General features: G+C 73.1%; 96 protein-coding genes, 1 tRNA gene and 1 pseudogene (1 of these 98 only partly in view). 45 read left to right on the top strand and 53 right to left on the bottom strand.

All coding sequences use genetic code 11. The features are described from left to right. On the top strand, positions 1-153 hold the 3' portion of the coding sequence (locus tag ACZ58N_RS16515) for an MFS transporter (protein ID WP_471159694.1). The gene continues 1155 nt to the left of window position 1, outside the view; only the last 153 of its 1308 coding nucleotides appear in the window; its start codon lies off the left edge, out of view; its stop codon occupies positions 151-153. A 22-nt stretch (positions 154-175) separates the two neighbouring features. On the opposite strand, the gene ACZ58N_RS16510 is transcribed toward ACZ58N_RS16515, so the two are convergent. Then, on the bottom strand, positions 176-3580 hold the full coding sequence (locus tag ACZ58N_RS16510) for a CARDB domain-containing protein (protein ID WP_471159692.1): 3405 nt from the start codon (positions 3578-3580) through the stop codon (positions 176-178). A gap of 208 nt (positions 3581-3788) precedes the next feature. Between ACZ58N_RS16510 and ACZ58N_RS16505 the strand changes: the two genes are divergently transcribed. Then, positions 3789-4526, top strand: a complete 738-nt coding sequence (locus ACZ58N_RS16505) for a hypothetical protein (protein ID WP_471159690.1) — start codon at positions 3789-3791, stop codon at positions 4524-4526. 60 nt (positions 4527-4586) lie between these two features. Here ACZ58N_RS16505 and ACZ58N_RS16500 read toward each other — a convergent pair whose 3' ends face one another. Further along, positions 4587-4928, bottom strand: a complete 342-nt coding sequence (locus ACZ58N_RS16500; RefSeq protein ID WP_471159689.1) for a hypothetical protein — start codon at positions 4926-4928, stop codon at positions 4587-4589. Positions 4929-5069: 141 nt separating this feature from the next. On the opposite strand from ACZ58N_RS16500, the gene ligA reads away from it, so the two are divergent. Then, complete coding sequence (ligA, locus tag ACZ58N_RS16495; protein WP_471159687.1) at positions 5070-7157, top strand: NAD-dependent DNA ligase LigA; 2088 nt, start codon at positions 5070-5072, stop codon at positions 7155-7157. On the opposite strand, the gene ACZ58N_RS16490 is transcribed toward ligA, so the two are convergent. The 3 genes from ACZ58N_RS16490 to ACZ58N_RS16480 all read right to left on the bottom strand — a co-directional run bounded on the left by ACZ58N_RS16490 (position 7147) and on the right by ACZ58N_RS16480 (position 9425). Further along, positions 7147-7377, bottom strand: coding sequence for a hypothetical protein (locus tag ACZ58N_RS16490; RefSeq protein ID WP_471159685.1), 231 nt, complete (start codon positions 7375-7377; stop codon positions 7147-7149). The two genes, ligA and ACZ58N_RS16490, sit on opposite strands and share 11 nt — an antisense overlap. Positions 7378-7518: 141 nt before the next feature. Beyond that, positions 7519-8187 (bottom strand): response regulator, encoded by a 669-nt coding sequence (locus ACZ58N_RS16485; RefSeq protein ID WP_471159683.1) that lies wholly within the window; start codon positions 8185-8187, stop codon positions 7519-7521. Then, positions 8184-9425 carry a sensor histidine kinase gene (locus ACZ58N_RS16480; protein ID WP_471159681.1) on the bottom strand — a complete coding sequence of 414 codons (1242 nt, stop codon included), beginning with the start codon at positions 9423-9425 and terminating at the stop codon, positions 8184-8186. Before ACZ58N_RS16480 ends, ACZ58N_RS16485 begins: the two co-directional genes overlap by 4 nt. A 319-nt stretch (positions 9426-9744) precedes the next feature. Between ACZ58N_RS16480 and ACZ58N_RS16475 the strand changes: the two genes are divergently transcribed. Further along, entirely contained in the window at positions 9745-11898 is a 2154-nt protein-coding gene (locus ACZ58N_RS16475) for an MMPL family transporter (protein ID WP_471159679.1), read from the top strand. 74 nt (positions 11899-11972) lie between these two features. On the opposite strand, the gene ACZ58N_RS16470 is transcribed toward ACZ58N_RS16475, so the two are convergent. From ACZ58N_RS16470 to ACZ58N_RS16460, 3 genes are all read right to left on the bottom strand, one after another. After that, the gene (locus tag ACZ58N_RS16470; RefSeq protein ID WP_471159677.1) at positions 11973-13766 is read right to left on the bottom strand and encodes an ABC transporter permease/substrate binding protein; all 1794 of its coding nucleotides are present in this window, start codon (positions 13764-13766) and stop codon (positions 11973-11975) included. Further along, a complete protein-coding gene (locus ACZ58N_RS16465) occupies positions 13766-14827 on the bottom strand; it encodes a quaternary amine ABC transporter ATP-binding protein (RefSeq protein WP_471160127.1) in 1062 nt (353 codons plus the stop codon). Before ACZ58N_RS16465 ends, ACZ58N_RS16470 begins: the two co-directional genes overlap by 1 nt. A 521-nt stretch (positions 14828-15348) precedes the next feature. Further along, positions 15349-16302 carry a SigB/SigF/SigG family RNA polymerase sigma factor gene (locus ACZ58N_RS16460; RefSeq protein ID WP_471159675.1) on the bottom strand — a complete coding sequence of 318 codons (954 nt, stop codon included), beginning with the start codon at positions 16300-16302 and terminating at the stop codon, positions 15349-15351. Between the two features lie 250 nt (positions 16303-16552). On the opposite strand from ACZ58N_RS16460, the gene ACZ58N_RS16455 reads away from it, so the two are divergent. Then, positions 16553-16894: a hypothetical protein gene (locus ACZ58N_RS16455; protein ID WP_471159673.1), complete on the top strand. Its 342-nt coding sequence runs from the start codon at positions 16553-16555 to the stop codon at positions 16892-16894. 40 nt (positions 16895-16934) lie between these two features. Here ACZ58N_RS16455 and ACZ58N_RS16450 read toward each other — a convergent pair whose 3' ends face one another. Next, positions 16935-17726, bottom strand: coding sequence for a GntR family transcriptional regulator (locus ACZ58N_RS16450; protein ID WP_471159671.1), 792 nt, complete (start codon positions 17724-17726; stop codon positions 16935-16937). 135 nt (positions 17727-17861) lie between these two features. Then, positions 17862-19406 carry an IucA/IucC family protein gene (locus ACZ58N_RS16445; RefSeq protein WP_471159669.1) on the bottom strand — a complete coding sequence of 515 codons (1545 nt, stop codon included), beginning with the start codon at positions 19404-19406 and terminating at the stop codon, positions 17862-17864. A gap of 221 nt (positions 19407-19627) precedes the next feature. Between ACZ58N_RS16445 and ACZ58N_RS16440 the strand changes: the two genes are divergently transcribed. The 4 genes from ACZ58N_RS16440 to ACZ58N_RS16425 all read left to right on the top strand — a co-directional run bounded on the left by ACZ58N_RS16440 (position 19628) and on the right by ACZ58N_RS16425 (position 25087). Then, entirely contained in the window at positions 19628-21133 is a 1506-nt protein-coding gene (locus ACZ58N_RS16440) for an IucA/IucC family protein (protein WP_471159667.1), read from the top strand. Between the two features lie 31 nt (positions 21134-21164). Next, on the top strand, positions 21165-21842 hold the full coding sequence (locus tag ACZ58N_RS16435; RefSeq protein WP_471159665.1) for a class I SAM-dependent methyltransferase: 678 nt from the start codon (positions 21165-21167) through the stop codon (positions 21840-21842). A gap of 75 nt (positions 21843-21917) precedes the next feature. Next, on the top strand, positions 21918-23426 hold the full coding sequence (locus tag ACZ58N_RS16430; protein WP_471159663.1) for an FAD-binding oxidoreductase: 1509 nt from the start codon (positions 21918-21920) through the stop codon (positions 23424-23426). Positions 23427-23452: 26 nt separating this feature from the next. Beyond that, positions 23453-25087 (top strand): serine protease family protein, encoded by a 1635-nt coding sequence (locus ACZ58N_RS16425; RefSeq protein WP_471159660.1) that lies wholly within the window; start codon positions 23453-23455, stop codon positions 25085-25087. On the opposite strand, the gene ACZ58N_RS16420 is transcribed toward ACZ58N_RS16425, so the two are convergent. Further along, positions 25041-25436 (bottom strand): hypothetical protein, encoded by a 396-nt coding sequence (locus tag ACZ58N_RS16420; RefSeq protein ID WP_471159659.1) that lies wholly within the window; start codon positions 25434-25436, stop codon positions 25041-25043. The genes ACZ58N_RS16425 and ACZ58N_RS16420 overlap by 47 nt on opposite strands. Positions 25437-25836: 400 nt before the next feature. On the opposite strand from ACZ58N_RS16420, the gene ACZ58N_RS16415 reads away from it, so the two are divergent. The 4 genes from ACZ58N_RS16415 to ACZ58N_RS16400 all read left to right on the top strand — a co-directional run bounded on the left by ACZ58N_RS16415 (position 25837) and on the right by ACZ58N_RS16400 (position 30395). Beyond that, on the top strand, positions 25837-27225 hold the full coding sequence (locus tag ACZ58N_RS16415) for a sensor histidine kinase (protein ID WP_471159657.1): 1389 nt from the start codon (positions 25837-25839) through the stop codon (positions 27223-27225). Next, positions 27222-27902 (top strand): response regulator transcription factor, encoded by a 681-nt coding sequence (locus ACZ58N_RS16410; protein ID WP_356871978.1) that lies wholly within the window; start codon positions 27222-27224, stop codon positions 27900-27902. The genes ACZ58N_RS16415 and ACZ58N_RS16410 overlap by 4 nt, the downstream gene beginning before the upstream one ends. 232 nt (positions 27903-28134) lie before the next feature. Next, entirely contained in the window at positions 28135-29178 is a 1044-nt protein-coding gene (locus tag ACZ58N_RS16405) for an alpha/beta hydrolase (RefSeq protein WP_471159654.1), read from the top strand. After that, on the top strand, positions 29175-30395 hold the full coding sequence (locus tag ACZ58N_RS16400) for an acyltransferase family protein (protein WP_471159652.1): 1221 nt from the start codon (positions 29175-29177) through the stop codon (positions 30393-30395). The genes ACZ58N_RS16405 and ACZ58N_RS16400 overlap by 4 nt, the downstream gene beginning before the upstream one ends. A gap of 110 nt (positions 30396-30505) precedes the next feature. Here the strand turns inward: ACZ58N_RS16400 and ACZ58N_RS16395 are convergent, their stop codons facing one another. Then, positions 30506-30928, bottom strand: a complete 423-nt coding sequence (locus tag ACZ58N_RS16395) for a DUF350 domain-containing protein (RefSeq protein ID WP_471159650.1) — start codon at positions 30926-30928, stop codon at positions 30506-30508. Positions 30929-31035: 107 nt separating this feature from the next. Between ACZ58N_RS16395 and ACZ58N_RS16390 the strand changes: the two genes are divergently transcribed. Then, a complete protein-coding gene (locus ACZ58N_RS16390; protein WP_471159648.1) occupies positions 31036-32967 on the top strand; it encodes a GNAT family N-acetyltransferase in 1932 nt (643 codons plus the stop codon). On the opposite strand, the gene ACZ58N_RS16385 is transcribed toward ACZ58N_RS16390, so the two are convergent. Then, positions 32922-34967, bottom strand: coding sequence for an AMP-binding protein (locus ACZ58N_RS16385; RefSeq protein WP_471159647.1), 2046 nt, complete (start codon positions 34965-34967; stop codon positions 32922-32924). The genes ACZ58N_RS16390 and ACZ58N_RS16385 overlap by 46 nt on opposite strands. Before the next feature lie 150 nt (positions 34968-35117). Here ACZ58N_RS16385 and ACZ58N_RS16380 point away from each other — a divergent pair, with 150 nt between their 5' ends. Together ACZ58N_RS16380 and ACZ58N_RS16375 are read left to right on the top strand one after the other, a co-directional pair. Beyond that, complete coding sequence (locus ACZ58N_RS16380) at positions 35118-37019, top strand: ABC transporter ATP-binding protein (RefSeq protein ID WP_471159645.1); 1902 nt, start codon at positions 35118-35120, stop codon at positions 37017-37019. 47 nt (positions 37020-37066) lie between these two features. Then, positions 37067-37444, top strand: a complete 378-nt coding sequence (locus ACZ58N_RS16375) for a VOC family protein (RefSeq protein ID WP_471159643.1) — start codon at positions 37067-37069, stop codon at positions 37442-37444. A gap of 42 nt (positions 37445-37486) precedes the next feature. On the opposite strand, the gene ACZ58N_RS16370 is transcribed toward ACZ58N_RS16375, so the two are convergent. Genes ACZ58N_RS16370 through ACZ58N_RS16350 form a run of 5 tightly spaced genes read right to left on the bottom strand, consistent with a single transcriptional unit; the run spans position 37487 to position 42102 of the window. Further along, positions 37487-39052, bottom strand: a complete 1566-nt coding sequence (locus ACZ58N_RS16370) for an AAA family ATPase (protein WP_471159641.1) — start codon at positions 39050-39052, stop codon at positions 37487-37489. Positions 39053-39069: 17 nt separating this feature from the next. Next, positions 39070-39657, bottom strand: coding sequence for a hypothetical protein (locus ACZ58N_RS16365; protein ID WP_471159639.1), 588 nt, complete (start codon positions 39655-39657; stop codon positions 39070-39072). Next, on the bottom strand, positions 39654-39839 hold the full coding sequence (locus ACZ58N_RS16360) for a hypothetical protein (protein WP_471159637.1): 186 nt from the start codon (positions 39837-39839) through the stop codon (positions 39654-39656). Before ACZ58N_RS16360 ends, ACZ58N_RS16365 begins: the two co-directional genes overlap by 4 nt. Next, positions 39836-41608: a hypothetical protein gene (locus ACZ58N_RS16355; RefSeq protein WP_471159635.1), complete on the bottom strand. Its 1773-nt coding sequence runs from the start codon at positions 41606-41608 to the stop codon at positions 39836-39838. Before ACZ58N_RS16355 ends, ACZ58N_RS16360 begins: the two co-directional genes overlap by 4 nt. Beyond that, positions 41605-42102, bottom strand: coding sequence for a hypothetical protein (locus tag ACZ58N_RS16350; RefSeq protein WP_471159633.1), 498 nt, complete (start codon positions 42100-42102; stop codon positions 41605-41607). Before ACZ58N_RS16350 ends, ACZ58N_RS16355 begins: the two co-directional genes overlap by 4 nt. A 399-nt stretch (positions 42103-42501) precedes the next feature. Here ACZ58N_RS16350 and ACZ58N_RS16345 point away from each other — a divergent pair, with 399 nt between their 5' ends. Together ACZ58N_RS16345 and ACZ58N_RS16340 are read left to right on the top strand one after the other, a co-directional pair. Then, the gene (locus ACZ58N_RS16345) at positions 42502-43560 is read left to right on the top strand and encodes a DNA polymerase III subunit beta family protein (protein ID WP_471159631.1); all 1059 of its coding nucleotides are present in this window, start codon (positions 42502-42504) and stop codon (positions 43558-43560) included. 126 nt (positions 43561-43686) lie between these two features. Beyond that, positions 43687-44370, top strand: a complete 684-nt coding sequence (locus ACZ58N_RS16340; protein ID WP_471159629.1) for a hypothetical protein — start codon at positions 43687-43689, stop codon at positions 44368-44370. Here the strand turns inward: ACZ58N_RS16340 and ACZ58N_RS16335 are convergent. Further along, positions 44367-46436, bottom strand: coding sequence for an ATP-binding protein (locus tag ACZ58N_RS16335; protein ID WP_471159627.1), 2070 nt, complete (start codon positions 46434-46436; stop codon positions 44367-44369). The two genes, ACZ58N_RS16340 and ACZ58N_RS16335, sit on opposite strands and share 4 nt — an antisense overlap. 106 nt (positions 46437-46542) lie before the next feature. Further along, positions 46543-47253 carry a FadR/GntR family transcriptional regulator gene (locus ACZ58N_RS16330; RefSeq protein WP_471159625.1) on the bottom strand — a complete coding sequence of 237 codons (711 nt, stop codon included), beginning with the start codon at positions 47251-47253 and terminating at the stop codon, positions 46543-46545. A 105-nt stretch (positions 47254-47358) separates the two neighbouring features. Between ACZ58N_RS16330 and ACZ58N_RS16325 the strand changes: the two genes are divergently transcribed. Both ACZ58N_RS16325 and ACZ58N_RS16320 read left to right on the top strand, forming a co-directional pair. Then, a complete protein-coding gene (locus ACZ58N_RS16325) occupies positions 47359-47910 on the top strand; it encodes a gluconokinase (protein ID WP_471160124.1) in 552 nt (183 codons plus the stop codon). A 20-nt stretch (positions 47911-47930) separates the two neighbouring features. Next, positions 47931-49328, top strand: a complete 1398-nt coding sequence (locus tag ACZ58N_RS16320) for a GntP family permease (protein WP_471159623.1) — start codon at positions 47931-47933, stop codon at positions 49326-49328. A 59-nt stretch (positions 49329-49387) separates the two neighbouring features. Here the strand turns inward: ACZ58N_RS16320 and ACZ58N_RS16315 are convergent, their stop codons facing one another. From ACZ58N_RS16315 to ACZ58N_RS16295, 5 genes are all read right to left on the bottom strand, one after another. Then, a complete protein-coding gene (locus ACZ58N_RS16315) occupies positions 49388-49639 on the bottom strand; it encodes a hypothetical protein (protein WP_471159621.1) in 252 nt (83 codons plus the stop codon). Between the two features lie 103 nt (positions 49640-49742). Then, a complete protein-coding gene (locus tag ACZ58N_RS16310) occupies positions 49743-50876 on the bottom strand; it encodes a hypothetical protein (protein WP_471159619.1) in 1134 nt (377 codons plus the stop codon). A gap of 123 nt (positions 50877-50999) precedes the next feature. Beyond that, positions 51000-51515 (bottom strand): protein-tyrosine phosphatase family protein, encoded by a 516-nt coding sequence (locus ACZ58N_RS16305; protein ID WP_471159617.1) that lies wholly within the window; start codon positions 51513-51515, stop codon positions 51000-51002. 24 nt (positions 51516-51539) lie between these two features. After that, positions 51540-52289 (bottom strand): serine hydrolase domain-containing protein, encoded by a 750-nt coding sequence (locus ACZ58N_RS16300; RefSeq protein WP_471159615.1) that lies wholly within the window; start codon positions 52287-52289, stop codon positions 51540-51542. Positions 52290-52436: 147 nt separating this feature from the next. Beyond that, a complete protein-coding gene (locus tag ACZ58N_RS16295; protein ID WP_471159613.1) occupies positions 52437-55997 on the bottom strand; it encodes a S8 family serine peptidase in 3561 nt (1186 codons plus the stop codon). A 187-nt stretch (positions 55998-56184) separates the two neighbouring features. Between ACZ58N_RS16295 and ACZ58N_RS16290 the strand changes: the two genes are divergently transcribed. Together ACZ58N_RS16290 and ACZ58N_RS16285 are read left to right on the top strand one after the other, a co-directional pair. Further along, a complete protein-coding gene (locus ACZ58N_RS16290; protein WP_471159611.1) occupies positions 56185-57657 on the top strand; it encodes an MFS transporter in 1473 nt (490 codons plus the stop codon). A gap of 365 nt (positions 57658-58022) precedes the next feature. Then, a complete protein-coding gene (locus ACZ58N_RS16285) occupies positions 58023-58682 on the top strand; it encodes a DUF6629 family protein (RefSeq protein ID WP_471159609.1) in 660 nt (219 codons plus the stop codon). On the opposite strand, the gene ACZ58N_RS16280 is transcribed toward ACZ58N_RS16285, so the two are convergent. Genes ACZ58N_RS16280 through ACZ58N_RS16270 form a run of 3 tightly spaced genes read right to left on the bottom strand, consistent with a single transcriptional unit; the run spans position 58646 to position 61302 of the window. Beyond that, positions 58646-58918, bottom strand: a complete 273-nt coding sequence (locus tag ACZ58N_RS16280; RefSeq protein WP_471159607.1) for a DUF6126 family protein — start codon at positions 58916-58918, stop codon at positions 58646-58648. The two genes, ACZ58N_RS16285 and ACZ58N_RS16280, sit on opposite strands and share 37 nt — an antisense overlap. Positions 58919-58934: 16 nt before the next feature. After that, the gene (locus ACZ58N_RS16275) at positions 58935-59636 is read right to left on the bottom strand and encodes a helix-turn-helix domain-containing protein (protein WP_471159605.1); all 702 of its coding nucleotides are present in this window, start codon (positions 59634-59636) and stop codon (positions 58935-58937) included. Between the two features lie 58 nt (positions 59637-59694). Next, on the bottom strand, positions 59695-61302 hold the full coding sequence (locus ACZ58N_RS16270) for an ATP-dependent DNA ligase (RefSeq protein WP_471159603.1): 1608 nt from the start codon (positions 61300-61302) through the stop codon (positions 59695-59697). Positions 61303-61478: 176 nt separating this feature from the next. Between ACZ58N_RS16270 and ACZ58N_RS16265 the strand changes: the two genes are divergently transcribed. Both ACZ58N_RS16265 and ACZ58N_RS16260 read left to right on the top strand, forming a co-directional pair. Next, positions 61479-64199 (top strand): alpha/beta fold hydrolase, encoded by a 2721-nt coding sequence (locus ACZ58N_RS16265; RefSeq protein ID WP_471159601.1) that lies wholly within the window; start codon positions 61479-61481, stop codon positions 64197-64199. Beyond that, entirely contained in the window at positions 64196-65062 is an 867-nt protein-coding gene (locus tag ACZ58N_RS16260) for an ABC transporter permease (RefSeq protein ID WP_471159599.1), read from the top strand. Before ACZ58N_RS16265 ends, ACZ58N_RS16260 begins: the two co-directional genes overlap by 4 nt. Before the next feature lie 149 nt (positions 65063-65211). Here ACZ58N_RS16260 and ACZ58N_RS16255 read toward each other — a convergent pair whose 3' ends face one another. From ACZ58N_RS16255 to ACZ58N_RS16235, 5 genes are all read right to left on the bottom strand, one after another. Next, positions 65212-66207 carry a D-2-hydroxyacid dehydrogenase family protein gene (locus tag ACZ58N_RS16255; RefSeq protein ID WP_471159597.1) on the bottom strand — a complete coding sequence of 332 codons (996 nt, stop codon included), beginning with the start codon at positions 66205-66207 and terminating at the stop codon, positions 65212-65214. Beyond that, positions 66204-67151, bottom strand: coding sequence for an aldo/keto reductase (locus tag ACZ58N_RS16250; RefSeq protein ID WP_471159595.1), 948 nt, complete (start codon positions 67149-67151; stop codon positions 66204-66206). Before ACZ58N_RS16250 ends, ACZ58N_RS16255 begins: the two co-directional genes overlap by 4 nt. Positions 67152-67510: 359 nt before the next feature. After that, positions 67511-68668, bottom strand: a complete 1158-nt coding sequence (gene galK / locus ACZ58N_RS16245; protein WP_471159593.1) for a galactokinase — start codon at positions 68666-68668, stop codon at positions 67511-67513. Continuing rightward, on the bottom strand, positions 68665-69732 hold the full coding sequence (gene galT / locus ACZ58N_RS16240; RefSeq protein ID WP_471159591.1) for a galactose-1-phosphate uridylyltransferase: 1068 nt from the start codon (positions 69730-69732) through the stop codon (positions 68665-68667). Before galT ends, galK begins: the two co-directional genes overlap by 4 nt. A 14-nt stretch (positions 69733-69746) precedes the next feature. Continuing rightward, positions 69747-71579, bottom strand: coding sequence for a glycoside hydrolase family 35 protein (locus ACZ58N_RS16235; protein ID WP_471159589.1), 1833 nt, complete (start codon positions 71577-71579; stop codon positions 69747-69749). 980 nt (positions 71580-72559) lie between these two features. Between ACZ58N_RS16235 and ACZ58N_RS16230 the strand changes: the two genes are divergently transcribed. Then, on the top strand, positions 72560-72823 hold the full coding sequence (locus tag ACZ58N_RS16230) for a hypothetical protein (protein ID WP_471159587.1): 264 nt from the start codon (positions 72560-72562) through the stop codon (positions 72821-72823). A gap of 188 nt (positions 72824-73011) precedes the next feature. Here the strand turns inward: ACZ58N_RS16230 and ACZ58N_RS16225 are convergent, their stop codons facing one another. Beyond that, on the bottom strand, positions 73012-74085 hold the full coding sequence (locus ACZ58N_RS16225) for a LacI family DNA-binding transcriptional regulator (protein ID WP_471159585.1): 1074 nt from the start codon (positions 74083-74085) through the stop codon (positions 73012-73014). 210 nt (positions 74086-74295) lie between these two features. Here ACZ58N_RS16225 and ACZ58N_RS16220 point away from each other — a divergent pair, with 210 nt between their 5' ends. From ACZ58N_RS16220 to ACZ58N_RS16200, 5 genes are all read left to right on the top strand, one after another. Beyond that, positions 74296-75447, top strand: a complete 1152-nt coding sequence (locus ACZ58N_RS16220; RefSeq protein ID WP_471159582.1) for a Gfo/Idh/MocA family protein — start codon at positions 74296-74298, stop codon at positions 75445-75447. Continuing rightward, on the top strand, positions 75444-75923 hold the full coding sequence (locus tag ACZ58N_RS16215; protein ID WP_471159580.1) for a DUF993 family protein: 480 nt from the start codon (positions 75444-75446) through the stop codon (positions 75921-75923). Before ACZ58N_RS16220 ends, ACZ58N_RS16215 begins: the two co-directional genes overlap by 4 nt. Beyond that, the gene (locus ACZ58N_RS16210; RefSeq protein ID WP_471159578.1) at positions 75920-76759 is read left to right on the top strand and encodes a sugar phosphate isomerase/epimerase family protein; all 840 of its coding nucleotides are present in this window, start codon (positions 75920-75922) and stop codon (positions 76757-76759) included. The genes ACZ58N_RS16215 and ACZ58N_RS16210 overlap by 4 nt, the downstream gene beginning before the upstream one ends. Positions 76760-77627: 868 nt before the next feature. After that, on the top strand, positions 77628-78008 hold the full coding sequence (locus ACZ58N_RS16205) for a VOC family protein (RefSeq protein ID WP_471159576.1): 381 nt from the start codon (positions 77628-77630) through the stop codon (positions 78006-78008). A 185-nt stretch (positions 78009-78193) separates the two neighbouring features. Continuing rightward, positions 78194-78427, top strand: coding sequence for a hypothetical protein (locus tag ACZ58N_RS16200; protein WP_471159574.1), 234 nt, complete (start codon positions 78194-78196; stop codon positions 78425-78427). Positions 78428-78549: 122 nt separating this feature from the next. On the opposite strand, the gene ACZ58N_RS16195 is transcribed toward ACZ58N_RS16200, so the two are convergent. From ACZ58N_RS16195 to ACZ58N_RS16170, 6 genes are all read right to left on the bottom strand, one after another. Next, complete coding sequence (locus ACZ58N_RS16195) at positions 78550-79362, bottom strand: tRNA(His) guanylyltransferase Thg1 family protein (protein ID WP_471159572.1); 813 nt, start codon at positions 79360-79362, stop codon at positions 78550-78552. A gap of 242 nt (positions 79363-79604) precedes the next feature. After that, positions 79605-79832, bottom strand: a complete 228-nt coding sequence (locus ACZ58N_RS16190) for a hypothetical protein (RefSeq protein ID WP_471159570.1) — start codon at positions 79830-79832, stop codon at positions 79605-79607. An 86-nt stretch (positions 79833-79918) separates the two neighbouring features. Beyond that, positions 79919-80527, bottom strand: coding sequence for a hypothetical protein (locus ACZ58N_RS16185; protein ID WP_471159567.1), 609 nt, complete (start codon positions 80525-80527; stop codon positions 79919-79921). A gap of 138 nt (positions 80528-80665) precedes the next feature. After that, entirely contained in the window at positions 80666-81517 is an 852-nt protein-coding gene (locus ACZ58N_RS16180) for a helix-turn-helix domain-containing protein (RefSeq protein WP_471159565.1), read from the bottom strand. A gap of 22 nt (positions 81518-81539) precedes the next feature. Continuing rightward, a complete protein-coding gene (locus ACZ58N_RS16175; RefSeq protein ID WP_471159563.1) occupies positions 81540-82070 on the bottom strand; it encodes a DUF6879 family protein in 531 nt (176 codons plus the stop codon). After that, positions 82039-82302: a hypothetical protein gene (locus ACZ58N_RS16170; protein ID WP_471159561.1), complete on the bottom strand. Its 264-nt coding sequence runs from the start codon at positions 82300-82302 to the stop codon at positions 82039-82041. The genes ACZ58N_RS16175 and ACZ58N_RS16170 overlap by 32 nt, the downstream gene beginning before the upstream one ends. A gap of 195 nt (positions 82303-82497) precedes the next feature. On the opposite strand from ACZ58N_RS16170, the gene ACZ58N_RS16165 reads away from it, so the two are divergent. The 4 genes and pseudogenes from ACZ58N_RS16165 to ACZ58N_RS16150 all read left to right on the top strand — a co-directional run bounded on the left by ACZ58N_RS16165 (position 82498) and on the right by ACZ58N_RS16150 (position 83744). Further along, the gene (locus ACZ58N_RS16165; protein ID WP_471159559.1) at positions 82498-82728 is read left to right on the top strand and encodes a hypothetical protein; all 231 of its coding nucleotides are present in this window, start codon (positions 82498-82500) and stop codon (positions 82726-82728) included. Continuing rightward, positions 82725-82892, top strand: a complete 168-nt coding sequence (locus ACZ58N_RS16160) for a hypothetical protein (RefSeq protein WP_471159557.1) — start codon at positions 82725-82727, stop codon at positions 82890-82892. Before ACZ58N_RS16165 ends, ACZ58N_RS16160 begins: the two co-directional genes overlap by 4 nt. 87 nt (positions 82893-82979) lie before the next feature. After that, complete coding sequence (locus tag ACZ58N_RS16155; RefSeq protein ID WP_471159555.1) at positions 82980-83444, top strand: glycine-rich domain-containing protein; 465 nt, start codon at positions 82980-82982, stop codon at positions 83442-83444. Further along, positions 83441-83744, top strand: a pseudogene (locus ACZ58N_RS16150) (hypothetical protein). The gene ACZ58N_RS16155 and the pseudogene ACZ58N_RS16150 overlap by 4 nt, the downstream one beginning before the upstream one ends. 152 nt (positions 83745-83896) lie before the next feature. Here the strand turns inward: ACZ58N_RS16150 and ACZ58N_RS16145 are convergent. Together ACZ58N_RS16145 and ACZ58N_RS16140 are read right to left on the bottom strand one after the other, a co-directional pair. Further along, positions 83897-83970: transfer RNA gene (locus tag ACZ58N_RS16145), tRNA-Trp, on the bottom strand. Positions 83971-84025: 55 nt separating this feature from the next. After that, positions 84026-84763: an ankyrin repeat domain-containing protein gene (locus ACZ58N_RS16140; protein WP_471159553.1), complete on the bottom strand. Its 738-nt coding sequence runs from the start codon at positions 84761-84763 to the stop codon at positions 84026-84028. A 214-nt stretch (positions 84764-84977) separates the two neighbouring features. On the opposite strand from ACZ58N_RS16140, the gene ACZ58N_RS16135 reads away from it, so the two are divergent. Further along, positions 84978-86633 carry a GMC oxidoreductase gene (locus tag ACZ58N_RS16135; protein WP_471159551.1) on the top strand — a complete coding sequence of 552 codons (1656 nt, stop codon included), beginning with the start codon at positions 84978-84980 and terminating at the stop codon, positions 86631-86633. Between the two features lie 74 nt (positions 86634-86707). Here ACZ58N_RS16135 and ACZ58N_RS16130 read toward each other — a convergent pair whose 3' ends face one another. Together ACZ58N_RS16130 and ACZ58N_RS16125 are read right to left on the bottom strand one after the other, a co-directional pair. After that, positions 86708-87133 carry a carboxymuconolactone decarboxylase family protein gene (locus tag ACZ58N_RS16130; RefSeq protein WP_471160122.1) on the bottom strand — a complete coding sequence of 142 codons (426 nt, stop codon included), beginning with the start codon at positions 87131-87133 and terminating at the stop codon, positions 86708-86710. A gap of 50 nt (positions 87134-87183) precedes the next feature. Further along, positions 87184-88263, bottom strand: a complete 1080-nt coding sequence (locus ACZ58N_RS16125; protein WP_471159549.1) for an NAD(P)H-dependent amine dehydrogenase family protein — start codon at positions 88261-88263, stop codon at positions 87184-87186. A gap of 196 nt (positions 88264-88459) precedes the next feature. On the opposite strand from ACZ58N_RS16125, the gene ACZ58N_RS16120 reads away from it, so the two are divergent. Further along, a complete protein-coding gene (locus ACZ58N_RS16120) occupies positions 88460-89785 on the top strand; it encodes a glycoside hydrolase family 18 protein (protein ID WP_471159547.1) in 1326 nt (441 codons plus the stop codon). A 252-nt stretch (positions 89786-90037) separates the two neighbouring features. Here the strand turns inward: ACZ58N_RS16120 and ACZ58N_RS16115 are convergent, their stop codons facing one another. Together ACZ58N_RS16115 and ACZ58N_RS16110 are read right to left on the bottom strand one after the other, a co-directional pair. Beyond that, positions 90038-91030, bottom strand: a complete 993-nt coding sequence (locus ACZ58N_RS16115) for a PfkB family carbohydrate kinase (protein WP_471159545.1) — start codon at positions 91028-91030, stop codon at positions 90038-90040. A 2-nt stretch (positions 91031-91032) separates the two neighbouring features. Then, positions 91033-91668, bottom strand: coding sequence for a bifunctional 4-hydroxy-2-oxoglutarate aldolase/2-dehydro-3-deoxy-phosphogluconate aldolase (locus tag ACZ58N_RS16110; RefSeq protein WP_471159543.1), 636 nt, complete (start codon positions 91666-91668; stop codon positions 91033-91035). A gap of 88 nt (positions 91669-91756) precedes the next feature. On the opposite strand from ACZ58N_RS16110, the gene ACZ58N_RS16105 reads away from it, so the two are divergent. From ACZ58N_RS16105 to ACZ58N_RS16095, 3 genes are all read left to right on the top strand, one after another. Further along, the gene (locus ACZ58N_RS16105) at positions 91757-92596 is read left to right on the top strand and encodes an IclR family transcriptional regulator (RefSeq protein WP_471159541.1); all 840 of its coding nucleotides are present in this window, start codon (positions 91757-91759) and stop codon (positions 92594-92596) included. Between the two features lie 157 nt (positions 92597-92753). Further along, complete coding sequence (locus ACZ58N_RS16100) at positions 92754-94457, top strand: sigma-70 family RNA polymerase sigma factor (protein WP_471159539.1); 1704 nt, start codon at positions 92754-92756, stop codon at positions 94455-94457. 196 nt (positions 94458-94653) lie between these two features. Next, positions 94654-97092: a helicase associated domain-containing protein gene (locus ACZ58N_RS16095; protein ID WP_471159537.1), complete on the top strand. Its 2439-nt coding sequence runs from the start codon at positions 94654-94656 to the stop codon at positions 97090-97092. A gap of 29 nt (positions 97093-97121) precedes the next feature. On the opposite strand, the gene ACZ58N_RS16090 is transcribed toward ACZ58N_RS16095, so the two are convergent. Continuing rightward, the gene (locus ACZ58N_RS16090) at positions 97122-98513 is read right to left on the bottom strand and encodes a glutamate decarboxylase (RefSeq protein WP_471159535.1); all 1392 of its coding nucleotides are present in this window, start codon (positions 98511-98513) and stop codon (positions 97122-97124) included. A 276-nt stretch (positions 98514-98789) separates the two neighbouring features. Between ACZ58N_RS16090 and melC1 the strand changes: the two genes are divergently transcribed. Both melC1 and melC2 read left to right on the top strand, forming a co-directional pair. Next, entirely contained in the window at positions 98790-99182 is a 393-nt protein-coding gene (gene melC1 / locus ACZ58N_RS16085) for an apotyrosinase chaperone MelC1 (protein ID WP_471159533.1), read from the top strand. After that, complete coding sequence (gene melC2, locus ACZ58N_RS16080) at positions 99179-100027, top strand: tyrosinase MelC2 (protein ID WP_471159531.1); 849 nt, start codon at positions 99179-99181, stop codon at positions 100025-100027. The genes melC1 and melC2 overlap by 4 nt, the downstream gene beginning before the upstream one ends. Here the strand turns inward: melC2 and ACZ58N_RS16075 are convergent. Beyond that, positions 99982-100686, bottom strand: coding sequence for a response regulator (locus ACZ58N_RS16075; protein WP_471159529.1), 705 nt, complete (start codon positions 100684-100686; stop codon positions 99982-99984). The two genes, melC2 and ACZ58N_RS16075, sit on opposite strands and share 46 nt — an antisense overlap. Continuing rightward, the gene (locus tag ACZ58N_RS16070) at positions 100683-102479 is read right to left on the bottom strand and encodes a sensor histidine kinase (protein ID WP_471159527.1); all 1797 of its coding nucleotides are present in this window, start codon (positions 102477-102479) and stop codon (positions 100683-100685) included. Before ACZ58N_RS16070 ends, ACZ58N_RS16075 begins: the two co-directional genes overlap by 4 nt. A gap of 104 nt (positions 102480-102583) precedes the next feature. On the opposite strand from ACZ58N_RS16070, the gene ACZ58N_RS16065 reads away from it, so the two are divergent. Together ACZ58N_RS16065 and ACZ58N_RS16060 are read left to right on the top strand one after the other, a co-directional pair. Further along, entirely contained in the window at positions 102584-103984 is a 1401-nt protein-coding gene (locus ACZ58N_RS16065; protein ID WP_471159525.1) for a cation:dicarboxylate symporter family transporter, read from the top strand. Between the two features lie 255 nt (positions 103985-104239). After that, positions 104240-106042 (top strand): S8 family peptidase, encoded by a 1803-nt coding sequence (locus tag ACZ58N_RS16060; RefSeq protein WP_471159523.1) that lies wholly within the window; start codon positions 104240-104242, stop codon positions 106040-106042. 203 nt (positions 106043-106245) lie between these two features. Here the strand turns inward: ACZ58N_RS16060 and ACZ58N_RS16055 are convergent, their stop codons facing one another. Genes ACZ58N_RS16055 through ACZ58N_RS16045 form a run of 3 tightly spaced genes read right to left on the bottom strand, consistent with a single transcriptional unit; the run spans position 106246 to position 109405 of the window. Beyond that, positions 106246-106926, bottom strand: coding sequence for a (2Fe-2S)-binding protein (locus tag ACZ58N_RS16055; protein WP_471159521.1), 681 nt, complete (start codon positions 106924-106926; stop codon positions 106246-106248). Positions 106927-106956: 30 nt separating this feature from the next. Continuing rightward, positions 106957-108012, bottom strand: a complete 1056-nt coding sequence (locus tag ACZ58N_RS16050; RefSeq protein ID WP_471159519.1) for an SIS domain-containing protein — start codon at positions 108010-108012, stop codon at positions 106957-106959. Positions 108013-108061: 49 nt separating this feature from the next. Continuing rightward, positions 108062-109405 carry a PTS transporter subunit EIIC gene (locus ACZ58N_RS16045; protein WP_471159517.1) on the bottom strand — a complete coding sequence of 448 codons (1344 nt, stop codon included), beginning with the start codon at positions 109403-109405 and terminating at the stop codon, positions 108062-108064. 178 nt (positions 109406-109583) lie between these two features. Here ACZ58N_RS16045 and ACZ58N_RS16040 point away from each other — a divergent pair, with 178 nt between their 5' ends. Then, complete coding sequence (locus ACZ58N_RS16040; RefSeq protein WP_471159515.1) at positions 109584-110345, top strand: GntR family transcriptional regulator; 762 nt, start codon at positions 109584-109586, stop codon at positions 110343-110345. Positions 110346-110457: 112 nt separating this feature from the next. Here the strand turns inward: ACZ58N_RS16040 and ACZ58N_RS16035 are convergent, their stop codons facing one another. Then, positions 110458-111264, bottom strand: coding sequence for an alpha/beta fold hydrolase (locus ACZ58N_RS16035; RefSeq protein ID WP_471159513.1), 807 nt, complete (start codon positions 111262-111264; stop codon positions 110458-110460). A 140-nt stretch (positions 111265-111404) separates the two neighbouring features. Between ACZ58N_RS16035 and ACZ58N_RS16030 the strand changes: the two genes are divergently transcribed. After that, entirely contained in the window at positions 111405-112091 is a 687-nt protein-coding gene (locus ACZ58N_RS16030; protein WP_471159511.1) for a GNAT family N-acetyltransferase, read from the top strand. Positions 112092-112270: the final 179 nt, after the last annotated feature.

Genomic DNA, 112270 nt, shown 5'->3' with positions numbered 1-112270 from the left:
GGGCTCGCCTGCGTGGCGTCGGTGGCCGTGCTGGCGGCGCTGCTGCCCATGCTGATCTCGTACGACGCCGAGACCGACGAGGACGCGCTGCGCCGCCGGGCCGCCCGCGAAGGGGCGGCCCGGCGGGAGGACCCGAGCGGCGCGGTGGCCTGACCCGGGTCCCGTGCGGCGTCCGCTACCCGGCCGAGCCGCGGATCACGAACTGTGATCCCGGCTCGACCAGGACGTCGCCGTCCGCCGATCCGGTGATGGTCACCCCGGTCAGGGTGGCGCTGCCGCGGGCGCCGCCGTGGGCCCGGATGCCGGCCCCGTTGTTCGAGCGGTCGATGCGGACCTTGTCGATCACGGCGTCGGGCACGCTGCCGCCGCCCGACTTGAACTGGATCCCGTCGTAGGTGGAGTCGCTGATGTCCGTGTCGCGGATGGTCACCCCGGGGATGTCCTGGCCCGAGGCGAAGAGGGTGATCGCGCCGAACTCCTGGGCCTCGCCCCAGAACGCTCCGCCCGTGCGGTGGAGGCCGTTGTTCGCGATCAGGGTCTGCCCGGAGAACGGCAGCGGGTCGTGGTCGGTGGCGAGCATGATGCCCGGGTAGTTCATGGTGTCGGACACCAGGTTGTTCTCGATCGTGTTGCCGTGGCCGCCGTAGACGGCGATGCCGTTGGCCCGCCAGGGCAGCTGGACGATGTTGTTGCGGAAGTGGTTGTCGTGGCCGATGTCGACGGCCGTGTTCTTCACGTAGCGGCTGGACCACACCGCGAGGGCATCATCGCCGGTGTTGCGGAACGAGGAGTTGAAGACGGTGGAGTTCCTCGTTCCGTTGGCGAAGTTGACGCCGTCCGCGTAGGTGTCACGGATCCGGACGCCGTTGAACTCGACGCCGTCGCCCGGTCCCCACAGCTCGGGGATGTTGTCGTAGTCCCGGCCGACCCAGGCACCCACGTTGGCGTGCTCGATCCACACGTTCGTGATCCTGGTGTTCTTGCCGAAGCGGCCGTTGAGGGCCACGCCGCCCTCGGCGTTGCCGTCGCCGCCGCGGATGGTGCCGGAGCCGAAGATCGCGAGGTCGGAGATCCGGGTGTTGTCGTCGATGTCGAAGCCGAAGTTGCCCTCGTGCGGGTGGTTGATGCCGCCCGCCTGGTGGGGCGGGGTGAGCGTGTACAGCTGGGAGTGCCACATGCCGGCGCCGCGCACGGTGACGTCACGGATGCCGACCTGATTGAACTGACCCCGGTTCAGCGGGTCGTCGGTGAGGATCTTCTGTTCCTGGCGCCACTGACCGGCCGGGATCCACACGCATTCGATGCGGCCGTTCTGGTCGTCGGTGACGGCGCGCTGGAGGGCGTCGCTGTCGTCGATGCCGTCGTTGGGGACGGCTCCGTAGGCCGTGATCGAGGTGCACTCGGCGGGCTTGGCGGCGGGCGGCGCCACCTGTTCCAGGTCGATCAGGTCGACGATCTGGTAGGCGGCGGTGTCCCCGGCGTCCCGTTGGAGCCGGAACCTGGTCCCCGGCGGGTAGCTGCGCTCCAGCAGGGCGTGGGACTCGTCGAACAGTCGGCGGGCGTCGCCCTGGGGGGTGTTCGTGAGGCCTTCCGGGCTGTCGGTGGTGCCGTAGAGCCAGCTGTGCTCGGACGACAGGTCCAGCTTCCGGACGAAGGTCCCGTCGACGTAGAGGCTGAGGGTGGCGGTGGCTCCGCCGCCGCCCGGGGCGTCGGGCACCGAGTTGCGCACGACGATGGAGTTCGCCTGGTTGGTGGAGGTGAACTCCACGTACTGGCCGGTCGCCGAGAGCCGGACCGAGGCGCGCCCGGAGGATTCGGTGGCGAAGTTGGTGTGACCGAAGGTCCGCTCGGGGTCGCTCTGCAACAGTGTGCCGGTGTGCCGGGCGGCCTCCGCCTCGTACTCGGTGTACGGGACGGCGGCGCCGCGGCCGGCCACGATCGAGCGGGTGTACACGTTGTTGTTCTCATTGGTCTCGGCGACGACGCCCGTGGCGTCGGCGGTGGCGGTCAGGGTGGCGCCGCCGCCGGTCGCGGTCCAGCTGCCGTCGAGCGCGACGGTGACGGTCGCGCCGGCGGGTACGGCCGGGGTGTTCCCGTTCAGGGTGACGGCTCCGACGGTGAGCCGGGTGACGCCGGCGGGCGCCGGCGCGGTGCCGCGGTTGTGCACGGACGCGGTGAAGGTCACCTTGGCCCCGACGGCCGGGGTGGCCGGGTCGGGGGTGATCCCGGTGACCTCCAGGTCGGGGCCGGGGCTCTGGCCGACCACCAGTGGGTCGGCGGCGCTGCGGCTGTTGTTGGTGTCGTCCGACTCGGTGACGGTGTTCTCGGGGTCGACGGCGGCGGACACCGTCCAGCGGCCGACCGGGCGCTTGCCGACGGCGACCGGGACCGTCGCGGAGGCGCCCGCCGCCAGCGCGGCGACCGGGGCGCTGCCCGCGACGACACCCTCCAGGCTGATCCGGACGGTGGTCGCGGCGGCGGGGGCGTTGCCCGCGTTGCGGACGGTGGCGTTCACCGTGACGGCGTCCGACTCGGAGGGGGCCGACGGCGTCCAGGTCAGGTCGGTGAGGGTCAGGTCGGGGTTGGGGGCGCCCGTTCCGACGACCTGGAGTTCGGCGACCTGGGCGCCGGGCGCCCCGGTGTTGCCGTGGAACCTCACCTGGACGTCCGCGACGCGGCCGCCGACGGGCACGGTCACGGTGTTGCCGTTCGCCCCGGGGCCGAAGAGGTGGTCGGCGCGGGCACGCAGGGTGGTGAACGCGGAGGCGGCCTGCTCACGGCCGAGGACCTCGAAGTTCTGGGTCCGTGCCGTCCATGCCGCGCCGGGGTCCAGCCGGACGACGATCGCGGCGAGGTCGGCGTTGGCCCCGAGGTGGACGGTCAGCGAGGAGCTCTGGCCGGCGGCTTCCCAGTAAGTGCTCAGGTTGTCGTCGTTCGCGTTCGGGGCGACGTAGGACTGGGTGGTGGAGGTGGCCTCGATGGGCTTGCCCCGGGCCAGGTTGGTTCCGGTCGGGGGCGGGTCGCCGGGATCGCCCGGATCTGCGGGGTCGGTCGCCCCGTGGATCTCGAACTCGGATATCTGGGCGGCGTTCCAGCCGCTGTTGGCGGCGATGTTCACCCGCAGGTGGCGGACGGCGGCGGAGCCCAGCCCGAGGGTCACCCTGTTGGCCTGCGCGGGGTCGAAGACCTTGGGGGCGGAGGCGGCGAGCGTGGTGAAGGTGGTGCCGTCGGAGCTGCCCTGGAGGCTCAGCGTCTGGGTGCGCCGCTCCCATCCGGAGGGCAGTTTCAGCACCACCTCGTCCACGGCGGCGACGGCCCCGAGGTCGACCTGGAGCCACTGCGGGAAGGCGCCCGCGGGTCCCTCCCAGTACGTCTGTTGGCTGCCGTCGGTGACGGCGGTCGCGGGGTAGCCGCCGAGGGAGCCGCCGGCGGTGGCGGGTCGGCCCAGGGCGAGGTTGACGGTGCCCGCGGCCGGTGCCGAGGTTCCGGCCGCGGCTCCGGTGGGGGTCAGGCCGAGGGCGGTCAGGGCGGTGAGGAGCAGGCCGCCTACGAGCGCGCGGCCATGTCGTTTCCATCTCATGGGGGCCTCTGTTCCAGAAGGGTGGGGCGAGGACCTGCCGATTAATCTCGATCTCTGCGCAAGATTTTGAGGAATCCAGTTGATTCTTTGCGTGGATCAGGGTCACAGGTTTCTATCAGGTCACCGGTTTGTCAACGGTCCTCACACGGCGCGCCCGAACGGCGGCTTCCGCGATGCGGGCGCGCACGGGTCCCGGGAAGGTGACGGCATGGGTGACTGGTGGTACCGAAACATCCTCGAACCGGGCAAGCTGCCCCTGCTGCTGGCGTTGTCCGCCTTCGTCCTGACGTTCGCGATCACGCGCGTCATCACCCGGATGATCCGGGCCGGGAAGGGCCCGTTCCGCAACGTCACACCGGGCGGGCTGCACGTCCACCACGCCGTTCCCGGGGTCGTGCTGATGACGATCGGCGGGTTCACCGCGATCGGGGGTGGCCGCACGGGCTGGGGGTCGGCGCTGGCCGCCGTGCTCTTCGGGATGGGGACGGGTCTGGTCCTGGACGAGTTCGCGCTGATCCTGCACCTGAGCGACGTCTACTGGAGCAAGGAGGGCACGATCAGCATCGAGGTGGTCATCCTGACCACGGCCCTCGCCTCGCTGCTGCTCTGCGGGTTCCTGCCGCTCGGCGTGGACGGGCTCACTCCGGACGAGGAACAGAGCCGGATGACGCTGGTGACCACCGTGGTGTTCAACCTGCTGCTGGCCGGGGTGGCGCTGTTCAAGGGGAAGCCCCGCATGGCCGTGCTCGGGGCGGTGGTGCCGCTGATCGCCCTGGTCGCGGCGATGCGCCTGGCCCGCCCCGTCTCCCCGTGGGCCCGCCGCTTCTACCGGCGCCGCCCGAAGGCCCGGGCCCGTTCGATGAGGCGCTCGTACCGCCACGACCGGCGCTGGAGCGGTCTGCGACGCCGCGTCGACTACCTGATCGGCGGCGCCCCCAGCCAGTGACGTCCCTCATGACGGGACCCCCGCACGCCGCAGCGCGCGGGGGTCCTCGCGCGCGGTGCCTCAGGCCCGTGCGGGGGCCTCGTCGAGCTCCCAGGCGTGCCGCTTGAACTCACGGCGGAAGTCGGCGTGGTCCTCCCACTGCCGGGCGATGCCGCGCAGCACGTCCCAGTGGTGCTCCACCGACTGGTCGATGACGGTACGGACCCGCGGCTCGGCGGTCGCCCGCTGCTCGAGGAGGCCCTTCACCGCGGAGGCCTCCAGGACGCTGTTGCGCAGGGCGCGCAGGGCCCGGGAGGTGTCGTCCATCGCGAATCCGCGCTCACTTCCGGTCCCCGCGTCGAACAGCGGCATCAGCCGCGCCTCGATGAACGCGGTGATCCGCTCGAAGTGCTGCACGTCCATCAGGGGTTCTCCGTCTCCTGCCGCGCCGGTGAGCGGCTCGGGTACACGATACGAGGACCCGGTCCGCTCCACCGACCAGGGGGATCGCGGCGCACCGGACCCTCCGGGCCGATTGTCAGACCCCTGCGCCACCATCACGGCATGACGATCACCACCGCTCCCGCCCTGGCCGACCGTGACGAGTACGCCGACGCCATCGCCACGGCCGTCCGGGCCGCCGCCGCCTACTACGGCTCGGGCGAATCCCCGCTCGACGACGCCTCCTTCGACCTGCTCGTGTCCCTGATCCAGGCCTACGAGGCCGACTATCCGGAGCACACCGACCCGGCCTCCCCCACCGGGAAGGTGGCGGGCGGTGCGGTGCCCGCCGGGGACGTCGCCCACACGACGGCCATGCTCTCCCTGGCCAACGCCTTCGCCCCGCAGGACCTCCTCGACTGGGAGGCCTCGCTCGTCAGACGCCTCGGCGGTCCCGTCACCGGCGGCTACGCCGTGGAGCCCAAGCTCGACGGCGCCTCGCTGGCGGCGCGATACCGGGCCGGGCGTCTGGTCCAACTGGTCACCCGGGGGAACGGGACGGGCGGGGAGGACGTGTCGCACGCCATCGGCACCATCGTCGGACTCCCCCTGGAGCTGAGCACCCGGGACTCCTTCGAGGTGCGCGGCGAGGTGCTGCTGACGGCGGAGCAGTTCGAGCGGGCGAACGCGGTACGGGTGGCGCACGGCGCCGTCCCGTTCTCCAATCCCCGCAACGGCGCGGCCGGCACGCTGCGGGCCAAGGGGCGCGCGTACACGGTGGAGATGACGTTCTGGGCGTTCGGCGCGGTGGAGCTCGACGACGGTTCCGCGTTGCCGGGCGGCACGCACTCCGAGGTGATGGCGTACGTGGCGGCGACGGGAATCCGCACGGCCGCCGACACGGCCGCTGGGCTGACGGTGGTGGACACCGTCGCGGGGGCGCAGGAGCAGGTCGACCGCATCTCCCAGCTCCGTTCCGCGTTGCCCTTCGGGATCGACGGGATCGTCGTCAAGCTGGACTCGTTGGCGGAGCAGGCGGCGGCCGGGAACGGTTCGCGCCATCCGCACTGGGCGACCGCGTACAAGCTGCCGGCGGTGGAGCGCCGGACCCGGCTGCTTGAGGTGACCTGGTCGGTGGGCCGCACCGGGGTGCTCGCGCCGACGGCGGTGCTGGAGCCGGTGGAGATCGACGGGTCGGTGATCCGGCACGCCACCCTGCACAACCCGGCCGACATCGAGCGGCGCGGACTGCGCCTGGGTGACGTCGTGACGGTCCGCAAGGCCGGTGACGTCATTCCGCGCGTCGAGGCACCGGTGGTGGAGCTGCGGACCGGCGAGGAGCGGGCGATCGAGTTCCCGTCCGTGTGCCCTGGGTGCCAGGGCACGGTCGACCGGTCCCAGGAGCGTTGGCGCTGCGGCCGGCCCGTCGACTGCGGTCGGATCGCGGCGATCCTGTACGCGGCCGGACGCGACCAGCTCGACATCGACGGGCTGGGCGAGCGGTACGTCCGCGCCCTGGTCGAGGAGGAGGGGGTGCGCGACGTCGCGGACCTGTTCACCCTGGACGGGGCGGCGTTGGCGCGGGCGGCCGGGAGCGAGAAGCGCGGGGTGAAGCTCGCGGAGCAGATCGCGGGCGCGAAGGACCGTCCTCTGTCGCGGGTGTTCTGCGCGCTCGGGGTCGTCGGCACCGGGCGGGGCATGTCCCGGCGGATCGCCCGGCACTTCGGGACGATGGAGGCGATCCGGGCGGCCGACGTCGAGGCGATGACCGGGGTGGAACTGGTCGGCGCCGCGAAGGCGGCGGCGATCGTCGCTCAGGTCGCCGAGCTGGGAGCGGTCGTCGACAAGCTGGTGGCGGCCGGGGTCAACCTCGTCGAGCCGCAGGTTCCGGGCCGGGCGACGGTTCCCGCCGGCGGAGGGACGGACGACGGCGTCGGAGGTGACGTCGCCGCCGGACCGCTGGCCGGTGAGACGGTCGTGATCACCGGGAAGATGACGGGCGCCCTGTCCGCCCACGGCACCCGCACCGCGCTGTTGGAGCTCGTCGAGCGGGCCGGCGGGAAGTCGGCGAGCAGCGTCTCCGGCCGTACGACGCTCCTCGTGGCGGGCGAGAAGGCGGGCGGCAAGGTAGCCAAGGCCGAGGCGGCGGGCATCACGATCCTCGGTGAGGAGGAGTTCGCGCTGCGGATCGCCGCCGTGCTCAGTGCGTGAGCGGCGGGGGCGGGGTGACCACGAGGAGGGGCGGCGCCGGTGAGGTGTGGCGGTGTCCGCAGGGTTCGAAGACCAGGACGACGGGTTCGCCGGGCCGTTGGCGCCAGGAGATGCGTTCCGGCGCGACGACACAGACCGGGCAGTCGGGCAGCGGGCCCGGCCCGCTCCGGTCCTCGGGCGCGGCCGTGAGGACCGACGGCATGGGGTGCGGGTCACGCATGGCGGCTCCCTGGTGCGGCGGCTGTGCTCCTGGCACTGTGCCATGCGCGGCCCGTCCTCCGCACGGGCGAATCGTCCAGTGTTTTCGCTGGTCAGCGGTTCGGACGCCGAACGGATTCGGGTCCTGCGGGGCACATGGTGATCAAGTGGGCCTCCGGTCGGCCTCGACCAGCCCCGACTCGTAGGCGGCGATCACCGCCTGGGCGCGGTCGCGGACGCCCAGCTTGCCGAAGACGCCGGTGATGTGGTTCTTGACCGTGGAGACGCTGATGTCCAGTTCGTCGGCTATCTCGGCGTTGTCGAGGCCGCCGGCGAGCAGGCGCCAGATCTCCAGCTCGCGGGGGGTCAGGCCGGTGGGCGGTTCGGGCACCGGTCGGCGTTCGCGCGAGGGGGCGCGCACGTAGGTGGAGATGAGCCGGGTCAGCAGCCGGGGGGCGACGGCGGCCTCGCCCGCGTGGACGGTTCGGACCGCCGCGATCAGCTCTTCCGGGGACACGTCCTTGGGCAGGAAACCGTGGGCGCCCGCGCGCAGGGCGGCGACCACGTACTCGTCCATGTCGAAGGTGCTCAGGGCCAGCACCCGCGCGCCGGGCAGCGCGGTGGCCAGCCGTTCGGTGGCCCGTACGCCGTCGAGCACCGGCATCCGGATGTCCATGACGACCACGTCGGGCGCCAGCCGCAGGGCCAGTTCGACGGCCTCGGCGCCGTTGCCGGCCTCGCCGACGACCTCGACGTCCGGGTGGGGGGCCAGGATCAGGGCCAGGCCCCGCCGCACCAGCGGCTGGTCGTCGGCGATGAGCACGCGGATCATCGGTGGTGTTCCTCTCGGTCGGCGGTGCCCGCTCCCGGTGCCACCGGGAGCCGCGCCGCGACCCGGAAGCCGCCCTCCCTCATCGGGGCGGCCTCCAGGGTGCCGCCCTGCAGGGCGACGCGTTCACGCATTCCGATCAGACCGTACCCGCCGCGGGCCGGGGCCCGCGAAGCCGCGGTGCGCCTGCCGGATCCGGTGCCCGGGGCGTCGCCCGTGCCGTGGCCCGGGCCCGGCACCCGGCCCGCTCCCGTGCGGCGGCCCGCGCCGTCGTCGCGGACCTCGACGGTGACCTCGTCCGGGTGGTAGGTCAGTCGTACCCGGGCCGTGGATTCCCCGGCGTGCTTGCGGGCGTTGGTCAGGGCCTCCTGCACGACCCGGAACACGGTCAGGCCGACGGTCGGCGGCAGCGGGCGTACGGTTCCGTCGACGGTGAACTCGGTGTCCATGCCGGCGAGGCGGCTCTCGGTGACGATCCGGGCCAGGTCCTCGGGCCCCGGTTGCGGCGCCGGCGGGGTCGCCTCCGGTTCCTCACCGGCCCTCAGGACGTCGAGCAGTTGGCGCATTTCGCTCAGGGCCATCCGCCCGGACCCCTCCAGCGTGACCAGGGCCTCGCGGGCGGCCTCGGGATCGTGCGCCAGGTTGGCCCGTGCTCCCCCGGCCATCAACTGCATGGTGGTGATGTGGTGGGCGACGATGTCGTGCAGTTCCCGGGCGATGCGGCGGCGTTCCTCGGCGAGCGCCCGCTCGGCGTGGAGCGTGCGCTGGGCCTCGGACTCGCGTTGTCGGTGGTTCATCACCAGGGCGGCCCCGACCACGATCACGGCGGCGGCCGCGTTGGCGAGGAGCCCCCAACCTCCTGGAAGCAGCAGGCCGCCCTGGCCGACGGAGGGCAACGGGACCGCCGCCAGACCCGCGACGGCCACCACGACGGGCCGGCAGGTCCGGGCCACCGTGTACAGGGCGATGACCAGGCTGAGGCCGAAGTGCGGTGAGACCGGGCCGGCCGTGTTCACCACCACGCCGAGCGCGAGGACCACCGCGAGGACGAGGGCCGGCCGATGGTGACGGAGGATCAGCGTCAACCCCGCGAGCACCAGGGCGAACGCCGCCGGAATCCCCAGCGGGTTCTCGGCGAACTGACTGGTGACGGAGAAGCCCAGCAGGTCGGCCGCCGCGGCCCCGACCGCGACCAAGGCGTCGTTGCGCGTCCACGCCGGTTTGTCGGTGCTCCTGCTCATCTGGCCGGTCCTCCCCCACGGCCGCCGGGCCCGGCCGGTGCCGGGACCGCCCGCGGCCGGAATCCGTGGATCCATTCTGGCACCGGCCGGGGGCCCGGCCACCGGCCCGGAGTCGGGTCCGGGACCGGGACCCTGGTCCTGGTCGCAGCGGTCGGCGTGACCCTGGTCCCGGTGCGGAGATCCTCCTGCGCCCGGACGCACGCGGCCCGGTCCGCTGATGGTCTTGGGGGGAGCCGGGGCACTCCGGCGCCATCGCACGGACCGGAGGAGAAAAGTGATCCGCGCCCTGACGGGATGCTCGACGAGGAATCCGTGGAAGGTGATAGCCCTGTGGGCGGTGCTGGGCATCGCGCTGACCATCATGGGTCAGGTGTTCGTGTTCCGCGCGACCCAGACGGGCAACGGCGACTTCCTGCCCGCGCACTACGATTCGGCCGCCGCGCTGAAGATCGCCGAGGAGAGTTTCGGGGTGCGCCCGGACTCCGATCCGCTGACGGTGCTGGTCGCCCGGAGCGACGGGGCGGCGCTCTCCCCCGCCGACGAGCGGCGCGTCGACGAGGTGACGGACCGGCTGGCGCGCGAGCGGATCGTCATGCCCGTCACCGAGGACACCATGCCGCTGGCCCAGGACCATTCCCAGGTGCCGGTGTTCGGCGGGCGCCTGACGGCGCCGGACCGCGCCTTCCGGCTGCTGTCGGTGGAGCTGAAGGGCAATCCGGCGGACCCGGGGGTACAGGACACCTACCGGGCCTTCCGGGACCACACCCGTGAGGTGTTCCGGGAGGCGGGACTGCGGACCGGGTTCACCGGCGGGCCCGCCACCGGGGTGGACACCGCCGACGCGGAGAAGACGCGTACGACGGTCGTCGGGGCGGCGATGACCGGGCTGATCGTCCTGCTGCACGTGCTGGTGTTCCGCAGCCTGGCGGCCGCGCTGCTACCGCTGGTCGCGGTCGCCGTCATCGGTGGTGCGGCGACGGGAGTGGTCGTCGGCGCGTCCGTGCTGACGGGCATCGAGCTGGCCCCTTCCACTCCGGGGCTGATCGGCGTGGTGTTGGTGGGCATCGGGGTGGACTACTTCCTCTTCCTCCTGTTCCGCTTCCGCGAGCGGTTGCGGACCCACCCGACGGAGTCCGGCCGGGACGCGGCGCGGGAGGTCGCGGGCCGGGTGGGCACGGCCGTCACCTCGGCGGCGCTGACGATCGTGGCCGCCTTCGCCACCCTCGGGATCGCCTCGTTCGGCCAGTTCCGGGTCTTGGGCCCGGCCATCGCGATGTCCGTCCTGGTGATGCTGTTGGGCAGCCTGACGCTGATGCCCGCGCTGCTCGCCGTCACCGGGCGCGGAATGTTCTGGCCGTCCCGCTCCCTGAGGCACGCACCCTCCGGCGGCGCGGCCGGCCGGCTGGGCGCGCTGGTGGCTCGGCGTCCGACGGCGCTGGTGATCGCCTCGGTGGCACTGCTCGGGGCGCTCGCGGCCGGCCTGACCGGGATGCGCATGGACTACGGGCAGGGCGGCCCGGCCGGCGAGCGCACGGGCGCCGTGGAAACGGCGGAGGAGATCGCCCGGTCGCTGCCCGCCGGGGTGTCGGATCCGACGGGCGTGTTCGTCTCCGCCGAGGACGGCGCTCCGCTGAGCGCCGAGCGACTGGCCGGACTCGCCGGGGCGCTGGGCCAGGTGCCGGGCGTGGGTCGCGTCGTACCGACCGTGCTGAGCGAGGATCGGGGCGCCGCGCGCATCGACCTGCTGCTGACGCCCGGATCGGGTACTCAGGAGGCCCGTGACCTGGTCTCGGGCCCGGTCCGGGAGACCGTACGGGCGAACCTGCCGGCGGGCACCGAGGTACATGTCGGGGGTACGGCCGCGGTGTTCGCCGACATATCGGTGGCGGTGGACGAGGACCTGGAGGTGATCTTCCCGGTGGCGGCGATCCTGATCGGGATCATCCTGCTCGTGCTGTTGCGGAGCCTGCTGGCGCCGCTCGTGCTGATGATCGCCGTCGGACTGGGTTTCGCGGCCACGCTGGGCGCCTCCACGCTGGTGTTCCAACACGGACTGGGGCGTCCGGGCGTCGACTTCACCCTGCCGTTGGTGCTGTTCCTGTTCGTGGTGGCGCTCGGCACCGACTACAACATCCTGATCGGCGACCGGATCCGGGAGGAGATGGCACGGCCGGGCTCCGCCCGCGAGGCGGTGGCCCGCGCCGTGCGGCACACCGCTCCGGCCGTCGCCACGGCGGGCCTCGTACTGGCCGCCTCCTTCGGGAGCCTCGCCGTGAGCCCCCAGCCCGGTACGCAGCAGATCGGCTTCGCCACGGCCGTGGGGATCCTGCTGTCCGCGTTCGTCCTGTCGATCGTGCTGGTGCCTGCCGTGACGGCGCTCCTGGGCCGGTCCACCTGGTGGCCGGTGAAGCCGGGGGCCCCGGGCCGGCGGGCGGAGGCCGTCGCGCCCGTGGAACGGGCCCCGGTGGGCTGAGGACGCGGCCCGACGTGGAAGGGCGCCGGCGCGCGGGGACCGTACGGGTCCCCGCGCGCCGGCGCCCGGGTCGCTCACTTCAGTGCGGCGATCTCCGGGTGGTCCGTCAGCCAGGCACGGACGGCTTGCTGTTCCTTGCCCTTGCCGGTCTTCTGGATCTGCGCCTCCAGGCCGGTGAGCTGCTCCTCGGTGAGCTTGAAGGAGCGCAGCCAGTCGGCGACCTCGGGCTCGTCCGCGGCGAAGCCCTTGCGGGCGAGCGTGTGGATGCCGTCGCCCTTGCCCCAGACGCCCTTGGGGTCCTCCAGCTTGGTCAGCTCGTACGAGGAGTAGGCCCAGTGCGGGGACCAGAGCACGGCCACGACGGGTTCCTTCTTGTCGTAGGCCCGCTTGAGCTCGGCGAGCATGCCGGGGGTGGATCCGTCGACGACCTGGTACTCACCCTCCAGCCCGTACTCCTTCAGGACCTTGTCCTTGAGGATGCCCATGGCGCCGGCGCTCGGCTCGATGCCGATGATGCGGCCCTTGAACTGCGCGGACTTGCCCTTGAGGTCGGCGAGGGAGCGGACGTCCTTCATGTACGAGGGCACGGACAGCTCCAGCGAGGTGGGGCCGTACCAGGAGCCGAGGTCCTCCAGCTTGTCGCCGTACTTCTCCATGTAGGAGGCGTGGGTGACCGGCAGCCAGGAGTCGGTCTGGAAGTCGATCTGGCCGCCGGCGAGGCCGGTGTAGAGCGCGCCGGCCTCCAGTTGGCGGGCGTCGACCTTGAAGCCGCGCCGCTCCAGCAGTTCCTTCCACAGGAAGGTGGAGGCGATGCCCTCGTCCCAGGGGATGTAGCCGAGGGAGACCTTGCGGCCCTTGCCGATGTCGGCGGCGCCTTCGGGGCCGTCCTCGGTCGTGGAGCCGCCGAAGGTGCTCAGGCCGCCTGCGACGAGGGCGAGGACCACGGCGGCGGTGACCGCGTAGGCCGGCTGCGGGCGGTGGCTCCACAGCTTGGAGGCACCGCTCGCCGCGGCCCGGGTGCGGGCCAGGGCGCGGCGGCCGAGCGGGGACACCTGCCGGCCGAGCGCTCCGGTCATCCGGTCCAGGTACATGGCGAGGATGACGATGGAGAGGCCGGCCTCGAAGCCCAGGCCGATGTCGACGTTGCCGATGGCGCGGTAGACGGCGCCACCGAGGCCGCCGCCCCCGACCATGCCGGCGATGACGACCATGGACAGGCCCAGCATGATGACCTGGTTGACGCCCGCCATGATCGTGGGCAGGGCCAGCGGGAGCTGGACCCGGACGAGGGTGTCGCGCGGGGTGGTGCCGAAGGCGTCGGCCGCCTCGACGAGTTCCGCGTCGACCTGGCGGATGCCGAGCTCGGTCATCCGTACGCCGGGCGGCAGCGAGAAGATGATCGTCGCGATGATGCCGGGGACGACGCCCACGCCGAAGAAGATGATGCCCGGGATCAGGTACACCATCGCCGGCATGGTCTGCATGAAGTCCAGGACCGGCCGCAGCACGGCGCTGACCCGGTCGGAGCGGGACGCCCAAATGCCGAGCGGGACCGCGAAGGCCAGCGTGACCAGGGTCGCGACGAGGACCAGGGACAGGGTGGACATGGCGTCGTCCCAGAGGCCCAGCGAGTCCACGAGCGCGAAGCCGACGAAGGCGAGCAGTCCGGCGAGCAGCCCGCGCAGCCACCAGGCGGCGACGGCGAGGATGCCCGCGAAAAGCAGCGGGGCCGGTGCGGACAGGACGGCGTCGATGCCGTCGTAGAGGCCGGTGACGAGCGAGCTGATCGCGTCGAACAGCCAGGACAGGTGGCTCTGCAGCCAGTCGACCCCGCTGTCGACCCAGGATCCGAGGTTCAGGCGGGGCATCAGGCGGCCACCTCCGTGCAGGCCAGCGGGGGCCGATGCTCGTCGCCCATGAAGGCGACGAGGCGGTCCTGGGGCACGGTGCCGACGACGGAACCGTCCGCACCGGTCACGGCGACCGGGTGCGGGACACGCGCGCTGACGGCGCAGACGTCGGCGAGCGGGGTGCCGGCGGTGACGGTGGGACAGCCGCAGGCGTCCGCGTGGGCGGGGGCCTCGTCCATGACGGCGTCGGCCGTCAGGACGCGGGAGCGGTCGACGTCCTGGATGAAGGAGGCGACGTACTCGTCGGCGGGGCGGGTGAGGATGTCCTCGGCCGTGCCCTGCTGGACGATCCTGCCGTCGCGCATGACGGCGATGCCGTCGCCGAGCCGCATGGCCTCGTTCAGGTCGTGGGTGATGAAGACGATGGTCTTCTTCAGTCGCTTCTGGAGTTCGAGGAGCTGGTCCTGCATGTCACGGCGGATCAGCGGGTCGAGGGCGCTGAACGACTCGTCCATCAGGAGCAGATCGGCGTCGGTGGCCAGGGCACGGGCCAGGCCCACGCGCTGCTGCATGCCGCCGGACAGCTCGTCGGGCCAGGACGTCTCCCAGCCGCCGAGCCCGCACAGCGCCAGCGCCTCGGCGGCGCGCCGTTCGCGCTCGGCCCGGGGGACGCCCTGGACCTCCAGTCCGTAGGCGGCGTTGGCGAGGACGTCGCGGTGGGGGAACAGGGCGAAGTGCTGGAAGACCATGCTGATCTTGGTGGAGCGCACGTGGCGCAGCTCGCTCGGGGAAAGGGCGGTGAGGTCCTGTCCGTCGAAGAGGATGCGTCCCGCGGTCGGCTCCAGCAGTCCGTTGAGCATGCGCAGCAGCGTGGACTTGCCGGATCCCGACAGGCCCATGACGACGAATATCTGGCCGGGCTCGACGCTGAAGGTGGCGTCGATCACGGCTGCTGTCGTCCCTTCGGCGCGCAGCTCGTCGCGGTCGGCGCCGCGGTCGAGTGCGCGGACCGCTGCCGCGGTCTCGTCGGGGTGTCTCCCGAACACCTTGTAGACGTGTTCGGCCTGGAGCGTGGACACATGCACCTCTCGGGTCGTACCGGATCCACCCCTGCCGGTGGCTCCGGCGGTGCGGGGAGCGGTGCGGGGTCGACCCGCGTGCGCCACGCCTCCGACCCTCGGGCCGGAGCGCCTGGTTCCGCTCCAGCCGACCGTTTGCCCCGGCGAACTACGGGCAAACGGGAAGGTGATCCACCTCACGCGCTGAACGGCGGGTGGGTGACCCGGCTCACGCGACGGTCGGCGCACGGCGGGTGACCGGGGTGGCGCACCGGTGGACCGCGGATCGGTGACGGGACTCACGCGACGGTCGGCGCACGAACGGTGACGGGGCTCACGCCCGGGTGACGGCGGATCGTGAGGGGGCTCACGCGCGGTCGGCGGACGGGCGGCGGGGCTCGACCGGGACGCCCACGGTCGCGGGGGCATGGAGAGGGGCAGGTCCGGCAGTGGCCGGTCAGGGTCGGTCCCGGACATGCCGCCGGGGCGGGCGGCCGGTGATCCGGCTCACGCCCGCCCGGTTGGGGCTCGGTCGCGCGGTGTCAGGCCCGGCCGGCGAGGGCGGGGTGCGCGGCCGTGTCGGGGTCCTCCAGCATGGACGTCCGCAGGTGGGCCAGGAGGCGGGTCAGCAGCCGGGAGACCTGCATCTGGGAGATGCCGAGGGCGGCGCCGATCTGGGCCTGGGTGAGCTCCTCGCCGAAGCGCATCTGCAGCATCCGGCGTTCGCGGTCGGTGAGTCGTTCGAGCAGCGGGGCGAGGGTCTGGATGTCCTCGACGAGTTCCATCGCCGGCTCCTCCTCGCCCATGACGTCGGCGAGGGTGTGGCCCTCGGTGGGCCCGTCGCCGTGCTCGCTGTGCGGGGCGTCGAGGGAGCCGCTGGTGTGGCCGTTGGCCGCGACCAGTCCCTCAACGACCTCCTCGTCCGTGAGGTCGAGGTGGGCGGCCAGGTCGGAGACGGTCGGCGAACGGTCCAGGCGGACCGTGAGCTCCTCCTTCGCCTTGGCGATGTCTATGCGCAGCTCCTGGAGCCGGCGCGGGACGCGCACGGCCCAGCTGGTGTCGCGGAAGTGCCGCTTGATCTCGCCCGTGATGTACGGCATGGCGAGCGTGGAGAACTCGTTCTCGCGGGCCGGGTCGAACCGGTCGATGGCCTTGATGAGGCCGATGGTGCCGACCTGGACGATGTCCTCGATGTCCCCGCCGTCGCCACGGCCGCGGAAGCGGCGCACGGCGTACTGGACGAGTGAGGCGTTCATCTCGATGAGCGTGTTGCGGACGTACTGGTACTCCGGCGTGCCCTCGGAAAGTTCACGGAGGCGCTTGAAGAACGCCTTCGACAGCTCCCTCGCGTCCGACGGGGCCACTTCGCGCGGCTCGTCGATCCGGGGCAGGCCCGCACTGCGGGCGGCGACCTCGGCGCTCCGGCGGGGGCCGGGCACGGCGGCGGCGCGGGTAACGGTGTCGGCGGTATGGGTGGTGGGGGCGGGTACCGGCATGGGGTTCGCTCCTTGGGCTTGTCGGCTTGCGGCGCGGGACCTTGACTGCGGTAGATGTTTGCGCTTCCCAGCTCATACGTCAAGAAACACCGGAAAGCCGTTTCGCGTCTTGCGTCACGTGAATCAAATGGCGCATCATGACCCCATGGGGAGTATGACGCGCCGACAAAACTGGACATTCCTGACGAATCACGCCCGCGTTCTGGTGACCATCGCCCGGGACCCGGCCGTTCGGTTGAGGGATGTCGCCGTGACGTGCGTGCTGACGGAACGCACGGTGCAGACGATCGTGGCCGACCTGGAGACTGACGGCTACCTGCGCCGCGTGCGCGACGGTCGGCGCAACCGCTACGAGATCTCCCCCGGCGCCGTGTTCAAGCACCCGGCGGAGGCGGGCGTCCAGGTGGCGGGCCTCCTCGCACTGCTCACCGGCGCCCCCTCCGCGGCCGGCCTCCCCGACCCCCTGGAGGACGGGCCGGAAGCCGGGCCCGAGGACCTGGACCTGCTCGCCGCGGACCGCTCGGAGCCCGCCGCCGACCCGGAGAACGTCCCCGTCCCCCGGGTCACCACTCCGGACCGCGCCGCCGAATAGGACCCGCGCGGCGAGCGGCCGCGGTTCGACGGGTGTCGTGTCACGTGACGCGGAAGCCGATCGCCGCCGGGTCCCGGTGGAAGGTGAGGCGGTCCCAGGTGGGGAAGGCCAGGTCCGTGACGGCGACCAGCCGGCCGGTGGGGTCGTGCAGGGTCCGGCGTACGGACAGGCCGCAGGATCCGGCCGTGGCCGCCGGCGGGTTGGTACGGGTCATGGTGATCGTCTCCGCCGAGCGGCCGCTTGCCGCGGCCCGCTCCAGCCACCGGTGCAGCGGCCGCAGGTCCTCGTCCCGGGGCGCGCCCTCACGGTCGAGGTAGCCGGCCAGTTCCGGGGTACGGGCCACCGTGCGCGGACAGAGGTGGGTCACGGCGTGCTGGAGCGTCTCCCCGGCGGGGCCGTAGGTGCGGTGGTGGTGGACCAGGGTGCGCTGTCCGCCGCTCATGCCGAGCAGCGTCGCGAGCGAGGGCGGCACCGTGACCAGGGTGAGCCGGGTGCGGGTGGGCGGGCCCACCGGGAGGGCCCGACGGTCGGGGTCGTGCGCCGCTCGCGTCGCGGGAGCCGCGGGCTCCGGTCGGCGGGCCGACGGCACGGGGCCCGCCGACCGGGTTCCCCGGCGGCCGGTCACGATCAGCCCGTCGGCGCGCAGTTCCTGGAGGGCGGCGCGGACGGTCTGCCGGTTGACCCCGTAGCGGGCGGCCAGGCTGCGTTCGGAGGGCAGCCTGGCGCCGCCGGAGTCCCTGTCGGCGCGGTCCAGTTCGTCGCGCAGCGATGCGGCGATCCGCTGGTACTTGGGCGTGGCGGCCGGGCCGCCGCCCCGTGAGGGGGAGGGCATGGCTTCTCCTCTGACGGGTGGTCAAGAAGTTCGCGGTCTGCCCGACCAACGTAGCATTGGTCTATACCTTTCGGTACGGGTGGGCCGATGACCGGCGGGACCTTGGCCGAATCACACTCCGCGGGGCCGGGCCCGTCAGCCCCGCAGCGGATTGGGCAGCGGCAGGTAGCGCGCGTCGGCGCCGTCGGCCCGGGTCCATCGCAGCAGCAGGTTCGTCTTGGCCGGAAGCCCCGGGGCGGTCAACAGCTCGGCGATCTCGGGTAGCCCGTACGCGGCGTCGTAGCGCACGAACTCCTCGCGCACCGCCGGCCACACCTCGTCGGCGAGCCGCGGATGACGCGTGGCCAGGGCACCCGCGATCTCCGCCAGGTGGTTGACGACCAGGCAGTACACCAGCCGCTGCCAGGCCGCTTCGCGCGGCATGTCCTGCGGGAGTTTCACCCCCTCGGCGTCGCGGAAGAGGGCCTGCACCGGCATGCCCCGGCCGTCGACGGCGACGAGGCAGTTCTGGAGGTGGGCCTCCAACACGATCCCGTGCCGGGCGAACAGGTCCAGCACGGGAGGCACCACGTGGCGCAGATAGGACCGCCACCAGCCGTCCGGCTCGGCGGCGCCCGCCGGCGAGCCACCGGGAAAGCCCTCGGCGAGCGCGGCGGACAGCAGCGGCGTCGCGCCCGGGACCACCGCCCCGCGCAGGCCGTCGCGGACCAGGACGGCCAGTTCCTCGAAGGCGAATCCGGCGGTGCGGTACCCGAGGTCGCGGAGCCAGACGGCGTTCGATCCGGTACGCGGGCGCGAGGCGGCGAAAGCGGCCTCGACGGCGGAGTCGACGCGGCGGAGCCTGAGCAGGTCGTGCCGCCACAGCCGGCGCACGTCGTTGGTGATCCGCACGTCGAGGCTGAACTTCGCGAACAGGTCCGTCCCCGGGTCCGGCGCGTGGACGGTCCGGATCGAAGCGGTGGGCCACACCGGGAGCCCCGTCGGCCCGAGCCGAAGCAGCCGGCCGTCGGCGAAGGCCTCGCGCACCGCCGGGTACCCCTCGATCAGGTCGAGTTGCCAGGGGTGCGCGGGCAACACCCGGTAACCGGCCGGAGGGCGCGGGCCGTCGAGGATCCCGACGAGCTCCTCGATCGCGTCGGCCGAGGCCGCGCCGCCCTCCTCGACGGCCTGGTCCTCGCGCAACCCCAGCACGACCAGCGGGAAGCGGGAGTGGGCCTCGGGCGCGTACGGCAGCCATCCCGCGGCGGGCGCCCCGCCGCGGGCCTTGGGGGCGGGGTGGTGCGGATGCCCCATCACCAGGGCCTGCTCCGAACGGAGGTACGGGTCCCCGGGCGGGACGGACTCGGCCCGCGCGGCCAGGATCGCCGCGACGGCGTCCCTGCTGTCGGTGATCTCGCCCGGCAGCTCGTCGTTGGGGACGCCCGTGTACAACGACAGTTCCTCGGAGGTGAGCTTGACCAGTTCCGTGTGGGTGAGCGGATGCCAGCCGTTCTCGGTGGCCAGTTCCGGTTCGGTGGGGCGACGCCCGCCGCGCACGCGCAGCAGCCGGCCGCTCCCGCGCAGCCGGTGGACCTCCCCGCCCTCTGCGTCGGCCACTTCCCGCAACAGGCAGTTCAGGAGCGGAGTGGCGGCGTATGCGTCGGCGGCGGCGTTGAGGTCCACTGGTTCCATTCGGTCCATCCGGTGCGCCGGGGACCCGCACGGGGGCCACCGACCGTGATCGTCAGTATCGGCGATGATGACATGATCATCAGGCAAAGCGATCCGAAAGGAACGGAACCCTGGACCGCAGCAGGCACACCCCCGACCCACCCGGCTCACCGGACCCCTCGGGCTCGTTCACCCCGTCGGGCACCCCTGCCTCACCCGCCGAGGAGGCCGTCGCCGTCGCCCTGGCCGGGGTGCGCCCCGGACTGGGTTCCGCGTACGAGGCCGCGCTGGACGGGGCGCGGGCGGCCGTTCTCACCCGGCTGTGGCGGGCCCTGGCCTTCGAGCCGCTGCCGTGGGTGGTGGGCCGCGAGCACGGCCACGGTTCGCTGACCCTGCGCCTGACGGGTGGCCACCGGCTGGAGGGGCCGCCGGCGGACCCGTACGCCACCGCCGCCTACGTGAGCGAGCTACGGCTGGACGGCCGCGTCCACCGGCAGGCGGCGCGGCTGGTCGAGGCGCTGGACGTACCGCACGGCGCCGCGTTCGCCGCGGAACTCGACGACAGCACGGCCTCCCTCGCCCTGTCCCGGGCCAACCTGCCGGCGGGGCCCCAGGAGGAGCCGACGACCGGCTGGGAGTGGGAACAGCGGGTGGTCGACGGACATCCGTACCACCCCAACTGCCGTTCCAGGCCCGGGTTCTCGGTGGCCGAGCAGTTGGCCTACGCCCCGGAGCACCGACCGTTGGTCGAGCTCGGACTGGTCCCCGTACGGGCCGAGGAGTGCCTGGTCACCGGGGAGTGGCCGGCGGAACTGCGGGACGGCGGGCGGATCCTCGTGCCGGTGCACCCGTGGCAGGCACGGCACGTGCTGAAGGGCGAGGGCCGCACGGGCGCGGCGGGCACGGACACGGGCGCGTCGGCCGACATCGCGGCGCATCCGCTGATGGCGCTGCGCACGCTCGCCCCGGCCGACGGCGGCGCGCACGTGAAGACGGCGCTGAGCACCCGTCTGACCTCGTCCGTACGGGACATCTCGGGCTACTCCATCGAGACGGCGGCCGTGGTGTCCGCCTTCGCCCACGACCTCACCGCGCGTCTCGACGGCCGGCTGCACATCACCCGCACGCTGGGCGCGGCCACCGCGCACAGTCCGGACCTGGCGGCGGTGCTCCGGGAACCCCCGGAGGCGTACGCGGGTCCCGGCGAGCGGGTCGTTCCGGTCGCGGCGCTGGCCGGCACCACCCTGGCCCGGTCGGCGTCCTGGCGGGCCGCGTTCGCCCGGCTCGCGCTCTCGGTGTGCCTGCGGGTCCTGGACCTCGGGGTGGCCCTGGAGGGGCACGGCCAGAACCTCCTCGTGGTCCTGTCCCCCACCGGCGAACCGTTGCGCCTGGTCTACCGGGACCTCGCCGACATCCGGATCAGCCCGGAGCGGCTGGCCCGGCACGGTCTGGCGGTACCCCCCTTGTCGGGGCGGCTCGTCACGGACGACACGCTCGTGCTGCGGCGCAAGCTCTTCGGTTCCCTGGTCGCCGGGGCCCTCGCCTCGACGGCGGGATCGGCGGTCGCCTTCGGCGAGGACCTGGCCGTCGCGCTCGACGGGATCGCGCCCGGAGCGGACGGTGAGGCGCTGCGCTCCGGGCCGCTCCCGGTGAAGGCGTTGACCCTGATGCGGCTGAGTCCGGGCGTGCCCGGGGACCAGTGGGCGGAACTTCCGCACCCGCCGGCCGGCTTCGGGCCGGGGTCCGATCGGGGGTGAGTCGCGGGGCCGACCGGGCTACGTTCAGGGCATGACGCAGACCTCGTACCTCCATTCCGTACGGGCGTCCTACGACGCCGTCGCCGTCGACTACGCCCGGCTGCTCGGTCCGGCCCTGGCGGGCAAACCGTTGGACCGGGCCATGCTGGGCGCGTTCGCCGAATGCGTGCGCGGTGACGGTCGCGGCGGGGCGGTGGCCGACCTGGGGTGCGGTCCCGGACGGGTGACGGCCCACCTGGACGGGCTCGGCGTGCGGGCCTTCGGGGTGGACCTGTCGCCCGCGATGGTGGCGGTGGCCCGCCGCAGCTATCCGGGGTTGCGGTTCGAGGTGGGGCCGATGGCCGCGCTGGACGTCGCGGACGGGGTGCTGGGCGGGGTGCTGGCCTGGTACGCGACGGTGCACACACCGCCGGGGGAACTCCCGGGCGTCTTCGCGGAGTTCGCGCGCGTACTGGCCCCGGGCGGCTACGCGTTGACCGCCTTCGAGGCCGGTGACGAACTGCTCCGGTTGGAACACGCCTACGGCCGACCGGTCGACCTCGACGTCTACCGGACGCCGCCCGCCCTGATCGCCGGGCTGTTGACGGGGGCCGGGCTGACGGAGGTCGCCCGCCTCGTGCGGGAACCCGATGCCGACGAGGACTCCGCCCAGGCCTTCCTGTTGTTCCGCAAACCCACGACCGCCCCGGAGGGCTCCCCGGTCCGATAAGCCGTTCGGGCGACAATAGTGGCTCGGCGGGCCCGCCTTCGGGGCGAACCGACCGGGCGATGGCAGGAAGGAGGGATGAGCCTCCAACGCCGCCGGGTCCTCGCGGGAGCGGCTGCCGCAGTCCTGGCCACCGTCGGGGCCGCCGGTCGGGCCCCCGACTTCGGGGCTCTCGCCCGGGCGATGGACGGTCGGCTGGTCCTGCCGGGGGACGGTGACTACGCCGAGGCGCGACAGCTGTTCCAGCCCCGCCACGACACCGTCGCACCGGCGGCCGTGGCCTACCCCGCCCACGACGGTGACGTGGCCGCCTGCCTGGACTTCGCCCGCCGCTCCGCCGTCCCGGTGGTGCCGCGCGGTGGGGGTCACAGCTACCCCGGGTGGTCGACCGTTTCCGGCGGACTGGTGATCGACGTCGGGGCCACGGCCCGGATCACCATCTCGGGGGACGAGGTCCGGATCGGCGCCGGCGCCCGACTCGCCGAGGTGAACGCGACCCTCGCCGCGCGCGGCCTGGGCATTCCCGCCGGGCTGTGCCCGTCCGTAGGCATCGCCGGGCTCACCCTCGGCGGCGGCCTCGGCCTGTCCTCCCGCGCCCACGGCACCACGTCCGACCGGCTCCTCGGCGCCCGGGTGGTGACTCCCGACGGCGTCGTGCGGGAGACCGACGCCGGCACCGACCCGTCGCTGTACTGGGCGCTGCGCGGGGGCGGGGGCGGGAACTTCGGGGTCGTCACCGAGTTCCGGTTCCGCACCCACCCGGTCACCGACGCCGCGTTCGCCGAGCTGCACTGGCCGGCCGCCGGATCGGCGGCCGTGCTCGACGGGTGGCAGCGCTGGCTCGACGCGCTCCCCGATCCGTTCTGGAGCCAGGTGGAGTTCACCCTGGAGGCAGGGCCCGTGCCCGCTCCGGCCGTCCGCGTCGTCTGCCTCGACGGGCGGGCGGAGCTGGAGCGACAGCTCACCCGGCTCGCCGACCTGGTCGGCCGGGGCCCGCAGGACAGCTGGATCGTCGTACGGAGCCACGGGGACACCCTGCGGGCGATGGCGGGCTGCCTGGACCGCACCGCCGCCCAGTGCCGACTGCCCGGGACCCTGCCCGGCCGGGATCCCCGGGGCCGCCTGGGCCGGGACTCCTACGCCGCCCGCTCCGACTTCTGGCCTGCGCCCGGGCTGCCCGGGGGCGCGGTGACCGCGGTGCTGGACGCCGCCCGACGCTACGCGCGGACCGTGCCGCGCGGCGGACGCGCGGTGGTGCAGTTCGACGGGGTGTGCGGTGGCGCCGTGAACCGTACGCGGGCCGACGCGACGGCGTTCGTCCACCGCGACAGCGCGTTTCTCGCCCAATACCTGTCCTACTGGCCCGAGTCGGCGTCCGCCACCGAGGTGGCCGCGCACCGGGCCTGGCTCGACGGGCTCTGGCAGGACCTGCGCCCGTGGGCGGGCGGCCGGGCCTACCAGAACTACGCCGACCCGAAACTGACGGGCTGGCGGGAGGCGTACTACGGGCCGAACCTCGCCCGACTGGAAGAGGTCCGGCGTTCCTACGACCCCGGCCGGCTGTTCCGCTTCCCCCAGGCCGTCTGACCCGTCCCGAACAGGAGTGAGCAGGCATGCGACGTACGTTGACGGTGGTGGCGGCCACGGCCGCACTGCTGCTGCCCGGCGGGCCGCTGCCCGCCGCCGGGACGGCGAACGCGGAGGCGGCGGCCGGACTCTGGTCGGCGCGCGAGGCCGCAGCGTTCTGGACGCCGGAACGGATGGCCTCCGCCCTACCCGTTCCCGACCCGCCGGCCGACCCCCGGGCGGCCGCTCCGCCCGTACCCGAGCCGACGGGTTCGAGCGCGCCCGTTCCGGGCGTCGCCGGGCCGGGCCCGGTGAGCGCGGGCCCGGTGGTACCCGTCCCGGTGGTACCCGGCCCGGCCGGTCCGGACCGGCCGGCTTCGGGCGGCACCACTCCGGGCGGGGCTCCGGCGGGGCACGGCGCGGCGGACCACGGCCCCGGCGCAGCGCCCGGCGACGGTCCGACAACCTCCGGGTCGGGGTCGGGATCGGAGCAGGCCGGCGGGGCGCCGGCGGCCGACGGACCGACGGGGCCGGGTTCCCTCGCGGAGCCCCCGGCCGGTGGAGCCACGCCGACCGGGCCGGGCGACGCGGCCGACGGACCGGACCGACCGGGTGCACCGGGTGGGCCCACACCGGCGTTGGTCACCCCCGAGCCCGGATCCGCCTCCGCCTCCCCCGCAGTCACCGCCACCGCCGGTCCCACGACGACTCCGGCCCCGGCCGCCCCAGCCCTCCCGGGCGCCCCGGCCGGCCCGTCACCGTCCGTCGCCGCGGGCGATCCGGTCACCCCCGCCGCCCCGGTCACCCCGACCGGTTCGGCGACGCCGACGCCCGGTTCCGCCCCCGAGCCCGCGCCGGTCGGCACCCCCTCCCGGCCCGCTCCCGCCCCGCGGCCCGCGCAACCGGCTCCCAAGCCGACACCGAAGCCCGTCGCCGCGCCGATCCCGGCGTCGGCCCGGGCGGGCGTGGGCAAGGACTTCGACGGCAGCCCGGCCGTCGGACGGATGTTCGTCATGAAGGGCGGCGGCGCGTACTTCTGCACCGCGAGCGTGGTCTCCTCCCCCGGGCGCAACCTGGTGCTCAGCGCGGCACACTGCCTGCTCGGTCCGGACTCCCGGCAGGTGGCCTTCGTACCGCGCTGGACCAAGGCGAAGCCGCAGCCGTACGGCATGTTCCCCGTGCTGCGGGACGCGGGCGGACGGCCGAAGATGTGGATCGACCCGCGCTACCGGCGCGAGGGGGCCGACCGGGCCGCCACGCTCGACGTCGCCTTCGCCCGGGTCGGCCCGAACTCCCGCGGGACGGCCGTGGAGACCGTGGTCGGCGGGAACCGGCTGGTCACCGGGGCCACGTTCGCGCACGCACGGGTCACCCTCATCGGATACCCCTCGGCGGCGGCCCGTCCGCGCGTGTGCTTCAACCGGACGACGAAGTTCACCAGCCGGGAGGCGAAGATCCCCGGCTCGTTCCTGCGGATCGCCTGCTCCGGCTATCCGGGGGGCACCAGCGGCGGCCCGTTCCTGACGCGTTACGACCAGCGCACGGGAACCGGGGACGTGGTCGGGGTCATCGGCGGCTGGAAGACGGGCGGAACCACGCCCGACGTCTCCTACAGCTCGTACTTCGGCGCGCAGATCAGGAAGCTCTACCAGGCCGCGGTCTCCGGGGCGCGGGTGGGGTGAGGACCCGTACCCGGCGGGTCCGGCGCGGATTGCCCACCGTACGCGGGGTGGCCGGTACGCCCTCCACGGTCAGCGGGTCGGCCGGGGCGAGGGCGAGCCGACGGCGCAGGTCCGCGAGGGCCGCGTGCACCGGTGCGAGGATGACCTCGGCGCGCGGGTCGATGAGGGCCAGGGCGTGCGCGGTCGTCTCGATGGTCTCGGCGGCGTCCTCCGCGGCGGTCCGGCTCCACCCTCCGGGCTTGCCGTCGGCCCACGGCAGGACGGCGTCGTAGAGGTGACAAGCGGCATCGGCCGCGGCGTCGGCCCGTTCTCCGACGCCCGGCCCCGCGATGGTCGGCAGCAGCTCCATGTCCGGTCAACGAGCGGGACCCGCCGGGGGGAACGAGCTCGGGCGGGCACGTCCGGTGGACTTGGCGGCCGCGGCGTCCGGGCCGGCTTCACGGCGGTGGCCTCCGGGTCGGCTTCGCATCGGTGAGGTCCGGGGCAGCTTCACGGCGATGGTGTGCGGGCCGCCCTCACGACCGGGTGCGGGTGGGCGGCCTCGCGTCCGGTGGCCGGTCACCGGTGCCTTCGCGTCCGGTGACCGGCTGTGGTCATCTCGTCCGAGGGGGACGGGCCGCGTGGCGGCCCACGAGGCCGTTGAGCCCTGCCGCTCCCTTCGATCGGTTGGGCGCCTCACGTCCCCGGCTCCGCCCGCCGGCTCCTCATGCACGCGCGCGCCGGCCCCCGGCGCATACGCTGGTCGGATCATGAGCCCCAGCTTCCGATCCCGAGCCCGCAGCGCCGCCCCGGCGGCCGACCGCGCCGCCCCCGACGCCGACCGCACCCCCGCGGGTTCCCGAGGCGGCCGGCAGCCCGGCGCGCTTGCGCAGTTCGCCGTCCTGCTGCGGACCCCCGCCAGGGCGGCCGAGCCGCTGTTCGCGGGGGCGCCGTCGCGCTGGCAGCGGATGCTGCCGTACGCCGTCATGGGCGTCTTCGTCGTGACGCTGCTCCCGGTGACGATCTCCGTGCTCGTCAACGACTACGCGCTGGGCGGCGGCTGGGCGGGGGCGCTCGGCGTGGCGCAGACGGTGCCGTTGCTCCTCGCCGTGACCAGACCCCTGGCCGCGTGGGGGATCGTGCTCCTCGCCGACGTCGTGGGGGCGCTGCTGCTGCTCGGCGCCGACCGGTTGGCGGGGCATGCCTGGCCGTGGACCCCGATGGTCATCGTCGGGTACCTGGCGCTGATGGTCTGCCTGGGACTTCGCGAGTCCATCAGGACGCTGGTCACGGTGTGGCTGGCGACGGGCGCGGCCGGGGTGGCGCTCGGCTTCACCGGGACGGACGGGGTGACCAACACCGCCGCCCTGCTGTTCGTGCTGGCCGGCGCCCTGTTGGCGGTGACCGGGGCGCTGCGCGGGCTGGGTGACGCGCAGCAGCGGATCGTCGAGCAGGAGAGCATCAGCGAGGCGGAGCGGTCACGGCGGACGCTGCTGGAGGAACGGGCGAGGATCGCCAGGGAGTTGCACGACGTGGTGGCCCATCACATGTCGGTGATCACCGTGCAGGCCGATTCCGCGCCGTACCGGCTGCCCGGCATGGCGGATCCGGTCCGCGAGGAGTTCGAGGCGATCGCCGCCAGTGCCCGCGAGTCCTTGGGCGAGATGCGGCGGTTGCTGACGGTGCTGCGCGGTGACGGGGCGGCCGGTGACGGCGAGCGGGCCCCCCAACCGGGGATGGACCGGATCCAACAGTTGGTCGAGGCGATCGTACGGGCCGGTCAGCCGGTCGAGTTGTCGCTGGCGGCCGGTGTCGGCGACGGGGTTCCGCCCGCGGTGGACCTGTCGGCGTACCGGATCGTGCAGGAGGCCCTGGCGAACGTGGTGCGGCACGCGCCGGGCGCCCGGACCCGGGTGTCGGTGACCCGGGACGCCGGGGAGGTCCTGGTGTTGGTGGTCAACGGCCGCGCCCGGGAGGCGGTGGTGGAGCTGGAGGGGTCGGGCACGGGGCACGGTCTGGTCGGAATGCGCGAGCGCGTACGGTTGACGGGCGGGACCCTGGACACCGGGCCGCTGCCCGACGGGGGCTTCCGGGTCGCCGCCCGTCTCCCGCTGGACGGCGGGGACGCGTCCGCCGAGACGAACGAGGACAGCAGTTGACCATCCGCGTGATCATCGTCGACGACCAGGCCATGGTGCGGGCGGGTTTCGCCGCCCTGCTGTCGGCCCAGGCCGACATCGACGTGGTGGGCGAGGCAGCCGACGGGCGCCAAGGCGTACAGGTGTCGCGGACCGTGCACCCCGACGTGGTGTTGATGGACGTGCGGATGCCCGAGCTCGACGGCCTGTCGGCGGCCCGCGAGCTGCTCGATCCGCCGCCCGGCGTGGTGCACCGGCCGAAGGTGCTCATGCTGACGACCTTCGACATCGACGACTACGTGTACGAGGCGCTGCGCGCGGGCGCGTCCGGGTTCCTGCTGAAGGACGCCCCGCCGGCGGACCTGATCGCCGCGGTCCGGGTGGTCGCCTCGGGCGAGGCGCTGCTGGCGCCTTCGGTGACCAGGCGGCTCATCGCGGACTTCGTCCGACAGCGGCCGGCGCCGCGCAAGGATCCGGCGCTGCGCCTGAACGGGCTGACGCCGCGTGAGACCGAGGTACTGGAACTCATCGCGCGCGGGTTGTCGAACCAGGAGATCGCCGCCCATCTGGTGCTCGCGGAGCAGACGGTGAAGACCCACATCGGTCGGGTGCTCGGCAAGCTGGACCTGCGTGACCGGGCCCAAGCGGTCATCTTCGCCTACGAGGCGGGTCTGGTCCGGCCGGGCGACTCGGCCTGACGGGACGCCTCGGGTCGGAGGTCGCCTTCAGGACGTCCCGGCCGGGGCGCCTCGGCCAAGTCGTCACGGCCAAGTCGTCACGGCCGGGCGTCGGTGTCCGGAAGCCTCCGTCCGGGAGTCGTCTCCTCCACCCCCTACTGGGGTATGACCTCCGAGTTGGCTCCCCGGTGCGACGTGCCGTGCGGTACCTCCTTCCTACCTTCCTCCTCGTCACGAGGAGAGGAGAAGGGGCATGCGCCGCTTCGCAAGGACCATGGGGGCGGCCGCGCTGGCCGTGGCCGTCGTCGCGGGAACCGCCGGCTGGGCCGCGGGGGACGCGCAGGCCGTGGTCACCGGCCCGCCGCCGGGCACCGCCGACTGGCGGGCCGCAGGGACGACGGAGCGGCCGCTGCCCGATCCGTGGACGGCGACCCCCGCCGAGGTGGCACGGTTCTTCGCGGGCATCGACGAGGCCCGCGCGCTGGAGCTGCTGCGCGCCCACCCGTCGGTCGTCGGGAACCTGGAGGGGGCTCCCCTCCCCCTGCGGTACGAGGCCAATCGGCTGGCCATCATCGCCACGGGTCAGGCGCGGTACGCCTCCCTCGCCGCTCCGGACCGCCGGATCCTGGCCTTCGACCCGCGGGGTCGGGGGCAGGTCGTCGAGGTGTTCGGGGACCTGGAACACGCCTCGCGCGTCTCGGTGATCGTGCCGGGGTCGGACAACGACGCCGTCTCCCACGACGCCCCGCGGGCGCCCGCCACGGGCCCGGCGGGCGCGGCCCGCGCGCTGCGGGAGGCGACGGGCGGGCAGGGCGCCGTCATCGCGTGGACCGGCTACACGACGCCGGTCGGGGTCGGCGTGGACGCGGCGTCCGGGAGGCTCGCGGAGGCCGGTGCGGTCCGGCTGGCCCGGTTCACGGCGGGGCTCGACGCGGTCGGCGTCCCCGATCCGGTGCTCTTCTGCCACAGCTACGGCTCGGTGGTCTGCGGTCTGGCGGCCCGGCACACCGACGCCACCGACATCGTCGTGTTCGGCTCGCCGGGAATGCGGGCGGGGCACGTCACCGACCTGCGGACCGCAGCCCGCGTCTGGGCCGCCCGTGGCCCGGACGACTGGATCGCGGACGTGCCGAACGTCGAGTTCGGCGGGCTCGGGCACGGCGCCGACCCGGTCGCGCCCGGTTTCGGTGCCCGCCGGATCCCCGCCGGCGACGTCCGGGGCCACACCGGCTACTTCGCCCCCGGCACGGGTTCCCTGGCGGCGTTCGCCGCGATCGCGCGGGGAGGGTCCCGATGAGCGCGACGACCCTCGTACGGCGGACGGCCGACCGCATCGACCGGCGGACGCCGTCGCACCGCGATCGGGCCGTGGACGGTCTGCGGGCCGTCGCCCTGCTGGCGGTTCCGACCGGGCACTGGCTGCTCGGAGGCTTCACGGTGGACCCGGCCGGTGGCCTGCACAACGCCAGCCCGCTCTCCGCCTTCGGGGGCCTGGCCCCGGCGAGCTGGGTGCTCCAGATGCTCGGCATCTTCTTCCTGGTCGGCGGCTACGCCTCGGCGCTGTCGTTCCGGCGCCGCCCGGGCTCCACGGGCGCCTGGCTGAGGGCCCGGATCGTCCGGCTGGGCCGGCCGGTGCTCGGGGTGACGGCGGTGTGGGCGTTGGCCGTCCCGCTGCTGTACGCCGCCGGGGTGCCGGAGGTCACGCTGCGGACCGGGGCCACGCTGGTGGTCCAACCGCTCTGGTTCGTCGGGGTGTACGTGGTGGTGACGGCGCTGACCCCGTACTGCGTGCGGGCGGCCCGGTGGCTCGGTGGGTGGGCGGCGGCCCCGCTGCTCGCCTCCGTCGCGGTGGTGGACCTGCTGCGCTACGGGCCGTACGCGGAGGCCGTGCCGTCCTGGTCGGCCGTGCTGAACGTGCTGCCGGGCTGGCTGTTCGCGTACCAGTTGGGCGTCTCGTGGGGTGAGCGTCGGATCGGGCGGCGCGGGGCGTGGCTGCTGTTGGTGGGCGGGGCCGCACTGTTCGCGGTGCTGCTGGTGGTGTTCCACTACCCGGCGTCGATGGTCGGGGTGCCGGGTGAGGCGCGGACGAACTCGCACCCGCCTTCGCTGCTGGTGTTGGCGCTGGCATCGGTGCAGTCGGGGGCGGCGATCCTGGTGCGGGACCGGTTGGCGGGGCTGTTGGCGCGACCGCTGCTGTGGGCGCCGGTGGTCGCGGTGAACCTGTGCGCGATGACGATCCTGTGCTGGCACCAGAGCGCGATGTTGGCGGCGGCCGTTCCCGCGTCCCTCGTCGGTGAGGTGGCCGGGTTGACGACGGCGCCGGTCACCGCGGGGTGGATCGTGGCGCGGGTGGCGTGGATGCCGGTGTTCGGGCTGCTGCTGGTGGTCATCGCCCGTTACGCGCGCCGCTTCGAGGCGCCGCCCGGAGACGGCCGGCGGTCGTCGGTGGCGCGCGGGGCCGTGGCGGGGGTGCTGGCGGCGGGTTTCGCGGTGTTCGCCCTGGGTCTGGCGTAGGTCGCGTCGGCGACGGCCGTCCGCCGGGGCGGCGGAGCCCCGGGTACGGCGAGAGCGCCGCTCCCGGTGGGGAGCGGCGCTCTCGTGTCAGGTGCCGTGCGGGCGCCGGGTCAGGCGATGGAGGCCGCCACGATGGCGGCGACGGCGAGGTTGCAGCATGCGGTGACCCAGACGGCCGGGTGGGGCTCCGGGTCGACGACGATGGCACCGAGCTTGCCCGGGGTGACCAGGTCGAGCACCAGGAAGGCCACCGCCATGAGGATCAGGCCCAGCAGGCCGAAGGCGGCGGTGGACAGCAGGCCCTTGCCGAAGTCCTCGTACGTGGTCCAGATCGAGGTGAAGACGATGCCGCCGATGCCGAGGAGCGCGGAGCTGAGCAGGAGGGCGGCGTTGCGGTTGCGCTCCTCCCAGATCTGCTTCGGGAGCTTCCCGGGCGTCAGCACGTCCACCAGGACGATGCCGAGGATCAGCAGGACCAGGCCGACGGCGCCGAACGCGCTGGTGCGGCCAAGTCCGTTGATGATGTCGCTCATTGAGAAGCCTGTCTCCGGGTGGGTAGGAAAGGTGGCGGTGGCGTGTCCGCCGTGGGCTGGCCGAATCTATCGCACGGCCCGGCGGCGGACCATGGGGAGGTCAGGAAATGGCAAAGGTCAGGGCCGCGAGGGCCGCCGAGGCACCGGAGCTGACCGCGCTCGTGCTGCGTTCCAAGGCGTACTGGGGGTACGACGCGGAGTTCCTCGCGGCGTGCGCCCCGCAGTTGCGGATCGTGGGCGCGCAGGTGGCGGCCCGGCGGATCGTGGTGGCGCAGGACGAGGATGACGGGCGGCTCCTGGGGCTCGCCTCGCTGGAGGAGTGGGAGGGCACCGCCGTCCCGGCGGACGGCCCGGTGCCGGACGGCCCGGTGGCTCCGCGGGACCGCCCGTCGGACCCGGACGCGCACGGCCCGGTGCCGGGCGTCCCCCGGGGCGGGGTGGGGTCGGGCCCCGTCGCGCGGCTCGGGCTGCTGTTCGTGGAGCCGGACGCCATCGGGCGGGGCATCGGCCGGCTCCTGTACCGGGACGCGGTGCGCCGGGCCGTCGCTCTCGGGGTCCGCCGGCTGCTGGTCGACGCCGATCCGCACGCGGCGGGCTTCTACCGGGCGATGGGCGCGGTGCCGTCGGGAAGGTCCCCGGAGGGTCTGCTCCGGTTCGAGGTGGCTCCGGTGCCCCTGGCGGAGTGGGCGCGGGCCTGGACGGGTGGGATCCCGGCCGTGCACGTGGGCAACGTGGCGGAGTTCAACGCCCAGTTCCAGGACGCCTCCCTGGACGACCGGCAGGGCGCCGCGCACCACTACGCCTGCCTGGCCGCCTTCTACAGCCCCTCCCCCGCGGCCCTGGTGCTGCCCCGGGCGGTGCCGCCGGGCTGGATCCGGCTGGTCGGCCGGCAGTTGGGGTGGGGGCCGGAGGTGGAGGTGTACGACGGCGTGGCGGAGCGGGGTTCCGGGTTGTCGGACAGCGTACGGGCCCGGCCGGCGCTCGCGGAGCGGGTGACGGGGCGCGGGCTGCCCCTCGTGCCGTGGGGGCGGACGGCGGCGTTCGCGGGGCTGGTGGGCCTTCCGTGGCGACCCCGGGAGCTGCGCCACGAGTCCAAGTCGGCGGCGCACGCCCTGTTCGGCCGGATCGTGGCGGGCGGCGAACATCCGCGGATCGTCCGGCCCGGGCAGTGGCGGGCGGACAACCGCTGGACGGCGGTACGGCTGTTGGCGGCGCGGGCCCGGGCGGGCGAGAGCACCGTTCTCAAGTCGGAGCACGGCGTCGGGGGTTCGGGCACGACGGTGGTGACGCCTGCCGCCGTCCGGGAGGCGGGCGGGGCCCGGGCGGTGCTGCGGCGCCTGCCGCGCGGTCCCCTGCTGGTGGAGGAGTACGTCGCCGGCCCGACGGGCCCGGATGCCGGGCCCCGGGACCTCACCTACGACGGCTTCGTGGACGGCTCGGGTCGGGTGCGCGAGGTGGGCGCGGCGGTGATGGACGTGGTCGACGGCGCCTATCGGGGCGCGACGGTGGGTCCCGGGGTGGTGCCCGGCGCGTTGGAGGGGCCGCTGTTGGCGTTCGGGCGTGCGGTGGGCCGGGAGTTGGCCGGCTGCGGCTACCGGGGCTGGTTCGACGTGGACTTCGTCACGGACCCCGCGGGGCGGCTCGCGCCGACGGAGACCAATCTGCGGCTGACCGGGCCGTCGGTGGCGTTCATGGTCGCGGCGCGGCTCGACGTGCTGCGGGGAGCCGGGCACCTGGTCCGGATCGCCGACCGGGTGGAGCTCGGCGCCCGGCTGCCGGAGCCCCAGTGGGACGAGCTGTGCGCGGAACTCGTGCGGGACTGCGCGGACCTGGGCGCGGTGTTCGTCCCGGCCGTCCCCACCGCCGCCTTCGATCCGGCTCCGTGGTTCGGGATGCTGGTCGCCGCGCACGACGCCGGGGTGCTGGACGCGGCCGAGGAGTTGGTGCGGACGAGGGCCCTCGCCGTGGGTGCGGGCTTCGCGCCGGACGGGGTTCAGTCGTCGAAGTCGAAGGGGCTCACCGGTCTGCGGGTGACGTAGAAGGCCGCCACGGCGGCGGCGATCATCAAGGGCACGTTGAAGACGTACACGAGGGCGGCCTGGCGGGCCCAGTCCTGTTTCGCCGCCAGCCGGTAGAGGTTGTCCTGGGGCCACCAGGAGACCAGGAGGTACACGATCGCGAGGTGGGCGGCCGTGGTGATGCGCCGGCCCCGACGTTGGGCGAGCATCCGGCGGCGGCCGTTGAACAGGAACATCACGCCCAGGCCGAAGGCCAGGCATTCGAGCACGTGGAGGAGCCCGAAGAGGACCGCCCAGTGGAGGGGGATGCCGGTGAGGTCGGTCGATCCGGGCCACAGCAGGTTCGTGACGAGGCGTGCGACGGCCCCGATGGCGAGCGCGCCGCAGCCGACGGCGCACGACAGCGTGCCCCCACCGGTGCTCGCGCCGCCGTACTTGACGGCGCCGGTGTGCGCGCCGTACCCGGGCGGGGTGGGGGCGAGGAGTTGCGGCGGTCGTGGTACGGCGGCCCGGTCCTCCTGGCCGGCACGGGTCCGGGGCAGGGCCCGCAGTCGGATCACGGCGCGCGGGGCGAGGCCCGCGGGCACCTTGTCGGCCAGGTGGTCGCGGAGTTCCCCGGTGTCGGGGAGGGCGCCGGCCGGGGTCCCGGGAGGTGCGCCGTGCGGCGGGGCGACGTAGGCGACGAGCCGGTGCTCCCCCTTCCCGCCGGGGACGGCGGCCACGATGGCCGCGCCGATGCGGGGGTGGGTGCGGATCGCGGATTCCAGGGGATGGGGGTCGACGGGGCGGCCGTCGAGGTCGAAGCGGTCGCGGAGCCGGCCCCCGAACTCCAGCAGGCCGTCGGGACCGAGCCGGCCGAGGTCACCGGTGGGGACGGCGTCGCCGCCCCCGGGCGGGGTGAGGTGGATCTCCCCGTCGTGTACGTCGGCCCGGCAGCCGGGGTGGGGGATGCCCAGCAGGGAGAGCCGTTCGGGGTCGTCGAGGGGTCGGGGCAGCTGCGGGAGTTCGAACCAGGTTCCGTTGCCGGCGCACTCGGTGAGGCCGTAGACGTTGAGCACGCGCGCGCCGGGCCGCAACGCGGCCTGGACTGCCGACTGTTCGTCGAGGTGGAGCCGGTCCCCGGTGACGGCGACGAGCCTCAGCGCACCGGTTCGGGGGTCGCTCGCGTGACGGGACCGCGCGGGTGGGGGTACCCGGACGGGGTCGGGCAGCAGGGCGAGGGCGCCCGCCGGGTCGGTGTGCAGGACGCTGACGCGCTCGGTGACGACGGCCCTCAGGAGGTCCTCGGCGAGCGGCAGGGGGCCCGGGGGCAGGACGAGGGCGCCGCCGGAGCACAGGGCCCGGGTCCAGCCCGCGGCGAAGGCCGTGACGTCGGGTCCGCAGGTGAAGAGGTGCCGGTCCTCGGGGGTGAGTCGGGCGGTCTCGGCCCAGCCCTCGTGAGCGGCGAGCAGCAGCGCGTGGCCGGCGCGGACCGGGCGGGGTTCGGCGGAGCCGGTGAACAGGACGGCGGCGGGCGGACCGGTCTCGGCTCGGTGCGGTGGGCCGGTCCCCGGTCCCGGGCGGGCGGGTGGATCGGCGGGCCGTTCGGCGATCCGGGCCGCTTCCTCGTCGAGGAGCAGGGTGCGGCGACCGTCGCCGAGGTCGAGGCGGGCGTGGTGCGACGTGTGGGTGAGCAGCAGGTCCGGGCGGAGTGCGGCGAGCCGGGACCGGGCCGCGTGCGGGTCCCCGGCGTCGAGGAGGGTGTAGGTGCCGTCGGCCTTGAGGACGGCGAGTACGGCGACGATCAGGTCGGGGTGGAGGGTGGTGGCGACGGCCACCAGGGGGTGGGCGGTCGGGCCCGACTCCAGGAGGTGGTGGGCCAGCCGGTTCGCCCGCGCGTCGAGTTCCGCGTAGGTGAGGCCGTCCGGGCCGGCGAGGAGGGCGGGGGCCTCGGGGGTGTCCCGGGCCCACCGCTCGAAGCGTTCCAGGACCGTGTCGAGGGCGGGCCGGCCGGGGCGGGCGGACTTCGGTGCCTGCGTCATGTCCCGATGATGGCAGCACGGGCGGGGCGGCACGAGGAGCTGGGGCAACTCCGAAAGGCGTTCGTACGAGCGGGAGTTGACGACCCGTACGGGTGGGTTCGCCGACCACGCCTTGACCTGAAGTTATCTTGAGGTTTTAGCGTGTGGGTCATGGACATGGAAGTCACGGCGTGGACCTCGCTCCACAGTGCGATCAACGCCCAGCAGGACCGGCGCCCCTTCAACCGGGCGAGCCTTCGCCGCATCGGCGGCTTCGCCCGCCCGCACCGCCGCGGGCTCGTGCTCTTCCTGCTGCTCAGCGTCATGGGCGCGCTGCTCGCGGTGGCGACCCCGCTCCTCGCCAGCCGGGTCGTCGACGCCATCGTGAAGGGCGGGGACGGCTCGGTGGTCACCCGGCTGGCCCTGCTCATCGCCGTGATCGCGGTCGCCGAGGCGGGCCTCGGCCTGCTGACCCGCAAGCTCTCCGCCACCCTCGGCGAGGGCCTGATCCTCGACCTGCGGACCGCGGTGTTCGACCACGTCCAGCGGCTGCCGGTCGCCTTCTTCACCCGGACCCGTACGGGCGCGCTCGTCAGCCGCCTCAACAATGACGTCATCGGCGCCCAACGCGCCTTCAGCAACACCCTGTCGGGGGTGGTCTCCAACACGGTGACGCTGGCGCTGACCCTGGTGGTGATGGTGAGCATCTCCTGGCAGATCACCCTGCTGGCCCTGGTGCTGCTTCCGGTGTTCGTCCTGCCGGCCCGCCGGATGGGAGTGCGGATGGCGGGCATGCAGCGGGAGGCCTCGGAGCTGAACGCGGCCATGGGGACCCAGATGACGGAACGCTTCTCCGCCCCCGGCGCCACCCTCGTCAAGCTCTTCGGCCGTCCGGCGGACGAGTCCGCCGAGTTCGCGGCCCGCGCGGGGCGGGTCCGGGACATCGGGATCCGCACGGCGATGGCCCAGTCGGCCTTCATCACCGCCCTGACACTGGTCTCCGCCCTCGCCCTCGCCCTGGTGTACGGCCTGGGCGGTCACTACGCGCTGCGCGGGACCCTGGACGCCGGTTCCGTCGTCGCGCTCGCCCTGCTCCTGACCCGGCTGTACGCACCGCTGACGGCCCTGGCCGGGGCCCGCGTCGAGGTGATGAGCGCCATGGTCAGCTTCGAACGGGTCTTCGAGATCCTCGACCTGAAGCCCCTGATCGCCGAGAAGCCCGACGCCCGTCGGGTGCCCGAGGGGCCGGTGTCGGTGGAGTTCGACGCGGTCTCGTTCGGTTACCCGTCGGCCGACAAGGTGTCCCTCGCCTCCCTGGAGGAGGTCGCCACGCTCGACACCCGGGGCGGGACCGAGGTGCTGCACGAGGTGTCCTTCCGGGCCGAGCCCGGCCAGATGATCGCCCTCGTCGGCTCCTCCGGCGCCGGCAAGTCCACCATCGCCCAACTGCTGCCCCGCCTGTACGACGCCGACGCGGGCTCGGTGCGCCTCGGCGGGATCGACGTACGGGACCTCACCGCCGACTCGATCCGCGACACGCTCGGCATGGTCACCCAGGACGGCCACCTCTTCCACGAGTCGGTCCGGGCCAACCTGGCGCTCGCCCGACCGCGGGCCACGGAGGAGGAGATCTGGGAGGCACTGCGCCGTTCCCGCCTGGACGGGCTCGTCGCCTCGCTCCCGGACGGCCTGGACACCGTCGTCGGCGAACGCGGCTACCGACTCTCCGGCGGGGAACGGCAGCGGCTGACCATCGCCCGACTGCTGCTGGCCCGCCAGCGGGTGGTCATCCTCGACGAGGCGACCGCCCATCTGGACAACACCTCCGAGGCCGCCGTGCAGGAGGCCCTGGCGGAGGCCCTGAGCGGGCGGACGGCCCTGGTCATCGCGCACCGGCTGTCGACCGTGCGGGCCGCCGACCTGATCCTGGTGCTGGAGGAGGGCAGGATCGTGGAACGCGGCACGCACGAGGAGTTGCTGGCCGCGGGGGGCCGCTACCAGGAACTCCACCGGACCCGGTTCGCCACCCCGGGCCGTGGGTCGGGCGGCGCCGTGACCGCCGCCGGAGCATGATGGCCGCGGGGCCCCGACCCGGGCCGTCGTCGATCCTGGAGTGAGTGATGGACATCAAGCTGGAACTGGTCGCCGTCCCCGTCACCGATGTGGACCGGGCCAAGGCCTTCTACGAGCGGGTCGGCTTCCACGCCGACCACGACGTCACGGTCAGCGAGGAGATCCGCTTCGTCCAGCTCACCCCACCCGGATCGGCCTGCTCCATCGCCATCGGCAAGGGCCTCACCCGGATGATCCCGGGATCCCTGGACAACATGCAGGTCGTGGTCGCGGACATCGAGGAGGCCTACGCGGACCTGCGGGGCCGGGGCATCGAGGTGACCGAGATCCAGGACATGCCCTGGGGCTCGTTCGTCTACTTCTCCGACCCCGACGGCAACGGCTGGGCCGTCCAGCAGACGAAGCCGCGGACGGCCGCCGGCTGACCGCGCGGCCGTCCACGCCGGCCCCCGGGACCGCCCCGCCCGTCAGTCGTCGAGGAAGACGATGCGGCGGGCCGGAGCGGAGGGGCCCTGCGAGGCCATGGCCGTGAACCGGCCGGCGGGGACGGCCCGCTCCCGACCCCACGCCCGGATCTCCTCGATCTGCTCCGGATTGTTGCGGCTGAGCGGCACCGTGTTGGCGAAGGTGTCCAGGACGAACGACGGCCGCATGTGCTGCGGACCGCCGCCCAGGTAGACCTCGGCGCCGACGTCGTGCAGCGCCGCCTCGATGTCGGAACCGGCGAACCCGTCGGACAGTTCCACGAGCCGGGCCAGCTGCTCGGGGTCGGGCTCGGTCCTCAGGTAGCGGCGGTAGTAGATGCCGATGATCTCCTCGCGGTCCTGCGCGTCGGGCAGGTCCACGAAGAAGAGCTCGTCGAAGCGGCCCTTGCGGAGCAACTCGGGCGGCAGACTGCGGACGTCGTTGGCGGTGGCGACGACGAAGGTCCGCGACCGGGACTCCTGGAGCCAGAACAGGAACTGGCCGATGATCCGCTGCGGCACCCCGGTCCCGTCACCCGCGCCGGCCAGGCCCTTCTCGATCTCGTCGATCCACAGCACGCAGGGCGCGACCCGGTCCGCGGTCTCCAACGCCTCCCGGAATCGGCCCTCCGACTCGCCCAGGTACTTGCCGTGGATGGAACCCATGTCCAGCCGGTACAGCGGCAGTTGCCACTGCGCGGCGATGGCCTTGGCCGACAGTGACTTGCCGCAGCCGGGAACGCCCACCAACAGGACGCCGCGCGGCGGCCGCAGGTCGGTGGCCCGCAGGTCGGCCTGGAGCAGTCGGCCCCTGCGTCGCAGCCAGTCCCGCAGGTTGGACAGGCCGCCCACCGCGTAGTCGGCGGCCTTCAGGGGCACCTTCTGCAGACCCGTCAGGTCGTTGAAGATGCGGTCCTTGGACTGGGCGAGGACCACGACGTCCCCCGCGTCGACCGAGCCCTTCGCGGCGACCGTCGCCATCAGGTTGATCGCCTCGCCCTCGGTGACCCCCACGAGGAACTCGGCGGCCCGCCGGGTGTCGCGTTCGTCCCAGGCGATCGGGATGTGGCCCCGGTGGTCATCGAGGAAGGCGGAGATCGTCGCGTACATCTCGTCGGCATCCGGCGGGTCGAGCTGGAGGCCCATGCCGAGGCGTTGGAGACCGCTCCAGACCTGGCCGTCGGTGATCAGGATGACGCTGCCCATGTTGGTGTCGGCCAGCCGCGCGAGTTCGGCGACGTGCCGGGTCAACGGGGTGTCGGCGTCCAGGTCGTCCGGTTCCACGAGGACCAGGGTCGCGTTGGGACGGGAGGTGAACTGGGACGCGGCGAACTCCATGGCGCCGGTGAGGGAACGGTCGTCCATCAGGGGCGCGTTGGTCCGCAGATCGCGCAGCCCGGTGGCCCGGGTGTAGATCCAGAACGGCATGGCCGCGCGCCGGGCGTGGGTGGCGGCCGTGCGTACGAGGCGCAGCGCCCGCTGCTGCTCGATGGTGCGGATGCAGATGACCGGGACCCGGGCGGAGATGTAGCTGTCGAGATCGCGATGGCATTCGGCGTGGTTGGACATGGGCTGCTGGTCTCCGGTCAGTCGGTGATGATGCGGCGGCGGGCGGGGGCCGCGGGGTCGTACGACCAGCCCTCGCCCGGCGCCGGCGCCGGCCGGTCCGGCCCGGGCGCTCCCGGGCCGGCCGTGATCAGCGGGTTCTCGCGCAGGGTGCGGCGGCGGTCCTCCAGGAGCCGTGGGTCCGAGCCGCCGCGCGCCGCCCGGTCCAGGGACGCCTCCAGTTGCTCCTGGAAGCCGGTGATCTGGCCCTCGACCAGCTCGCCCAACCGTTTGCGCAGGTCCTCGGGCAGGGCGGGGTGCGCGGCGAGCGCGCGGACGGCGTCGAGGCCGGTGCGTGCCTGGACCAGGGCGCGGCCCGCGTCGAACTCGTCGCGGGCCGCTTCCAGGGCGGCGGTCAGGGCCTCGGCCCAGTCGCGCAGGCGCCGGTCGAAGGCGGCGGTGAGCTGCTGGGAGAAACGGGCCCAGGTGTCCTGGTGGTAGTCGTCGGGGCGCAGCCCCGGAAGTCGGGCGGCGGCTTCGGCGGTGGCCGCGGCTCCGCCCGTGCTCCAGTCCCGGAGGTACTGCGTCCATGTCTGGTAGGCGCCGCCGTGGCCCCACAGGTTGCTCATGGTCGGGGTTGTTCCCGTCGGGTGCCGGGGCGGCGGACCACTTGTTCCCCGGGTGGCAGTGGGGACCAGTCCGGCAGTCCTTCGACGACGCGGCGCAGTCGGGCGGTGGTGCGTTCCTCGGCGGGTTCGGCGCCGGCGGCCCACAGCCTGCGGCGGGGAGCCCCGGGATCGGGTGTGGTCATGCGGGGTGCCCTCCCGGGGAGACGGTGCGGCCTGTGAAGGGGGTGTTCCCCTCGGTGGCGGTGGCAAGTGCGGCGATCAGTTCGCGTACCCGCCCCTCGACCGCGTCGGCCTCCTGGTAGGCCTGCTGCCAGTTGGTCAGGTCGGCACCGGCCCCGACGAGCCTGTGGAGGTCGTCGCGTCGGGCCTCGGCGAGCAGGAGCCGGGCGGAGTCCTGCACCCGGCGGTTCTTGGCGGCCCCCTGGTGGATCAGGAGCCAGCCGATGCCGCCGACGAGCAGGGGGATCACGACGGCCGCGGCGGGGCTGATCGCGTTCCCGATGAACAGGCCGATCAGGGCGGTGGCGAGGACCGCCACCACCTTCGCGGGGTACTTGTAGCCGAGGGCGTCGACGAAGGGGGCGGTGTGCCGGTCCCAGTGCTCGCCGAGCCGCTTCTCCAGTTCGGGCAGCGGCGTGTGGTAGGAGCCGGTCCAGGCCGGGAGGGTGAAGTTCTGTCCGGCCACCGGGTGGGTGGCATCGAAGCGGGCCTCCACGTCCTGCGGCACCGCGGCCCGGTAGTCCCGTGAGAAGCCCTGGTGGGCGTGGTGGAACCAGTCCCGGCAGGCGGCGACGGCGAGCCGCCGGGTGGCCTCGGAGGTGCCGATGGCGCCGGGGTTGAGGGCCGCGGTGCTCTGGACGGTGAGGTAGTCGAGGGTCACGTCGTAGGAGGCCGAGTCGGCGTCCGCGTCGGCCCGCGCCCGGGTGGTGTCGCCGTCATGGGCGACGACGGCCTCCTGGTAGGCGAGGTCGCGCCGCAACGGCAGTTCCTCGTTGTCGTACTCGGAGACGAGCCGGTCCAGGATGTCGTCGACGGCGTCCTCGATGCGGTACGTCGCGGCGGGTTCCGAGTTCAGGAGGGCCGTGTACTTGTCGAGGACGACCTGTTGGGTACGGGCGGCGGAAAGCACCTGCCCGAGCTGCGGCCACTGCGGCGACACCTGGTGCAGGAAGCTGAACTCGGCGCCGGTCACGGTCGGGCACAGGGAGCCGATCTCGGCCCGCCAACGGTCGATCTGGGCGTCCTGCGCCGCCGTGTCGCTGCCGAGCAGCTCGTGCCATTCGTCCAGGGCCTCGCGGAGCATGGCCCGGCCGGCCGGCCCGAAGGCGCCCTGGGCCACGGATTCCAGGATGACGGCGAACTCACGGCCCAGGGCCGCCGGGTCCTGGGCCAGCAGGTAGTGCCGGAGCCAGCGCGCCGATTCGGCGTGCCGGCCCTGCCGGCGCAGGACCAGTGCGAAGAACAGCGAGGTGCGGTCCGGTGAGCGGCGGAACGATTCCTGGACGGCGCGCTCACACAGGGTGGGGTCGTCGGCCGACCAGGCGGCGAGGGCGACCAGCGCGGGCGCCAGCCAGTACCTGGGCGTCTGGAGCATCAGCTCGTCACCGACCGTGCGGACGGTGTCCTCCGCGACGAGGCCGATGTCGAAGGCCTGGAGCATCCCGACGGCGGTGCGCCGGACCACCTTGTGGTGGCCGAATTCGTGGTCGATCCGGTCCTGGATGACGCCGACGCGGGTCTCCGCCCGTTGGAGGGCGGCCACGAGCCGCGCCTGGGCCGCGAACGCCTGGAACTCGTCGCGCAGTTCCTGGAGTTCGGTGCGGGTCTGTTGTTGCTTCGCCTCGACGGAGTTGACCTGACCCGAGACGTGGCCGACCTGTTCGGCGACGCCGGCCACCAGTCGGTTGATCTCGGCGACCTTCCGGTGCAGCCCGTGGTCGATCTCCGTCACGTGCTCTCCCCCGATCGCGGCGCGCTGGGCCGGACCACCGAACCGTTCTCCAGTACGGGCAGGACCATCCCGTCGGAGTAGACCTCCACCCAGGCGTAGCTCGGGCTGCGCGCCAGCATCCGGGCCGCTCCGTAGGGCTCCGGCAGGACGTCACCCGGCGCGTAGTGGGTGAGGATGGCGCCGAAGAGGTTGAGGATGTGGTCCACGTACGGCGGACCGAGGTGGCAGCGGGCGAGGAAGCCGATGGGCGCGCTGTGGTGTTGCACCTCGTACTGTTCGCGGATCCAGTCGGCGAGTCGGCGTCCCTCGGCGGCGTCGATTCCGGCGTCGAGCCGGGCCACCGCTTCGAGCAGTTCTCCCGACCGGCCGCGCAGCCGGTCGGCGAGCGGACCGGGCACGTCGGCGGCACCGGTGGTGGCGGCAGCCGGGCCGGTGTCCGTCCGGAGGTCCTGTGCGGGTCCTACGACACGACGCGGACGCTCGATGTAGCCCATGGTCCCCCCGTTTCGCGCATGGACCACGCAGGTTAGTGACGTTGCGTCAATCCTGCGACCCCAAAAGGCATTTGCGCCACCAACTCTGCGCAAGTGACCCCGATGCGAACCGTTTTCAGCCGGCGACCGTCCCGAAGACCGGCCGGACCGGCCGCACGGCGACGGCGTACGACCTGCTCGTGGGCACCGACGAGACCGCACGACCCTTCGGATCCCGCCTGTCCGATCCGCGCGGGTGCCCGGCCGATCCGCCCGGAACGCGACCGGCCGCTCCCACCGCACGCCCCGTCCGACCCGACCCCACCGGCCGCGCGTCGGCCCGGCCCGGGCCCTGATCGGCCACCGCCCCACCGGGCGTCGTTTGACCTTCAAGTGGGATGAAAGTCGACAATCGACGTCATGGACGGCACCCCTGAACTGATGAGCATCAGCGCGTTCGCCCGGCGGGTCGGGCTCGCGCCGAGCGCCCTGCGCTTCTACGACGACTGCGGGGTCCTGCCCCCGGCACAGGTCGACGCGGTCACCGGATACCGCTCCTACTCCGTCGGGCAGCAGGACCGGGCCGTACTGCTGAGGTCGCTGCGCGCGGCCGGTCTGGCCCTGCCGGACGTGGTGACCGTGCTCGATGGGCCGGCCGACGGGGCCCGGGAGGTGCTGGAGCGGCACCGGACGGCGGTACGGGAGCACGGGCGGGCCGCCGACGCGGCGATCCGCGCCGTCCTGGACGGCCTTCCCGCCGGCTCCGCCCGCACCGGGTTCACCCTGGGCGGGGCCGAACTGGCCAGTGCCGCGCGGCAGGTGGCCCCGGCGGCCGGCCGCGATCCCGCGTTCCCGGTGCTCGGCTGCGTGCTCGTGGAGTTCGACGAGGACGAGGTCCGCTTCGTGGCCACCGACCGCTACCGGCTGTCGGTGCGCACCCTGCGGCCCACCGGTGTGAGCGGGCCGCCGGGACAGGTGCTGATCGGGGCGCGGACCCTGGTCGGGCTCGGGGCGTGGGCCGCCCGCGCCGGCGAGGTGGCCCTGTCGGCGGGGCCCGCCGGGAGCCCGCTGCTCGTGCGGCATCCGGGCGGCGCCCGCGAGGTGGCCGTCGAGACCGGGGCCTATCCCGCCTACCGGGAGGTGCTCGCGGCACTGGAGGCACCCGCCCATCGGGTGGTCGTGGACCGGGCGGCGCTGCTCGCCGCCCTGGAGAGCCGGCCCGACGGGGTGGCGGTCCCCGTCGAGCTGGGGCGGGACCGTCTGTTGGTGGGGCGGGCCGCGCTGCCCGCCGTGCGTGAGGAGTCCGAGCCGGTACGCCTCGCCTTCGACCCGGCGGTACTGGGGGCCGCACTGGAGGCCGGGGTCGGGCCGGACGTACTGCTGGAGGTGTCGGGTCCGGCCCTGCCCGTGCTGGTGCGCTCCGCCGACCAGGGCAGTTTCACCACCCTGGTGATGCCCGTCGCCCTCCCGGAGGGCTGACCCCGCCCGAGGACCGCCCCGAGCCGCCCCGACCCGGACCGGCCCCCGCCCCTGCCCCGCCCCCGCGCCGCGCCGCCCGACGGCGGCACCCGTCCGGGCCCGCGGCCACACCCCCGAGGAGATCCCGTGGACCCCGACAACATCGTCGTACGCCTGTGCACCGAGGGCATGGCCGCCGAGGCCGCCGGCCGGGGCGAGGCCGCGCACGCCCTCTTCCGCCGGGCCTGGGACGCGGCCCGCGACGACTACGAGGCCTGCGTCGCCGCCCACTACCTGGCCCGGCACCAGCCGACCCCCGAGGACACCGCGCGTTGGAACCGCACCTGCCTTGAGCTCGCCGACCTGGTGAGCGACGAGCGCGTCCGCCCCTTCTACCCGTCGCTGCACGGGGCGCTGGGCCGCGCCCTGCTCGAACTCGGTGAGCGGGCCGAGGCCCGCGCACACTTCGAAGCGGGCGCCGCCCGCCTGGGTGACCTGCCTCCGGGCCCCTACGCCGACTGGCTGCGACTGCGCGTCGCGGACGGGCTGCGCGCGACGGATCCCCGGCCCGCCGACCCCGATCCGGTGCGCCCGCTGCTGGAGCGGCTGTGCGCCCGCGCCGACCTCGCCTCGCTCGCCCTGCTGCTGCCCCCGTACCTCGCGAACCTCCACGGGCCGGCCGACGAGGAGCACCTGACCGCGGCCCTGCGCATGCTGCACGCCGAACGTCGGCTTCCCGAGCCGGACCTGACCGCGCTCGCCGACGTCATCGCCGCCCGGCAGCCGAGCGCCGCCACCACCATCGCCCGGGGTTCCACCGGCAGCGTCTAGGTGACGTGGGAGCGGGCGCGTTGGGCGTGGCCGTGGCGGACGCCTTCCTGGAAGGCGGCCTCGTAGGCCCGGTCGCCCAGCGCGCCCCGGGCCGTGCGTTCGAACTCCGCCCGTACGGGCCCGAGTTCCGGGGTACCCCGTTGGGGGTGTCCGACCGCCTGCCAGTAGGCGTGGCCGGCGCCGTAGTCGTGCGCGGCTCCCGCCTCGTCGCCCGCGGCGGCCCGGGCGGCGGCCAGCAGGTCGAGGCCGAGTGCCGTGCCGAAGCTGTCGCCGAGTTCCCGCTTGCCGTCCAGCATGGCCCGGGCGTGTGCGGCGGAGTCGACGGGGCGGCCCTCGAAGAGGGAGATCAGGGCCAGTTGGTAGTCGGCGTAGGCGCGGGTCCAGTGTTCCTCGCGGGCGGCGCAGCCGGCCCGCAGCCGTTCCGCGTGGTCCCGGGCGTCGTCGAAGAGGCCCATCCCGGTGAGGGCGAACACCCGGACGAGGTGGCAGCGCAGCCGTGGCGGCGAGTCGAACGGGGTGCCGGGGTGGGCCTCCAGGGCGTTGTCGGCGACGATCCGGGCGGCGAGCGGCCGGCCGGCCAGGAGGTGGCTCAGGCCCAGCAGGTAGGCGGCGTCGAGGGCGGCGGGCGCGCCGGCCTCCTCGCTCGCGGCGAGTGCCTCGCAGGTGACCGCCAGCCGGTGGGCCTCCTCCTGCTCCCCCTGGAGGAGCAGGGTGACCCCGAGCGCCCACAGGGCTCGGATCCGGTCGTCGAGGTCGACGTCCTCGGGGCGGGCGGCCGCCAGGGACCGTTCCAGGTAGCTCCGGGCGGCGTGCAGATGGCCGCAGCAGGCCCAGAAGAAGCCGACGCGGCCCGCCAGTTCCACGGCGACGGCCGGTTCGGTGGCCAGGTGGTGGTCGAGGGCGGCGCACAGGTCCTGGTGGCCGGTGGCGATCCGGTGGTAGGCGTCCCGCTGCCCCGGGCCGAGCCATTGCCGTTCGGCCGTGCGCACCAGGTCGAGGAAGTACGCGGCGTGTCGGGCCCGCAGGGCGTCCTGTTCGCCGACGCCGTCGAGCCACATGGCCCCGTACTCCCGGATGGTGTCGAGCATCCGGTGGCCGCCGTCCGGGAAGCGGCGTACGACGGATTTGTCGGTCAGCGCCGCCAACAGTGGCGGTACGTCGGCGGGCCGCAGCGGGGGCGCGGAGCAGACGGCCGTCGCGGCCGACTCGTCGAAGCCGCCGCCGAAGACGGACAGCCGCAGCCACAGCAGGCGTTCGCGCGGCGCGCACCACTCGTGGCTCCAGCCGATGGCCGTGCGCAGGGCCCGGTGGCGGGGCGGCAGTACGTCCGGTCCGCCGGCAGCGGGGAGCAGGCCGATGCGGCGGGCCAGGCGTGCGGCGAGGTCCTCGACGGTGTGCTCCGCCAACTGGGCGGCGGCCAGTTCCAGCGCGAGGGGGATCCCTTCGAGGCGGGCGCAGATGGCGCGGGCGGCAGTGATCCGCTCGGGCGTCCACGCGGGCGGCTGCCCGGGCCGGGAGGCGTCGGCGCGGGCGGTGAACAGGGCGAGGGCCTCGTCGGAGCCGGCGGTGTGGGGCAGCGGGCCGATCAGCATGACGTGTTCGTCGGCGAGTGCGAGGGGCTCCCGGCTGGTCACGAGGACGACGAGGTGCGGGGCCGCCTCCAGCAGGTCCCGTACGAGGTCGCGGACGGCGGCGGTCAGGTGCTCGCAGCAGTCCAGTACGAGGAGCAGTCGGCGGTCGCCGATCCAGGTCCGCACGGCTTCGGCGAGGGTGCGGGGGGTGTGGTCGGCCAGGTCGAGGGCGTCGGCGACGGTGTCGAGGAGGAGCCGGTCGTCGGGCAGCGGGGACAGGTGGGCCCAGTGGATCCCGTCGGGGAAGGGGTCCCGTGCGGAGGCGGTGTGACGTAGGGCCCGCCGGGCCAGCCGGGTCTTGCCGACACCGCCCGGTCCCGTCAGGGTGATCAGCCGGCGGGCGGCCAAGGCCGTGCGCAGCGCGTCCAGTTCGTCGTTCCGGCCGACGAAGGCGGCGGGTCCGCCCTCGGCGTCCTCGGCATCATGTCCCAGCACCCGCCCAGTCTGTCGTACGGCGCGGGTTCCGCGTACCGTCCCCGGGAAGGCGATGTCCCGAAGGGCGCCCGAGGGCCGCCCCGGTGCGGCGCGGTCGGCGTCGGCGTCAGGGGGCGAGGACGTCGAGCTCGTCGAGGGCCCCGAGGGCGATCCGGCGGGTCAGGGCCTCGGCGGCGACGGCGTCCCCCTCGCGGACGGCTTCGGCGACGCGGACGTGGAGGGTCACGGCGGCCGGGTCGGGGTCGTGGAACATCACGGAGTGCTGGGTGCGGCCGGTGAGCACCTCGGCGACGACGTCGCCCAGCCGGGCGAACATCTCGTTGCCGGAGGCGTTCAGCACGATGCGGTGGAAGGCGATGTCGTGGCCGAGGTAGCCCTCCAGTTGGTGGCCGCGGGAGGTGCGGACCATGCCGAGGGCGGCTTCGGTGAGCTGGGCGCACTGCTGCGGGGTGGCGCGTTCGGCGGCGAGCCCGGCGGCGACCGGTTCGACGGCGGAGCGCAGCACGGTCAGGGAGCGGAGCTGGCGGGGCCGGTCGGTGCCGGCGAGGCGCCAGCGGATGACGCGGGGGTCGTAGACGTTCCATTCCTCGGCGGGGCGGACGGTGACGCCGACCCGGCGGCGGGATTCGACGAGCTGCATGGATTCCAGCACGCGGACGACCTCGCGGACGACGGTTCGCGAGGCGTCGAAGCGTTCGGCGATCTCGTCGGTGCGCAGGACGCTGCCCGGGGGGTGCTCGCCGGCCGTGATGGCGAGGCCGAGGGTGTCCAGCACCAGGGAGTGGAGGCCTTGCGCCGGGCTGCCGTCGGTGGTCATGGCGTAAGCGTACGGTGACGACCGGGCGAGCGAATGATGTGATGTATGCCGCCCGACTCTTGAATAAGTACTACTTAATAGGCTTCAGTGGTGCCACACGAACCGATGTCGACGAGGACAGCGAGGTACGACGTGAGCTCCCAGCGCGTCATTGTGGTGATGGGCGTCGCCGGCACCGGCAAGACGACCGTGGGGCGACTGCTCGCCACCGCGCTCGAACTTCCGTACGCCGAGGGCGACGCCTTCCACCCGGCGGCCAACGTCGCCAAGATGTCCGCCGGAACCCCGCTGGACGACGCCGACCGGTGGCCGTGGCTGGACGCCATCGGGGACTGGATCCGCGACCGGGCCGGAACCCGTGGCGGGGTCGTCGCGGCGTCCGCGCTCAAGCGCGCCTACCGCGACCGGTTGCGGGCCGCCGCGCCCGGGGCCGTGTTCGTCCACCTCACCGGGGACCGACCTCTGATCGAGCGGCGCATGGCCGAGCGCAAGGGCCACTTCATGCCCACCGCCCTGCTCGCATCGCAGTTCACCACGCTCGAACCGCTCCGGGCGGACGAGCTCGGTGTCGTCGTCGACGTGTCCGGGTCCCCCGAAGAGATCACCGCCCGGGCACTGGCCGCGCTCGCCGCGCTCCCCCTGCCGCACCGCCCCTAGAGATTCGAGGATCCGTCACCGTGACCAGTCTCAGCGTCGAGACTCTGGCAGCGGCCGCCACCGGACCGATCACCTCGGCCGGGAACACCCGGCTGGGCCTCGCCGTCCTCGCGGGTATCGCCGTCATCGTCCTGCTCATATCCCGCCTCAAGCTGCACGCCTTCCTCGCCCTGACCATCGGCTCGCTCGCCCTGGGCGTGTTCGCCGGCGCGCCGCTCGCCAAGACCGTCACCAGCTTCACCGCCGGACTCGGCTCCACGGTCGCGGGGGTCGGCGTGCTGATCGCGCTCGGCGCGATCCTGGGCAGGCTACTGGCGGATTCCGGGGGCGCCGACGAGATCGTGGACACCATCCTGGCCCGGGCGAAGGGCCGGGCCATGCCGTGGGCCATGGTCCTGATCGCCTCCGTGATCGGTCTGCCGCTGTTCTTCGAGGTCGGCATCGTCCTGCTGATCCCGGTCGTCCTGCTGGTCGCCAAGCGCGGCAACTACTCCCTGATGCGGATCGGCATTCCGGCGCTGGCCGGACTCTCGGTGATGCACGGGTTGATCCCGCCGCACCCCGGGCCCCTGGTCGCCATCGACGCCCTGCGCGCGAACCTCGGCGTCACCCTCGCCCTCGGCGTGCTCGTCGCGATCCCGACCGTGATCATCGCGGGTCCGCTGTTCGCCCGGTACGCGGCCCGCTGGGTGGACATCCCCGCGCCCGAGCACATGATCCCGCAGAGCGCGTCCGTGGACCCCGAGCACCGGCCGCGCTTCGGGGCGACCGTCTTCACCGTGCTGCTGCCGGTGGCGTTGATGCTGATCAAGGCACTGGTCGACATCGTCGTCAACGACCCCGCGAACGGGCTCCAGCGGGTCACCGACGTCGCCGGTTCCCCGCTGATCGCCCTACTCGCGGCGGTCCTCGTCGGGATGTTCACCCTCGGTCGGGCCGCCGGCTTCACCAAGGAACGCCTGTCGTCCACCGTGGAGAAGTCACTCGCCCCCATCGCGGGCATCCTGCTGATCGTCGGCGCGGGCGGCGGCTTCAAGCAGACCCTGATCGACGTGGGCGTCGGGCAGATGATCCTGGACCTGTCCGAGAACTGGGCCGTCCCGACCCTGCTGCTGGCCTGGCTCATCGCCGTGACCATCCGGCTCGCGACGGGATCGGCGACCGTGGCCACCATTTCCGCCGCGGGCCTGGTGGCCCCCCTCGCCGCCGGTATGGGTACGACGGAGACCGCCCTGCTGGTCCTGGCCATCGGCGCGGGCTCGCTGTTCTTCAGCCACGTCAACGACGCCGGGTTCTGGCTGGTCAAGGAGTACTTCGGGATGACCGTCGGACAGACCCTGAAGACCTGGTCGGTGATGGAGACCATCATCTCGGTGGTCGGCCTCGGCTTCGTGCTGCTGCTCTCCCTGGTCCTCTGAGCATTCGGCCGGCCTTCTGAGCCTTCCGACGGCCCGCGGGTCGGCGCCGCCCGCGGGAATCAGCCGCGCGGGCGGCGCCGGCCGATGTCCATCTGGGCGGCGGCGAGGGCGAACCCGTCGGCGGCCTTCGCGCAGCGGTCCGCGAGCGCGGTGATCTCGGCCCGGAACGCGTCGCCCTGCGGACCCCGCCAGTCCAGCGCGTCGGCGCCCGCGCGCAGCCGTCGGGCGTGCGAGCGCAGGGCCGCGCAATGGCTGCGCAGGCCGTCGGCCGGGGCGGGCGGACCCGGAACCGGCCGGGGACAGTCGCTCAAGGGCTCCTCCAGGGGAGTGTCGTCGTGGGGCCGCCGGCCGCCCGGACGGCCGTGCCACGGATCCGGCGGGACGTCGCCCGCGGGGTCGGGGCGCCGGACCCGGTCAGTCACGGCCGGGCAGCGGGACGAGGCGCGAGTCCGAGATCCTGCCGCCCAGCCGCGCCGCGTCGGCTGCGCCGGCCCCCGGCACGCACAACAGCCGGGTACCCGGGCCCGCGTGCGCCCCGACCCCGGCGGGCACCCCGACGGCCACGACGTGGGTGACGGCGTAGACGGCGGTGAAGTCCCGGTCCCGAGCCAGTTCCAGCGCGGCGACCGCGCCCAGGCCCCGCCCGACCAGGGCCAGTTCGGCCCCCGAGGGGATTTCGCCGCGCACGGCCCGCGCCACCGCGCGGATCGTCGCGCAGGCCCGGTCCGGCAGGTGGACGACGTGCCGCAGCGCTCCGTCGTCACCGGTCAGTTCCTGGACGAGCACGGCATCGGACCCGGCGATCAGCCCGGTGTTGCGCACGTAGCCGGCGAGGGTGGCGGTGGTGTCGGCGGCGCCGGGAGTCACCTCGCCGGGACCCGGGGGTTCCTCACGTACCGGGCCCGGGTCGAAGAAGGCGCGCAGGGCGGCGCCGAGACCCAGGAGAGGAGGCGCGGTCACGGCCCGGCCGGTGGCGACCTGCCAGCCCGCGTGGTCGTTGAAGGGGTTCTCGTCGGTCAGGGCCTGCCAGGCCAGGATGTCCGCGAAGGACGGCGCAAGTGCCGTGAAGGCGTGCCGGGCGCCGCGCTCGCGGACCACGGCACGGAACGCACGGGTCGCGTCGGCCTGCCTGCCCTGCGCCACGGCACGCAGGACGGCCGCGCAGTCGGGGTCGGCGTACAGCTCGGGCCGGTCCAGGCCCGCGACCCTGATCCGGGCCTTCAGACCGCACACGGCGGTGCTCACGGCCAGGTTCTCCCGGCGGGCCAGGATCCCCGCGAGCCAGCCGGCGCTCGCCACGCCCCGCCCGCGCGGGGCCCAACCGAGTCCGGCCGGGTCGGTGAGGGTGTGCAGCAGGGTGCGCCAGGCCCGGCGGCGCCCTCCCCGGCCCAGCAACGCGGCGGCCGGCAGCCGGGCTCCGAGGGCGAGTCCGGATGCGTACCGGGCGGCCTCGCCGACGGCGTCGGCGGCTTCGGCCAGTTCCCGGCACAGGGCGTCGAGCGTCTCGACATCCGGGTCGGCGGCCGGGGCGGTCACGGCGTCGGACATGGGTTCCTCGCGTCGTGCGCAGGGGGCGGGGGCAACCGCGGACCCCCGCAACGCCGGCGGTCCACGGACGGTGACTTCGGGATCACCGTACGTCGCCGTGCCGGGGTGCGCGCTCCGACTGCGCTACGGGAGTGGGTCGAGGCCCCCGAGCAGGGCGGCGGTGTCCAGGCCGGCGGTGAGGTACTCGGTGAAGACGGGGTTGTGCAGGGCCCAGGGAGAGCGGCGGGCGCGGATCAGGTCGATGGCCCCGACGGCGGGCATGCCCCGGTCGACGAGGCACTGGGCCACGACGAGGCCCGAGCGGTTGTATCCGGAGTAGCAGCGCACGAGGGTGCGGCGGCCCGAGTCCACGGCCCGCCCGGCGGTGCGGGCGAGGTGCTGGACGCCGCGGAGCTGGATGGTGGTGAGCGCCGCGTCCGGCATCTCGCCGACGATGTGTTCGGTGTCCGGCCCGGGGCCGTGGCCGGGGACGGTGAACAAGCTGATGACGAGGTCGAACTCGTTCCCGACGACGGCGGTGCGCAGGCCACCGACCCCGTCGGCCCAGATGTGACCGCCCATCCAGAGACCGGGTGTGATCTCGTCCCAGCGGGTTCGGGGGTCGGGCACGTCCGAGGGCTTCCGGCTGGTCTTCTTCATGCTTTCGGATCGTACAACAGCAGCTCAAACACCGGGAGTTGCAACGAACACGGCCTCACGGAAGGCGGTGCGCAACGTGCTGCCGCGGCCCGGTCCCGGGGTGGTTCGCAGGGTGGCCCAGCGGCCGTGGCGGGGGGAGATCCACAGGGCCGGGCCGGCCCCGGACGGCGGGTGGTGGGCCCACACCCCGGCGGGCGCGGGATGCCAGAGCAGGCCGCGGGCGGGGGTGAGTTCACCGGTGCGGATGCGCAGCGATTCGGTCGTCCAGGCGTGGGCGATGGGGTGGTCCGCCCCGGACAACAGGTGCCGCAGGAACCGGGCGAGGTCGGCGCCGGTGGTGTGGAGGGTCGTGTCGGCCGGGCGGGTGCGGGCCATGCCGAGGGGGGCCCAGATCCTGGTGGCGGCGAATTCGGTCGGCGGGACGCCGCACAGGTGCTCGGCGAGCCGGGTGAGCGCCGCCAGGGCGGCCGGTCCGTCGGCGTGGGTGAGCAGGTGGTGGGCGGTGGTTCCGCCGGGCAGTCCGTCCGCGGCCTGGCCGCCGTATGCGGTGAGGGGGGTGTGGAGGGTCAGCTCGCCGCTGGTGACGAGGCTGCCGAGGACGGGCCACACCGCCAGTACGGCCGTCAGGGCGCCGGCGTCGAACGGGCTCTCGTCGTCGGCGTCCGAAGCCGCGTGGACGGAGTCCGCCGAACCCACCGCCCAGATCGCGTCCGGGTCGGCGCGGCCCACGAGGGCGTCGATCCGGGCGCCCTGCTCGCTGTGCGGGGTGGTCATGGTCGGCCACGCTACGTCGCCCCGCGCGGCGCGCCGGGCAGGTCGTGGCGGAGTCGGCGTCCGCCACCCGAATGCCGGGGGCGGGGCGCCCGGGCAACCGCCCGGACGCCCCGCCCGTCCTCCGTTCCCTGTCCGTCAGGGTGGGCGTCAGCTCCGGTCGGGGCGGTCGGTGACCCGCAGGGTGTTCAGCAGGGGCTTGCCGAATCCGTTGTGCGTGACGAACCGGAGGTTGAGGACCCCGTCCGTGACGGTGACCGTGTAGCTCTTCGTCAGGGCGGTGTAGGTGCCCGCCTCCAGGGAGACGTCCAGGGAGGGCAGGACCTGGGCGCCCTCCGCCAGGACGTCGAAGACGCGCTTGTTCGGCTTGGCGGAGGAGAGCTCGGCGAAGCCCAGTTCCACCGTGTAGGTGCCGTTCGGCACGTTGTCGAAGCGGTATTCGTACATGCCCTCACGGGCGTTGCGGAACAGCCGCTGGTCGTCCGTGCCGGCGATGGTGCGGCCGGTGGACTGGACGGTGGCGTTGCCCTGGTAGCCGTAGGACCCGGGGGTGTACTTGCGGTCCGGGGACCATGCGTCGCCCGCGGCGTCGGTGGCGGGGTAGTCGGAGCCCGCGTCCAGGGCGAGCTGGTAGCGCGGGATCACGATCTTGACCGGGACCGTGAGGACCGGGTTGCGGCCACTGGCCGAGGTGATCTTCAGGTCCGCGGTCAGTACGGTGCCGGGGGCGAGGCCCTCGGTGTCCACCGCGAGGTTGAGCGCCGTCCTGCCTCCGGTCGGCAGGTTCCCGTCGGCCGGGGTGGCGGTGAGCCAGGCGGCGTCCTCGGTCACCGTGAACGCCGTGCCGAGGCCGGGGTTGGTGAGGTCGAGGGTACGGGTGCGCTTCTGGCCGGCGGGCAGGACGACCTCCACCGCGGACTTGGCGGCGGTGACCTTGCCGGTGCGCAGGGACTGGGTCACGGTCGTGACGTCGGCCGCCTTGACGTCGACGGTCGCCTGCGCGGACTCGTAGGACGGGGCCGTCAGGGAGACCGGGCGGTTCCCGGACGGGCTCTGGACGACGTAGCCGCCGTCCGCGGCCGTGACGGCGGAGACGGCGGTGTCGCCGCTGCCGACGGTCACGGTGGCGCCGCCGACGCCGTTGCCGTCGTTGGCGTCGAGGACCCGGCCGGCCACGACACCGCTCTTGGTGGTCCGGAAGCCGATGGACAGGCCGTCGGTGATGACCGGGGTGTTGAAGGAGTACTTGAAGGCGTCGGTGCCGGTGGCGTTCTCCAGGCCGACGGTGGCGGTCGAGCCGCCCTTGATGCCGGTGCCGCCCGTGCCCTTGTAGGAGTAGGTCACGGTGCCGTCCTCACCGATGGCCGCGGCGAAGGAGAACTTCTCCGCCTGCGCCGACCAGTGGGACACCTCGCGCCACTCGATCACGTAACTGCGGTGCGGGGCCGTGCCGGTGACGGCGGTGAATACGCCCGAGCCGCTGCCCGCCGCGCCGACGACGAGGTCGTCCCAGAAGGGGTACAGGGCCGCGTTGGGAGTGGCCGTGCTCGGCAGGTCGCCGTTGATGTCACCGGTGTGGTTGCCACCGAAGCTGACGGTGCCGTTCGTCCCGATCCAGGCCTGGGCGTACGTCTTTCCGTACAGCGGCAGCGGGAACGGGAGGTCGACGCGCTCGGTGGTGTTGTCGCCGGTCAGCGCGAGCTGCCGGTTCCCCGGGGAGTAGGGGCGGTCGCCGGCGGCGCAGGCGTAGCCGTAGCCGTCGGTGCGTTCGGGGAGGTTGATGCTGGTGGTGGTGTCCCCGCCGACGGTGACCCTCGCCGTTCCTCCGGTGACGCAGCGGGAGGAGTGCGTCGCGTTCACGTCGTACGTGCCGTGCGGCAGGGTCACCTCGAAGCGGCCCTGTGCGTCGGCGGTGGCGGTCACGGGGGTGTCCGCGATGGTGACGGTGGCGCCCGCGGCGGGCCCGGCGGCCGAGGAAACGGTACCGGTGAGCTTGCCGGAGGCGGCCTGGACGAGGGTGAAGTCCCCGGTGGCAGTGCCGTTCTCGGTCACCGTCGCGGTCAGGGTCTGCTGTCCGTAGCCGAACTTGGCGGCGGTCAGCGCGTAGTCACCGACCGAGAGGGCGGCGAACCGGTAGCTGCCGTCGGCGGCCGTGGTGGCCGTGCGGTCGATCGGGCCGTCGGCGGTGACCTTGACCCCGGCGACGGGCTCGCCGCCCGCGGCGCGGACGGTACCGCCGAGTGCGCCGATGGCACCGCGCGGGGCGGCGTTCACTGCGGCCAGGACGTCGAGCCGGCCTTCGCCGAAGACGTTGTTGTCGGCCGGGGTGCCGCCGCACTGGCTGCTGTCGGTGTCCTCGGCGGTACCGTCCAGGAGGGACTCGGTCTGCGCGACGTCGCCTTCGAGGGCGGGTGCGGCGGACCACAGCAGGGCCACGGCGGCCGCGGTGTGCGGCGATGCCATGGAGGTCCCGGAGAACGCCTCGTAGCCGCCGCCGGGGACGGAGGATCGGACGTTCACGCCGGGCGCTGCGATGTTCGGCTTGATGATGCCGCCGGGGCCGGCGCCGCGCGAGGAGAAGGGCGCGATCGTGTTGTTGATGTCGAACGCGCCGGAGCTGTAGGAGTTCGCGTAGTCGCCCGGGGAGCCGCTGGTGGAGCAGCCCGGTCCGGCGTTGCCGTTGGAGAAGGCCGGGAAGATCCCGGCGGCGCGCCAGGTGTTGACGATCTCCTGGTACCAGGTGTCGCCGCCCGAGCCGCCCCATGAGTTGTTGACGATGTGCGGGGCCAGGTCGGGACGCGGGTTCTGGCCGTTGAGGTCGGTCGGTGCGACGATCCACTGGCCGGAGGCGAGCAGGGAGGCCTCGGAGCAGGAGTTGGACTCGCAGCCCTTGGCGGCGATCCACTTGGCCCCCGGGGCCACGCCGATCTTGTTGGCGCCGCCGTCGTCGCCGACCATGGTGCCCATCGTGTGGGTGCCGTGGTCGTTGTTGTCGCAGGGCGCGGCGGTGTCGCAGACACCCGCCGGGTCGAACCAGTTGTAGGCGTGGTCGTACGACCCGTCCGCGTTCTTGCCGCGGTACTGGTTGTTCACCGCCGGGTGCGTGTGGTCGACACCGCTGTCGATGTTCGCGACGACGATGCCCTCACCCCGGACCCCGAGCTGGTCCCACACCTGGGGTGCCTTGATCCGGTCGATGTTCCATTCGACGGCGTCGGCGAGGGCCTTCTCCCGGTGGCCCTCGGCGGGCTTGGGGAGGGTGACCTTGTCGTCGGCGTCGATGCGCGAGACCTCGGGGCGCTGCGCGAGGGACCCGGCGAGCTTTTGGCTGCCGACGACGCGCACCGCGTTGACGATCCAGTACGAGGTGTACTCGGCCTTCGCTCCGTCCAGGGCCTTGAGGACCTCGGCCTGACTACGGGCGGCGTGGTCCTTCTTCAGCCGCAGAACCGTTTCGGCCTTCGCGGCGCGGGTCTGCTGTTTCCCCGCGGCGGTCAGGTCGGCGGCGCTGTCGAGATACACCCAGAAGACGGCCTTGGCCGACTCGTCGAGCTGGGTGCGGAGCTTGGGTTCGATCTTGCGCTCGGCCGCGCTCGGTGCGGGGCCGGGTTCCGGCGCGGCGGCGGCGACACCCGCGCCGACGGGCAGGAGCAGGACCGAGGTGAGCGCGGCGAGCGCCGCGCGTAAGGATCGTCTGTTGCGTTGGGCCACGTGGGGTCTCCTCGTACGCCGTGGACAGGTTGTACGGAAAGTGCGCATGTGACGTGCGCGGGTCATGGTGAACGAGGTGCCATGCTCATTACAAGAGGGCCTTATGAGCCGAACCCGGTGCCGGCGCGGCCGGGACCGGAGCGTCCTCCGGGTGGCCTTCGGCCACGGCGCGGGCCAGCCTGGGGACATGACCTCACCCGCGCCCGACGTCCCCCTCGGAACGGCTCGGGGCCGGTGGATCCTGTTCACCACCGTCCTCGGATCGGCCATGGCGTTGCTGGACTCGACCGTGGTGAACGTGGCGCTCCCCCGGATCGGGCGGGATCTCGACGCCGACCTGGCCGTCCTCCAGTGGACGGTGAACGCCTACCTGCTGACCCTGGCCGGGCTGATCCTCGTCGGCGGGGCGCTCGGCGACCGCTTCGGGCGTCGGCGGATCTTCGTCCTCGGCGTGGTGTGGTTCGCGGCCGGTTCCCTGCTGTGCGGGCTGGCGCCGAACGCCGGGGTGCTGATCGCGGCCCGCGCCCTGCAAGGGATCGGCGGCGCACTGCTGACACCCGGCTCCCTCGCGCTGATCCAGGGCTCGATCCGGGCGCAGGACCGGGGCAGGGCCGTCGGCCTGTGGTCGGGCCTCGGCGGCGTCGGCGCGGCGGTGGGGCCCTTCCTCGGCGGCTGGCTGGTGGACGGACCGGGCTGGCGGTGGGTGTTCCTGCTGAACGTGCCGCTCGCCGCGCTGTGCGTGCCCGTCGCCCTGAAACACGTACCGGAGTCGAGGGACCCGCAGGCGCACGGGAGGTTCGACGTGCTGGGCGCGGTGTTGGGGGCGGCCTCACTGGCGCTGCTCACCTACGCGTTGATCGAGGCCCGGTCCGGATCCCCGTTCGTCGTCGCGGCGGCCGTGGGCGGGCTCGTACTGGCCGGCGCGTTCGTGGCCGTCGAACGGCGGCGGGCCGACCCGATGGTGCCGCCCGACATCTTCGCCTCCCGCCAGTTCACGGCCGTCAACCTGGTCACCGTCTGCGTGTACGCGGCCTTCGGCGGCTTCTTCTTCCTCATCGTGCTCCAGCTCCAGGTCGTCTCCGGGTACTCGGCGCTGGCCGCCGGCGCCGCGCTGCTGCCGACCACCGCCCTGATGCTGCTGCTGTCGGCCCGCTCCGGTGAGCTCGGGGAGCGCATCGGCCCCCGGATCCCGCTGACGGTGGGTCCGCTGCTGTGCGCGGCCGGCATGCTGCTCACGCTGCGCGCCGGCCCCGACGCGTCCTATGTGGCGGACGTGCTGCCCGCCCTGCTCGTCCTGGGCGCGGGCATGGTGACCCTGGTGGCCCCGCTGACGGCGACCGTCCTGGCCTCCGTGGACCCCGGGCGGGCCGGGCTGGCCAGCGGCATCAACAACGCCGCCGCCCGCGCCGCCGGTCTCCTGGCCGTCGCCGCGCTGCCGCTGCTGGCGGGGATGGGCCCGGACGCCTACCTGTCCGCGGACGCCTTCGACGCCGCGTTCCGACGGGCCATGCCCTGGTGCGCGGGGGTGCTCGTGGCCGGATCCGTGCTGGCCTGGGCCACCGTGCGCTCCCCCGCGCCCGGGGCGCCCCACCCTCAGTGCCGCACCCAGTGCGGGGTCACCGCGCCGCCGCTGGAGCCACCGGGAACGACGGCGAAGTGAGCCCGGGCGACGTGGGCGTGGGGCGAAGTGGGCGGCGGGGGCTGGTGCGGCCGGGGCGGGTGCGGCGGTCTTGGGTGCGGCGGCGGGCCGGGGCCGCACGTACGGTGGGAACGGGGCCTTCCGCGGAGGTGAGAATGTCCGACGCCCCACTGGTCCCGCGGCGCGCGGTCACCGTCGGCGACGCGGAACGCGTCGGGAACGCCGCCCGGGCCGCGAATTCGGGTTCAACTTCGGGTTGGGCTTCGGGTTCGGCTTCGGGCGCAGGCGCGGGTTCGGGCGCAGGGGCGGGTTCGGGCGCGCGTTCCGGCGCGGCGGTCCCGTCGTGCTCGCGGGCGCCGGCGCCGACCCCCACGGGCGGCTGACCCGTGTGCTGGAGCGCGGCGGCGGACCTCACGGCGGGCACGGTCGTCTCCGGCGTCGGGGTCGTGTGCCTGGCACGCGTGCGGCGGGCCCGCGACATGCCCGTCGCCGCGCTGCCGCTCCTGCTGGGCGTCCACCAGCTGGTGGAGACCGCAGTCTGGAGCTCCGGCGGCGGCTGCGGCCCCGCCACCACCGCCTGGGCCGTGATCGCCCTGCCGGTGCTGCCGCTGTGGGTGCCGATCGGGGTACTGCCGGCCGCCGGGCCGGGTGCCCCGCGCCGGCTGTGGGTACCGGTCGCCGTCGGCGCCGCCACGGCCGCCGTCCTCATCCACTGTCTGGCCACTCGGCCGGTGACCGCCGAGGTCCGCGGGCACGTCCTCGGCTACGCACTGAACGTGCCCTACGTCCCGCTCGTCCTCGCCGGATACCTGGGATCCACCCTCGGCGCCCTGCTGCTCACCGCCGACCGACGGCTGCGGCTGCTGGGAGCCGTCCTGGCGGTCGGGGCGGCGCTCTGCGCGGCGCTGTGGCGACTGGAATTCGCCTCCACCTGGTGCGCGTTCGCGGCGGTGGCCTCCGTGCTCGTGCTCGGCTGGGTGGGACGGCCGCCGCCGGCGGCGGGGTCCCCTTACTGGTTCTCGGCGCCCAGTACGAAGAGGAGGTAGACGAAGAAGGCGAAGAGGTGGCCCACGAACAGGTAGGCGATCAGTCTGATGATCAGGCCGCGCGGGAACTTGGACTCGATGCGGCTGATCAGGGTCGGCGCGGACGCCGCCTCGGCCGGCTCGGTGACCTCCGCCGGCGCGGCGCTCCCGGTCCGCGCGGTGTTCTCGGTGACGTGCGGCACGTTCTCTCCCTCGTACTGCGACTGGATCTGCGGCTGGGGCTGGGGCTGCGACACGGGTGCGGCTCCTCGGTCAGCGGGGGTGGTGCTCGGCGCCGCCGAGGCACAGCCCCGCGAGGCTGCTCTGGAGCAGTGTGTGGACGAACAGCAGGTCGACTCCGCCGGCCGTGGCCGCGGCGATCCGGTGCGGGGTGAGCGAGTCGAAGTGCGCGCTGTCCCCCGGCTCCAGCAGGTGCTCGCTCTCCCCCAGGTGCAGCCGTAGCCGCCCCGCGAGGACGTACAGCCATTCCTCCCCGGGATGGACGCGCACCAGTTCGCCCTGCCCGCGCTCCCGCGTCCCCTTCACGACCGCGGCCGGGGCGGGCACGTGCACCCGCAGCGCCTGCATGCCGCGGCCGGAGCCGCCGGCCTGCCAGTACGTCCAACCGTCGGCCTCGCGGGCGCCCGGACCACCGGCCCGTACGATGGGATCGGCCGTGGCCGGGGTTTCACCGAGCAGCTCGGAGACGGTGGTCCCGTAGGTGCGGGCGAGTCCGAGCAGCAGCGGCAGCGAGGGCTGACGGCGCCCGGTCTCCAGGCGGGACAGGTGCGCGGGCGAGAGCCGGGCCCGCGCGGCAGCCGCCTCCAACGTCAGTCCTGCACGTCGGCGCAGGTCACGCAATTGCGGGGCCACGGTGGGGAGCTCGGCGGGGATGCCGTCGGGCGCTTCGCGGTCCGGATCGGGCTCGGGACCGGCCGTGTCGTCGTCGGGACCGTCCCCGGGGGCGGGAGTCATACTCCGATTGAGCCAGAGACTTGCCTTTCTGGCAATGTTGCTTGCCTCCGAGGCAAAATCACTCGTCCTCGGCCTGCGCGGACCGCGCGGCATCGTCCGGGCCGGTGTCCCGGCCGGCGTCCGCGCCCGTCCCCGCGCGGGCACCCTGCGCGAGTACGGTCTCCACCGTATCCGCCTCCCCCGCCGTTTTGTCCGGGCGGTGGCGCAGTACGCGGGCGAAGCGCAGTGCCACGCCCGCCGGGTAGCGGGTGGAGCGTTGCAGGCCGTCGTAGGCGATCTCGACGACGAGTTCCGGCCGGACCCGCACGGTGTACCCGTCGTCCTCCACCGCCAGTTCGCCCAGCCGCTCCGTCTGCCAGGCCAGCATGGCGTCGGTGAGGCCCTTGAAGGTCTTGCCGAGCATGGCGTAGGTACCGTCGGCCGCCCGGGCACCGAGGTGCAGGTTCGACAGGAGACCGGTACGGCGGCCGTTGCCCCGTTCCACCGCGAGCACCACCAGGTCGAGGGTGTGCACGGGCTTCACCTTGAGCCACTGTTTTCCGCGCCGGCCGGCCGCGTAGGCGGAATCGAGCGCCTTGACCACGACCCCTTCGTGACCCCGGTCCAGGGTTCGCGTCCAGAACTCCTCGGCGCCCGCCTTCCCCGTCACCGGGTCCTCCGTCACCAGACGGCCCACCCGGTGGGCCTCGGGGACCAGCGCGGCGAGTTCCGCGTACCGCTCGCGCACGCCGAGGTCGAGCAGGACCCTGTCCCCGGACAGGAGCAGGTCGAAGAAGTAAGCGGTCACGGGGAGCGTCCGGCGCGCGGCGGCCACGTCCAGCCGGGAGCCCACCCGCGCCGCGATCTCCTGGAAGGGCACGGGACGGCCGTCGGGGGTCTGCCCGATGACCTCACCGTCCAGGATGAACCGCTCCCCGGGGAAGGTGCGGACCAGTTCGGCCACCTCGGGGAGCCGGTCGGTGATCTCGTCGAGGGAGCGGGTGTGGATGCGTACGTCGTCCCCGTCGCGGTGCACCTGGACGCGGATGCCGTCGAGCTTCTCCTCGACCGCGCAGGGCCCGAGCGCGGTCAGGGCCGCGGCAACGGACGGGGCCGTGCCGGCCAGCATGGGCTGGACGGGCCGTCCGACCCGGAGGGTCACCCGCTTCAGCGCGGCCGCCCCCTCGGCCAGGACTGCGGCGGCGACCCGGGGCAGCGATCCGTCGAGCATCACGGCCCGGCGCAGCGCGGCCGCCGGCACCCCGGCCGCGGCGGCCACCCCGTCAAGGGCCACGGCGTCCAGGGCGCCCTGCCGGACCTCCCCGGACAGCAGGCTGCGCAGGAACCGCTGTTCCGGCTCGGTCGCGGCGCCCATCAGGGTGTCGACGATCCGGGCGCGCTCGGCCTGCGCGCCGGGCCCGGCGACGGCGGCGAGGGCGGAGACGGCGGCGTCGACGCCCGTCACGGTGAGCGAGGGCTCGGCTGCGGGTTCGCTCGCGCGGCCGAGCGTGCGCCATCCGACGCCCGGCCGGCCCTGCGGCAGGCGCCCGGCGAGGTAGGAGACGACCAGGGCCGCCTCCTCGGGCGGAGCGGCGGCGAACAGGTCGGCCAGCAGGGCCGTCTTGCGGGAGCGGGCGGAGGTCTCGGCCACCTCCCGCGACACCCTCGCGACCTCGGAGAGCAGCATGCGGTCCATCCTGCCGCCGACGTGCCCGCGGCGCAGCCCGGGTCCGGCCCGGGGCGGATACCGCGGCCGGGTACCGCAGGTGCGGTACGCGGGTGACCGGGTGTAGTCCTTGAGAAGGTGCGGGGCTACACCTGAAGGAGCTCGGGTCGGGGGACCAGGGGCTTTAGGGTTTCGGTATGAAGCTCCGACTGCCACGGCGCCGCCGAGACCGCCTGCTCTCCGGTGTCGCCGCGTTCGCCGTCCTGGCCGGCGCCGGAACCTGGACCGCGGCCGCCGCGGCCGGGGACGCGCCGGCCGTGCACCGCCAGGACCAGGTCCTGAACCTGCCCGGTGCCGGGATCGACACCTCCTACTTCACGGCCGGCGGCGGGAACGGGAAACGACCCGCGGTGCTGCTGGGCCACGGCTTCGGCGGGAGCAAGGAGGACGTGCGCGCGCAGGCCGAGCGGCTGGCGCGCGACGGGTACGCCGTCATGACCTGGTCGGCGCGCGGATTCGGCCGCTCCGGCGGGCTGATCGGGCTCAACGACCCGGACCACGAGGTCAAGGACGTGTCCGCGCTCGTCGACTGGCTGGCGAAGCGCCCCGAGGTGCGGCTGGACGCCGCCGGTGACCCCCGGGTGGGCGTCGCGGGCGCCTCGTACGGGGGCGCCGTCTCCCTGTTGGCCGCGGGCCATGACCGGCGGGTCGACGCGATCGCGCCGCAGATCACGTACTGGAACCTCGCCGACTCGCTCTTCCCGCAGGGCGTGTTCAAGAAGCTGTGGACCGGCATCTTCTTCACCACCGGCGCGGCGGGCGGCCTCCAGGGCGGTCCGCAGGCGCCGACGGCCGCGGGCCCGACTGCGGCTGCGGCCACCGGTTCGGGCTGCGGACGGTTCGAGCCGCAACTGTGCGCCATGTACGAGCGGGTCGCGGTGGCCGGCAAGCCCGACGCCGAGGCCCGGGAACTGCTGGAGCGGCGCAGCCCCTCCGCCGTGGGCGACCGGATCAAGGTTCCGGCGCTGATCGTGCAGGGCCAGGACGACTCCCTCTTCCCCCTCGACCAGGCCGACGCCATGGCGAAGGCCATCGCGGGGAACGGCGCGCCCGTCTCCGTGGACTGGGCAGCCGGTGGTCACGACGGCGGCATGCGCGAATCCGACCGGATCGAGGGACGGATCACGGCCTGGTTCGACCGGTACCTCAAGGACGACGAGGGCGTGGACACCGGCCCGGCCTTCCGGGTCTCCCGCTCCGGCGGCATCGACTCCACCGACGGGCAGATCAAGCTCCGCGGCGCGACCGGCGACACCTACCCGGGGCTCGGCTCCACGCCACGCGAGTTCACCCTGTCGGGTCGCGAGCAGACCTTCGCGAACCCGGCGGGCGGCACGCCGCCCGCACTGTCGGCCCTGCCCGGCATCGGTGGACAGCTCGCCGCTCTCGGGACCGGTGTCGCCCTGGACTTCCCCGGGCAGAACGCCCGCTTCGAATCGGAGCCGCTGACCGAGGACGTGCGGATCACCGGCACCCCGGCCGTAACCCTGAAGGTGAGGTCGACGGCCGGCGACGGTTCGGCCGTCCTGTTCGGCAAGGTGTACGACGTCGGCCCCGACGGTCGGCAGCAGGTGCTGCCGAACCAGCTGGTCGCCCCGGTGCGGGTGGAGGACGCCCGTGAGACCGCGACCGTCCGGCTGCGGCTCCCGGCCATCGACCACGCCGTCCGGGCCGGGCACCGGCTGCGGCTGGTGGTCGCCGCCACCGACCTCGGCTACGCCTCACCCGCCGCACCGGCCGCGTACACCGTCTCGGCGGAGGGCCCGCTGGCCGTGCCCGTCGCGGACGGGGTCGCGACCGCCGCCGCCGACCTGCCCGCCTGGACCTGGTGGCTGCCGCTCGGCGCGGTGGCGCTCGCCGTGGCGCTCCTCGGGATCCGGCGCACCGGCGGGGGTCGCGGCGGGAGCCGGGTGGGAGAAGCGCAGCCCGAACCCGCACTGGCCGACGTACCGCTGGACATCACCGGGCTGACGAAGCGCTACGCCAAGGCCGCGGACCGGTACGCGGTGCGGGACCTGTCCTTCCGGGTGGAGAAGGGGCAGGTGCTCGGTCTGCTCGGACCCAACGGCGCCGGGAAGACCACCACCCTGCGGATGCTGATGGGGTTGATCTCGCCGGACGCCGGGGAGATCCGGGTCTTCGGGCACCCCATCCGGCCCGGGGCTCCGGTGCTGTCGCGGGTCGGGGCGTTCGTGGAAGGCGCCGGTTTCCTGCCGCACCTGACGGGCCGCGCCAACCTGGAGCTGTACTGGCAGGCCACGGGCCGTCCCGCCGAGGACGCGCACCTGGCGGAGGCGCTGGAGATCGCCGGGCTCGGCGACGCGCTGGAGCGTGCGGTGCGGACGTACTCGCAGGGCATGCGCCAGCGGCTCGCCATCGCGCAGGCCATGCTCGGCATGCCGGACCTGCTGATCCTCGACGAACCGACCAACGGCCTGGACCCGCCGCAGATCCGCGAGATGCGGGACGTGATGATCCGCTACGCCGCCGCGGGGCGGACCGTCATCGTCTCCAGCCACCTCCTGTCGGAGGTGGAGCAGTCCTGCACGCACCTGGTCGTCATGGACCGGGGCCGGCTCGTGCAGGCGGGGGAGGTCGCCGAGATCACCGGCGGCGGCGACACCCTGCTGGTCACGTTGGAGGGGCCGGTGGACGCCGTGACCGTGGAGAAGGTCGCGGCCCTGGAGGGGGTCGGCTCCGTGCTGCCCGCCGACGAGGGGCTCCTCGTCCGGCTCGACGGCGTCAGCGCCGCCGGGCTGATCGCCGAACTCGTACGGCTGGACGTCCCGGTGTCGGCGGTGGGGCCGCACCGGCGGCTGGAAGACGCGTTCCTCACCTTGATCGGAGGTGCGGCGTGAGCGCCGTACAGCAGGAGACCGCGCCGGGCTACCGGGCGAACCGCACCCTGCCGCTGCGGGTGGAGGCACTGCGGCAGTGGCGCCGGCGGCGGACGCTGGTGATGGCCGGCGTGCTGGCCGCACTGCCGTTCGTCATGATCATCGCTTTCGCGGTGGGTGGTGGCGACGACGGTCCGGGCGGCGGCAACGGCCGGATCAGCCTCATCGACACGGCGACGGAGTCGGGCGCGAACTTCGCGGTCACCTGCCTGTTCGTGTCCGCCGGATTCCTGCTGGTGGTGCCCGTGGCGCTGTTCTGCGGGGACACGGTGGCCTCCGAGGCCGGCTGGTCCTCGCTGCGCTACCTGCTGGCCTCGCCGGTGCCCCGGGCCCGGCTGCTGTGGAGCAAGTTGGTCGTGGCCCTCGGGTTCAGCCTGGCGGCGATCGTGCTGTTGCCGGTGGTGGCACTGGCGGCGGGCACGGCCGCGTACGGCTGGGGGCCGCTGAAGCTGCCGACGGGCGGGGCGCTGCCGGCCGCGGACACGCTGCCGCGGATCGCGCTGGCCGTGGCGTTCGTCTTCGTCTCGCAGTTGGTCACGGCCGGGCTCGCGTTCTGGTTGTCGACGCGGACGGACGCGCCGTTGGGCGCGGTGGGCGGGGCGGTCGGCCTGACGATCGTCGGGAACGTGCTGGACGCCGTCACCGCCCTCGGGTCGTGGCGCGAGTTCCTGCCCGCGCACTGGCAGTTCGCGTGGGCGGACGCCTTGCAGCCGCAGTTGGAGTGGGGCGGGATGATCAAGGGCGCCGCGGTGTCGGTGTCGTACGCCGTGGTGCTGTTCGCGCTGGCCTTCCGGGGGTTCTCGCGCAAGGACATCGTGTCCTGAGCCGGCCGCCCGGCCCGCATCCGGCCCGAGGGCCCCGCACCCCGCGCGACGGCGGGGTGCGGGGTCCTCGGGCGTTCGGGGCGGGCCGGGCGGGCGGCCCGGCCGGCTGATGGAAACGGCCCGGGCGGCCCGGGAGCCCGGGCGGCCCGCTAGGGCAGTGGAAGGACGCGTACGGGTGAGCCGTCGAGGAAGGCGAGGACGTCCTCGACGGCCTCGCCGTAGTACGTGGCGTAGTTGGCCCGTGTGACGTAGCCCAGGTGCGGCGTCGCCAGGAGGTTCGGGGCGGTCCGCACCGGGTCCTCGGCGGGCAGCGGCTCCGTGTCGAAGACGTCGAGGGCCGCGCCCGCGATGCGCCCCTCGCGCAGGGCGTCGAGGAGCGCGTCCTGGTCGACGATGGCGCTGCGGGAGGTGTTGACCAGGTGGGCGTGCGGTCGCATCAGGGCCAGTTCGGGCGCCCCGATCAGGCCCCGGGAGCGGTCGCCGAGCGCGAGGTGGACGGAGACGAAATCGGCGTCCGCGAGGAGTTCCTCCAGGGATCCGGCGAGGGCGACGCCCACCTCGTCGGCACGTTCCTTCGTGAGGTTGGCGCTCCAGGCCGACACCTCCATGCCGAAGGCGAGGCCGATCCGCGCGACCCGGCTGCCGATCTTGCCGAGACCGAGGAGGCCCAGGCGTCGACCGTGCAGGTCGGCGCCGACGGTCCGCTGCCAAGGTCCCTCACCCGACCGCAGGCCCGCGGCCTCCACCGCGATCCCCCGGGCCAGGCCGAGGAGCAGGGCCCACGTCAGTTCCACGGGTGGGGTGGAGGAGCTGGCGGTGCCGCACACGGTCAGGCCGGTGCGCGCGGCGGCCTCGTAGTCGATCACCGAGTTGCGCATGCCGCTCGCGACGAGCAACTTGAGGCGGGGCAGCCGCTCCAGGAGGCTCGCCGGGAACGGCACCCGCTCGCGGAGCGTGACGACGAGGTCGAACCCGGCGAGACGGGCGGCCAGTTCGTCCTCGTCGTCGAGGTGGTCGTCGAACGTGACCACCTCGACGCCCCGAGCGGCGACCGCCGACCAGTCCGCGAGGGTGGTGGCCGCGCCCTGGTAGTCGTCGAGGACGGCGCAGCGCAGGGGCTCCGCCGCGGGGGTGGCGTCCGTCATGCGGGGCTCCCCGCGACGGTGTCGATCTCCGCGAGGAGTTCCGCCTCCAACGGGCGGTCGGCGACGGCCGCGTTGGCGCGGACCTGCTCCGCGGAGGTGGCGCCCGCGATGACGGAGGCGCAGCCGGGCCGGGCCGAGAGCCAGCCGATGGCGAGTTCCAGCACCGTGCGGTCGTACTTCTCGGCGATGGCGGCGAGCGCCTCCACGGTGTCGAGGCGCTCCTCGGTGAGGTAGGCGTCGCGCCCTTCGAGTCGGGAGCCGGCCGGGACCGCCGCGCCGCGCCGGATCTTGCCGGTGAGCAGGCCGTTGGCGAGCGGGAAGTACGGCAGGACGCCCACTCCGTAGTGCAGGGCCGCGGGCACGAGTTCCCGTTCGGCGGACCGCTGGAGCAGCGACCATTCGTTCTGCGCCGACACGAACGGCGTGGCGCCCGTCTCGCGGGCGACGTGGGCGGCTTCGGCGAGCTGCCAGCCGCTGAGGTTGGAGTGCCCGATGTAGCGGATCTTTCCCTCGGTGACGAGCTCGGTGAGCGCGGCGAGGGTTTCGGCGATCGGAGTGGTCGGGTCGGGGCTGTGGAGCTGGTAGAGGTCGATGTGGTCGGTGTCCAGACGGCGCAGTGAGGCCTCCACCGCGCGCCGGATGTAGGCGCGACCGCCGCGGGCGCCGGCGGCGGCCCCGTATCCCATGTCGACGCCGTCGTAACCGAACTTGGTCGCGAGGACGACCTGGTCGCGGCGGCCCTTGAGGGCTTGGCCGAGGTGGCTCTCGGAGCCGCCGCTGCCGCCGTAGATGTCGGCGGTGTCGAGAAGGGTGATTCCCGCGTCGAGGGCTGCGTCGACGACGGCGCGGGTGGCTCGGGCGTCGAGCCGGCCGCCGAAGTTGTTGCAGCCCAGGCCGACGGCGGAGACCTGAAGTCCTGAACGGCCCAGGGGCTTGTGGTGCATGTGCTTCGCTCCTCCGTGATCGTCCGGTGCCGGAACGGCAAGTGATCACTCTAGGGCCGCCCGATCGGGAGGAGTAGTACGGCCCGTGAACTCCGCGTCACGCCCTTGGGACCCGGTTTCCTCCGGGTTCCGCCGGTCGGGTCCGCGTTGCCGTGTGCGGCGCCCCGGTACGTCGGCGGGGCTCTACGCGGGGCCCCAAGGGCTGTCCCGTAATCCCCGGTGGATCGGCGCGCGGCGTCGGACGCGGTGCCTCGCAAGGCGGAGGAGCGTCCTCGTACCGGGCGTATTCGGGCGTTCCGACAACGCGGCGAGGTGCCGTGGCCGGCGTCGTACGCCCGCCGGGGATTACGGGACAGCCCTCAGCCGATCCGACCCGCGCCCGCGGAGGGCACGGCCCGGCTCACGTGCGGCGGAGTGAATCCGGCTGCGGCGAAGGCCCCGACGACGGCGCGGGTCACCTCGGCCTCGGCGTCCACGTCGATCAGTGCCAGGGCCGAGCCCCCGAAGCCACCGCCCATCATTCGGGCCCCGTACGCTCCGGCGGCGTTGGCGGTGGCCACGGCGAGGTCGAGCTCCGGGCAGGAGATCTCGTAGTCGTCGCGCAGCGAGGCGTGTCCCTCCGTGAGCAGTGGGCCGACGGCGCGCAGCCGTCCCGCGCGCAGTTCCGCCTCGACCCGCAGGACGCGTTCGTTCTCGGTGACGACGTGCCGGACGCGGCGGCGTCCGATCGGGTCGGCGAGCCGGGTCAGCGCCTCGGGCAGGTCCTCGTACGGCAGGTCGCGCAGGGCGGGCAGGCCCAGTGCTTCGGCGGCCCGGTGGCAGGAGGTGCGGCGCCGGGCGTACTCCCCGTCGGCGAGGTCGTGCTTGACGCGGGTGTCCAGGACGAGCAGCCGCAGCCCTGACGCGGCGCAGTCGAAGGGGATGTGGTGTTGTTCGAGGCTGCGGGTGTCGAGGTGCAGGGCGTGCCCCTCGGTGGCGCAGGCCGAAGCCATCTGGTCCATGACCCCGCAGGGCACGCCCACGTAGGCGTTCTCGGCGCGACGTGCGAGGGCGGCCAGCTCCGGGCCGCGCAGCGGGATCCCGTACGACTCGGTGAGGGCGAGGGCCGTGGCCACCTCCAGGGCCGCGGAGGAGGAAAGGCCCGCCCCGGCAGGTACGTCGGACCGCACGTGGAGGTCCGCCCCGCCGACCGGAAGGCCCGCCTCCAGGAGCGCCCACGCCACCCCGGCGGGGTAGGCCGTCCAGCCGGCCGGTCCGCGCGGGGCGCGACCCGGATCGAGGTCGGTGAGGTCCAGGGTGACCACACCGGCGGACACGTCGGCGGAGTGCAGCCTGAGCCGGCCGTCGGTGCGGCGGCTGAGGGCCACCTCCGTGCGTTGCGGTAGCGCGAACGGCAGCGCGAAGCCGTCGTTGTAGTCGGTGTGTTCGCCGATCAGGTTGACCCGGCCGGGCGCGGCCCACACCCCGTCCGGCCCGCTCCCGTACAGGTCCCGGAATTCTCGCGCCGTGCGGTTCACGGGCTCGCCACCTCCCGCAGCCGGGCGGCCGCGTCCTCGGGCCGGACGTCGTTCATGTAGGCCTCCATCCCGGACTCGGTCCCCGCGAGGTACTTCAGCTTGTCCGCGGTGCGTCGGATGGTGAACAGCTCAAGGTGGAGCGCGAAGTCCTCGCGCCCTTCGCCGGTCGGCGCCTGGTGCCAGGCCGAGATGTAGGGCGTCGGTTCGGATCCTGCGAACAGTCGGTCGAAGCGGCGCAGGAGTTCGAGGTAGAGCCCGGGGAGTTCGCCGCGGGCCGCGTCGCCGAGGGCGGGCAGGTCCGGCACCCGGGCGTGCGGATGGAGGTGGACCTCGTAGGGCCAGCGGGCGGCGTACGGGACGAAGGCGGTCCAGTGTTCCCCTTCGAGGACGGTGCGGGTGCCCTCGGCGCGCTCGGCCGCGAGCACTTCCTCGAAGAGGTTGCCGCCGGTGCGGTCCCGGTGCGCGGCGACGGTGGCGAGCATGCGGGTGGTGCGCGGCGTGACGAAGGGGAAGGCGTAGATCTGGCCGTGGGGGTGGGCGAGCGTGACACCGATCTCGGTGCCGCGGTTCTCGAAGCAGTAGACCTGTCGGACGCCTTCGCGCGCGGCGAGTTCGACGGTGCGATCGGTCCAGGCGGCCAGGACCAGTGCGGCACGGGACTCGTCGAGTTCCGCGAAGGAGGTTCCGTGGTCGGGCGTGAAGCAGATGACCTCGCAGCGTCCGGTGTCCCCCGAGAGGGAGGGGAAACGGTTCTCGAAGACGGCCACCTCGTAGTCCGGGGCCGGGACCTCGCTCGCACGTCCTGCGGTGGAGGGGCACAGGGGGCAGTCGGCCGCGGGCGGGAGGTGGGTGCGGCCCTGGCGGTGGGAGGCGATGACGACGGCGTCCCCGAGGAGCGGGTCACGGCGTACTTCGGAGGTGGCGACGCCGGCGCCGGCTTCGAGGGGGCGGGTGTCGGGAACGGCGCGGACGGGGGCGGGGCCGGTTGCCGTGCCCGGGTCCGGATCCGCGTCGTAGTAGAAGATCTCGCGGCCGTCGGCGAGGCGGGTGCTCGTACGTTTCACCCACGGATCCTCTCTCACTGGGGCGTGATCGCGGTCGGGCGGCCGAGATCGGGCCGGTCACTCAGCGGGAGTTCGGTGCCTGGGCGCTCCATTTCCAGGATCACGATCTCGTTCTCGGCGGCGCGCCACAGGGGGCCGGGGGCGTACAGGGTGCGTTGCGGGCCGCGCGGGGTGTCGTAGTTGCCGAGCAGGAAGCCGTTCAGCCAGACCAGTCCGGTTCCCCAGCCGGAGAGGTCGATGAAGGCGTCCGCCGGCGGTTCGTGGGGGGTGTGGCAGAAGCGGTGGAAGGTGGGCTCCGCCGTCGCGTCGGCGCCGTCGGCGTCGGTCGGGGTGGCCTGCTCGGGCCCGGTGCCCGCCGGCGTCGACCAGTCGAGGCCGGTCAGGTCGGTCAACGGCAGAGGGGTGATCTCCCACTCGAACAGGTTCTGGTGGCCGTGGCGCACACCGCGCCAGATGCCCTTGCGGTCGTCGAGCAGCGGCCCGTAGTTCACCCGGCCCCGGGCCCTCACCAGGATGTCGAGTACGACACCCGCCTCTCCGACGGGCAGGTCGATGCCCTCGTCGGGGGCGTTGCGGTCGAGGGTGCCCAGGAGCCGGCCGTCGGCGAAGATGTGGGCGTGGTCCCCGAGGCCGTCGATCCGCACGGGCATGGCGGCGCGCGGCCCGGTGACGGTGGTGCGGTAGTGGATCAGACCGTGGTCCTGCCCCAGCTTCTCCATGGACTCGGGCGCGGGCCTGCGGATTGGGCCGCCGCCAAGGAGCCTGAGCGCCCCCAGGAGCGGGGCGGCGCCGGCCGGGGTCGCGCGGGCGGGGGCCATCCGGGGCGGCGGGGCGGGCAGCGGGCCGTCGGGGAGCGGAAGGTACTTGCCGATGACCTCGCGGAAGGCGTGGAACTTGTCGGTGAGTTCGCCGGCCTCGCCGATCGGGGCGTCGTAGTCGTAGCTGGTGACGGTGGGCAGGTAGCCGGGGTCCGTGGGACGTGACCCGGTGTGGTTGGCGCCCGCCCAGAAGCCGAAGTTGGTTCCGCCGTGTGCCATGTAGAGGTTGACGGAGGCTCCGGTGGCGAGGAGTTCGTCGAGGGATTCGGCGGACTCCCTTACGTCGCGGACGTGGTGGCCCTCTCCCCAGTGGTCGAACCAGCCGATCCAGAACTCCATGGCGGTCAGCGGGCCGGTGCGCTGGTAGCGCCTCAGGACGTCGAACCGTTCGGCGGGTCGGGCTCCGAAGGTGGCCGTCGCCAGCCGGCCGGGGACCGTGCCGCCCTGGAGCATGGCGTCCTGGGCGCCGTCCGCGGTGAACAGCAGGCAGTCGAGACCGCGTCGGGTCAGGGCGTTGTCGACGTGCGCGCGGTATCGCGCGTCGTTGCCGTACGAGCCGTACTCGTTCTCGATCTGCACGGCCACCACGGGGCCCCCGCGGCTCGCGAGGTGGGGCAGCAACTCGGGGACGACGAGGTCGAACCAGCCGTCCACCTCGGCCTGGAAGCGGGGGTCGGAGCACCGCAGGTGCAGGCCGTCGACGGCGAGGAGGCGGGCGGGCAGGCCCCCGAAGTCCCATTCGGCGCAGATGTAGGGTCCGGGCCGGACGATGGCGTCGAGCCCGATGTCCTGGGCGAGGCGCAGGAACCGGCCGACATCGCGCGGGCCGGTGAAGTCGCCCTTGCCCGGGCCGGTCTCGTGGAAGTTCCAGGGGACGTACGTGTCCACGGTGTTGGCCCCCATGGCCCTCAGCCGCCGCAGCCGGTCCTCCCACAGGTCGGGATGGACCCGAAAGTAGTGGAGCGCACCCGAGACGATGCGGTGGGGGCGCCCTGCCCGGCGGAATCCGTCCTGGTCGTGCGTGAGCATGCGCTGGCTCCCGGGAGAGGTCGAGATACCGTGAGGCGGAGGACGGAGCCGAATATATGAACGCCCCGTCCGCCCGGTCAATGACCGGCTGAGCGGATCCGATCGAACCAATCGGATCGATCGGATCGACCGGATCGATCGGATCGAATACCTGCGATGGCCGCACGAACGGACCGTTCGGATCCCGTCCTGGCCCACCGGCCGGCACGGCTCGGACCCGCCGGAAACCAGGGGGCCCTCGTGGGACCACGTGTGGACCGACGTCAGGCGCAGGTGGCGGCGCTCGTACGGGCCCGCGGCAACGTCCGGGGGGCCGGCCCGGCCCACGAGCTCGGCGTTTCGGCCGTCACCGGGCGCCGGGACGCCGAGGCGACGCCCGCCCGGGGCGAGATCCAACGGATGCACGGGGTGATCAGCAGGTCGCAGGACGCACGCCGCGGCTCCCCCGAAGCGTCCGCCGCCGGCCGGGCGCACGCCCGGACGGGGTCCGCGACGGGCGGGCGGGTTCCGCGATGGGCGGGCTTGGTGATGGAGAGGGTGTCCCCCACCACCGACTGTTACGCACGGCGCGGTTCCCCGAAGCGGCCGGCGCCGCCCGCCCGTGCGGGCGGGTTCCGAGACGGGCCCCGTGGTCGGGATGGTGATCCCCACCACCGGGTGTTGCACGCCGAGGTCGATCGGGGTGCCCGCGCGCTCGTCGAGGCACGGGCCGTAGCGCCTCACCGTCGGGCTGACGCGCCACCTGAAGGCGAGGACCGCACCCGGGCCGAGCGCCGGCTCTCCACCGGGCGGACGGCTGCCCCTGGCCCCGAGCTGGGACGCCGGTTCCGCCGCTCCCGGAGAAGGCGTCCGCCCGGCGGAGTCCGACGTGCCGACCGTGCTGGTCGGGCGGACCGTCCCTGCGGGACACCCCGCCGCGACGCCGGACCGGGTGGTGTCCGACCACGCCCACGGGGCGGCGCGAGCCCATCCGACACCCGGTGGACCAGGGGCATCGGCGGATCGCCCTCTCCGGCCAGGAAACCCACCGACGACCGCCCGCCTGCGCCCCGCGCCCCGGGTTCGAGGCCGCCGTGAGCACCCTCGACCCGGAGCCGGAGCCGACCCCGCCCTGGCCCACGGCGGCCGGGACCTGGGCCGCGAGGACCGGTGCGACCCTGGCCGGATTCAGGGATGCCGGGGTGACTGGCGGCCTCGCCCGCACCTTGGCCCACCTGTGCGGAGCCATGAGTTCGGCGGGGTGACCGCGGTGCTGATCCACAAGGACACCGATGCCGTCATGCCGATGCCGTCATGCCGATCCCGCATCTCCAGGCCCGAGGTGTGCGGGTGGCGGAGGGCCCTGGCACTGATCACCTACGGCGACGGAGGTGGCCCAGCCCTCGGCCGGTGCCGCCGCCACCTCCTCGGCCAAGGGCAAGACCTACAGGGTTCACGGTCTGCTCCCCTCGGGCGGCGGGGCCGTGGAGCTTCGCACCATGAGCTCGGTGGCCAGGGTGGTGATGCCCCCGGGGGGTGGGGTTCTGCGACCGGTCACCAGGTTCGCGGCCAGGATCCCGGCCTCGCGCAGCGGCACCCGCACCGTGGTGAGTGCGGGGGCGGTGTCCACGCAGAACGGCAGATCGTCGAAGCCGGCGACGGAGACGTCCTCTGGGATGCGCAGGCCCGCTTCGCGCAGCGCGGCGACGACACCCGTCGCGACGGCGTCGTTGGCCGACGCGACGGCGGTGAAGGGCACGGCGCGCCGGAGCAGCTCCCGGGCGGCGTCATAGCCCGCGGACCGTTCGAACCCGGCGTGCACGATCAGCGGGGCGCAGGTTTCGGGAAGGGCGGGGTCGTGGCGCGCCAGGGCGTCCCGGTGTCCGGCGAGGCGTTCGCGGGAGCTGCTCAGCCCGGGCGGACCGGCCACGTAGGCGATGCGACGGTGGCCGAGGGCCAGAAGGTGCTCGGCGAGACGGAAGGCCCCTCCCCGGTCGTCGAACACGACGGTTGCCACCGGTAGCCCGGCGTCAACGGGCAGGGGCGGGCGACCGCAGAGGACCACGGGCGCCCCGGTGGCCGCTATGCGCGCGACCCGGGCGGCGAGCGCGGTGGTGTGGTCGGGATCCTCGACGGCCCCGCCGGTGAGGACGATGCCCCCGGCCCGCTGTCCTTCCAACAGGGTGAGGTAGGCGATCTCGGCTGCGGGGACGCCCTCGGTATTGCAGACGACGGCCAGGCGGCGCGGCTCCGCGCGACCGGTCGGGTCCAGGGCGCCCTGGAGGGAGCCGGCCAGGACGCCGAAGAAGCTGTCCGCGACGTCGTGCACCAGTACGCCGATGAGGTCCGAGGTGGCTGCGGCGAGTGCCCGGGCGGGGCCGTTGGCTACGTAGCCCAGTTCCTCGACGGCTTGCTCGACCCTTGTGCGGGTGCCGCCGGCCACCGGATAGCCGCCGTTCAGTACGCGTGAGACCGTGGCCGGCGATACGCCTGCGTGCATCGCGACCTCGGCCAGAGTGACCGCCATGCCGAACCTCTCCTTCTGCCCTCGCGGGCCGCCCCCGGTCGTCGTCCCATCCGGTGTGGATTTCCACCATGGCACATTCAGCAAGCGCTTTCTATCCCTCGAACGAGGGTTGTCAAGTGGTGGACGCGAGGCCTAGCCTCATTCGAGAGAAAGCGCTTTCTACAAGGCGCGGATACGGACGAAAAGAGCGACGAACCGACGGAGGACCTCATGGAACGCAGGACGATCAAGATCGCGATGAACGGCGTGACCGGACGGATGGGATACCGGCAGCATCTGGTCCGGTCCCTGCTCGCGCTGCGCGAGCAGGGCGGGCTCGACCTCGGGGACGGGTCGGTGCTATGGCCGGAGCCCGTTCTGGTGGGCCGGCGGGAGACCGCGCTGCGGGCCATCGCCGAGCGGCACGGCCTGGAGGACTTCAGCACCGATCTGGAGGCCGTGCTGGCGGATCCGTCGGTGGAGATCTACTTCGACGCGCAGGTGACCGCGGCCCGCGTACCGGCGGTCCGCCGTGCCATCGCCGCCGGGAAACACGTCTACTGCGAGAAGCCGACCGCCCTCACCTTCGAGTCGTCGCTGGAACTGGCCCGACTCGCCGAGGCGGCCGGGGTCAAGCACGGCGTGGTGCAGGACAAGCTCTTCCTGCCGGGCCTCCTGAAGCTGAAGCGCTTGATCGAGGGCGGATTCTTCGGTGAGATCCTTTCCGTGCGGGGCGAGTTCGGCTACTGGGTGTTCGAGGGGGACTGGCAGGCCGCACAGCGCCCGTCCTGGAACTACCGGTCGCAGGACGGTGGGGGGATCGTGGCCGACATGTTCCCCCACTGGGAATACCTGCTGCACGAACTCTTCGGCCGGGTCAGTACGGTCCAGGCCCTCGCCCGGACCCACATCCCTCGGCGGTGGGACGAGGAGGGCAAGCCGTATGAGGCCACTGCGGAGGACTCCGCCTACGGGATCTTCGAGTTGGAGGGCGGCGCCGTCGCCCAGATCAACTCCTCCTGGGCGGTGCGGGTGCACCGCGACGAGCTGGTGGAGTTCCAGGTCGACGGGACGCATGGAACGGCCGTCGCCGGCCTCCGCGGCTGCCGCGTCCAACACCGCGCCGCGACGCCGAAGCCGGTGTGGAATCCGGATCTGCCGCAGACCGAACCCTTCCGCGCCCAGTGGCAGGAGGTGCCGGACAACAGCCCGACGGACAACGGCTTCAAGGCCCAGTGGGAACTCTTCCTGCGTCACGTCGTGCGCGACGAGCCCTGGCGATGGGACCTGCTCGCGGGGGCCCGCGGGGTGCAGTTGGCTCAGCTCGGCCTACGCTCCTCCGCGGAAGGCCGACGGCTCGCGGTGCCCGAGGTGACCCTGTGAACAACATCCTGCTCCCTTCCGCGGATGGCAGGTTGCCGCTGCACAGGCCCCACACCCCGCCGCTGCCGCCCCCGGTACCCGCCCCGGCCCGCACCCGTGTGTCCCACGCGGCGCCCCAGGTGGCCGCCGACCCGCTCGCCACGTCGGCCGACAGCCGCCCGAGGATCGAGAGGGAAGGCACGCCGGCGTGCCGACACCGCCTGTGGGATCAGGGACTCGGGGTGGCGGAGACCATGGACACCGCCCGGCGCAGAATGACTCTTGCCTTCGATCCCCTCGACCCGATCGCCGCCGGGGCCGCGGTCGCCCTCGACCAGGGCAACCCGGCGCGCACGCGCGCACTGCCGGACCCGACGGTCGCACCGGCCCGGCACCCGTTCGCGTCGTCCACCCGCCCGCTCGGCCTGCTCCCCGATCCAGGACCCGCCGAGGCACGGACCCGCCGGCTCCCCCACGTGGTCGAGGTGACCTCGTGACCCGCGCGACGGCTCCGGCCCGGCTCAGCCTCAACCAGGAGACGATCCGCCAGTGGTCGCTGCCCGAACTCGTCGCCGGGTGCACGGCAGCGGGAGTGAGCGCGGTGGGGCTGCGGCGGGAGCCGGTGCGCGGGTTCGGCGTGCGGAAGACGGCCGAGCTCGTCTCCGGGGCCGGGCTGCGCGTCAGCTCGCTGTGCCGGGGCGGCTTCCTCACCGCCGCCGACCCGGCGGGCCGGGCAGCGGCGCTCCGGGACAACCGGCGGGCGGTGGAGGAAGCCGCCGAGCTGGGGGCCGACGTCCTGGTCCTGGTCGCGGGAGGTCTACCCGCGGGCGACCGCGACCTGGTGGGGGCGCGCCGACGGATCGTCGACGTGCTCGGCGAGTTGGCCCCATGGGCCGCCGGGTTCGGTGTGCGGCTCGGGATCGAGCCGCTGCATCCGATGTTCGCCGCGGACCGCTGTGTGGTCTCCACGCTGGGCCAGGCCCTCGACATCGCCGAACAGTTCCCCGCCGAGTGGGTGGGGGTCGTCGCCGACTCCTACCACCTGTGGTGGGACGAGCGGCTGCCCGGCGAGCTGCGGCGGGCCGGTGGCGCCGGGCGGCTGGCGTCGGTCCAGGTGGCGGACTGGGTGACCCCGCTCCCCGAGGGGGTGCTGCTCGGTCGGGGGCAACTCGGTGACGGCTGCGTCGACCTGCGCGGCTTTCGGGAGCTGGCCGACGCGGCGGGCTACCGGGGGCCGGTCGAGGTGGAGATCTTCCATCCGGATCTGTGGGCGCGGGACGGCTCCGAGGTGCTCAAGGAGGTGATCGAACGCTACAGGCGACACGTCGAGTAGGACGGGAAGCGGTCCGGGCGTGCACCCGGGGAACAGTACGGACGGGACGAGCAGGTTGTGGTGACCGGGGTGCGTGGTAGGCGCTCCTTCCCTTTGCGGCGGGCAGGGGCGCACTGGGTGCCGGAGCCCGCGGAGCGAGCGGCTGCCGAACCTACCCGTGACTCCCACGGGACGATGCGCGCGCCGGCGCGGACTCCTGCTGGGCGGCGCGCTCCCCGTCGCGGAGAAGCCGTTCCCGGTCACGGCTCGCGAAGCTCGGTGAGCTCGGTGAGCTCGGTGAGCAGGGTGACCGGACGCGTCACCCCGGGTCGGCACCACCTCCCCGTGCCTCTCGGACCCGACCCGGACCCCGGGCGCACCGACCGTCGGATGGCACCGACCGGCCGCGGTGGTGGTCGTGGTGGTGTTCCGACCTCCGAGCGTGGGCTCGGTGGTCACGGGAAACCGGCTGCGGATCGAGCTCTGGCACTTCGCGTCGGCAGCCGGGTCCGTGCGGCACGTGGCGGCCGGTCCGGGGCGACGGGGTGGCGTGGTTCGGGACCGGAAGGACGGTGGCCGGCGCCGTGCGGAGCCGCCAGGTCGCGTGCCGTGTTCCATGCCCATCTCCGCTTCGTCCGGCAACAGTTGGGGACCCTGCCGTCCGGGCTCGCGCTCGCGCGGCGCAGGTCGTGTCCGCGCTACACGGCGACGCCATCGGAGGCCCGGACGAGGAGGGAGTCGGCAGGGACGGAGCAGGAGGTGCTGGGAAGATGGCGCTGGACTTCACCCGGATGGGCCGCCTAAGGTCGGTCCGACGGCATCGCGTGTCGGTCACCGACCGGGTGAGGCATGGAGGTGTCCGTGACATGCCTTGCGGAGGCATTCACTCATGTCGGTCCAGCTCAATCACACGATCATCCACTCCCGTGACAACCGGGAGTCCGCCACTTTCCTGGCGCACATCCTCGGTCTCGAAGTCGGTACGGAGTGGGGCCCGTTCATCGCCGTGGAAACCGGCAACGGGGTCACCCTCGACTTCGCGACCATCCCCGCCGAGTCCATCGTGGCGCAGCACTACGCGTTCCTGATCCCGGAGGAGGAGTTCGACTCGGCGTTCGAGAAGATCCGAGCCGCGGGGATTCCGTTCTTCGCCGACCCGCACGGCAGGCAGCCGGGCGAGATCAACCACAATGACGGCGGTCGCGGCGTCTACTTCCCTGATCCCTCCGGCCACGGGATGGAGATCATCACCCGCCCGTACGGCGGCTGATCCGTCGCCTTCGGATCGTTCCGGTCGGCGTGCGCCGTCCGGGCTCCGGGATCTTTCGTATCCCGGCCCCGGCCTCCCCGGCGCGGGCCGCGCCGCCCCGCCTGTCGAGGGGACGGTGCCGCCGCTCGGTGTGCACGACCGAGCCGCAGCCGGTACCCGGGCGTCCCAGCAGCGATGATGGGTGCATGAGCAAGCCCCCTGCCTCCCGTCATCGTCTCCGCCTCGAAAACCACCAGGGCGACAGTCACCCGGAGAGCCTCGGTCAGGCACACCGGCCCTTGTCCGGCCTCACCACCGTGACCTGCGCCTGCGGCCTGCGGAGCGATCCGCTCCCCAGCGACGACGCCCGTCTCGTCTACGAGCAGCACCGTTACCTCATTCGTGACGAGGTGACCCAGCAGACCCCGTCCCCCCGGTAGCCCGGCGGGCCGCCGCACGAAGGTGTGGTGGCCCGTCGGCGCCCGTCACCGCATCCGGCGGCGGCGGGCCCTCCCCCGGCGCTCGACGTCGATACCGGGTCCGTCACCCGCTACCGGGTCCGTCACCCCGCTACCGGTCCGTCAGCACCCCACCGGCCCGCCACCGACAGGGCCGGCAGGTCGGGAATCATCCCGGCCAGCCACCCCGTGGGCTCGGCCGTGAACTGCGGGGCCCCCGAAACCTCCCACCACGAACGGACCGCGGTGGTGCGCACGGTTTCCCGGGTGCGCTTGTCGACGTATTCGACCGTCCGCTCACCGGTTGCCCTGGTCGCGACCTGGCCACGCTTGCAGGCGTCGGGGTAGTCGTTCCAGTGGACGCCCTTCTCCGATCGCAGGAGCCCTTTCATCCCCCCGGTCGACACCCGGTGGAGCCGCTTGTGCGGGAAGTGGGCCTGCGCGGCCATGGCGACGCTGTTGCGGATGGCGTCCCGTTGGCGCCATAGGAAGTAGTTCGCCACCTCCACCGGGTCCGCCATCGTGAACACGCGCGCATCGAAGAGCGCCCGTCGCCCCGGGCGTCGCTCGTTGAGGACGGCCGTCGCCAAGGACGCCGCGACGGACAGTTGCTTGGCCGCGACCCCGCCGAACCACGGCTCGGTCGCGGGCGTCGCGAAGTCGGTGAGGAGCAGGCTGATCTCGTCGGACTGGGTGTACCCGATCGCCGCACCCGCCGCCTCCGTGCAGAGCGCTTCCGTGACGGCGGCCATGTCCGCCACGAACGCCATGTCGAACGGCTTGTCGGCGTCCCTCAAGTAGGTGTGGAAGGCGCGCCCGTCGAGTCGGAGGATCGTATAGGTGGAGCGCGGCAGGACGGTCCTGTGCGCGGCCTCGTACCGCTTCATGCGGTCGCCCAGCGCGGTGGTGTCGCTCAAGGTGGGCCCCCCGGTTCGTGTGCGGCCAGGCTATCCGCGCCCATGACCATGGACGGCCCCATGTGCCCGCCGCGTCGGACCCCGGGAGAACGAAAGCCCCCCGACGGACATGGAACGACCAACGGCGAATGCCCGTGCGGGAGGTGCTCCCGTACGGGCATTCGTCGTGTTGCCTGCTACCGCGTCATACGCGCTTGGCAGGGGCGGCAGGAGTCGAACCGCGACCTACCGTTTTGGGGTCTTCAGTAGGGCCGTACTGCCCGATTCCGCCCCATGCCGTCGAGGAACACCGGCAACATCGGGTCGATCAAGCAGGGGCGCCTGGACGCGGCGACCAGCTCCGGTGTCGGGATCGTGGCCACCGGGTCGGCGGTCCGGCCGACCGGCGTGCTCCGGGTGTCGGCCACGGCTGGCAGCAATCGGTTGCGGTGGGCGCAGACGGTGACGTCCGCGGCCCCGACGGTCGTCAAGGGGGGTTCCTGGCTGCGCCTGGCCCGCATCGCATGGACGAACGCCCCTTTCGGGCCTGCGGGCTGGAACGGGGCGGCTTCGTGCGTCAGGGCGCGAGTTCCTTCTTCAGCTGGTCGACCTGCGGGCCCGAGTCCTGCTTCGGCATCATCCACCGGTACGCAGTTCCCACACCGTCCGTGTAGATCAGGGTCCCGCCAGCCTGCACGGTATCGAGGTCGAAAACGGCCGAGTCGAGAACATGGGTGCCTGGCTGCACGGTCCGGCCCGCGTTGAACGAGTCGGCGACCACGTTGTACGCCTCGCCGTTGCCCTGCTCGATCGCCTGCCCGTCGGGCGCCGCCCAACTCCAGCCACCGGCGTCGATCGGCGCGGCCTGATCGGCTGCGACCGCGGTGGTCGCGCGGGCCTTGTAGGCGACGACCGCGAACGTCTGCTTCGTCGGCTTGGACCCGGGCGCCGCGGCGACGTAGACGATGCTCGTCGGCGTGATTTCGAGGCGGCCGGTGCCGCCCGCGCCGACGGTCGCGGCGGGCTGACCGAGTTGGAGCGCGGCGGCTGGCGCGGACGGAGCGGGCTGGCTGACGGCCGCGGCGGCGGTCGGGTTCTTGGGTTCGTCAGCGGGCTTCGGGTCGCTGCTGCACGCGGCGAGGGCGAGCGTGGCGACAGCGAGGATGACAGTGGTGCGGGCGCGCATGGCGGTTCCTCCTGGTCGTGAGGCTGGAACCGTAGCTCTCCTCGCGCACCCGTATGGGCTCGTTGCGGAACTGGAGCATAGAAGCACCACGCCCCCTATCGCCTTCGGACGGGAGGGGGCGTCTCCGTGCGTTCGGGGTCAGTCGAGCGCGTTGATGGCCTTGAGGATCAGGGCGCGCGCCTCCGCTCCGTACACGGCGGACGAGCGCAGCTGCTCGAACGCCTTGAGGTAGAGCGCGATCTCAGACGGCTGCGTGATCTTCACCTGTGCTGAGAGGAGCTCCACCGAGACGAGAGCATCGTCGTACACGTGGAACGTCTCCACGGGCCACACAGGACGAGACCCCAAGGCCGAAGGAATGACGCCCAGCGATACACCGGGCAGTGCGCCAGCGGTCAGCAGGTAGCCGAGCTGAGCAGCCATGGCCTCCGCATCTCCCATCCGGTAGTGCAGAGCGGCCTCCTCGACGATCAGGACGGCTCGGCGTCCTGGGTCATGGATGACCTGTGAGCGGCTGACGCGAGCCCGGGCGGCGTCCAGACCGCCGCCGGGGACTTCCTGAAAGCGGGCGATGACGTCGAGGAGGCCAGCCGCGTAGCCCTCCGTCTGCAGCAGTCCCGGGACGAGGGTGGACGAGTAGATCCGGAACAGGTGAGTCCCCTGGAAGAACTGCACCCATGAGTCCTGAAGGCGTCGCAACCCGCCCTGTGTCTGGTGGCGCCACTCCTTGTACATAGTCTCGGCGTTGCGTGACTGCGCGATCAGATCGGCCGTTTCAACAGTCGCACCGCAGGCCTCGCACCACCGCCGGATGTCGTCCGGTGACGGCGGGGTTCGCGCGTTCTCGATGCGAGAGGACTTCGAGTGCGTCCACCCGCAGCGTTGGGCCAGCTCGCCCCCGGTGATACCCGCGTCGGCTCGCAACGTGCGCAGCCGGTCGGCGACGCGTTCACGCGCGGCCTGTGCTGACGAGGATGGGGAAGCGGGCATGAGCTGGCCTGTACGCCTTCGGCTAGTAGATCTTGAAAGAGTCGTGAGGGTAGGCCCTGGCCCACACGTCACGGAACGCATCAGCGCACAACCGGGCCGCTGCCGGGTCCTGGCTGACTTCTCCTTCTGCTGACGCACCTTCGCCGGTGAAGTGGTTCCACCTGATCAAGCGATCGTCGAAGAGCCAGAAGTCGTTCCCCGGCAGTGGGATGTCGGATGCTTCGCGGCGCGGCAACCAGCGGACCTCTTCCCCAGCCGCGACGTTGATACCGGCCGCCGAGTGCTCGTAGCGGATGTAGTCGCTGGCCGGCATCGAGATGATGCGCGCCCGCCGGACGACCACGCCCCGCCGAACCGCGCGCCCGACGAGGTCCACCCACGGCTTCCAGTACGGCGAGTTGGGATCCATGTCCCGCTCGCCGGTCGCTCGCCAGGTCGCGAAATCCCCCGCTTCCGAGGCCACCCCGTAGCTGTCGCGCATCTCCAGGTGCACAGCACTGCTGACGGCCCCGTCGAACAGCTCAGGAAACGTTGGCAGCACGCTCTGCTGCATCGCACGCCTCCCTCAGCATCGCCGCCATGCGGAAGGGCACCCTTACGACCGCCTCGTTCGGCGGGATCCCTTGCGCGTGGCCGGGCACCTGGAACACCGCGCACTGCGCTTCCAGCTCGGGCCCGGGCTTCCACCCCTGGATCACGATCTCTCGCTTCTCCTCATCCACCCAGACTGTCGGACTCTCCGCGGTCCCTGTGTGAGGGTCAATACCGATGAACCGTAAGGTCATTGCCGCCTCCAGCGCTTCCGATGTGCACGGATGTACAGGACGTTGATGTGTTCGAGGGCCGTCGTCAAGAGCGCGTTCGGACTTTCACCACGTGCGATGGCATCTCGTGAACATCCATGCACATTCGTGGCGATCTTGCGTCGCGGATCGCCACGCTCAGTGGCACCACCCGCTGACGACGGTAGGGAGACCGGCATGGAAGTCCGGGAGACCGGAGCCAACCTGGCGTTCGATCACGAGGACCACCCGCTTCTGCACCAGCAGGTGCGCGACAAGGCGACCGGAGCCCAGGGAGAGCTGATGGCCGTCGTCCGGGAACCCGTCGGAATGGCCGGGGGCCGCCAGACGTGGGCCCGAACCGCGTACATCCGGCGCGCGGACGGCCGGGAAGTCACGGCGTCCCCCCAGGCGCTGGAACAGCCATGACCGCGGGTCGGATCTGCCAGCGGTGCCAGCGGCCGCTCGGCGCCGACTTCGAGACCGTCATCGGGCACTCGATGTCCGGGGCCCGGCCCGACCAGTACCAGCACCGCCGCGGCGACCCGTCGTGCCGGCCGATCACCGCTGCCGAACGCGAGCGCGGCTACTGAACTCCCGGCCGCTGGTGCTCCGCCGTATCCCGGCGGCCGGGCCCCCACCACCGCCCACACCCGCATCCCCTCGACCAAGGGAGATCCATGTCCACTCCAGCCCCACCGCCACCCTGTAGCGCCGGCCGCCAAGGCGAACAGCCCGCGCCCGCTGTCACGGCCGGTGTGCTCACCGCGGCGCCCGGGTCCCGCGACGCCCGTGCGCTCCTGGACGCCGACGCGTTCATGACCGTGACCGCAACCCTCTCGCAGCGGCACCCCGGCATGGGGTGGGAGATGGCCGAACGGGTCATCGTCGAGGCCCTGAAGTTCGTCGCCTCGGTTGCCGAGGGAACCGACGGGCTCGTGCCGTCCCCGCTCGTCGATGCGGGCTGGCATGCCCTCATCGAGAACACCGAGATCTACCAGCAGCTGGGCTCCCGCCTCGACGGGTTCGTGCACCACTACCCGGCCGTGGCGGGCGGCGTACAGCCCGCACCCGGCTGGGAGGAGCGGACGGCCGCCGCGATCGAGCACGCCGGTTTCACCGTCGACAAGGAGCTGTGGACGTGATCACTACCGAGTTCTGTGAGACCACGACGGACGTCACGACCTGCGAGGCATGCTGGGTGGCACCCGTGGGCACTGTCCGCCCCACCCCGCTCCGACGAGACCTGCTGTGCGTGCCGTGCGCCGAGGGCGGGTACCCGCCGCGGGTGGTGCAGTTCCCGCCGCTGGGCATCTACGGCCTGACGGCTCGCCGCCTGAAGATGGGTAAGCACGGCGCCCCGGGCGGACCGCAGATGCCGCCGGACCCTGGCCCAGCTGCCTTCGCCGCCGCCCACCCCGACCCCCGGCCGTCCGCCCGTGTAGGGGGGGGTGCCCTGCAGAGCTACCCGCTTGCTGAACGTTCGGGCCAGCAAGGGCCAGTAGGCGATCATGAAAGCGTGAGAGCCCCGCCAATCCAACGGCGGGGCTCTCACCCTTTCCCTGCGCAGAGCCCGTTCGTCTCTTGCGCAATCAAGCAGGGGCGGCACGAGTCGAACCTGCGACCTACGGTTTTGGAGACCGTTGCTCTGGCCATCTGAGCTACACCCCTTCGGCGAGACCAACCATGACACGACACCGACCGAAGATCCACATGTTTCCGGGGGTCAACCGGATGAAATTTCGGCCCGGGTGACTGCGCCCTGAGTCCGAAGCCAGTCGGCCAGGGAAGGATCCGCGCCGGTCAGAGCCACATCGAGCGGGGTCAGCTCGTCGTGGCCGATCCAGTTGATGTCCGCGCCTCGGGACAGCAGGTACCGGGCCGTGGGCAGTTGTCCGCCCTGGCAGGAGCTCCAGAAGGCGCTCGTGATGTCGTCCGGGTGTGCGGGGAAGGCCGTGAGGAGAGCGGCGACCCGGTCGAGCAGGCCCAGGGTCGCGGCGTCGTGGAGGTCCGGGTGGGCCCCGTGGTCCAGGAGCCGTTGGGCGGCCCGCCACTGGCCGAAGGCCCGGGCGTCGGCCAGCGGGGTACCGCCGCCGATCACGCCGCCCCGGGCCTCGATGTCGGCGCCGGCCTCGACCAACGCGTCCACGGCCGCGACGTCGTCGTTGCTCGCGGCCCAGTGCAGCGGGGTCTCCTCATGGGCGCCCACGAACCGTGCCGCCGGATCCGCACCGGCGGCCACGAGGGTACGGATCACCTCGGCGGTGCGCGGGTGGTGGCCGGGCCAGTCGGTCGCGATGTGCAGCAGGCTTCGCTCCCCCGCGGCCTCGCCGCGCCGGACGATCCGGGTGGTCGCGAGCCCCGGATCGGCGCCCAACAACCGTCGCAGTTCCGGGAGGTCTCCGCCGCGAATCGCGGTGGTGACGGCGATGGCCCGGGGGTCGTCCGCTTCAAGTACCCGCATCCGTCAAGGCTACCGGGATCCCGCCCGCGCCCCGCCCGTCACCGCCTCCGCGCGCCCGCCACCCACCTGCCGAACACCGGCGGCCTGCGTATCGCCGGTCCGGACGACCCGCAGCAACCGGAATCAGTCACAAGTTACCTCGACGTATGTAGTGACTTACCAGCCACCCGACAGTAGAACTTGTTCTCACTCCGTCGAGAGTGAGGAACGTCACATGAGTGACAAAGGCCTGAACAGCAAGGTATCCAACGGTGTTTCGCGTCGCGGGTTTATCGCTGGAACTGGTTCTATTCTTGGAGCCATGGCCCTAGCGGTCAACGCCACTCCGGCCCATGCCGGGGCCTCTGCGGGAACCGCCGTCGCGAACACACCCATCGAGTCCGGGGCCCGCGTCCCGGCCCTCGTCATCGGCACCGGGTACGGCGGCTCCGTCGCCGCGCTGCGCCTCGCCCAGGCGGGCGTCGACGTGCACATGATCGAGATGGGCATGGCCTGGGACACCCCGGGCACCGACGGGAAGATCTTCGCCAACACCACCAAGCCGGACTACCGGTCCTACTGGCTGCGCACGCGGACGAAGGCACCGCTCAGCAACTTCCTCGGCTTCCCGATCGACAAGGACGTCCCGAAGTACACGGGCATCCTGGACGCCGAGGAGATGGGCGGGATCATCGTGTACCAGGGGCGCGGCGTCGGCGGCGGCTCGCTCGTCAACGGTGGTATGGCGGTGACCCCCAAGCGGCAGAACTTCGCCTCGATCCTGCCGTCCGTGAACGCCGACGAGATGTACGACACCTACTACCCGCGGGCCAACGCCGGCCTGGGGGTCGGGCTCATCGACCCCAACTGGTTCGAGACCGTGGACTGCTACCAGTTCTCCCGCGTCGGCCGCAAGCACGCCCAGCGCTCCGGCTTCCCGTTCGTCTTCGTCCCGGACGTATACGACTGGGACTACATGAAGAAGGAGGTGGCCGGCACCGTCCCCAAGTCCGCGGTGGCGGGCGAGATCCTCTACGGGAACAACGCCGGCAAGAAGTCCCTCCAGCAGACCTACATCGCCGCGGCCCGCGCCACCGGCAAGGTCAGCATCTCGCCCCTGCACCGGGTCACCACCGTCTCCCCCTCGGCCGGTGGCGGCTACACGGTCGTCATCGAGCAGTTGGACACCACGGGCGCCACGATCGCCACCAAGAGCGTCGTCGCCGCCAAGGTGTTCTTCGCGGCCGGGAGCGTCGGCACGAGCAAGCTCCTCGTGAAGCTGAAGGCCACGGGAGCGCTGCCGAACCTCAACAACGAGATCGGCAAGGGCTGGGGCGAGAACGGCAACGTCATGTGCGGCCGCGCGAACCACATGTGGGACGCGACGGGGAAGGTCCAGGCATCCATCCCCTGCGGGGGCATCGACAACTGGGACGCCGGCGGCGCCTTCGCCGAGGTGGCGCCGCTGCCGACCGGGATCGAGACGTACGCCTCGTTCTACCTGTCGATCACGAAGAACCCGCACCGCGGCGAGTTCACCTGGGACGCCGCCGCGCAGAAGGTGGGCCTGAACTGGCAGACCTCCTGGAAGCAGCCGTCCATCGACATGGCGAAGAGCATCTTCGACAAGATCAACTCGAAGGAGGGGACGATCTACCGGACCGACCTCTTCGGCCTGAACAAGATCTGGGGCGACCACCTCACCTACCACCCGCTCGGCGGTGCGGTGCTGAACAAGGCCACCGACAACTACGGTCGCCTGCACGGGCACCCCGGCCTGTACGTGATCGACGGAGCGCTGATCCCCGGCAACACCAGCGTCAATCCGTTCGTGACGATCACCGCGCTCGCCGAACGCAACATCGAGAAGATCATCGCCACGGACCTCTAGCGGGGGTCCGACGACGACGGGGCCGGCCGGACTCTCCGGCCGGCCCCGCTCCACGTCGGTCGCCCCGAACCGGCTCAGGTGCCCGGCAGCATGCAGACGCTGTCGAGGCCCAGGACGTGATTGAGACGTCCGAAGGCGAGCCAGGATCCGATGCTCATGCTCAGCTCGACGATCTCCAACTGGCTGTAGTGCGCGGTCATCCGCTCCCAGAAGTCCTCGTCGAGGTTGTGGTGGTCCAGGGCGTAGCGCTCCGCGTACTCGGCGGCCAGCCGGGTGCGGTCGTCGAAGGCCTTGGTGGTGCGCCACTCGGAGACCGCGTCGGCGAACTCCTCCTCGACCTTCTCGCCGTCCCGGTCGGTGCGCCAGTCGAGGCAGAAGACACAGCCGTTGATCTGCGCGATGCGCAGCCGGGCGGCCTCGAACTCCCGCAGGCCCAGGGTGGTGTGGGCGTAGACGGAGAGGGAGAAGTTGGCGGCGGCCATGCCGATGCCGGGGACCATGTCCCCCCACACGTACTCGATGGGGTGCTGGCCCTCGGGAATGTCGATGTTCACGGCTGCTTCCTTCCGAGTTTGCCGACTGCGGGACGCAGCGGGATGTCGAGCGCGTCGTAGAGTCCGGGTTCGGCGGCCACGAGCCAGTCGATGGCTCCGACCAGCCGGCCGACGGCGGTGGCGTTGCCGCCCGCCGAGCGGTTCTCGCCCTCGTCGGTCGCCTCGATGGTGACCTCGATGCGGGGGCGTCCTTCGATGACCACGCGGTGGGCGCCTGCGCCGTCGGGCGGTGTGGGCCAGTCGGGGGCGCAGGAGGCGTGGATGCGGGTGACGTGTTCGATGACGATGCGGGGCTCGCCCTCGACGATGCCTTGGACCTCGAAGCGGATGGCTCCCTGCGTTCCGGCCTCGAACTCGCCCATGGTGCGGGTGCTGACGGTGGTGTCGAGGGCCCGGCGCTCCGAGGTCTCGCGGATCTCGTCAAGTTCGACGCCGAGGGCCCGTGCCATCATCCGGACCTGGCCTCCCCACACCATGGTGGGGATCGAGGGCATGAGCATCATGGGCTCGAAGTCCATCGGCCGGCCCATGCCGATGAGGTCGCGGACCGAGTCCGGCTGGTCGTACGTGGAGTAGTCGAAGATCTCCTGGCAGCGGATCACGTCGATGGTGGAGCCGAGGCCGCTGAGGAGCAGCGGCAGGACGTCGTTCCCCCAGCCCGGGTCGACGCCGGAGGCGAAGAGGGAACCGCCGCCCTCCGCGACCGCGGCGAGCACCGGGTCGCGGAATTCGGGCGGGGCGTTGCGGTGGTCGTAGAGCGGGTACAGGGCGGGGCTGACGACGGCCGCGCCCGCGGATATGGCGCGCACCAGGTCGGCGAGCGCGTCGTCGGGGCGGACGTCGCCGGACGCCGCGTAGACGACGGCGGCGGGTCGGGCGGCGAGCACCGCTTCGATGTCGTCGGTCGCCACCACCCCCAACGGGTAGTCGAGTCCGGCGAGTTCGCCGGCGTCGCGGCCGACCTTGCCGGGGTTGTGGACGATCACTGCCGTGAGTTTGAGCGCCGGGTGGGCCTCGACGGCGCGGATCGCCGCGCGGCCTACGTTGCCCGTGCCCCAGACCACCGTGGAAATCATGCGCGGAGGGTAGCGAGGAGCTCATGAGGTGCCCAGGGCCGTGAACGATGAATTTCGGACGGACCCCCCGACGGGTGTAATCCGAGGTGGACACCCCCTTGACCCAGATGGTCCAGACCAATAGTTTCCGGATTGCACAGCGCACGCGTTACGCACGGCCCAGGAGCACCACTCCCCGGATCCGCAAAGGAAGCCCATGCGCCGCAGCACGATCGGCAGACTCGTCGTCGCCGCCTGCTCCCTCTCCCTGCTGACCGCCTTCGCGCCCGCCGCGACCGGCGCGCAGGGCGACACCGCCGGTCACGGCCGCACGTACAAGAAGGTCGGGTACTTCACCCAATGGGGCGTCTACGGGCGTGACTTCCAGGTCCAGGACCTCGACGCGAACGGTACGGCCGGGAAGCTCACGCACATCAACTACGCCTTCGGCAACGTCAGCGCCGACGGCAAGTGCTTCACCGGCAACGTGGCCGGCCAGGCGGACGCCTGGGCGGACTACGCGCGCCCCCTGGACGCCGCGAACTCCGTCGACGGGGTCGCCGACACGGCCGAGCAGCCCCTCGCGGGCAACTTCAACCAGCTCAAGGAGCTCAAGGCCAAGCATCCGAACCTCAAGGTGCTGATCTCGCTCGGTGGTTGGAGCTGGTCAACCCACTTCTCGGACGCCTCCCTCACCCCGGCCTCCCGCAAGGCCTTCGTGCAGTCCTGCATCGACCTGTACATCAAGGGCAACCTGCCGCAGGACGGCGCGCGGGGTGGGGCGGGAGCCGCGGCAGGGGTCTTCGACGGCATCGACCTGGACTGGGAGTGGCCCGGGTCCGAGGCGAACACCGGCACGAAGTTCCGGCCCGAGGACAAGCGCAACTTCACCGAGCTGGTCAAGGAGTTCCGTACGCAGCTCGACGCCCACGGGCGCGCGCAGAAGCGGAAGTACGAGCTGACGGCCTTCGTCCCGACCGCACCCGCGAAGATCGACGCGGGCTTCGACGTCCGCCGGATCATGCGCGACCTGGACTTCGTCAACCTCCAGGGCTACGACTTCCACGTGTCGGGCGAGAAGAACACCGCCCAGCAGTCGGCGCTGTACGCCCGGAAGGACTTCAGCGTGGACGGCACGGTCCGCGCCTGGCGGGACCGGGGTGCGCCCGCGCACAAACTGGTGGTCGGCATGCCGTTCTACGGGCAGGGCTGGACCGGGGTCCGCGGTGGCGGGGACGGCATCGGGCAGCCGGCGACGGGCCCGGCGCCGGCGACGTGGGCGGCCGGGTACGAGGACTACAAGGCCCTGAAGAAGCTGGCCGACTCGGGGACCTACAAGGTCCACCGTGACCGGCGCGGCGGGCACGCGTGGCTGTTCGACGGCACCACCCTGTGGACGTACGACGACCCGCAGGTCCTGCGCGCGAAGGGCGAGTACGTCCGCGAGAAGGGCTTGGGCGGCGCGATGTTCTGGTCCCTGGACGGCGACACCACCGACGGTGAGCTGACGAAGGCCGTCGACCGGGGCCTGCGCGGCCGCTGACGGTCGGTCCGGCCCATGGGTCCTGGGCCCCATGGGCCCCGGGCCGATCGGGCCCCCTGCACCGGCGCCGCCGGGCCGCGAACATCGCACCGGCCCGGCGGCGCCCACCACGTGACGTCCGCGCACGGGGAACTCGACGCCGCGGGCGGCCGACCGGCCCGCGGCGTCTCCTGCTTGTTCGGCGGCGCCCCGGCCCCGAGCCGGTTCACGGAGCGGCTCCCGTACACGACGCGGGCCCACCCGCTCGCGGACCTACGGCCCGCCCTCGAACTCCCCCACGGCCCGCCGGTGGGCCGCGGCCAGCGCCGCCGTCTCGGCGAAGGCGGGGACGCGGCCCGTGCCGCCCCGGCCCGACACCGACAGGGAGGCGGCCGCCGCGCCGTGTGCCACCGCGTCGGCGAGGGTGTCGCCGAGGGCGAGGCGGGCGGTGGCGGTTCCGGTGAAGCAGTCCCCTGCGCCGGTCGCGTCGACGGGGTCCGGGTTGACGGGGACGGGGTGGTGGACCGGCCCGGTGCCGTCGTCCAGGAGCAGTCGGCCGGCGCCGGCCGTGACGGCGACGGCCCGGGCGCCCAGGGCGCGGCAGCGGGCGGCGGCGGTGACCGGATCGTCGGTGTCCACCAGGGCGAGGGCGTCCGCCGGGCAGGAGGTCTTGAGCAGCCCCGTCAGCGGGGCGATCCGGGCCAGGAGCTCCCGGGCCTCGTCCCGTCCGGTCAGCCGGGCCCGGTAGTTGGGGTCGTACGTCAGGTGGCCGCCGGCCGCGTGGACGGTCCGCGCGGCGTCCAGCACGGCCTCCCGGGCGGTCGGGGAGAGGGCTCCGGTGATCCCGCTGGTGATCAGGGAGCGGGTACGGGCCAGGAGGTTTCGCCAGCCGTCGACGTGGGCCGGGGCGAGGGTGGAGCCGGCGCCCGCGGTGCGCCAGTAGACGAACTCGCGCTCGCCCTCGGTGTCGGCGCAGAGCAGGTAGGCGCCGTTGGGCCGCGGCGCCCGGCGGACGTGGGAGACGTCCACTCCGAGTTCGGTGGCGCGGCGCAGCAGCGGGACGCTGAGGTCGTCGTCGCCGACGACGGCCAGCAGGGCGGTGCGCGCTCCGGCGGCCGCGGCGGCGGCCGCGGCGTTCAGCGCGTCGCCGGAGTAGGAGATGCGGGCCGGGGTGCCGTCGACCGCTTCGCGCGGGGCGGTGTCGGTGTGGATCTCGACCAGGACCTCGCCGAGGACGAGGACGTCGTAGCGCGGGAAGGGGGGCACGGTCAGCGCTCCGGGGCGCAGTCGGCGCAGCACGGTCCGGCCAGCTCGGCGAAGACGGCGGCCAGCTCGGCCGGGTCGTCGGGCAGGCCGCCGCCGATGCCGACGGCGCTCGCTCCGGCGGCGAGCCACTCCCGGACCTCGCCCGGTCGGATGCCGCCGGTGGGGACGAGCAGCGCGTCCGGGAGCACGGCCTTGAGGGAGCGGATGAACCCGGGACCGCCCACGTGCGCCGGGAAGACCTTGGCCGCTCCGGCGTGGCGGGCGGCGGAGGCGATCTCACCGGGGGTGAAGCCGCCCTCCACGAACACGGCGTCGTGTCGCGCGGCGAACTCGCGCACCTCGGGGGCCGGGTAGGGGGAGATCAGGAAGCCGGCGCCGGCGGCAAGGGCCTCCTCCGCCTGGGCCGCGGTGGTGACGGTGCCGACGCCGATGAGGGCGGGGCGGCCGTGCGCGTCGCCGAGCGGGGCGGTGCGGGCGACGGCCGAGGCCCAGCCGGGGGTGGAGGTGGTCAGCTCCACGGCTCGGCATCCCGCTGCGAGCAGGGCTCCGGTGCGGCGGACGGCTTCGTCCGGGCCGGGGTCGCGCAGTACCGGCAGCAGGCGCTGGGCGGCCATCACCGCGTACGGATGGCAGGACATCGGACCCCCCGATTTGTTCCACGTAGCGGAACTGCATATCGTGTAATGGAACTCAGTGGTCCAGACCTTACACACCCAGGGAGCCCGCGTGTCAACGGAGCGAGCACCGTCGACCCATCCGACGCACGCGGACGGCCCCGCCGTTCCGGGCGACCCCAGCGGCCCCTCCCCCCGGTCCGGCGGCCGTACGTCGGCGGCCGGGTCGGCGTTGGAGAAGTCGATGCGGATCCTGGAGGCGGTCGCCGCGCCCGGCGGGCCGCACCGGCTGACGGACGTCATGACGGCGGCGGCGGTCCCCAAGTCGAGCACCTTCCGCATCCTCGCGGCACTGGTCGAGCAGGGCTTCGTCCGCTCCGACGGCGACGGTCGCTACGGGGTGGGCCCCCGACTGCGCGGGCTGTCCGCCGTGGTCGGTGGCGGGGAGCCCGCGAGCGTCCAGCAGATCCTGGACGAGCTTCGGCTGGCGACCGGCCAAACGGTGCACCTGGCCCTGCACAGCGGCGAGACCATCACCTACATCCACAAGCTGGAGAGCGGCCAACCCTTCCGTACCGCCTCCCGGATCGGCATGCGAATGCCGCTGCACACCACGGCGATCGGCAAGGCCGTCCTCGCCCACCTCCCCCCGGAGGAACTGCGGGAACTGCTCGACGCCACCGGACTGCCCGGGCGCACCCCGCGGACGCTGACGGACACACGGGCCCTCGCCGCCGAACTGGAGGCGGTGCGGGACCGCGGGTTCGCCGTGGACGACGAGGAGAACGAGCCGACGATCCGCTGCATCGGCGCGGCCGTGCTCGGCGCCGACGGTCGCCCGCTCGGCGGCGTCTCGGTGACCACCGTCACGTTCCTGGTCTCCCGCGAGGAGATCGAGGCGTACGCCCCGGCCCTGCGCACCGCCGCGGAGGCGCTGCCCCCCCTGCTGTGACCGCCCCGAGCCGCCGGTGGGTCGCCCCCGGGTCGCTCCGGCGGGGGCGCGGAAGTGGCGCCGAAAACTTCTTCCGGATAAGTGTTATCGGGGCCCCTCTCGACGGTCTCCCAGTTATTGGGCATCATCGACCGCCGGTACGGACAGGGACTTTCACATGAGCACACAGCACACGGCAGCACTGGTGGCAGCGGCCCGCGCGGGCGATCCCCGCGCGCAGGACGAGCTCGTCAGCGCCCACCTGCCGCTCGTCTACAACATCGTCGGTCGGGCCCTGAACGGGTCCTGCGACGTGGACGACGTGGTGCAGGACACCATGCTGCGCGCGCTCGACGGGCTGGGCGCCCTCCGGTCGGACGACAGCTTCCGCTCCTGGCTCGTCGCGATCACGATGAACCGGATCCGGGCCCACTGGCAGGCCCGCAGCAACGGCCTCGGCGAGAGCGGGCTGGAGGAGGCCGGTGACGTCGCCGACCCGGGCGCCGACTTCGCGGACCTGACCGTCGTACGGCTCCACCTGTCGGGTCAGCGCCGCGAGACCGCCCGGGCGACGCGCTGGCTGGAGCCCGACGACCGGGCGCTGCTGTCCCTGTGGTGGCTGGAGTGCGCCGGGGAGGTCACGCGGGCCGACGTCGCCACGGCGCTGGAGCTGACTCCGCAGCACACCGCGGTCCGGGTGCAGCGGATGAAGGCGCAGTTGGAGGCCGCCCGGGTCGTGGAGCGGGCATTGGAGGCGCAGCCCCCGTGCGACGGGCTGCGCTCGATGACGGCCGGCTGGGACGGGCGGCCCTCGGCCCTGTGGCGCAAGCGAATAGCCCGGCACGCCCGCGAGTGCCTGCGCTGCTCGGGGCTGTGGAACGGGCTGGTGCCCGCGGAGGGCCTGCTGGCCGGCCTGGCCCTGGTTCCCGTCACGGCCGCGCTGCTGGCGGGCGTACGGTCGGCCGTTTCGGCCGGCTGGACCCCGGTCGCGGCGGCCTCGTTCGCCGACGCGGCGACCCAATTGACCCCGGTGGTGTCCGGACCGGGTCGCGCCGCGCGCCGCCGGACGGGCGACACCGGCACCGGCACCGGCACCGGCACCGGCGGTGACCCGGCCGGCAGCCGCGGGGCGCTGCGCAAGCGGCGCCAGAACCGACGCCGGGCCATCGGCGGCGCCGTGATCGCCGCCTGCGTCGCGGGCGGCGGCCTGGTCTACCTGGGATCACTTCCCGGTTCGGGCGACACCGAGGCGACCGGCGCCACGCCCGCCTCCCCGCTGGCGGCCCTGTCGGCGCCCGACACCGGCGCCCCGTCCTCGTCCGTATCGGCGTCCCCCTCCGCTTCGGCTTCCGTATCGGCGCCCCCCTCCCCGTCCGTCTCCGCCTCGCAGTCCGCGTCGCCGTCGCCGTCCGCCGTCAAGTCCTCCTCGTCCGCCCCGACGCCGACCCGTAGCACCCCGCCGACCACGAAGGCCGCCGCGCCGGCTCCGGCGCCCGCCCCGCAGGGTGTCGTCGGCCAGGTCCTGGCCCTGGCCAACGCCGAGCGGGCGGCCGCCGGCTGCGGCCCCCTCAAGGACGACGGGCAACTGCGCTCGGCCGCGCAGGCCCATTCGGCGGACATGGCGCAGCGGAACTTCTTCTCGCACACCAACCCCGACGGGGCGGACCCGGGGGCCCGGACGACCGCCTCGGGGTACCGCTGGTCGACGTACGGCGAGAACATCGCCAAGGGGCAGCAGACCGCCCAGGCGGTGATGGACTCCTGGATGAAGAGCCCGGGGCACCGCGCGAACATCCTCAACTGTTCCTTCAAGGACCTCGGCGTGGGCATGCAGCCCGGCGCCGGCGGCCCCTGGTGGACGCAGAACTTCGGCGCCCGCTAGAACCCCTTCGCCACGCTCCCGTCCGGCACGCACCGGACGACGCGAGGCCGCCCTGCGGGCGACGACGGGAGTTCGACGAACCGGCCCCGGGCGGTCCCCGGGGCCCACTCACCCTCAATCCCCTCCATGACTCAGAATCCGGGCAAGATAGGACCTGGAACCAAAGGGGCTGATGAGAGCGGGCGGGGTGAGGCTGGTGGCGAGGAAGGAACTCCGGCCGCACCAGCGCGAAGCCGTGGACGCCGTGGTGCGCGCGCTGCAAATGCCCGCGGACGGTCGGGTGCCCGAGCGGGGCCTGCGGACTCAGGTGATCATGGCCACCGGGTCCGGCAAGTCCCTCGTCGCGGTGCGCTCCGCCGAGGAGTTGCGGGCGACCCGGGTGCTCGTCCTGGTGCCCTCCCTGGACCTGCTGGTGCAGACGGTGGTCGGCTGGCGCGAGGGGGGCCGCACGGGCCGGGCCTTCGCCGTGTGTTCGTTGCGCGGCGAGGACGTCGGCCTGCCGACGACCACCGACCCCGCGGAGCTGGCCCGATGGGCCGGCGGGTCCGCGCAGCGGGTGACCGTTTTCGCCACGTACGCCTCGCTGGGCCTGGGCACCATCGAGCGGGCGCACGGGGCGGCCCTGCCGTCGTGGGACCTGATCGTCGTCGACGAGGCCCACCGGACCTCCGGGCGGATCGGCAAGCCGTGGGCGGTGGTGCACGACAACACCCGGATCGCGTCCCTCCGGCGGCTGTACATGACGGCGACGCCGCGGGTGTGGCGCGACGGCGAGGACGGGGAGGACGGCGAGGAGCAGATCGGCGGCGAGGGCCTGCGGGGCGGGGGCAGCCTCGTGGCGTCGATGGAGGACGATCCGCTGGGGCCGTTCGGCGCGCGCTGCCACACCCTCTCGTTGTCGGACGCCATCGACCGGGGGATCTGCGCCCCCTACCGCGTCGTGTGCGTCGACGTCTCGGATCCGGGGTTCCGTCCGGCGCTGCTGCTGGGTACCGACGGACGCTCCGACGAGGTGCGCGGGATGCGGCTGGCGGCGTTGCAGGCGGCGCTGGTGAAGGCCGCGGCGGACCAGGGGTTCCGGCGGACTCTGGTCTTCCACCACCTGACGAAGGAGGCCGAGGCCTTCGCGGCGGGCCTTCCCGCGGTCGCGGCGCGACTGCGGGCCACGAGCCGGGCCCCGCTGCCCGCATACCCGCGCACCGTGTGGGCGGACTGGTTGGGCGGGCAGCACACGGCGGGGCACCGTCGCCGGGTGCTGGAGGCGTTCGCCGACGACCGGATCGCCGACAAGGCCTTCCTGGGCAGCGTGCGCGTGCTGGGCGAGGGCGTGGACACCAAGGAGTGCGACTCCGTCTTCTGGGCGGACGTCCGCGGTTCCATGCCCGACCTGGTGCAGGCGGTCGGCCGGGCGCTGCGGATCCGCCCGGGTGAGGGGAAGGTCGCCTCTCTCGTCGTGCCGGTGCTGTTGGGCCCCGGCGAGAGCCCCGATTCGATGCTGACCTCCCGCGCGTACGGCGACCTCGCGCGGTTGCTGGAAGCGCTGCGGGCGCACGACTCGCGGCTGGTGGAGGCGCTGGCCCAGCCCCAGTCACCGAGTCGCTCGCCGGTGCCCCCGGGTACGTCGGGGGCGGGAACCGGTCCCGGGCCGGGGGCCGAGGCCCTGTTGAGCTTTTCCCGGCCCCACGACCCGGCGCTGCTGGCGGCGTTCATCCGGCTGCGCGTGCTGAACCCGGAGCACACGCGGTGGCGGCGGGGCGCGGAGGCGGCCCGGTTCTACACGGCCGCGACCGGGGACCTGAAGGTGCCGTTCGCCTACAAGGTCCCCGAGGCGGAGGGGACGCCGGCGGCCTTGGCGGGGTTCCCGCTCGGCCAATGGATCGCCGACGCCCGGCGCACGTACCGCAGGGGCGCGCTGGGTCGGGAACGGACGCTGGAGCTGGACGAACTCGGCATGGTCTGGAACCACTTCGACGTGGCCTTCGAGGAGGGCCTCGCGGCGGCCCGGGCATGGGCCGCCGATCACGGGCACCTGTTGCCGCCCGTGGAGGCGACCTGGCGCGGGGTTCCCGTCGGGGTGTGGGTCAAGAACAATCGGGCGGCCGCCCGCCGGGAGGGGCCCGGGGCGCTGTCGCAGGAGCGGCGGGAGGCCCTGGAGGAGATCGATCCCTCCTGGTGTCCTGCCTGGGACATCGGCTGGCAGCGGGCGTTCCTGCTGACCCGTGCCCATCTGGAGGCGGGCGGCCGGCTGCCCGCGGAGCCGGGCCGCGTGGTGGTCCAGGGCGAGGACCTGGGCCAGTGGGTCCGGGCCCAGCGGTTGGGTTGGGACCGGCTGGCGTCGGCCCAGCGGTGGCTGCTTGAGCACACGCTGGGCCTCACCCGCGCGGCCGCCGCGGAACGTCCCGCGCCGCGCCGCAGCCACGCGGTGGCCTGGACCGAGCACCTGGAGGCCGCCCGGGAGTTCCACGCCCGGGAGGGGCACCTGCGGGTGCCCCGTGCGCACGTGGAGCCGGTCGGCGGCCACGAGGTGCGGCTCGGCGCGTGGATCGCGAACCAGCGTGCCCGGGCCGGGAACCTCGCCCCGGACCGGGCTGCCGCCCTGACCGCCCTCGGTATGCGCTGGTCGGCGTCCCGATGATCCGGGCCGTGCGCCGGGGGTGACGCGCCTCAGTGGTGGAAGCCGGACCGGGGTTCGGTCGCGGGGACCGGCTGCGGGTGGGCCGCGAGGTGTTCCACGGCCCGGCGCAGGTCGGCGACGAGCAGGGCGATCTGGTCCCGGGTCACCCCGTGGCGGATCAGGACGCGTTGGATGACGGTGTCCTGGCGGTCGGCGGGCAGCGGGTACGAGGGCACCTGCCAGCCGCGCATCCGCAGCCGGTCGGAGAGGTCGTAGAGGGTGAAGCCGGCGCCCTCCGGGTCGGCGAGCGTGTACGAGACGGCGGGGAGGGCGCCGTCCCCGTCGTAGAGGAGGGTGAAGGCTCCGATGTCGGCGATCTGCCCGGCCAGGTAGCGGGCGGTGTCGGCGCAGGCCTGCTGGACGCGTCGGTATCCCTCACGGCCCAGGCGCAGGAACAGGTAGTACTGGGCGATGACCTCGCCGCCGGGGCGGGAGAAGTTGAGGGCGAAGGTCGGCATGTCACCGCCGAGGTAGTCCACGTCGAAGACGAGGTCGGCGGGCAGCAGGTCCGCGGTGCGCCACACGATCCAGCCGACGCCGAGTGGTGCGAGGCCGTACTTGTGGCCGGAGGTGTTGATGGAGGCCACGCGCGGCAGCCGGAAGTCCCACACCACGTCGGGGTGGAGGAAGGGGGCGACGAAGCCGCCGCTGGCGGCGTCCACGTGGAGGGGTACGTCCCAGCCGTGCTCGGCCTGGATCCGGTCGAGTTCGGCGGAGAGGTCGGCGACGGGCTCGTAGTCGCAGGTGTAGGTCACGCCGAGGATGGCGACGACCCCGATGGTGTTCTCGTCGACGTGGGCGGCGAGCTGGTGCGGGAGCAGTCCGGTGGCTCCGGGTTCCAGGGGGACCTGTCGGAGCTCGACGTCGAAGTACCGGCCGAACTTCTCCCAGCAGATCTGCACGGGGCCGCACACCAGGTTGGGGCGGTCGGCGGGCTTGCCCTCCGCCCGGCGCCGGGCCCGCCAGCGCCATTTGAGGGCGAGGCCGCCGAGCATGGCCGCCTCGCTGGAACCGGTGGTGGAGCAGCCGGTGCCCGCGGTGCCGGCCGGGGCGTTCCAGAGGTCGGCGAGGATGTTGACGCAGCGGGCCTCGATCTCGGCCGTCTGCGGGTACTCGTCCTTGTCGATCATGTTCTTGTCGAGGCACTCGTTCATCAGGCGGTGCACGCCGTCGTCCGACCAGGTGGTGCAGAAGGTGGCCAGGTTCTGGGCTGCGTTGCCGTCGAGGAGCAGTTCGTCGTGGAGCAGCGAGTAGACGACCTCGGAGGGCGAGGGTTCGTCGGGCATGCGGAACTTCGGAAGGATCTGGCCGCTCAGGACGGACGCGAACACGTCCACGTCGGCGTCCCGGGATTGCGCGTCCTTCGTCTCATGAAGAGCCATATCCGGACTATACGGTGCGAACTGCAACGAACCCGACTCCCTCGACGGAGGTTCGCGTCACCTCTTCCGGCCGAGTCCGCGATGTGACCCCGCCCATAGGAACCCGGCTCGGCCGCAAGAATTACTGACCAGTAGCATTAACCCCGTAGATCTTCCCGTCACAGCCCCCGGAGTCGCGCGGGACGGGAAGATCGGCCCATTCGTTTTATATGAAACTTATCGGGTGATGTCCGGATAGCGGCCAACTGCCCGCGCTGCCCTGATAGTTCTACGGCCATGAACAAGATCACCCGTCGGCAGGCCTTGGGCACCACTGCCGGCGCACTCACCGTCCTCGGCCTCGCGGGCGCCACCACGCACGCAGCCGCCACCGACTCCCGGGCCGCCGCCACCCCCGCCGGCACCGTCGACGAGGTGTACAAGGGCCGCCGCATCCAAATAACCCCCGGCCAGGGCGGCCACCACGGCGGTCACCACTCCCCCGGCATGCCGACCGTCCGCATAGACGGCCGCGAGCTGCACGTCATGCGCAACGCGGACGGCACCTGGATCAGCGTGGTCAACCACTACGAGACGTTCGCCGATCCGACCTCGTTGGCCCGGGCCGCCGTGCGCGAGCTCCAGGGCGCCGCCCTCGCACCGTTCGCACCGATGGGAGGCGCGGCATGACCGTCCGCAAGAACCAGGCCGCGCTGACCACCGAGGAGAAGCGCGCCTTCACCAACGCGCTGCTCGAACTGAAGCGCACCGGCCGTTACGACCGCTTCGTGACCACCCACAACGGGTTCATCATGAGCGACACCGACTCGGGCGACCGGGTGGGGCACCGCTCCCCGTCCTTCCTGCCCTGGCACCGCCGCTTTCTGCTGGAGTTCGAGGCGGCGCTTCAGGCCGTGGACGCGAGCGTGGCGATCCCGTACTGGGACTGGAGCGTCGACCGCACCACCCGTTCCTCCCTCTGGGCCGCCGACTTCCTCGGCGGCACCGGCCGGGCCCGTGACGGACAGGTCATCGACGGACCGTTCGCCTACTCGACCGGCAAGTGGGACGTGAACGTCCGCGTGGACGGGCGCAACTACCTGCGCCGGGCCCTGGGCACCGGGGTCGCCGAGCTGCCCACCAAGGCCGAGGTGGACGCCGTGCTGGCCATGCCCGTCTACGACATGGCCCCCTGGAACAGTTCCTCGAACGGCTTCCGCAACAACCTGGAGGGCTGGCGCGGCGCCAACCTCCACAACCGGGTGCACGTCTGGGTCGGCGGCCAGATGGCCACCGGCGTCTCCCCCAACGACCCCGTCTTCTGGATGCACCACGCCTTCATCGACAAGCTGTGGGCGGACTGGCAGACCCGCCACCCGCAGTCCACGTACCTCCCGGCCGCCGGCACGCCGAACGTGGTGGACCTGCGCGACACGATGCGGCCGTGGAACGACGTGACCCCGGCCGACATGTTGGACCACCGGAAGTTCTACACGTTCGACACCGAGCCCGTCGCGGCGGGCAGCCAGCGGTAGTGCAGTTCGGGGCGGCCGACCTGGCCGTACCGGGGGGCCCGGTCCGCACGGCCGGTGTCCACCAGGTGCTCCAGGTAGCGCCGGGCGGTGATCCGGGACGTCCCGGCCGCCTCGGCCGCCCCCGCGGCGGTGAGCCCCTCGGGCGCCGCGCGGAGCAGGGCCGCGACCCGGTCCAGGGTCGGGGCACTGAGCCCCTTGGGCAGTTCCGCCGGACCGGGCGCGCGCAGTGCGGCGAGCGCCCGGTCCACGTCGTCCTGACCGGCCGCCTCGCCCGCCGACGCGCGGAACTCGGCGTAGCGCAGCAGCCGTTCGCGCAGGGTCGGGAAGGCGAAGGGCTTCAGTACGTACTGCACGATGCCCAGGGAGACGCTCTCCCGGACCACGGCCAGGTCCCGCGCCGAGGTCACCGCGATCACGTCGGCGGGGTGGCCGGAGGCACGCAGTCCGCGGGCGAAACGCAGCCCGTTGCCGTCCGGCAGGGTGAGGTCGAGGAGCAGCAGATCGACCCGGGTGCGCTCCAGGGTCCGGGTGGCGTCGGCGAGCGTGTGGACGACGGCGACGACGGTGAAACCGGGAACCCGGCCGACGTAGAGCGCGTGCGCGTCGGCGGCCACCGGATCGTCCTCGACCACGAGGACCCGCACCTTCGGGGCGCTCATGCCGGTCCCTCCCCACCGCGCCGCTGACCCGGTATCCGCACGGTCGCACCGCCCGCCGCTCGCGACTCCTGATCGGCATCCGCGCCCGGACCGGCCCGCTCCGGGGCCGGGTCCGGGACCTGTCGTGGGTCCGGATGCGGCTGCGGGTCCGGATTCGACTGGGGATCCGGGCCCAGCCGGTGTTCCGACCGGGGTTCCGGTTCCGGGGCCGAAGGCAGTCGTACGGTGAACTCCGCCCCGTACCCCGAGGTGCCGACCGCGGCGTCCGCCTCGCCTCCGTGGCGGTGCGCCACCTGTCGGACCAGCGCGAGACCCAGCCCGCGTCCCTCCCCCTTGCCGGACCAGCCGCGCCGGAACACGTCCACCCCCTCGGGCAGCCCGGGGCCGTTGTCCGCGACCCGGAGGAACAGCCCGCCCGCCTCCCGGCGCACGGTGACCGCGATACGCCCTCCCGGGACCCCGGTGAGGGCGTCGACGGCGTTGTCGATCAGGTTGCCGAGCACCGTGACGAGGTCCCGGGCGGGCGGGATCCCCGGTGCCCCGTCGACGGCCCCGCTGTCCGGGGTGACGACCAGCTCGATGCCGCGCTCGTGCGCCTGCGCGGCCTTGCCCAGGAGCAGGGCCACCAGCACCGGTTCGCCCACGGCGGTGACCACCTCGTCGGTCAGGGCCTGGGCCAGCTCCAGTTCGGCGGTGGCGAAGTCCACCGCCTCGTCGCTGCGGCCCAGTTCGATGAGGGAGACGACGGTGTGCAGCCGGTTGGCCGCCTCGTGCGCCTGGGCGCGCAGAGCCTGGGTGAACCCCCGCTCCTGGTCCAACTCACCGGTGAGCGACTGTAGTTCGGTGTGGTCCCGCAGGGTCACCACCGTGCCCCGGCGGCCACCGCCGGCGACGGGCGAGCTGTTGACGACGAGTACCCGTCGGGCACTGAGGTGCACCTCGTCGACCCGGGGCCGGTCGGAGAGCAGGGCGCCCGTCAACGGGGCGGGCAGTCCGAGGTCGGCCACTCCCGTGCCGGTGACCTCGTCCCGCAGGTCGAGGAGTTCGCGGCCCGCGTCGTTGATGAGGGTGATCCTGCGCTGCCCGTCGAGCATCAGCAGCCCCTCCCGGACGCCGTGCAGGGCCGCCTGGTGGTAGTCGTACATCCGGCTCAGTTCGGCCGCGTTCATGCCGTGGGTGTGACGGCGCAGGCGGGCGTTCACGACGTACGTACCCACCGCGCCGAGGGCCAGTGCCCCGGCCGCCCACCAGGCCAGGGCGGAGAGCTGCGCCGCCAGCCGGTCGCTGACCGCGCGGACGGTGATGCCCGCGCTGACCAGGCCGGTGATCCGGCCGTCCCGGTCGGCCAGCGGGGTGACCACGCGGATCGAGGGGCCGAGGGTGCCCGTGTAGGTCTCGCTGAAGGTCTCGCCGCGCAGCGCGGGGGCGGTGTTGCCGAGGAAGCGCTCGCCGATGCGGCGCGGGTCGGGGTGGGTCCAGCGCCTCCCGTCCGGGGTCATGATCGTCACGAAGTCGACCCCCGAGTCGGTCCGCACCCGCTCCGCATAGGGCTGGAGCGCGGCGGTGGGGTCGGCCCCGTGCGCGGCGGCGCCGACGGCCTCCTGCACGGACGGCGAGTCGGCGACGGCCCGGGCCACGGCCCGGGCCTGCCGTCGGGCGGCGTCCTCTGCCTGGCCTCGGGCGGCGGCCCAGGCGAGGACGGCACAACCGGCGACGACGACGGCGACCAGCAGGACCTGCATCACGAAGAGCTGGCCGGCGAGGCTCCGGGGCGGTCGAGGGAAGCGGAACATGGCGCTCAGTGTGCACCCGGCCGTGAACTCAATGAACGCAAGGGTGACCGGGGTCACATGCTGGGCGATGGTCTCCCGGAACGCATTCACCACCAGGAGGCGACGTGGCCGCCAGACGCGACAAGACGCACTACCTCTACATCGCGGTGATCGCCGCGGTGCTCCTCGGCATCGCCGTCGGCTTCGCCGCGCCCGGCGTGGCCGTGGAGCTCAAGCCGCTGGGCACCGGCTTCGTGAACCTCATCAAGATGATGATCTCGCCCGTGATCTTCTGCACGATCGTGTTGGGCATCGGATCGGTGCGCAAGGCCGCCAAGGTCGGGGCCGTGGGCGGACTCGCCCTCGGCTACTTCATGGTCATGTCCACGGTCGCCCTGGCCATCGGGCTGCTCGTGGGCAACCTGCTGGAGCCAGGCAGCGGCCTGCACCTGACCGAGGCGGTGCGCAGCGCCGGCGAGGCACAGGCCAAGGCGGGCGGGGCGGAGAGCACTCCGGAGTTCCTGCTCGGGATCATCCCGACCACCCTGGTCTCGGCCTTCACCGGCGGCGAGGTGCTCCAGACGCTGCTGGTGGCGCTGCTCTGCGGGTTCGCGCTGCAGGCCATGGGGACGGCCGGCGAGCCGCTCCTGCGCGGCATCGGCCACGTGCAGAAGCTGGTCTTCCGCATCCTCGCCATGATCATGTGGGTGGCTCCGGTGGGAGCCTTCGGCGCCATCGCGGCGGTGGTCGGGGCCACGGGCGTCGACGCGCTGAAGTCCTTGGCCGTCATCATGATCGGCTTCTATCTGACCTGCGCGCTCTTCGTCTTCGTCGTCCTGGGCACGCTGCTCAGGGTCTGCACGGGCATCAGCGTCTTCGCGCTCCTGCGCTACCTGGGCCGGGAGTTCCTCCTGATCCTCTCCACCTCCTCCTCGGAGTCGGCCCTGCCGCGGCTGATCGCCAAGATGGAACACCTCGGCGTGTCCCGGCCGGTCACCGGGATCACCGTCCCGACCGGGTACTCCTTCAACCTGGACGGCACCGCGATCTACCTGACGATGTCGTCGCTGTTCGTGGCCGAGGCCATGGGCGAACCGCTCGCGCTGGGCGAGCAGATCTCCCTGCTGCTGTTCATGATCGTGGCCTCCAAGGGAGCCGCCGGGGTCACCGGGGCGGGCCTGGCCACGCTCGCGGGCGGCCTCCAGTCGCACCGGCCGGAACTGGTCGACGGAGTGGGCCTGATCGTCGGGATCGACCGCTTCATGAGTGAGGCACGGGCCCTGACCAACTTCGCGGGCAACGCGATCGCCACCGTCCTGATCGGGACGTGGACGAAGGAGTTCGACCACGAGCGCGCCACCGAGGTCCTCGCGGGCCGGACCCCCTTCGACGAGTCCACGCTCGTGGACGACCACGCCCCGGAGCCGGGCGCACCGCAAACCCCCCTGCCCGCACCGTTGTCCGAGCGGCCGGACACATCCGGCGACGACAGCCGGTCGGCCACCAAGGACGGCGTACCGGCGTAGCCGCCGCGCCTCCGGTTCGGGATTCGTGCCGCGACGACCGGTACGTCCGGTACGAATCCGCCGAAGTCGGCCGGGCAGGGCTCGCCCCCACGGTGCCCCGCCCGGTCGACGGCGATTTTCAGCCATGGGGCCGCCAATTCTGCTGCGGTAAAAGGTACTTCCCTACGGGGCCGCGCGTCTGACATCTTGCGTCCACCACTCGTTTCGTACGGCCCGGTAGGCGCCATCAGCGCCACCGGGTCATCGGAGGACGCATTGATACCCCACATATCCAGCCGACCTCGACGTACCCTGGCGCTGGCCACCGCACTCGGTGCGGCCCTCGTCTTCGGAGCCCCCGCCGCGTTCGCGGGCACCGACCCGGTCTCCCCCGCCCCGTCCGCCCCCGCTGCCATGGCCAAGTCCGCGGCGCCCGCTTCCCAGAGTGCGACCTGGGCTGCCGGCACCCGTTCCTACCTGGTGATCACCGCTCCCGGTGACAGCACGGCGGTGCGCAACGCCGTGACCGCCAACGGCGGCACGGTCTTCGCGAACTACGACGCCATCGGCGTCATCGTCGCCCACTCCTCCTCCGCCTCCTTCGCGGGCACCATGCGCGGCGTGAGCGGCGTCCAGCAGGTCGGCGCCACCCGTACGTCGGACGTACCGGCGGACGCCTACAACCCGGCCCTGCCCGCCAATCCGGCGCAGTCGAGCACCCCGGCGGGCGAGCCGGTCCGCGTCGACATGACGCAGATCAAGGCCGACCAGGCCTGGGCCGTCACCACCGGTTCCGCGACCGTCAAGGTCGGCATCCTGGACACCGGTGTGGACGACCAGCACCAGGACCTGGCGCCGAACTTCAACGCGGCGGACTCCGCGTCCTGCGCGTACGGCAAGGCCGACACCCGCACCGGCTCCTGGCGGGACGTGGGCACCCACGGCACCCACGTGGCCGGTACGGTCGCCGCCGCCAAGAACGGCAAGGGCGTCATCGGTGTCGCCCCGGGCGTGAAGATCTCCTCGGTGCGCATCGCGGAGCCGGGCACCTCGCTCTTCTTCGCGGAGAACACCGTCTGCGGCTTCATGTGGGCCGGTGACCACGGCTTCAAGGTCACCAACAACAGCTACTACACCGACCCGTGGCAGTTCAACTGCCCGGACAACGCCGACCAGGCCGCCATCATCGAGGGCGTCAAGCGCGCCCAGGAGTACGCGGAGAGCAAGGGCTCGCTCCAGGTCGCCGCGGCCGGCAACAGCAACCTGGACCTGGCCAACAAGACGACCGACACCGAGAGCCCGAACGACTCGACGCCGGTCACCCGCACCATCACCAACGCCTGCCTGGACATCCCGACCGAGCTCCCGGGCGTGGTCACGGTTTCGGCGATGGGCACCACCGCCAAGGCCTCGTACTCCAACTACGGCCTGAACGTCGTCGACGTGACGGCTCCCGGCGGCGACGCCACCGGCATCTACAGCACCCTGCCGGGCGGCAAGTACGGCAGCATGAGCGGCACCTCGATGGCCTCCCCGCACGTCGCCGGTGTGGCGGCGCTGCTGGTGAGCACCAACCCGGGCATCACGCCGGCGCAGCTGCGCGACAAGCTGGCCACCCAGGCCAACGACGTCGCCTGCCCGTCGGACAGCCGCTGCAAGGGCACCACCGCCAAGAACGGCTTCTTCGGCGAGGGTCAGGTCGACGCCCTGAAGGCGGTCGGGTCCACCCCGCCTCCCGGCAAGTACTTCGAGAACACGGCCGACGTCGCCATCGGTGACAACACCACGGTCGAGAGCTCCATCGCGGTCAGCGGGGTGACCGGCAACGCCCCGGCCGCCCTCAAGGTCGGGGTGAACATCGCCCACACCTACATCGGTGACCTGAAGGTCGACCTGATCGCGCCCGACGGCTCCGTCTACACGGTCCACAACCGCGCCGGCGGCAGCACCGACAACATCAACCAGACCTACACCGTCAACGCCTCCTCCGAGGTCGCGAACGGCACCTGGAAGCTGCGCGTCAACGACAACGCCGGCGGCGACACCGGCAAGATCGACGCCTGGAACCTGACCTTCTAGCAGGTCCGGGGGCCGGGGAGGCGTGGGGCCCAAGGGTTCGACGCCTCTTCCGGCCGGTCGGTGACGACATCGCAGCATTGCTGGATGCTGCCGGGCCATCGGGGAGCAGTGCCACTGCGCCCCGGTGGCCCGCGTCGTTTCACGCAGGCGCGCGGGCCGCGCAGCGGGTCGCACGGCGACCGGGGCCCGGGCCCGTACCGGGCTCAGCGCCGCCGCGTGCGCAGGACGCAGTCGCCGCAGAAGCCGCCCCCAGGGACCTGGTAGTAGAGGCAGCAGCTGCGCCGGACGAAGGCCACGCCCAAGCCCTCCTCGTGGATGAAGGTGCCGCTGCCGGCCAGTGCGCCGCCGTCGGCGAGCAGGGCGCCGGCCAGGTCGACCGCGGGGCCGCCCTCGACCCGGTCGAGCAGGACGCGCAGGGCTCCGACGAGTCCGGATGCCGCGTTGCCGCGCAGGACCTTCACCGACACCCCGAACCGCTCGCGCAGCGGGGTCTCCAGGAGGTCCAGGTTTCCGAGGACGGTCTCCCCCAGCGCGTCGGCGGGCAGTTCGCCCGGCTCGGGAAGCCACAGTTCCATCGAGCCCGCGTCGGGAAGCCGCCACCGGACCCGGTCGGCGGCCAGGTCCGGTACCCGACCCGTCAGCGCGGCGCAGCCCAGGCCGATCGACCACAGCCGCGAGGCGATCCCGAACTGGGCGGTGGAGGCCGCCACCCGGTCGGGACCGCTGCCGATCCGGCGGCCCACCTCGCCGACCCACGGGTCGAGGTGCTCCCCGTACAGCGCGGTGAGCGGCCGGAAGCCGGGCCCGGGCGGTTCCTTGCCGTGGGGCACGGCGAAGAACGGCCCGACGGCGGCCAGTTCCCGCAGTGCGTCGTCCATGTCCATGCCCCGGATGATCTCAGGGCGGGCCGGGCCTCAGCCGACCGGGGAGTGGGCCGCCACCTCGAAGTCGGACATGTCGAGGCCGCCCTCCTTCGTGTCGTCGTTGGCGAAGACGAAGGATTCGATCGGTACGTCCCGCTCCGCGCTGAGCTGGGCCACCAGTTCCTGGAGGACCACGGTCTCCAGGACGACGCGGACCGCGTCGGCGGTCCGCGGCAGGCGGACGACGAAGAGGTTCTCGGCGATGTCGACGTCGGCCGTGGTGATCAGGAGCGTGAGGTGGCCCGCGGCGGCCAGCGCGCGGGCGAGCTCGATCTCGCGGCTGTCGCCGTACACCAGGTGCAGGGTGTTGCCCGCGGATTCCATCTCCCCGTGCAGGTAGTTGCGGGTGGCGGAGGCGGCCGCGGTCATCCGGACCACCTCGCGCAGCAGCAGCGCGCCCTCCTCGGCCGAGGCCCGGGAGGCGCCCGCCGCCACTCCGTCGGAGGCGACGCAGCGGGCGCCGCGCTCGCGCAGACCGGCGACGGCGGCGACGGCCTGCAGCCGGACCCCGCCGATGCGCTCCTCGATGTCGGCCCAGGGGTCGCCGTCCCGCCCTGCGATGGCCCCGGCGATCAGGTCGAGGGCCACGACGGTGCCGGTGTAGCCGATGGTCGAGGCGTAGGAGTCCGGCTCGTTGCCCAGGTCGACGGTGAGGTCGGCGAGTGCGCCGAGGGGGGACGGCACGACGTTGAGCAGGGCGGTCCTCACGATGCCCGGGGCCGCGCACTGGAAGGCGGCCAGGGTCTCGGAACTGCGGCCGCCCTGGGACACGGCGATGAGGCAGTCGGTCTCGAAGCCTCCGGTGCCCGTCTCGATCTCGCTGGACAGGACCCGCTGGGTCACCACCCCCGCCTCGCGCAGCTGCTGCACGGGGACGGCGAGGGCGGCGTACGAGGCTCCGATGCCGGTGAACAGGGGGCGGCGGGCGCCGCGCAGGGCGGCCAGCTCCGGGGACGCGAGCTGCGTGCGGACGCGGGCGGCGATCCGGGCGAGCGCGGCGCCCTGGGCGGCCTGGCCCTGGAGGAAGGTGATGCGGGATCCGGACATGGTGGCTCCTTACGGGGCGGGGTGGCGGTGCGGGCGGAGGAGGCGGTGCTCAGGTGGTGGCGTCGCTCCTGCCGGACCCGGGGCTCGTGGCGGGCTCGACGTGCCCGGTGCTCCCGGCGGGCTCGACGCCCCCGGCGCTCTCGGCGGGCTCGGCGTCCTTGGCGGGCTCGGCGTCCGGATCGCGTTCGCGTCCCGGTGTCGGCAGGTCGAACCGGACGATGGCGAAGCGGAAGATCACGTAGTAGATGGCCGCGAAGGCGAGGCCGATGGGGATGAGCAGCAGCGGCTTGGTCGCGATGCCGAAGTTGACGACGTAGTCGATGGCTCCGGAGGAGAAGCCGAAGCCGTCGCGGATGCCCAGGGCGTAGCAGAGGGCCATGGACACACCGAAGAGGGCGGCGTGGATCGCGTAGAGGACGGGCGCCACGAACATGAAGGCGAACTCGATGGGTTCGGTGACTCCGGTGACGAAGGACGTCAGGGCCACGGAGATCATCATGCCCTTGACCATGGTGCGGTTCTCGGGGCGTGCCGTGTGCGCGATGGCCATGGCGGCGGCGGGGAGCGCGAACATGTAGATCGGGAAGCCGCCGGTCATGAACTGGCCCGCGGTCGGGTCCCCGGCGAGGAAGCGGTGGATGTCCCCGTGGACCTCGGCGCCGGTGGTCGGGTTCACGAAGGTGCCGGCCTCGAACCAGGGGAAGAACGAGAAGAAGTGGTGCATCCCGATGGGGATGAGGGCCCGGACGACGAGGCCGAAGATGCCGGCCCCCCAGGCGCCGGTGCCGACCAGCCACTCACCGAAGTGGAAGAACCAGTTGCCGACGGTGGGCCAGACCACGCCGAACACCACTCCCATGCCGACGCCCGCGAAGGCGCTCAGGATGGGGACCAGACGTCGGCCGCCGAAGAAGCCGAGCCAATCGGGCAGCTTGGTGCGGCTGAAGCGCTGGTAGAGCAGGGCCGCGATGAGACCCATGACGATGCCGCCGAGCACCTTGGCGTCGAGGGGTTCGCCGTCGGCGCCGTGGGGGAAGGCGGGGCTTGCGAGTACGGCCTTGAAGACCAGATATCCGACGACCGCCGAGAGGGCGGTGGAGCCGTCGGCCTTCTTCGCGAACCCGATGGCCACGCCGACCGCGAAGAGCAGCGGCAGGTTGGCGAAGACCGCGTCTCCGGCGGCGGCCAGCACCATGGCGAGCTTCCGCACGATCAGCGGGAAGTTCTCTCGGCCCAGCAGGTCGTCGCCACCGAGCCGGGTGAGCAGGGCGGCGGCGGGCAGCGTGGCCACGGGCAGCATCAGGCTGCGGCCGATGCGCTGCATGACCGGCATGATCCGGGCCGGCTTCTTGCGGGCGGCGGGCGGGGCGGCCGGAGCGCTGGCCGTACTCATCGCGGAACTCCTCGTCGAGCGGATGATGGGGACGATCCCGAAGGTAGTGAGTGGTTTTTAAGTGGTCAATAGTGGTCTGCTGTGGTCTACCGGTGGGGAGCGAAGAGCCTCCCAAGGTCCCCCAGCCTTCGGGACTTCAGTCCCAGACCAACTGGTAGCAAGTGGTATTCTCGCGGTCATGACCGACAACGCCGCTCCCGCCACCGATCCCGCCCGTGGGGCCGAGCCCCTCTGGGCCCGGGCCGCCGACCGGATCCGCGAGGAGATCGCCCGGCGCGGCCTGTCCGAGGGGAGCAGGCTGCCGCCCGAGCGCGAGCTCTGCACCCGACTGGAGGTCTCCCGCGTCACCCTGCGCCGGGCACTGGCCCATCTGGTGGAACTGGGCCTGGTCACCTCCTCGCACGGACGCGGATGGTTCGTCGCCGCCCGCTCGGCGCCCGCTCCCGCCCGCGACTGGCCCAAGGACCTGGAGTCCTTCACCGCCACCGCCCGCCGCAAGCACATGCGCCCCGGCTCCATCGTGCTGCGCCACGACACGGTCGCCGCGTCCCTGGACGACGCCGAGCGGCTCGGCGTCCCGGCCGGGACGCCCCTGATGCGCCTGGAGCGCGTACGGCTCCTCAACGACGTCCGGATCGCCCTCGACCGGACCCTGCTCGTCACCGACCTGGCACCCGACCTGACCGGGACGGACTTCACGACGGCGTCGCTGTTCGAGGAGCTGCGGCGATGGGGGGTGCAGCCGGAGCGCGCCGAGGCCACCATCGAGGCACGCACCGCCGACGAACCGCTCTCCGGGCACCTCGCGATCGCGCGGGGCGCGCCCGTCCTGGTCCTGGGCCAGACCGTGTACACACGTGATCAGCGGCCGTTGTTGTTGTCGACGGTGGAGTACAGCGGGGACCGCTACCGGCTGCGCACCACCCTCCAGACAGACTGACACGGCACGCCCGTGCGCCCGGGCGCCATTGGGCACCCGGGCGCACGCCGAAAGGCCCTGATCCGCGGGCACGCGGCCACCGGGAGACCCGGGGCGGCCCGCGGCCGGCCGCTCATCGGGTGGCGAGGAACTCCAACAGCGCGCGGTTGACGGCGTCGGGCCGCTCCACACCGGGCAGGTGGCCCGCCCGCTCGATCACGGTGAGCCGGGCGTGCGGGGCGAGCTCGCACATCCCCTCGGCCTCCGCGACCGGGGTGTAGACGTCGTCGGCCCCGACCAGCAGGAGACAGGGGACCGTGGCGGGCAGCGCCCGCAGCACGGGCCGGTAGTCGGGCCGCTCGGCCCGCCCGCGCAACGCGGCCGCCGCACCCTCCGGATCGGTGGAGCACATCATGGCCCTCACCCGCGCGGCCGCCTCGGGCAGGCCGATCACGTTGTAAGGCGCCAGCATCTTGTCCATGACCTCGTTCGCATACGGCTCCATGCCCTCCGCGAGGAGCCGCTCGGCGACCTCCAGACGGAACTTCCTGCCGTCCTCGGTCTCGGGGGCGGGGGAGGTGTCGCAGAGCACGAGGGCCCGTACCAGACCCGGGTGGCGCAACCTGACCTCCAGCGCGATCTGCCCACCCATGGACACACCGCCGACGACTGCCTGTTCGATGCCCAGGCGGTCGAGCAGCGCGGCGAGTTCGTCCGCGAGGTCGGCGAGCAGGATCTTGCCGGGGCTGACCGGGCTTTCCCCGTATCCCCGCAGGTCAGGCATGATCACTCGGTAGCCGGCGGCAGTCAGCGCCGCCGCTTGTGGGGCCCACATCGACCGGTTGAACGGGTGCCCGTGAATCAGGATCACGGGCTCTCCGTCGCGGGGACCCAAGTCGTCGAAAATCAGTGTCGCGTCGTTGCCGAATTGGGGGTTCATGAGAGGACTTTAAGGGGCTACATTGAGCCACTCGCGTTCACCTGACAGCCCGTTGCCTTTCACTCGCGTTTTGCGCGGGGGGTGACGTCAGGAGCGCAGACTGTGCAACCACCCCACCGCCCAGAAGGACCGAAGGCTCCGTGCCCGTACCCGTACTCCTCGCCGGCCGCTCCGCGCGGCTGGAGCCCCTCGCCCCCCACCACACCGAGGCCCTGGCCCTGGCCGGGGCCGAGGATCGTACGACTTACGCCTTCACTCCCGTGCCGCACGGGTTGCAGGCGTCCCACGAGTACATCGAACGCGCGCTCGCCGATCAGGCGGCGGGTCGATCGCTGGCGTTTGCCGTGGTCAGAGCCACGGATGGGCGGGTCGTCGGTTCGACCCGCTTCCTCGAACTCGACTACTGGCAAGGTCCGCTGGTGTGGCCCGCCGTTCCCGGGGTTCCCTTCGGTGATCCGGCGACCGCGATCCCCGACGCGGCCGAGATCGGGAACACCTGGTTGTCCCCGAGCGCCCAGGGAACCGGGATCAACACCGAGGCGAAACTGCTCATGCTCCGACACGCCTTCGAGACGTGGGGTGTGCGCCGGATCTCGCTCCGGGCCGACGCCCGCAACGGCCGCTCGCGCGCCGCGATGGAACGTCTCGGCTTCACCTGCGAAGGCGTCCGCCGGGCCCACTCGCGGGGACTGGACGGCGCGGTGCGCAGTACGGCCTTCTACTCGGTGCTCGACGAGGAGTGGCCCACCGTCCGGTCGGTCATCGAACTGCGGATCTCGGGCGCAACGCCCCGCAAACGGCGCCGCAAGACGCTGATCCCGGCGTAACGGTCCTGCCGCACCGGGCGATCCCGCCCCTCGACCCACCTCCGACCCCGTCGTCCCCGGCCCCCTTGCCGGCGGACGACGGGGTCGTTGGCAATGGCCTCCCCTCCGGAATCCCAAGAGAAGGGAAAATGCGGAACCCCCGGGATCTTTCGTTCATCATTCGAACGGAAGCGTCCACC

The sequence above is a fragment of the Streptomyces sp. NPDC040432 genome, assembly GCF_055595445.1.
The sequence above is the reverse complement of the archived record's forward strand: the minus strand, read 5'-3'. Positions and strand labels throughout refer to the sequence as shown.

What these genes read in the sequence shown, in the direction of transcription:
- ACZ58N_RS16075 (WP_471159529.1), bottom strand. Translation starts at nt 100,686, where the DNA reads ATGAGCGCCCCGAAGGTGCGGGTCCTCGTGGTCGAGGACGATCCGGTG.
- ACZ58N_RS16305 (WP_471159617.1), bottom strand. Translation starts at nt 51,515, where the DNA reads ATGAAGAAGACCAGCCGGAAGCCCTCGGACGTGCCCGACCCCCGAACC.
- ACZ58N_RS16165 (WP_471159559.1), top strand. Translation starts at nt 82,498, where the DNA reads ATGGAAGTCCGGGAGACCGGAGCCAACCTGGCGTTCGATCACGAGGAC.
- ACZ58N_RS16170 (WP_471159561.1), bottom strand. Translation starts at nt 82,302, where the DNA reads ATGACCTTACGGTTCATCGGTATTGACCCTCACACAGGGACCGCGGAG.
- ACZ58N_RS16155 (WP_471159555.1), top strand. Translation starts at nt 82,980, where the DNA reads ATGTCCACTCCAGCCCCACCGCCACCCTGTAGCGCCGGCCGCCAAGGC.
- ACZ58N_RS16275 (WP_471159605.1), bottom strand. Translation starts at nt 59,636, where the DNA reads ATGACTCCCGCCCCCGGGGACGGTCCCGACGACGACACGGCCGGTCCC.
- ACZ58N_RS16425 (WP_471159660.1), top strand. Translation starts at nt 23,453, where the DNA reads ATGCGACGTACGTTGACGGTGGTGGCGGCCACGGCCGCACTGCTGCTG.
- ACZ58N_RS16375 (WP_471159643.1), top strand. Translation starts at nt 37,067, where the DNA reads ATGGACATCAAGCTGGAACTGGTCGCCGTCCCCGTCACCGATGTGGAC.
- ACZ58N_RS16045 (WP_471159517.1), bottom strand. Translation starts at nt 109,405, where the DNA reads ATGAGTACGGCCAGCGCTCCGGCCGCCCCGCCCGCCGCCCGCAAGAAG.
- ACZ58N_RS16090 (WP_471159535.1), bottom strand. Translation starts at nt 98,513, where the DNA reads ATGGCTCTTCATGAGACGAAGGACGCGCAATCCCGGGACGCCGACGTG.
- ACZ58N_RS16360 (WP_471159637.1), bottom strand. Translation starts at nt 39,839, where the DNA reads ATGACCACACCCGATCCCGGGGCTCCCCGCCGCAGGCTGTGGGCCGCC.
- ACZ58N_RS16070 (WP_471159527.1), bottom strand. Translation starts at nt 102,479, where the DNA reads ATGTTCCGCTTCCCTCGACCGCCCCGGAGCCTCGCCGGCCAGCTCTTC.
- ACZ58N_RS16385 (WP_471159647.1), bottom strand. Translation starts at nt 34,967, where the DNA reads ATGACGCAGGCACCGAAGTCCGCCCGCCCCGGCCGGCCCGCCCTCGAC.
- ACZ58N_RS16325 (WP_471160124.1), top strand. Translation starts at nt 47,359, where the DNA reads ATGTCGACGAGGACAGCGAGGTACGACGTGAGCTCCCAGCGCGTCATT.
- ACZ58N_RS16445 (WP_471159669.1), bottom strand. Translation starts at nt 19,406, where the DNA reads ATGGACCGAATGGAACCAGTGGACCTCAACGCCGCCGCCGACGCATAC.
- ACZ58N_RS16050 (WP_471159519.1), bottom strand. Translation starts at nt 108,012, where the DNA reads ATGTCCGGATCCCGCATCACCTTCCTCCAGGGCCAGGCCGCCCAGGGC.
- ACZ58N_RS16035 (WP_471159513.1), bottom strand. Translation starts at nt 111,264, where the DNA reads ATGAACCCCCAATTCGGCAACGACGCGACACTGATTTTCGACGACTTG.
- melC1 (WP_471159533.1), top strand. Translation starts at nt 98,790, where the DNA reads ATGAACAAGATCACCCGTCGGCAGGCCTTGGGCACCACTGCCGGCGCA.
- ACZ58N_RS16435 (WP_471159665.1), top strand. Translation starts at nt 21,165, where the DNA reads ATGACGCAGACCTCGTACCTCCATTCCGTACGGGCGTCCTACGACGCC.
- ACZ58N_RS16185 (WP_471159567.1), bottom strand. Translation starts at nt 80,527, where the DNA reads ATGCGCGCCCGCACCACTGTCATCCTCGCTGTCGCCACGCTCGCCCTC.
- ACZ58N_RS16180 (WP_471159565.1), bottom strand. Translation starts at nt 81,517, where the DNA reads ATGCCCGCTTCCCCATCCTCGTCAGCACAGGCCGCGCGTGAACGCGTC.
- ACZ58N_RS16270 (WP_471159603.1), bottom strand. Translation starts at nt 61,302, where the DNA reads ATGCTGCTCTCCGAGGTCGCGAGGGTGTCGCGGGAGGTGGCCGAGACC.
- ACZ58N_RS16415 (WP_471159657.1), top strand. Translation starts at nt 25,837, where the DNA reads ATGAGCCCCAGCTTCCGATCCCGAGCCCGCAGCGCCGCCCCGGCGGCC.
- ACZ58N_RS16055 (WP_471159521.1), bottom strand. Translation starts at nt 106,926, where the DNA reads ATGGACATGGACGACGCACTGCGGGAACTGGCCGCCGTCGGGCCGTTC.
- ACZ58N_RS16395 (WP_471159650.1), bottom strand. Translation starts at nt 30,928, where the DNA reads ATGAGCGACATCATCAACGGACTTGGCCGCACCAGCGCGTTCGGCGCC.
- ACZ58N_RS16250 (WP_471159595.1), bottom strand. Translation starts at nt 67,151, where the DNA reads ATGCACCACAAGCCCCTGGGCCGTTCAGGACTTCAGGTCTCCGCCGTC.
- melC2 (WP_471159531.1), top strand. Translation starts at nt 99,179, where the DNA reads ATGACCGTCCGCAAGAACCAGGCCGCGCTGACCACCGAGGAGAAGCGC.
- ACZ58N_RS16140 (WP_471159553.1), bottom strand. Translation starts at nt 84,763, where the DNA reads ATGCGGGTACTTGAAGCGGACGACCCCCGGGCCATCGCCGTCACCACC.
- ACZ58N_RS16135 (WP_471159551.1), top strand. Translation starts at nt 84,978, where the DNA reads ATGAGTGACAAAGGCCTGAACAGCAAGGTATCCAACGGTGTTTCGCGT.
- ACZ58N_RS16460 (WP_471159675.1), bottom strand. Translation starts at nt 16,302, where the DNA reads ATGCCGGTACCCGCCCCCACCACCCATACCGCCGACACCGTTACCCGC.
- ACZ58N_RS16370 (WP_471159641.1), bottom strand. Translation starts at nt 39,052, where the DNA reads ATGTCCAACCACGCCGAATGCCATCGCGATCTCGACAGCTACATCTCC.
- ACZ58N_RS16350 (WP_471159633.1), bottom strand. Translation starts at nt 42,102, where the DNA reads ATGGGCTACATCGAGCGTCCGCGTCGTGTCGTAGGACCCGCACAGGAC.
- ACZ58N_RS16255 (WP_471159597.1), bottom strand. Translation starts at nt 66,207, where the DNA reads ATGACGGACGCCACCCCCGCGGCGGAGCCCCTGCGCTGCGCCGTCCTC.
- ACZ58N_RS16420 (WP_471159659.1), bottom strand. Translation starts at nt 25,436, where the DNA reads ATGGAGCTGCTGCCGACCATCGCGGGGCCGGGCGTCGGAGAACGGGCC.
- ACZ58N_RS16175 (WP_471159563.1), bottom strand. Translation starts at nt 82,070, where the DNA reads ATGCAGCAGAGCGTGCTGCCAACGTTTCCTGAGCTGTTCGACGGGGCC.
- ACZ58N_RS16345 (WP_471159631.1), top strand. Translation starts at nt 42,502, where the DNA reads ATGGACGGCACCCCTGAACTGATGAGCATCAGCGCGTTCGCCCGGCGG.
- ACZ58N_RS16430 (WP_471159663.1), top strand. Translation starts at nt 21,918, where the DNA reads ATGAGCCTCCAACGCCGCCGGGTCCTCGCGGGAGCGGCTGCCGCAGTC.
- ACZ58N_RS16310 (WP_471159619.1), bottom strand. Translation starts at nt 50,876, where the DNA reads ATGTCCGACGCCGTGACCGCCCCGGCCGCCGACCCGGATGTCGAGACG.
- ACZ58N_RS16160 (WP_471159557.1), top strand. Translation starts at nt 82,725, where the DNA reads ATGACCGCGGGTCGGATCTGCCAGCGGTGCCAGCGGCCGCTCGGCGCC.
- ACZ58N_RS16130 (WP_471160122.1), bottom strand. Translation starts at nt 87,133, where the DNA reads ATGGTCCCCGGCATCGGCATGGCCGCCGCCAACTTCTCCCTCTCCGTC.
- ACZ58N_RS16235 (WP_471159589.1), bottom strand. Translation starts at nt 71,579, where the DNA reads ATGCTCACGCACGACCAGGACGGATTCCGCCGGGCAGGGCGCCCCCAC.
- ACZ58N_RS16330 (WP_471159625.1), bottom strand. Translation starts at nt 47,253, where the DNA reads ATGACCACCGACGGCAGCCCGGCGCAAGGCCTCCACTCCCTGGTGCTG.
- ACZ58N_RS16205 (WP_471159576.1), top strand. Translation starts at nt 77,628, where the DNA reads ATGTCGGTCCAGCTCAATCACACGATCATCCACTCCCGTGACAACCGG.
- ACZ58N_RS16100 (WP_471159539.1), top strand. Translation starts at nt 92,754, where the DNA reads ATGAGCACACAGCACACGGCAGCACTGGTGGCAGCGGCCCGCGCGGGC.
- ACZ58N_RS16125 (WP_471159549.1), bottom strand. Translation starts at nt 88,263, where the DNA reads ATGATTTCCACGGTGGTCTGGGGCACGGGCAACGTAGGCCGCGCGGCG.
- ACZ58N_RS16510 (WP_471159692.1), bottom strand. Translation starts at nt 3,580, where the DNA reads ATGAGATGGAAACGACATGGCCGCGCGCTCGTAGGCGGCCTGCTCCTC.
- ligA (WP_471159687.1), top strand. Translation starts at nt 5,070, where the DNA reads ATGACGATCACCACCGCTCCCGCCCTGGCCGACCGTGACGAGTACGCC.
- ACZ58N_RS16500 (WP_471159689.1), bottom strand. Translation starts at nt 4,928, where the DNA reads ATGGACGTGCAGCACTTCGAGCGGATCACCGCGTTCATCGAGGCGCGG.
- ACZ58N_RS16120 (WP_471159547.1), top strand. Translation starts at nt 88,460, where the DNA reads ATGCGCCGCAGCACGATCGGCAGACTCGTCGTCGCCGCCTGCTCCCTC.
- ACZ58N_RS16200 (WP_471159574.1), top strand. Translation starts at nt 78,194, where the DNA reads ATGAGCAAGCCCCCTGCCTCCCGTCATCGTCTCCGCCTCGAAAACCAC.
- ACZ58N_RS16450 (WP_471159671.1), bottom strand. Translation starts at nt 17,726, where the DNA reads ATGCCCTCCCCCTCACGGGGCGGCGGCCCGGCCGCCACGCCCAAGTAC.
- ACZ58N_RS16300 (WP_471159615.1), bottom strand. Translation starts at nt 52,289, where the DNA reads ATGACCACCCCGCACAGCGAGCAGGGCGCCCGGATCGACGCCCTCGTG.
- ACZ58N_RS16470 (WP_471159677.1), bottom strand. Translation starts at nt 13,766, where the DNA reads ATGCCCCGCCTGAACCTCGGATCCTGGGTCGACAGCGGGGTCGACTGG.
- ACZ58N_RS16480 (WP_471159681.1), bottom strand. Translation starts at nt 9,425, where the DNA reads ATGAGCAGGAGCACCGACAAACCGGCGTGGACGCGCAACGACGCCTTG.
- ACZ58N_RS16505 (WP_471159690.1), top strand. Translation starts at nt 3,789, where the DNA reads ATGGGTGACTGGTGGTACCGAAACATCCTCGAACCGGGCAAGCTGCCC.
- ACZ58N_RS16380 (WP_471159645.1), top strand. Translation starts at nt 35,118, where the DNA reads ATGGACATGGAAGTCACGGCGTGGACCTCGCTCCACAGTGCGATCAAC.
- ACZ58N_RS16225 (WP_471159585.1), bottom strand. Translation starts at nt 74,085, where the DNA reads ATGGCGGTCACTCTGGCCGAGGTCGCGATGCACGCAGGCGTATCGCCG.
- ACZ58N_RS16265 (WP_471159601.1), top strand. Translation starts at nt 61,479, where the DNA reads ATGAAGCTCCGACTGCCACGGCGCCGCCGAGACCGCCTGCTCTCCGGT.
- ACZ58N_RS16040 (WP_471159515.1), top strand. Translation starts at nt 109,584, where the DNA reads ATGACCGACAACGCCGCTCCCGCCACCGATCCCGCCCGTGGGGCCGAG.
- ACZ58N_RS16220 (WP_471159582.1), top strand. Translation starts at nt 74,296, where the DNA reads ATGGAACGCAGGACGATCAAGATCGCGATGAACGGCGTGACCGGACGG.
- ACZ58N_RS16400 (WP_471159652.1), top strand. Translation starts at nt 29,175, where the DNA reads ATGAGCGCGACGACCCTCGTACGGCGGACGGCCGACCGCATCGACCGG.
- ACZ58N_RS16405 (WP_471159654.1), top strand. Translation starts at nt 28,135, where the DNA reads ATGCGCCGCTTCGCAAGGACCATGGGGGCGGCCGCGCTGGCCGTGGCC.
- ACZ58N_RS16490 (WP_471159685.1), bottom strand. Translation starts at nt 7,377, where the DNA reads ATGCGTGACCCGCACCCCATGCCGTCGGTCCTCACGGCCGCGCCCGAG.
- ACZ58N_RS16390 (WP_471159648.1), top strand. Translation starts at nt 31,036, where the DNA reads ATGGCAAAGGTCAGGGCCGCGAGGGCCGCCGAGGCACCGGAGCTGACC.
- ACZ58N_RS16110 (WP_471159543.1), bottom strand. Translation starts at nt 91,668, where the DNA reads ATGTCCTGCCATCCGTACGCGGTGATGGCCGCCCAGCGCCTGCTGCCG.
- ACZ58N_RS16290 (WP_471159611.1), top strand. Translation starts at nt 56,185, where the DNA reads ATGACCTCACCCGCGCCCGACGTCCCCCTCGGAACGGCTCGGGGCCGG.
- ACZ58N_RS16485 (WP_471159683.1), bottom strand. Translation starts at nt 8,187, where the DNA reads ATGATCCGCGTGCTCATCGCCGACGACCAGCCGCTGGTGCGGCGGGGC.
- ACZ58N_RS16365 (WP_471159639.1), bottom strand. Translation starts at nt 39,657, where the DNA reads ATGAGCAACCTGTGGGGCCACGGCGGCGCCTACCAGACATGGACGCAG.